102 protein-coding genes (1 of these 102 running past the window's edge) are annotated in these 113,324 nt (G+C 61.1%); 48 read left to right on the forward strand and 54 right to left on the reverse strand.

The genetic code is table 11. The annotated features are described in order from the left end of the window. The 10 genes in view from FSY59_RS24975 to FSY59_RS25020 are tightly spaced (at most 25 nt apart) and all read left to right on the forward strand, a layout consistent with a single transcriptional unit that may run on beyond the window. A protein-coding gene (locus FSY59_RS24975) for a phage tail tape measure protein (RefSeq protein WP_148729867.1) crosses the window boundary here: on the forward strand, window positions 1–1,516 show its 3' portion. The gene continues 1,328 nt to the left of window position 1, outside the view; 1,516 of the gene's 2,844 nt are visible here — the last part of the coding sequence; the start codon falls outside the window, past its left edge; it ends in the stop codon at window positions 1,514–1,516. After that, window positions 1,516–1,899, forward strand: a complete 384-nt coding sequence (locus tag FSY59_RS24980; RefSeq protein WP_255439747.1) for a hypothetical protein — start codon at window positions 1,516–1,518, stop codon at window positions 1,897–1,899. The genes FSY59_RS24975 and FSY59_RS24980 overlap by 1 nt, the downstream gene beginning before the upstream one ends. Before the next feature lie 12 nt (window positions 1,900–1,911). Further along, window positions 1,912–5,505, forward strand: coding sequence for a hypothetical protein (locus tag FSY59_RS24985; RefSeq protein WP_148729868.1), 3,594 nt, complete (start codon window positions 1,912–1,914; stop codon window positions 5,503–5,505). Window positions 5,506–5,521: 16 nt separating this feature from the next. Continuing rightward, window positions 5,522–6,706, forward strand: coding sequence for a hypothetical protein (locus FSY59_RS24990; RefSeq protein WP_148729869.1), 1,185 nt, complete (start codon window positions 5,522–5,524; stop codon window positions 6,704–6,706). After that, window positions 6,703–8,388, forward strand: coding sequence for a sialidase family protein (locus FSY59_RS24995; protein ID WP_148729870.1), 1,686 nt, complete (start codon window positions 6,703–6,705; stop codon window positions 8,386–8,388). The genes FSY59_RS24990 and FSY59_RS24995 overlap by 4 nt, the downstream gene beginning before the upstream one ends. Next, window positions 8,385–8,780, forward strand: a complete 396-nt coding sequence (locus tag FSY59_RS25000; protein WP_148729871.1) for a hypothetical protein — start codon at window positions 8,385–8,387, stop codon at window positions 8,778–8,780. The genes FSY59_RS24995 and FSY59_RS25000 overlap by 4 nt, the downstream gene beginning before the upstream one ends. Beyond that, window positions 8,780–10,672 carry a hypothetical protein gene (locus FSY59_RS25005; RefSeq protein ID WP_148729872.1) on the forward strand — a complete coding sequence of 631 codons (1,893 nt, stop codon included), beginning with the start codon at window positions 8,780–8,782 and terminating at the stop codon, window positions 10,670–10,672. The genes FSY59_RS25000 and FSY59_RS25005 overlap by 1 nt, the downstream gene beginning before the upstream one ends. Then, window positions 10,669–10,905, forward strand: coding sequence for a hypothetical protein (locus FSY59_RS25010; protein ID WP_148729873.1), 237 nt, complete (start codon window positions 10,669–10,671; stop codon window positions 10,903–10,905). Before FSY59_RS25005 ends, FSY59_RS25010 begins: the two co-directional genes overlap by 4 nt. Before the next feature lie 25 nt (window positions 10,906–10,930). Further along, on the forward strand, window positions 10,931–11,251 hold the full coding sequence (locus FSY59_RS25015) for a hypothetical protein (RefSeq protein WP_255439748.1): 321 nt from the start codon (window positions 10,931–10,933) through the stop codon (window positions 11,249–11,251). Beyond that, complete coding sequence (locus tag FSY59_RS25020; RefSeq protein ID WP_148729874.1) at window positions 11,248–11,718, forward strand: lysozyme; 471 nt, start codon at window positions 11,248–11,250, stop codon at window positions 11,716–11,718. Before FSY59_RS25015 ends, FSY59_RS25020 begins: the two co-directional genes overlap by 4 nt. A gap of 95 nt (window positions 11,719–11,813) precedes the next feature. Here the strand turns inward: FSY59_RS25020 and FSY59_RS27470 are convergent, their stop codons facing one another. After that, complete coding sequence (locus tag FSY59_RS27470) at window positions 11,814–12,260, reverse strand: hypothetical protein (protein WP_187427986.1); 447 nt, start codon at window positions 12,258–12,260, stop codon at window positions 11,814–11,816. Between the two features lie 280 nt (window positions 12,261–12,540). Here FSY59_RS27470 and FSY59_RS25030 point away from each other — a divergent pair, with 280 nt between their 5' ends. The 3 genes from FSY59_RS25030 to FSY59_RS25040 are packed head-to-tail and all read left to right on the forward strand — an operon-like array spanning window position 12,541 to window position 17,037. Continuing rightward, on the forward strand, window positions 12,541–15,399 hold the full coding sequence (locus tag FSY59_RS25030; protein ID WP_148729876.1) for a hypothetical protein: 2,859 nt from the start codon (window positions 12,541–12,543) through the stop codon (window positions 15,397–15,399). Between the two features lie 40 nt (window positions 15,400–15,439). Next, window positions 15,440–15,853, forward strand: a complete 414-nt coding sequence (locus FSY59_RS25035) for a hypothetical protein (RefSeq protein WP_222864306.1) — start codon at window positions 15,440–15,442, stop codon at window positions 15,851–15,853. Beyond that, entirely contained in the window at window positions 15,850–17,037 is a 1,188-nt protein-coding gene (locus FSY59_RS25040; protein WP_148729878.1) for a 5'-methylthioadenosine/S-adenosylhomocysteine nucleosidase, read from the forward strand. The genes FSY59_RS25035 and FSY59_RS25040 overlap by 4 nt, the downstream gene beginning before the upstream one ends. A gap of 141 nt (window positions 17,038–17,178) precedes the next feature. On the opposite strand, the gene FSY59_RS25045 is transcribed toward FSY59_RS25040, so the two are convergent. The 8 genes from FSY59_RS25045 to guaB form a co-directional block, all read right to left on the reverse strand. Further along, complete coding sequence (locus FSY59_RS25045; protein WP_148729879.1) at window positions 17,179–18,477, reverse strand: Y-family DNA polymerase; 1,299 nt, start codon at window positions 18,475–18,477, stop codon at window positions 17,179–17,181. A 9-nt stretch (window positions 18,478–18,486) separates the two neighbouring features. Beyond that, complete coding sequence (gene cho, locus FSY59_RS25050) at window positions 18,487–19,344, reverse strand: excinuclease Cho (RefSeq protein ID WP_148729880.1); 858 nt, start codon at window positions 19,342–19,344, stop codon at window positions 18,487–18,489. 4 nt (window positions 19,345–19,348) lie between these two features. Beyond that, complete coding sequence (locus tag FSY59_RS25055; protein ID WP_187427988.1) at window positions 19,349–19,765, reverse strand: LexA family transcriptional regulator; 417 nt, start codon at window positions 19,763–19,765, stop codon at window positions 19,349–19,351. 160 nt (window positions 19,766–19,925) lie between these two features. After that, window positions 19,926–21,119: a site-specific integrase gene (locus FSY59_RS25060; RefSeq protein WP_148729881.1), complete on the reverse strand. Its 1,194-nt coding sequence runs from the start codon at window positions 21,117–21,119 to the stop codon at window positions 19,926–19,928. A gap of 309 nt (window positions 21,120–21,428) precedes the next feature. Beyond that, a complete protein-coding gene (gene guaA, locus FSY59_RS25065) occupies window positions 21,429–23,045 on the reverse strand; it encodes a glutamine-hydrolyzing GMP synthase (protein WP_003054707.1) in 1,617 nt (538 codons plus the stop codon). 33 nt (window positions 23,046–23,078) lie between these two features. Further along, window positions 23,079–23,519 carry a type II toxin-antitoxin system VapC family toxin gene (locus FSY59_RS25070; protein WP_003054709.1) on the reverse strand — a complete coding sequence of 147 codons (441 nt, stop codon included), beginning with the start codon at window positions 23,517–23,519 and terminating at the stop codon, window positions 23,079–23,081. After that, the gene (locus tag FSY59_RS25075; RefSeq protein WP_003054710.1) at window positions 23,516–23,788 is read right to left on the reverse strand and encodes a type II toxin-antitoxin system Phd/YefM family antitoxin; all 273 of its coding nucleotides are present in this window, start codon (window positions 23,786–23,788) and stop codon (window positions 23,516–23,518) included. The genes FSY59_RS25070 and FSY59_RS25075 overlap by 4 nt, the downstream gene beginning before the upstream one ends. Window positions 23,789–23,885: 97 nt before the next feature. Further along, window positions 23,886–25,361: an IMP dehydrogenase gene (gene guaB, locus FSY59_RS25080; RefSeq protein WP_043373176.1), complete on the reverse strand. Its 1,476-nt coding sequence runs from the start codon at window positions 25,359–25,361 to the stop codon at window positions 23,886–23,888. Window positions 25,362–25,458: 97 nt separating this feature from the next. On the opposite strand from guaB, the gene FSY59_RS25085 reads away from it, so the two are divergent. After that, window positions 25,459–25,968, forward strand: a complete 510-nt coding sequence (locus FSY59_RS25085; RefSeq protein ID WP_043373173.1) for a DUF4124 domain-containing protein — start codon at window positions 25,459–25,461, stop codon at window positions 25,966–25,968. A 76-nt stretch (window positions 25,969–26,044) separates the two neighbouring features. Here the strand turns inward: FSY59_RS25085 and FSY59_RS25090 are convergent, their stop codons facing one another. Further along, window positions 26,045–26,410, reverse strand: coding sequence for an RnfH family protein (locus FSY59_RS25090; protein ID WP_050874369.1), 366 nt, complete (start codon window positions 26,408–26,410; stop codon window positions 26,045–26,047). Beyond that, window positions 26,403–26,855: a type II toxin-antitoxin system RatA family toxin gene (locus FSY59_RS25095; RefSeq protein ID WP_003054722.1), complete on the reverse strand. Its 453-nt coding sequence runs from the start codon at window positions 26,853–26,855 to the stop codon at window positions 26,403–26,405. Before FSY59_RS25095 ends, FSY59_RS25090 begins: the two co-directional genes overlap by 8 nt. A gap of 159 nt (window positions 26,856–27,014) precedes the next feature. On the opposite strand from FSY59_RS25095, the gene smpB reads away from it, so the two are divergent. Continuing rightward, window positions 27,015–27,488, forward strand: a complete 474-nt coding sequence (gene smpB / locus FSY59_RS25100; RefSeq protein WP_003054725.1) for an SsrA-binding protein SmpB — start codon at window positions 27,015–27,017, stop codon at window positions 27,486–27,488. A 103-nt stretch (window positions 27,489–27,591) separates the two neighbouring features. Beyond that, the gene (locus tag FSY59_RS25105) at window positions 27,592–27,990 is read left to right on the forward strand and encodes a DUF4259 domain-containing protein (RefSeq protein WP_003054727.1); all 399 of its coding nucleotides are present in this window, start codon (window positions 27,592–27,594) and stop codon (window positions 27,988–27,990) included. A 58-nt stretch (window positions 27,991–28,048) separates the two neighbouring features. Here the strand turns inward: FSY59_RS25105 and FSY59_RS25110 are convergent, their stop codons facing one another. Further along, the gene (locus tag FSY59_RS25110; RefSeq protein ID WP_019042556.1) at window positions 28,049–28,342 is read right to left on the reverse strand and encodes a hypothetical protein; all 294 of its coding nucleotides are present in this window, start codon (window positions 28,340–28,342) and stop codon (window positions 28,049–28,051) included. A gap of 210 nt (window positions 28,343–28,552) precedes the next feature. On the opposite strand from FSY59_RS25110, the gene alaS reads away from it, so the two are divergent. Continuing rightward, a complete protein-coding gene (gene alaS / locus FSY59_RS25115) occupies window positions 28,553–31,177 on the forward strand; it encodes an alanine--tRNA ligase (RefSeq protein WP_148729882.1) in 2,625 nt (874 codons plus the stop codon). A 230-nt stretch (window positions 31,178–31,407) separates the two neighbouring features. Here alaS and trmB read toward each other — a convergent pair whose 3' ends face one another. The 4 genes from trmB to FSY59_RS25135 form a co-directional block, all read right to left on the reverse strand. Then, window positions 31,408–32,142 carry a tRNA (guanosine(46)-N7)-methyltransferase TrmB gene (trmB, locus tag FSY59_RS25120; protein ID WP_003054735.1) on the reverse strand — a complete coding sequence of 245 codons (735 nt, stop codon included), beginning with the start codon at window positions 32,140–32,142 and terminating at the stop codon, window positions 31,408–31,410. Between the two features lie 29 nt (window positions 32,143–32,171). Further along, window positions 32,172–33,230, reverse strand: coding sequence for a tRNA glutamyl-Q(34) synthetase GluQRS (gene gluQRS, locus FSY59_RS25125; protein WP_148729883.1), 1,059 nt, complete (start codon window positions 33,228–33,230; stop codon window positions 32,172–32,174). Between the two features lie 42 nt (window positions 33,231–33,272). Next, a complete protein-coding gene (locus FSY59_RS25130; protein WP_003054741.1) occupies window positions 33,273–34,388 on the reverse strand; it encodes an NAD(P)/FAD-dependent oxidoreductase in 1,116 nt (371 codons plus the stop codon). A 134-nt stretch (window positions 34,389–34,522) separates the two neighbouring features. Continuing rightward, window positions 34,523–35,461: a LysR family transcriptional regulator gene (locus FSY59_RS25135; protein WP_003054742.1), complete on the reverse strand. Its 939-nt coding sequence runs from the start codon at window positions 35,459–35,461 to the stop codon at window positions 34,523–34,525. 121 nt (window positions 35,462–35,582) lie between these two features. Here FSY59_RS25135 and FSY59_RS25140 point away from each other — a divergent pair, with 121 nt between their 5' ends. From FSY59_RS25140 to FSY59_RS25150, 3 genes are all read left to right on the forward strand, one after another. Then, a complete protein-coding gene (locus FSY59_RS25140; protein ID WP_148729884.1) occupies window positions 35,583–36,290 on the forward strand; it encodes a pirin family protein in 708 nt (235 codons plus the stop codon). 68 nt (window positions 36,291–36,358) lie between these two features. Beyond that, window positions 36,359–36,766 carry a DoxX family protein gene (locus tag FSY59_RS25145; RefSeq protein ID WP_019042561.1) on the forward strand — a complete coding sequence of 136 codons (408 nt, stop codon included), beginning with the start codon at window positions 36,359–36,361 and terminating at the stop codon, window positions 36,764–36,766. Window positions 36,767–36,936: 170 nt separating this feature from the next. Then, on the forward strand, window positions 36,937–37,491 hold the full coding sequence (locus FSY59_RS25150; RefSeq protein ID WP_003054748.1) for a flavodoxin family protein: 555 nt from the start codon (window positions 36,937–36,939) through the stop codon (window positions 37,489–37,491). A gap of 134 nt (window positions 37,492–37,625) precedes the next feature. Here FSY59_RS25150 and FSY59_RS25155 read toward each other — a convergent pair whose 3' ends face one another. The 6 genes from FSY59_RS25155 to FSY59_RS25180 form a co-directional block, all read right to left on the reverse strand. Continuing rightward, window positions 37,626–38,399 (reverse strand): sulfurtransferase, encoded by a 774-nt coding sequence (locus FSY59_RS25155; RefSeq protein ID WP_029158405.1) that lies wholly within the window; start codon window positions 38,397–38,399, stop codon window positions 37,626–37,628. A 52-nt stretch (window positions 38,400–38,451) separates the two neighbouring features. After that, the gene (locus FSY59_RS25160) at window positions 38,452–39,303 is read right to left on the reverse strand and encodes a MinD/ParA family protein (RefSeq protein ID WP_003054751.1); all 852 of its coding nucleotides are present in this window, start codon (window positions 39,301–39,303) and stop codon (window positions 38,452–38,454) included. A 4-nt stretch (window positions 39,304–39,307) separates the two neighbouring features. After that, the gene (locus tag FSY59_RS25165; RefSeq protein WP_003054753.1) at window positions 39,308–40,102 is read right to left on the reverse strand and encodes a GGDEF domain-containing protein; all 795 of its coding nucleotides are present in this window, start codon (window positions 40,100–40,102) and stop codon (window positions 39,308–39,310) included. Between the two features lie 43 nt (window positions 40,103–40,145). Continuing rightward, window positions 40,146–41,858 carry a SulP family inorganic anion transporter gene (locus FSY59_RS25170; RefSeq protein WP_148729912.1) on the reverse strand — a complete coding sequence of 571 codons (1,713 nt, stop codon included), beginning with the start codon at window positions 41,856–41,858 and terminating at the stop codon, window positions 40,146–40,148. Window positions 41,859–42,299: 441 nt separating this feature from the next. After that, complete coding sequence (locus tag FSY59_RS25175; RefSeq protein ID WP_003054757.1) at window positions 42,300–43,676, reverse strand: DUF1329 domain-containing protein; 1,377 nt, start codon at window positions 43,674–43,676, stop codon at window positions 42,300–42,302. A gap of 182 nt (window positions 43,677–43,858) precedes the next feature. Next, complete coding sequence (locus FSY59_RS25180; protein WP_148729885.1) at window positions 43,859–45,334, reverse strand: amino acid permease; 1,476 nt, start codon at window positions 45,332–45,334, stop codon at window positions 43,859–43,861. Window positions 45,335–46,059: 725 nt separating this feature from the next. On the opposite strand from FSY59_RS25180, the gene FSY59_RS25185 reads away from it, so the two are divergent. After that, complete coding sequence (locus FSY59_RS25185; protein ID WP_148729886.1) at window positions 46,060–47,247, forward strand: MFS transporter; 1,188 nt, start codon at window positions 46,060–46,062, stop codon at window positions 47,245–47,247. A 35-nt stretch (window positions 47,248–47,282) separates the two neighbouring features. On the opposite strand, the gene FSY59_RS25190 is transcribed toward FSY59_RS25185, so the two are convergent. Next, window positions 47,283–48,173, reverse strand: a complete 891-nt coding sequence (locus tag FSY59_RS25190) for a LysR family transcriptional regulator (RefSeq protein ID WP_148729887.1) — start codon at window positions 48,171–48,173, stop codon at window positions 47,283–47,285. Between the two features lie 197 nt (window positions 48,174–48,370). Between FSY59_RS25190 and FSY59_RS25195 the strand changes: the two genes are divergently transcribed. After that, a complete protein-coding gene (locus tag FSY59_RS25195) occupies window positions 48,371–49,837 on the forward strand; it encodes an MFS transporter (protein WP_148729888.1) in 1,467 nt (488 codons plus the stop codon). 75 nt (window positions 49,838–49,912) lie between these two features. Here FSY59_RS25195 and FSY59_RS25200 read toward each other — a convergent pair whose 3' ends face one another. The 4 genes from FSY59_RS25200 to FSY59_RS25215 all read right to left on the reverse strand — a co-directional run bounded on the left by FSY59_RS25200 (window position 49,913) and on the right by FSY59_RS25215 (window position 54,939). After that, complete coding sequence (locus tag FSY59_RS25200) at window positions 49,913–50,707, reverse strand: ABC transporter ATP-binding protein (RefSeq protein WP_003054766.1); 795 nt, start codon at window positions 50,705–50,707, stop codon at window positions 49,913–49,915. Window positions 50,708–50,730: 23 nt separating this feature from the next. Beyond that, window positions 50,731–51,615: an ABC transporter permease gene (locus FSY59_RS25205; RefSeq protein ID WP_003054767.1), complete on the reverse strand. Its 885-nt coding sequence runs from the start codon at window positions 51,613–51,615 to the stop codon at window positions 50,731–50,733. A 114-nt stretch (window positions 51,616–51,729) separates the two neighbouring features. Further along, window positions 51,730–52,698, reverse strand: a complete 969-nt coding sequence (locus tag FSY59_RS25210) for an ABC transporter substrate-binding protein (protein WP_050874385.1) — start codon at window positions 52,696–52,698, stop codon at window positions 51,730–51,732. 537 nt (window positions 52,699–53,235) lie between these two features. After that, a complete protein-coding gene (locus tag FSY59_RS25215; protein ID WP_148729889.1) occupies window positions 53,236–54,939 on the reverse strand; it encodes an electron transfer flavoprotein-ubiquinone oxidoreductase in 1,704 nt (567 codons plus the stop codon). A gap of 260 nt (window positions 54,940–55,199) precedes the next feature. On the opposite strand from FSY59_RS25215, the gene FSY59_RS25220 reads away from it, so the two are divergent. The 8 genes from FSY59_RS25220 (at window position 55,200) to FSY59_RS25255 (ending at window position 64,189) form a co-directional block, all read left to right on the forward strand. Next, on the forward strand, window positions 55,200–55,622 hold the full coding sequence (locus tag FSY59_RS25220; RefSeq protein WP_003054770.1) for a thioesterase family protein: 423 nt from the start codon (window positions 55,200–55,202) through the stop codon (window positions 55,620–55,622). Between the two features lie 309 nt (window positions 55,623–55,931). Then, window positions 55,932–57,221 carry a dicarboxylate/amino acid:cation symporter gene (locus FSY59_RS25225; RefSeq protein WP_003054771.1) on the forward strand — a complete coding sequence of 430 codons (1,290 nt, stop codon included), beginning with the start codon at window positions 55,932–55,934 and terminating at the stop codon, window positions 57,219–57,221. Between the two features lie 56 nt (window positions 57,222–57,277). Then, entirely contained in the window at window positions 57,278–59,152 is a 1,875-nt protein-coding gene (locus tag FSY59_RS25230; RefSeq protein WP_148729890.1) for an ATP-binding protein, read from the forward strand. A gap of 13 nt (window positions 59,153–59,165) precedes the next feature. Next, complete coding sequence (locus FSY59_RS25235) at window positions 59,166–60,488, forward strand: sigma-54 dependent transcriptional regulator (RefSeq protein WP_003054775.1); 1,323 nt, start codon at window positions 59,166–59,168, stop codon at window positions 60,486–60,488. Between the two features lie 67 nt (window positions 60,489–60,555). Beyond that, complete coding sequence (locus FSY59_RS25240) at window positions 60,556–61,668, forward strand: saccharopine dehydrogenase family protein (RefSeq protein WP_148729913.1); 1,113 nt, start codon at window positions 60,556–60,558, stop codon at window positions 61,666–61,668. Further along, window positions 61,665–62,210, forward strand: a complete 546-nt coding sequence (locus FSY59_RS25245) for a DUF4166 domain-containing protein (RefSeq protein ID WP_148729891.1) — start codon at window positions 61,665–61,667, stop codon at window positions 62,208–62,210. The genes FSY59_RS25240 and FSY59_RS25245 overlap by 4 nt, the downstream gene beginning before the upstream one ends. Further along, the gene (locus tag FSY59_RS25250; RefSeq protein WP_148729892.1) at window positions 62,207–62,596 is read left to right on the forward strand and encodes a thiol-disulfide oxidoreductase DCC family protein; all 390 of its coding nucleotides are present in this window, start codon (window positions 62,207–62,209) and stop codon (window positions 62,594–62,596) included. The genes FSY59_RS25245 and FSY59_RS25250 overlap by 4 nt, the downstream gene beginning before the upstream one ends. A gap of 114 nt (window positions 62,597–62,710) precedes the next feature. Then, complete coding sequence (locus FSY59_RS25255; RefSeq protein WP_043373138.1) at window positions 62,711–64,189, forward strand: RtcB family protein; 1,479 nt, start codon at window positions 62,711–62,713, stop codon at window positions 64,187–64,189. A gap of 161 nt (window positions 64,190–64,350) precedes the next feature. Here the strand turns inward: FSY59_RS25255 and FSY59_RS27820 are convergent, their stop codons facing one another. From FSY59_RS27820 to FSY59_RS25280, 6 genes are all read right to left on the reverse strand, one after another. Further along, window positions 64,351–64,689, reverse strand: a complete 339-nt coding sequence (locus tag FSY59_RS27820; protein ID WP_255439754.1) for a hypothetical protein — start codon at window positions 64,687–64,689, stop codon at window positions 64,351–64,353. Between the two features lie 18 nt (window positions 64,690–64,707). Beyond that, the gene (locus FSY59_RS27825; protein WP_255439755.1) at window positions 64,708–64,938 is read right to left on the reverse strand and encodes an SRPBCC family protein; all 231 of its coding nucleotides are present in this window, start codon (window positions 64,936–64,938) and stop codon (window positions 64,708–64,710) included. Beyond that, the gene (locus tag FSY59_RS25265; protein WP_255439756.1) at window positions 64,935–65,621 is read right to left on the reverse strand and encodes a YceI family protein; all 687 of its coding nucleotides are present in this window, start codon (window positions 65,619–65,621) and stop codon (window positions 64,935–64,937) included. The genes FSY59_RS27825 and FSY59_RS25265 overlap by 4 nt, the downstream gene beginning before the upstream one ends. A gap of 47 nt (window positions 65,622–65,668) precedes the next feature. Next, window positions 65,669–66,229 carry a YceI family protein gene (locus FSY59_RS25270; RefSeq protein WP_148729894.1) on the reverse strand — a complete coding sequence of 187 codons (561 nt, stop codon included), beginning with the start codon at window positions 66,227–66,229 and terminating at the stop codon, window positions 65,669–65,671. 124 nt (window positions 66,230–66,353) lie between these two features. After that, on the reverse strand, window positions 66,354–66,935 hold the full coding sequence (locus FSY59_RS25275; RefSeq protein ID WP_050874430.1) for a peroxidase-related enzyme: 582 nt from the start codon (window positions 66,933–66,935) through the stop codon (window positions 66,354–66,356). A gap of 143 nt (window positions 66,936–67,078) precedes the next feature. After that, window positions 67,079–67,726: a LysE family translocator gene (locus tag FSY59_RS25280; protein ID WP_148729895.1), complete on the reverse strand. Its 648-nt coding sequence runs from the start codon at window positions 67,724–67,726 to the stop codon at window positions 67,079–67,081. Window positions 67,727–67,842: 116 nt separating this feature from the next. Here FSY59_RS25280 and FSY59_RS25285 point away from each other — a divergent pair, with 116 nt between their 5' ends. The 3 genes from FSY59_RS25285 to FSY59_RS27475 all read left to right on the forward strand — a co-directional run bounded on the left by FSY59_RS25285 (window position 67,843) and on the right by FSY59_RS27475 (window position 69,615). After that, window positions 67,843–68,802: a LysR substrate-binding domain-containing protein gene (locus FSY59_RS25285; protein ID WP_370458248.1), complete on the forward strand. Its 960-nt coding sequence runs from the start codon at window positions 67,843–67,845 to the stop codon at window positions 68,800–68,802. A gap of 90 nt (window positions 68,803–68,892) precedes the next feature. After that, window positions 68,893–69,381 carry a DUF6882 domain-containing protein gene (locus tag FSY59_RS25290; protein ID WP_003054795.1) on the forward strand — a complete coding sequence of 163 codons (489 nt, stop codon included), beginning with the start codon at window positions 68,893–68,895 and terminating at the stop codon, window positions 69,379–69,381. 84 nt (window positions 69,382–69,465) lie between these two features. Continuing rightward, window positions 69,466–69,615 carry a hypothetical protein gene (locus FSY59_RS27475; protein ID WP_003054796.1) on the forward strand — a complete coding sequence of 50 codons (150 nt, stop codon included), beginning with the start codon at window positions 69,466–69,468 and terminating at the stop codon, window positions 69,613–69,615. 42 nt (window positions 69,616–69,657) lie between these two features. Here the strand turns inward: FSY59_RS27475 and FSY59_RS25295 are convergent, their stop codons facing one another. Further along, complete coding sequence (locus FSY59_RS25295; protein WP_003054797.1) at window positions 69,658–70,254, reverse strand: YigZ family protein; 597 nt, start codon at window positions 70,252–70,254, stop codon at window positions 69,658–69,660. 176 nt (window positions 70,255–70,430) lie between these two features. On the opposite strand from FSY59_RS25295, the gene FSY59_RS27480 reads away from it, so the two are divergent. The 6 genes from FSY59_RS27480 (at window position 70,431) to FSY59_RS25320 (ending at window position 77,159) form a co-directional block, all read left to right on the forward strand. Next, window positions 70,431–70,598: a hypothetical protein gene (locus FSY59_RS27480; protein ID WP_187427989.1), complete on the forward strand. Its 168-nt coding sequence runs from the start codon at window positions 70,431–70,433 to the stop codon at window positions 70,596–70,598. Between the two features lie 123 nt (window positions 70,599–70,721). Continuing rightward, window positions 70,722–71,606, forward strand: coding sequence for a helix-turn-helix transcriptional regulator (locus tag FSY59_RS25300; protein ID WP_148729896.1), 885 nt, complete (start codon window positions 70,722–70,724; stop codon window positions 71,604–71,606). 189 nt (window positions 71,607–71,795) lie between these two features. Further along, window positions 71,796–73,493 (forward strand): FAD-dependent monooxygenase, encoded by a 1,698-nt coding sequence (locus FSY59_RS25305; RefSeq protein ID WP_148729897.1) that lies wholly within the window; start codon window positions 71,796–71,798, stop codon window positions 73,491–73,493. A gap of 12 nt (window positions 73,494–73,505) precedes the next feature. Beyond that, complete coding sequence (locus FSY59_RS25310) at window positions 73,506–73,694, forward strand: hypothetical protein (protein ID WP_003054801.1); 189 nt, start codon at window positions 73,506–73,508, stop codon at window positions 73,692–73,694. A 213-nt stretch (window positions 73,695–73,907) separates the two neighbouring features. Further along, window positions 73,908–74,447: a PepSY domain-containing protein gene (locus FSY59_RS25315; protein ID WP_003054803.1), complete on the forward strand. Its 540-nt coding sequence runs from the start codon at window positions 73,908–73,910 to the stop codon at window positions 74,445–74,447. A gap of 237 nt (window positions 74,448–74,684) precedes the next feature. Continuing rightward, complete coding sequence (locus FSY59_RS25320) at window positions 74,685–77,159, forward strand: YgiQ family radical SAM protein (protein ID WP_003054805.1); 2,475 nt, start codon at window positions 74,685–74,687, stop codon at window positions 77,157–77,159. 77 nt (window positions 77,160–77,236) lie between these two features. Here the strand turns inward: FSY59_RS25320 and FSY59_RS25325 are convergent, their stop codons facing one another. From FSY59_RS25325 to FSY59_RS25335, 3 genes are all read right to left on the reverse strand, one after another. Then, window positions 77,237–79,711 carry a bifunctional diguanylate cyclase/phosphodiesterase gene (locus tag FSY59_RS25325; RefSeq protein WP_029158420.1) on the reverse strand — a complete coding sequence of 825 codons (2,475 nt, stop codon included), beginning with the start codon at window positions 79,709–79,711 and terminating at the stop codon, window positions 77,237–77,239. Window positions 79,712–80,008: 297 nt separating this feature from the next. Beyond that, window positions 80,009–80,569 carry an NUDIX hydrolase gene (locus FSY59_RS25330; protein ID WP_003054809.1) on the reverse strand — a complete coding sequence of 187 codons (561 nt, stop codon included), beginning with the start codon at window positions 80,567–80,569 and terminating at the stop codon, window positions 80,009–80,011. A 138-nt stretch (window positions 80,570–80,707) separates the two neighbouring features. Continuing rightward, window positions 80,708–81,403, reverse strand: a complete 696-nt coding sequence (locus tag FSY59_RS25335; RefSeq protein WP_003054810.1) for a fumarylacetoacetate hydrolase family protein — start codon at window positions 81,401–81,403, stop codon at window positions 80,708–80,710. A 162-nt stretch (window positions 81,404–81,565) separates the two neighbouring features. Between FSY59_RS25335 and maiA the strand changes: the two genes are divergently transcribed. Next, complete coding sequence (maiA, locus tag FSY59_RS25340; RefSeq protein WP_029158515.1) at window positions 81,566–82,231, forward strand: maleylacetoacetate isomerase; 666 nt, start codon at window positions 81,566–81,568, stop codon at window positions 82,229–82,231. Window positions 82,232–82,241: 10 nt separating this feature from the next. Further along, entirely contained in the window at window positions 82,242–83,159 is a 918-nt protein-coding gene (locus tag FSY59_RS25345) for a polyphenol oxidase family protein (protein ID WP_043376502.1), read from the forward strand. On the opposite strand, the gene FSY59_RS25350 is transcribed toward FSY59_RS25345, so the two are convergent. Next, the gene (locus FSY59_RS25350; RefSeq protein WP_080990302.1) at window positions 83,076–83,390 is read right to left on the reverse strand and encodes a hypothetical protein; all 315 of its coding nucleotides are present in this window, start codon (window positions 83,388–83,390) and stop codon (window positions 83,076–83,078) included. The genes FSY59_RS25345 and FSY59_RS25350 overlap by 84 nt on opposite strands. Before the next feature lie 204 nt (window positions 83,391–83,594). Here FSY59_RS25350 and FSY59_RS25355 point away from each other — a divergent pair, with 204 nt between their 5' ends. The 3 genes from FSY59_RS25355 to phbB all read left to right on the forward strand — a co-directional run bounded on the left by FSY59_RS25355 (window position 83,595) and on the right by phbB (window position 87,817). Next, the gene (locus FSY59_RS25355; protein WP_148729898.1) at window positions 83,595–85,493 is read left to right on the forward strand and encodes an alpha/beta hydrolase; all 1,899 of its coding nucleotides are present in this window, start codon (window positions 83,595–83,597) and stop codon (window positions 85,491–85,493) included. A gap of 145 nt (window positions 85,494–85,638) precedes the next feature. Beyond that, a complete protein-coding gene (locus FSY59_RS25360) occupies window positions 85,639–86,820 on the forward strand; it encodes an acetyl-CoA C-acetyltransferase (RefSeq protein WP_003054815.1) in 1,182 nt (393 codons plus the stop codon). Window positions 86,821–87,079: 259 nt separating this feature from the next. Then, entirely contained in the window at window positions 87,080–87,817 is a 738-nt protein-coding gene (gene phbB, locus FSY59_RS25365; RefSeq protein ID WP_003054817.1) for an acetoacetyl-CoA reductase, read from the forward strand. A 736-nt stretch (window positions 87,818–88,553) separates the two neighbouring features. Here phbB and FSY59_RS25370 read toward each other — a convergent pair. From FSY59_RS25370 to FSY59_RS25385, 4 genes are all read right to left on the reverse strand, one after another. Continuing rightward, entirely contained in the window at window positions 88,554–90,599 is a 2,046-nt protein-coding gene (locus tag FSY59_RS25370; protein ID WP_003054821.1) for an ABC-F family ATP-binding cassette domain-containing protein, read from the reverse strand. 99 nt (window positions 90,600–90,698) lie between these two features. Further along, window positions 90,699–91,712 carry a tripartite tricarboxylate transporter substrate binding protein gene (locus FSY59_RS25375; protein ID WP_148729899.1) on the reverse strand — a complete coding sequence of 338 codons (1,014 nt, stop codon included), beginning with the start codon at window positions 91,710–91,712 and terminating at the stop codon, window positions 90,699–90,701. 38 nt (window positions 91,713–91,750) lie between these two features. Next, window positions 91,751–92,971: an acyl-CoA dehydrogenase family protein gene (locus FSY59_RS25380; RefSeq protein ID WP_148729900.1), complete on the reverse strand. Its 1,221-nt coding sequence runs from the start codon at window positions 92,969–92,971 to the stop codon at window positions 91,751–91,753. A 1-nt stretch (window position 92,972) separates the two neighbouring features. Then, window positions 92,973–94,583 carry a class I adenylate-forming enzyme family protein gene (locus tag FSY59_RS25385; protein ID WP_148729915.1) on the reverse strand — a complete coding sequence of 537 codons (1,611 nt, stop codon included), beginning with the start codon at window positions 94,581–94,583 and terminating at the stop codon, window positions 92,973–92,975. Between the two features lie 25 nt (window positions 94,584–94,608). On the opposite strand from FSY59_RS25385, the gene FSY59_RS27485 reads away from it, so the two are divergent. Next, a complete protein-coding gene (locus FSY59_RS27485; RefSeq protein ID WP_155496387.1) occupies window positions 94,609–94,746 on the forward strand; it encodes a hypothetical protein in 138 nt (45 codons plus the stop codon). A 114-nt stretch (window positions 94,747–94,860) separates the two neighbouring features. Here the strand turns inward: FSY59_RS27485 and FSY59_RS25390 are convergent, their stop codons facing one another. Continuing rightward, window positions 94,861–95,841 carry a LysR family transcriptional regulator gene (locus tag FSY59_RS25390; protein ID WP_148729901.1) on the reverse strand — a complete coding sequence of 327 codons (981 nt, stop codon included), beginning with the start codon at window positions 95,839–95,841 and terminating at the stop codon, window positions 94,861–94,863. Window positions 95,842–96,022: 181 nt separating this feature from the next. Here FSY59_RS25390 and FSY59_RS25395 point away from each other — a divergent pair, with 181 nt between their 5' ends. Next, entirely contained in the window at window positions 96,023–96,883 is an 861-nt protein-coding gene (locus FSY59_RS25395; RefSeq protein WP_019043980.1) for a ferritin-like domain-containing protein, read from the forward strand. Between the two features lie 75 nt (window positions 96,884–96,958). Here the strand turns inward: FSY59_RS25395 and prmB are convergent, their stop codons facing one another. From prmB to dapC, 5 genes are all read right to left on the reverse strand, one after another. Beyond that, window positions 96,959–97,897 (reverse strand): 50S ribosomal protein L3 N(5)-glutamine methyltransferase, encoded by a 939-nt coding sequence (prmB, locus tag FSY59_RS25400; RefSeq protein ID WP_043373100.1) that lies wholly within the window; start codon window positions 97,895–97,897, stop codon window positions 96,959–96,961. After that, window positions 97,894–99,093 (reverse strand): succinyl-diaminopimelate desuccinylase, encoded by a 1,200-nt coding sequence (gene dapE, locus FSY59_RS25405; RefSeq protein WP_043373097.1) that lies wholly within the window; start codon window positions 99,091–99,093, stop codon window positions 97,894–97,896. Before dapE ends, prmB begins: the two co-directional genes overlap by 4 nt. Window positions 99,094–99,147: 54 nt before the next feature. After that, window positions 99,148–100,317, reverse strand: a complete 1,170-nt coding sequence (locus tag FSY59_RS25410; RefSeq protein ID WP_003054845.1) for a PilT/PilU family type 4a pilus ATPase — start codon at window positions 100,315–100,317, stop codon at window positions 99,148–99,150. A 197-nt stretch (window positions 100,318–100,514) separates the two neighbouring features. Further along, window positions 100,515–101,348 (reverse strand): 2,3,4,5-tetrahydropyridine-2,6-dicarboxylate N-succinyltransferase, encoded by an 834-nt coding sequence (gene dapD / locus FSY59_RS25415; protein WP_003054847.1) that lies wholly within the window; start codon window positions 101,346–101,348, stop codon window positions 100,515–100,517. 79 nt (window positions 101,349–101,427) lie between these two features. Then, window positions 101,428–102,633, reverse strand: coding sequence for a succinyldiaminopimelate transaminase (dapC, locus tag FSY59_RS25420; RefSeq protein ID WP_003054850.1), 1,206 nt, complete (start codon window positions 102,631–102,633; stop codon window positions 101,428–101,430). Window positions 102,634–102,822: 189 nt separating this feature from the next. Between dapC and FSY59_RS25425 the strand changes: the two genes are divergently transcribed. Continuing rightward, complete coding sequence (locus FSY59_RS25425) at window positions 102,823–104,316, forward strand: methyl-accepting chemotaxis protein (RefSeq protein ID WP_148729902.1); 1,494 nt, start codon at window positions 102,823–102,825, stop codon at window positions 104,314–104,316. A gap of 93 nt (window positions 104,317–104,409) precedes the next feature. Here FSY59_RS25425 and rsxB read toward each other — a convergent pair whose 3' ends face one another. The 4 genes from rsxB to FSY59_RS25445 all read right to left on the reverse strand — a co-directional run bounded on the left by rsxB (window position 104,410) and on the right by FSY59_RS25445 (window position 109,464). Next, a complete protein-coding gene (rsxB, locus tag FSY59_RS25430) occupies window positions 104,410–105,084 on the reverse strand; it encodes an electron transport complex subunit RsxB (protein ID WP_148729903.1) in 675 nt (224 codons plus the stop codon). Between the two features lie 17 nt (window positions 105,085–105,101). Next, the gene (locus FSY59_RS25435; RefSeq protein ID WP_003054857.1) at window positions 105,102–106,535 is read right to left on the reverse strand and encodes a polyhydroxyalkanoate depolymerase; all 1,434 of its coding nucleotides are present in this window, start codon (window positions 106,533–106,535) and stop codon (window positions 105,102–105,104) included. A gap of 169 nt (window positions 106,536–106,704) precedes the next feature. Next, complete coding sequence (gene dusA, locus FSY59_RS25440; RefSeq protein ID WP_148729904.1) at window positions 106,705–107,739, reverse strand: tRNA dihydrouridine(20/20a) synthase DusA; 1,035 nt, start codon at window positions 107,737–107,739, stop codon at window positions 106,705–106,707. 333 nt (window positions 107,740–108,072) lie between these two features. After that, complete coding sequence (locus tag FSY59_RS25445) at window positions 108,073–109,464, reverse strand: PLP-dependent aminotransferase family protein (RefSeq protein WP_172671712.1); 1,392 nt, start codon at window positions 109,462–109,464, stop codon at window positions 108,073–108,075. A 167-nt stretch (window positions 109,465–109,631) separates the two neighbouring features. Here FSY59_RS25445 and FSY59_RS25450 point away from each other — a divergent pair, with 167 nt between their 5' ends. Further along, window positions 109,632–109,865 (forward strand): hypothetical protein, encoded by a 234-nt coding sequence (locus tag FSY59_RS25450; protein WP_043373087.1) that lies wholly within the window; start codon window positions 109,632–109,634, stop codon window positions 109,863–109,865. Window positions 109,866–110,255: 390 nt separating this feature from the next. Here FSY59_RS25450 and FSY59_RS25455 read toward each other — a convergent pair whose 3' ends face one another. Together FSY59_RS25455 and FSY59_RS25460 are read right to left on the reverse strand one after the other, a co-directional pair. Beyond that, window positions 110,256–111,044 carry an aspartate/glutamate racemase family protein gene (locus tag FSY59_RS25455; RefSeq protein ID WP_043373084.1) on the reverse strand — a complete coding sequence of 263 codons (789 nt, stop codon included), beginning with the start codon at window positions 111,042–111,044 and terminating at the stop codon, window positions 110,256–110,258. A gap of 18 nt (window positions 111,045–111,062) precedes the next feature. Next, window positions 111,063–112,820, reverse strand: coding sequence for an NCS1 family nucleobase:cation symporter-1 (locus FSY59_RS25460; RefSeq protein ID WP_255439763.1), 1,758 nt, complete (start codon window positions 112,818–112,820; stop codon window positions 111,063–111,065). Window positions 112,821–113,324 lie beyond the last annotated feature (504 nt).

Below are 113,324 nucleotides of genomic sequence, written 5' to 3' on the forward strand. Positions count from 1 at the left end.
GGGCGTGGCGGCGCTGCGCAGCGGCCTGGCATCGGTCACCTTTGGGGGCCTGAGCGAGAGCTTCCGCCTGGCTGCGGCTGATGCCCAGGAGATGGCCGGCGCCTTCGCAGCGTCTGCCGATGCCCTTAAGGCCAAGGCCGAAGAGTCCCTGCAGGGCATGGCTGATGGCGCACAGATGGCGCGAGATGTCTGGGGTGGCTTGACGGGGGAAGTGGCAGCGGTCGGCAATGCTGCTGCAGAGGCTGCTCCCTCTATCGAAGCAGTGGCTGCCGGCATCGAGGCCACGGGCAAGGCCGCCGCTAAAGCAGCCAAGGAGGCTGCCGCCAAGGCCGAGGCCGACCGCATTGCGGCCGAGAACCTCAAGCAGCTCAGGGTCGAATATCAGCAACTGATTGCCAGTGGCAATCTGGATGCCGCTGGGCGCAAGCTGCAGGAAATTGCCAAGGCACAACGTGCTGCTGCAGGTACGGCAGAGGATGCGGCTAAGTCCACCGCATTGCTGGAGCAGGCCTACAAAGACCTGGGCATGACCACGAACGAGGATCTGCAGCGCATGGCTATGCAGGCGCGTGCAGCGTTTGATCAATTGGAGAAAGATGGTCAGCAACCGCCCATGCGTATTGCGGAGGCCTGGAAGGCTATGGCAGACAAGGTCATAGCGGCCAATGGCGGCATTGCACCTGAATGGCTCAAGACTCAAGCTGCGGTCAAAGGCTATGTTGTGGAGCTGGATGAGGCAGGCAAAGCCATTGTCAACACCGACCGTGCCACACGTAGAGCTACAGCGTCGATGTCGACAGGGTTCAATGACCTTAGCAAGTCAGTGCGTGGCGCAGGCAAAGAGCTGGATAGATTCAACGACCGCCATGGTGATGATCGGCCTGGAGGCTATGGCACGGGTGGGGGCGGTGGGTCAATCAGAAACAAGTCTTTCGAGGAGGTTCTGGGGCGGCCCCCGACAGCCGATGAACGGCAGGCATTGGGCAATGGTCTTTCACCAATGGATGTGTTGGCCGGTGGCTCGCTGGCTGTGCGCAATGCCAATATCAAGGGTTCGCCAAGCATCATGCAGCAGAACTCTGGGCCGCTGAGCCTGGTGCCACAGTTCCAAACCCGGCAAGAGCTCGATGCCTGGTGGAAGCAATGGCAGGCCCAGTATGCGCAGGACAACCCTTTCTCGGTCAAGAGCAGCGGCGCGCTGGGCAACTATCAATATGACCTGACCCAGTTTGCCGTCACGCAGGCGGGCAGGGCCATCGATCTGCAGCAGGCCGCCGCCAATGCCCGTCCCAAGCAGGAGGCTGAGCGCAAGGTGAGCGTCCCCGGCTCAGTGCCTCGGGCGCCTGCCCCTGTTGCGGCCCCTGCCGCTCCCCAATCCGTCATCACCCACAGGCACGAGGTCGTGATTGGCGGTCGTCAATACAACGTGGGTACGGACGCAGCAGGCAGCTCAGAGATGCAGCAGTTGATGACGGCGCTGGAGCGTGATGCCAATTTGTCTGGGGGTGTGCACTGATGGCTGGTCATTTTCTTGCGGGCATCGAGCTGCCGCGCGGCATGTTGTGGGTGGATGAATTCAATTGGTCGGCTGTGCAGAAAACGGTCGAACGCGGCATTACCGGTGCCCAGATCATCGATGCCGCTGCCCGTATCGAGGGCCGCCCCATCACCCTGCAGGCCGTGGAAGACCAGGGCTGGATTCGTCGCGCAACGCTGCTGACCGTGCAGGGCCTGGCCAATGTGCCCGACGCGCAGTACTCGCTGAAGCTGGCTGATGGCCGTGAGTTCACCGTGCAGTTTGCGGCAGACGACCCGATTGCCGCCACGCCCATCTCCCGGCCTGAGCTGCCTGCCGCAACCCATCCCTATGTCGCCACGCTGCGGCTGATCACTGTTTAAGCGAGAAGAACAATGCCCATTTTGCAAGGCGACATCCAGCTGCGAGCTAGCCGCGTCATGGACGATGTACCCGAGGGCGGCGGCGGGCCGTCCAACGTCGTGATCGAGTCCGGACAAGAGAACGCCATCATGCCCGACGTCTCCGAGATGGATCGTGCCCTGGGCCGCGCCAATATGCGTCAGCTGAGTGTGGTTGTGGACACCGAAGACCGCGACACCTACCAGGGCAGCAACGTCATCGTGGCAAAGCCTCCTGAAGATCCCAATATCTCCATCACCCTGTTTGCGACGGGCGGGGTCTATGACACCCGTGCCCAGGCGCAGGCCAGGCTGGAGGCCTACCTCAACAAGGGGCCGGAGTGGGCGGGCTATCTCTATGAGGATCACATCCAGGGCCAGCGCGTCATTCAGATCTTCCAGCGCCCCGGTACCGATCTGCCTGCCGTGGGCAAGACCTTGGTGCTGGTAGGCAATGAGGGGCTGGTGAACGAGCAAATGCAGTATGTCCGCGCCATTCGCGTGACCAGCAAAGAACTGACTTTTACCTACGACACCGACAAAGACTACAAGGCGTTGATTGTCTCTGTCGAGATCTCGGATGCGCTGCGTTACGGATTCACTGGCTCGCCGGCAAGCCGTCAGTTCACGCGCCTGGCCAATAGCGCCCGCTTGCGCGATACGGTGGTGGCTGATGCGGGCAGCTATGTGGGCGTGACGCCTTTGCAGAAGGCTGCGGCTCTGGGCGACTTCACCATCATCGCCAAGACGATCATGACCCAGATCGTGCCCTCGGCCCAGAGCGAGACGCCCATCCTGGCCACCATTCCCTATGCGGCGGCAGGCTTCCCGGTCTCTGCCGCTGAGGCCGTGACCTTCAGCACCACACAGACCTGGAACACCACCACCAGCCTGGCCCTGCCAGGTGGGTGCCTGCCTGGTTCGCTCTCCATCGTGGTGGGCGGCGTCACCTTCACCGACAAGGGCGGCATTCTGATGTCGGGCACCCAGCAGATCGGGCTGGTGGACTATGCGAACGGCATCGTTACGTCCAGCTCGGGAAGCTATGACGGCACCAAGACCATCAGTTACCGGCCTGCCGCCTATATGCAGCGCGTGCCGCAGTCCAGCGAGATCCGCATCACGGCGGAAAACCGCAGCCAGAGCTATACCGGCTTCATCACGCCGCTGCCCGCGCGCGGCACGCTGAGCTTCAGCTACCGGGCACAGGGGCGCTGGTATGTGCTCTCGGACTCGGGCGACGGCACGCTGCGCGGTACCGACTCCAGCTATGGCGCAGGCACCTATAGCGCCGAGACCGGCAGCTTTGTCGTCACGCTAGGGGCCTTGCCCGATGTGGGCAGCTCCATCGTCCAGCATTGGGGCGTGCCGACGCAGGAAACCGTGCAGCCTGCCGTTGACTTGCTGATCAGCCAGACCATCGCCCTGTCTCTGCCTGCGGGCCAGGCGCTCTATCCCGGCGCTTTCTCCATGACCTGGATGGATGGAACGAACCAGCGAACGGCCACCGCGACAAGCGCCTGGCAGCTCCAGGGCGATGCCACGGGCGAAGTGCGGGTAGGTCGCTCCGAGGTGCTGTTTGCACCCAGGCTGCTGCCCGCCGTGGGCACGGTGCTCGATGTCACGGTCGACACGGCCCCGGCGGTCGAGGTCAATCTGCAGCACCCCTCGCGCAACGGCCAGGGCCGCCTGGCGGTCTCGGCAGGACAGGGGGCGCTGGTGCCCTATACGGTCGAAGTCGAGTGGAACACGCTGACCGACCAGAGCGTGCTCGGCCTCTACACCCGCGACCAGCTCAAGGAAATGGGCGTGACGCTGGTCGACCCGACCCAGATCGCCCGCGATGACGGCGCTGGCAAGTTGATGCTCAACGGTGCGCAGGTCGGCACTGTGACCTATGCGACCGGCGCAATCGACTTCATGCCAGACGTCACGATCAAGATCCCCAAGCCGGTCTATTCATCCAGCCAGGTCAGCGGCGGCGGCTTCAATGGCGAGGCGGCGCAGTACCGCCTCAACTATGAGGGCATCGAGTACTTGAGCGCGCCCTCGATCTACCCCAATGACGAAAGCGGCTACGTCAAGATCCGGTTTCGCACCACGGGCAGCGCCACACGCCGCACGCTGCAGGTCACGTTTGCGCCCGAGTTTGACCTGGTCACAGGCGTGCAGGCCCCAGTGGTTCCTGGCTCGGTCGTGCTCATGCCCTCCAGCGGTCAGCCCTGGAGCGATGACGGCAGGGGTGTGCTGCGAGTGCTGACCTCGGGCGGCTTTGTGACGCGCGGCAGCATCAACTACGCCACGGGCCGTGTGGGCCTGACCTCGTGGACGCCTGGCAATGCCAACACACTGCGCCGTGCAGGCTGCGTCACCACCTTGGGCGATGCCATCAGCAGCGCCTATGTGTTTCGCACGGCGGCTGCTCCCCTGCGCCCCGGCTCCCTCACGGTGCAGGTGCCCAGAGCTTCGGGAGGCTCACAGAACGTTAGTGCAGGCATTGACGGCACCATCACGGCCCCCGGCGTGGTCGGCACGGTGGACTATGAAACTGGCCTGGTGCGCCTGGGCTTCGGTGCCCTGGTCGTGGCCGCAGGCAATGAGGCCGAGCCCTGGTATGACGCGGCCAATGTGCAGCCGGACGGCAAGATCTTCAAGCCCCAGCCCGTGGTTGCCAGCGCCTTGCGCTACACGGCGGTGGCCTATGCCTATCTGCCCATGAATGCCGACATCATCGGCATCGACCCGGTGCGCCTGCCCAGTGACGGCAAGGTGCCTATCTTCCGGCCTGGCACGCTGTGCGTGGTGGGGCACACCAAGACCAGCGCCCAGCTCAACGTCGGCAACAACATGACCGTCAATCTGGCCCGCGTGCGTCTGTCGCGGGTGGTGGTGCGCGATGCGAATGGCAAGACCCTGAATACCGGCTATTCCGTGGATCTGGAGGCCGGCCTGGTCACCTTTACCGATGTGTCCGCAATGACCATGCCGGTGACGATCGAGGACCGGATCGAGGACATGGCTGTTGCCACGGATGTTCAGATCTCGGGAGAGATCACCTTTAACCGGGCGTTGACCCATGACTATCCCAAAGACGGCACCTATGTCTCCAGCGCCTTGCAGGCAAGTGACCGTTTCGCGCGGGTGAGCCTGGTGTTTGAGCAGCAGACCTGGATCGATAACGCCTGGGCCGATGCCCCCAGTGGGCCGGGGATTGCAGCCAAGTACGACCAGAGCGTTTCTCCGATAGAGATCACCAACGCCGGTGGCAGCACCGAGCGCTGGGTGCTGCAGTTCACCAGCACCACGCAGTTTCGGGTGATTGGCGAGCATGTAGGCGTGATTGCCACGGGCGACATCAATGCGGTCTGCTCTCCGGTCAACCCGGCCACGGGCAAACCGTATTTCACGATCGATCCGCTGGGCTGGGGTTCCGGCTGGGCCGTGGGAAACATCCTGCGCATGAACACGGTGGGGGCCATTTACCCGTTCTGGGTCGTGCGCACCATCCAGCCCGGCCCAGAGACCGGCATCGAGCACAGCTTTTCCATCCTGGCGCGCGGTGATGTGAACCGTCCGCAATCCAACTGAATCCCTGGAGAGAGATATGACATCCCCTGTAGATACCAGCGTCAAGCACGCATACAGCTCCATGACCGGAGCACCGGCCATTGGCGGCACGGTCGGCTCGCTCATTGGCGCACTCGATGCGTTCCTGGTCAATGGCTGGGGTGCAAAGGCCGTGGATTCGGCAGTCATCAGCAACGGCATCTGCCGCCTGAGCTTTGCCAGCGGCAAGAGTGCGGCTGAGGCCCAAGCCGTCATCACGGTGACCGGCGCAACGCCCTCGGCCTTGAATGGCGAGCAGAAGGTAACGGCTGTGGCTAGTGGCTGGGTGGAGTTCAAGACCGACCTGGCAGACGGTGCTGTCACCGGCTCCATCAGCTTCAAGATGGCCCCGCTGGGTTGGGAAAAAGTCTTTGCCGGAACGAACAAAGCCGTCTACAGGCAAACCGACCCGGCGTCGACCCGTACCTATTACCGCGTGGACGACACCAATGTGCGGTACGCCCGAGTGCAGATGTATGAGTCGATGACGGATGTGGACAACGGCGTCGGCGCTGCTCCGTTGACGGTGTCAGGAGGCTACTACTGGCACAGGCGGGACAGCGGTACCGCGAGTTCCTACTGGGTGCTTGCAGGCGATTCCCGCGCCTTTTACTTTCTGATCGGTGCCAGTAGCGCTTCGTCGCCTTCCAGCAGCGGCAACACGGCGTTGGTGTCCCAGTTCATGGGTGATCTCAACAGCTTTCGAAGCGGAGATGCCTGGAGCGCAGCCCTTACAGGCATTATCGACACCGCCTATAGCAACACGATTGGGTGTGTTTTCTGCACAGGTTCTGTGGCTGGCTTGACGCTCAAGCGCATGGCTCACGGTATTGGTAGTGCTGTGCAGGCGCTTCGCCGGGTTTTTGGAGGAGCGTCCAGCACCTCCGGCAATGACGGCACGCTGGGAGCGTTTCCTTCATCTGTTGACAACGGGCTGCACCTCTCGGCCATCTTGCTAAACGACGGCCCAACAGCATCCTCAGGGCCTCGCGGCAGCATGCCTGGTGCTTACCACTGCCCTCAGTCAGGAGTGTTGGCCGGCTTTGGCTCGGATGTGTCGATCACGCGAGGGCAGGGCATGTTTTCCGGAAAGCAACTGCTCTCGGTTCAAATCGGCCTCCCGAGTAGCGGCAGCCAGGGCATGGCCTTTCTGGACGTGACAGGCCCCTGGAGGCAGCCATGAAAAGCCTGGTCTGGCGTCTGTGCGGTCTTGACACGCTGGGGGCGGATCTGGCCCTGCAGCAAATCGTCGGCTGGGCGTCGGTGGGCGATGTCCTGCCCACGTCGATCCAGGCCAGCGTGGCCCCGGTCTCGGGCTCGCTCAATGAGCTGATCTCGGGGGCGACCACCGAAGTCGTGTTTTCTGGCGCGGCGGTGCGTCAGCCCGGTTTCTATATTGAGCTGGGCTTTGCAAGCCCCGTGGAGCTGTTTGATTTTCGGTTCCGAGGGCCGGATGCGACCCGCTGGCCGTGCGCCTATATGGTGGCGGCTGCAGGGGCGGACTCGATTTACCGGGGCGGCCCGATTTGGGTGGCCGGCGTGCTGAGCGCAGGAGAAAGCACGCCCCCCGATGTGGAAAAAATCAGCGGCGACCTGACCAGCCTCACTGCGGGGCCGTCAGGCGGCATCTATGGCGCAGGTGTCTCGGCCTATGGCGGGGTCGTGGCATGCGCCCCGCATGCCCAGTCGCCGTATCTGTCCAAGGATTTCGGCGTTACATGGTCGCGGCCTTCGGGCGCGCCTGGCTTGCAGTACTCGCGCGCGGCGGTCTCTGATGACGGCGGCGTCATCCTGTTCTCGAACTATGGCGGGCCGCTCTACCTGAGCACCAATGCCGGGGCGTCCTTTGCTGCTGTGGATGGTGCGGGCTCGCGCGGCTGGGAATCCTGCGCTGTGTCTGGGGACGGCAGCACGCTGCTGGCAGCAGACGGCACCGCTGGCGGGGGCCTGTGGCGCTCGACGGACGCAGGTGCGACCTGGGCCATATGCGCCGCAGCCGGTGCAAAGGCCTGGCTGGGGGTCAGCGTTTCGGCCTTGGGCGATATCGTGTTGGCGACCGCTGCAAACAGCTCGCCATCGATCAGCTTTGATGGGGGCGCAACCTGGTCTGATGTCTCAGGAGTTCCGTCTGCACCTCTGAGCCGCTGCGCTGTCTCCAGAAACGGCTCTGCATTGGCGGTCTGTGCGCGTGCCGGATGGATCTATGTCAGCTGGGACGGTGGCCTCTCTTGGAGCCGCGACACGCAGGCAGCAGCGTCGGAGTGGCGCAATATTGCCCTGTCGGGTGATGGGCAGTTTTACATCGCAGGCACCGGCAACAGTGCGCGGGTGCTCTATGCCAGGAACAAAAATGGCTCCGTCAAGAGCTTTACCTTTGTGGCCCTGGCCATGGAGGCTGCGGCCGTGGATGCCTATGGGGTTGCCTGGACGGCCTCGGCAGAATCCGGGTTTCTGGCGCGGGCACGTATCTGGGCACCTGCCTCCACGCATGCGCCATTCGTTCCCGGGTTTAGGTCTCACAGGCTCTCTACGTCGCCCAGCGAAGCAGTGCCGCTGCAGCAGGGCATGCAGAGCATGGTTCGCTATCGTCCGTCCAAGCTGATCGATGTGGAGTGCGGCGGCCAGGGCCGCATTTACGGGACGGTCTGGCGTAAAGAGATCCCTGCCAATGTGCCGCTGCGCCGGCGCGTGCGCCTGCATCGCAGCGTCGACGGCTACCTGGCCCGTGAGACCTGGAGCAAGGCAGACGGCTCCTATGAGTTCCGCGAGATCTCTACGCGCTATGAGTGGGATGTGATTGCCTGGGACCACGAGCTGCAGGAGTACTCGACCGTTGCCAATAACCAGCTCGCGGAGGTTGCATGAGTGATCTGCCAGCCTTCGAGATCTCTGCGGCCCATGCGCTGGCCCGCCTACAGGCTACGGCCAACTTTGCGGACTCCGGGCCTGCCGCGTCGACTATCGCCCTCTATGACGCCGCCGAGCAACTGCTGGTGACACTGACGCTGACCAAACCCTGCGGCCAGATCACCGAGGCGGGCTATCTGGTGCTGACCCAGGCCAGCGGCAGCGGTGACATGATCTTGACCAGTGGGCAGGCCGCTATCGGCGTCTGGAGCTCCAGCGACGGCAAGCTGGTCGGGCGTGGCCTGGTCACGGATGAGGCAGGCCTGGGTCACTTCAAGCTGCTCGGCAGCACCGGCACCCAGCTCTATGCGGGTGGCAAGGCCGTCCTGGGCGAGACAAGGATCGACTGATGGCCGCTGTCGACCTGATCTTTAACCGCACCCTCAAGACCGGCAACCCGGTCGAGCTGGTGTTCGGCGACGATGGCGGCGGCGGGCAGGTGCCCGATGCAACGCTGGCCGTGGCCGCGCGCATGCCGGGTCTGCGGGTCAGATCCCTGGTGCATGTGCGCAAGGATTTGGTCGCAGCGGGCCGCATGCCGGGCCTGCGCTGCAGTGCGCTCGTGCGCTACAACACCGACACGCCCCGGCCCGTGGTCGCTGAGGTCGTGGCCGATGCCCAGCAGGCGCAGCCTGTAGAACAGGGCTGGGTAACTGGATGGCAAGACACGGATGCACTGCCTGCGGGCTGGGTGTCGACCGCGCAAGACGCCATGCCCATGCAAGAGCAGTTTGGTATCGCTTGGCAGGACGGCCAGCGGCAAGGGGTGGCTACGCTGGGGTGGTTTCAGCAGGCGCGGGCGCTGCCTTGCGCATCAACCCAGGCCCGCTGGCAAGAGGCCCAGGGCGTGCGCGTGAGCCTGCAGGCCACGGCCCAGGATGCCGTGCCCGTGCGGGCCGGTTGGGCCGTGCGGTTTCAGGAAAGCCTGCGCGACCGTCGCCGCATGCTGGAGGCGATGGCACAGGATGCGATGGGCCTGCAATACCTATTCACTACGGGCGCAGGCCCATCGGTGCCGCTGTACCGGGGCTTTGATGCCCGCTACCAGCAGGCCATGAGACCGCCTGCAGGCAAGTCTCAAACCAAACCGCCTGAGCCAGAGAAGCCTGTCTGCTATGAGCAGCTGGTGGGCGGCCCCATCGGTTTGCTGTTCTGCAGATCCTGGGCCACTTCCGCAGACCTTGTTTTTTACTGCTGCCAGTCCACGCCAGAGCCGCAACCTCAGTTCGTCATTCCACTGCTGCCCGTCTATATGCAAGTTCACCACCTTACGGCGCATCTGTTGCCGAGCCTTGAGCCCGTAGTGCTCACTGACGTTTCCATTGCTGCCGACGACGACAGCTACTGCTGGAGCCTGTCGGCCAACGGCCCCGAGCATCTGCTCGACCAACTCGCGCCCGTGGGCGGGCTGCCGCAGCGGCTGCAGGTCGGCATTGACGGCATGCGGTTTGTATTTGCCGTGACCAGCACCGCGCGCAGCCGCTCGTTTGACCGCCGCCGCGTGGCGGTGCAGGGCATCAGCGTCACGGCCATGCTGGGCAACCCCTATATGCCGAAGCAGGCCTGGTTGTCTTCTTCGGTGGCAACGGCGCAGCAGCTGGCTGTGAGCGCGCTGGAGTTCAGTGGTGTTGATCTGGACTGGCAGATCCCCGATTGGCAGGTGCCCGCCGGGGCCTGGAGCTTTCAGGGCACGCCGCTGCAGGCCGTGCTGCGCATGGCCGATTCGGTCAATGCCGTGGTGCGCAGCCACCGCACGGCAGAGCAGCTCATCGTCGCGCCGCGTTACCCCGTGCTGCCGTGGGAGTGGGGCACGGCCGTGCCCGATGTGCAAATGCCTGCGGCCGTCATCGTCACTGATGAGCTGCGCCCCGATCCGCGTGCTGAATACAACGCCATCTATGTCGCCGGCGGCAGCGTCGGCGGCGTGCTGGGCCATGTGGTGCGCAGCCTCAGTGCACGCGACAAGCTGGCACCGCAGATTCAAGACGACCTCATCACCCACGCCGACGCCGCCCGCATGCGCGGCAGCTGGGCGCTTGCGGCCAGCGGCAACAAGCTGCAGCACAGCATCAGCATGCCCGTGCTCACGGGCGGCACCAACCCCGGCATCTTGAACCCCGGCCAGCTGCTGGAGGTGGCCGACACCGACGGCACCTGGCGCGGCTTGGTGCGCGGCGTCAGCGTCAGCGCATCCATGCCCCGCGTGCGTCAGCAGGTCACCGTTGAAAGGGTTGCCGCATGACGACCAACCTCTACAAGCGCCTCAAGGCTCTGCTCCCCGACGACCCTGTCATGACCGGGCAGGTCAGCGCCGTGTTTGCCGATGGCACGGCGCTGGTCGCGCTCGAAGGCGCCGCAGGCCTGCTGCGCGTGCGCAACCCGTTGGGGAAGTCAAACGGCTCTCGTGTGTATGTGAAAGGGGGAGAAGTTGCGGGCTCTGCACCCGAGATGACTTATGTGCTGATCGAGGTTTGACAAGCGAAATCTGAAAGGAGAGGGAATGGTGGATGACTACGGCGACGAGCTGCCTGCGACGACGCGACAGCAACTCAATGAACGATTGGACAAGGGGAGTGAACGCATGGCCGCCATTGAGCGAGATCTGAAGACGGTAGCCCAGGGGCTACAGGAGGAACGCCAGGAGCTGCAGGAGCTCAAGCAGCAACTGGCCGAAATGCTGGAGTTCTTCACTGCCATGAAAGGTGCATTCAAGGTGCTGAACTGGGTGGGCAAGGTGGCAAAACCGCTTGCCGCAATTGTCATGTTTGGTGGTGCTTGTGTTGGCTTTTGGACGGCTGTCAAAGCGGGAGTGAATCGATGAACTGGAAAGCAAAACTCATTGCAACCATCGGCGGCGCTGCCGCCGTCCTGGCCGTGCCCTTGGTGCAAAAGTACGAGGGCACTGTGCTGCGCAGCTACCGCGACCCGGTGGGCATCGTCACAGCCTGCACGGGCCACACTGGCCCAGAGCTCAAGATGGGCCAGACCTACACCCGCCAGCAGTGTGAGGAAATGCTCTACAAGGACTTGGCCAAGCATGCCGACGCCTTGAGCTGCATCACCGCGCCGCTGACGGACGGCCAGCGGGCGGCATTCCTGAGCTTTGCCTTCAATGTGGGGGATGACGCCTTCTGCCGCAGCACGCTGGTGCGCAAGGCCAATGCTGGCGACATTGACGGGGCCTGTGCCGAGCTGAGCCGCTGGACTTATGCCAGCGGCAAGGAACTGCCCGGCCTGGTCAAGCGCCGCGCGGCAGAGCGCCAACTATGCGAGGCGGGCCTGGGATGACCGGCGCATCCCGCATCTGGCCCTGGCTGGCCTTGGCCCTTGCCCTGCTGCTGGCGGCTCAGACCCAGCGGCTGGCTAAGGTTGAGGCCGCTCAGTCAAAGCAGGCTGCTGAATTTTCCCAGCAAGCGCAAGCAGCCTTCGAGAAGAAAGCAGAGGCCGTAGTTGAGCACAGCACTGCCCAACAGGAAAACACCCATGACTACACGCAAGAAATGGCCCGCCTGGAGGCTGGCCGCACTGCTGATGCTGCCCGTATTGCAGGCCTGCAGCACGACATCCGCGGCGCGGCTACCCGCAACGCCCAGCTTGCCGGTGACGCCGCTGCCTGCCGAGATCTCGCAGATCAGCACCAGCGACTCGCTGCCCTTGCTGCAGGAGGCGCGGGCGTGGTTGGCCAACTTGTCGGAATGGTCGAGCGCCGAGACGCACAAGTCAACGCCCTGAATGTGCAATTGCTCGTGGACAGGGTGTTGATAGAGCGTTTGCAATAGCCGGTCGGCTAGCTTTTCGAATTGGCGTCTTGTCGCGACGTAATTGGTCATGATGGAATCTACTTTCAAGGCCCCGGTCATTTTTGCGATTTGGATCCTTGACGCATCACTCTTTCCGAATTTATTTCGAGAAATGCTAGAGATATCCCATTTGTGAAAATCAATGAAGGTTGAGTGGTAGCAAATGCTTACTTCATATGGATTCGAACTTGGACTTATATCAAAATCTGGACAAGTTGTGATATTTCTTGTAAATTTATAATAGGTGGATTGTTATCTGCTTATTTTTTTCTTCAAACTTGATGTAGTTTAATAAATCTGAAGAGGCTTTATGCGTAGATTTGAGGATCTTAAGCGGTTAAATAAAAAAGCAAGAAATAAGCTTCGATCCATTCTTGGAAATGGGAGTTCGAATGCTATAGGCAGTTTGGCACAACTCCGAGGGAAACTAGGAAAAGACCAATCTGAAGCGATGGAGAGAGTTCTCAGAAGTCCCGCGCCTGTGAAGGCGGTAAGATTCTCAAATCCATTTCCTCCAAATCCACCTTTTGCCGATAATTTTCGGGTTTTTAGGGAGCTAGATTTAGAGCAACTACTTGATAACATTGAATCGCTAGCGCTTAATAATAAAAATAGGCTTCTACGGCTTGCCAACTCTATGCACGCGATAGATACTTTATATGCTGAAAAAAAAATAGGCGAGTGCATCGATGAAATTGATAGAACGATAGAGGAAGATGGCTGGAGTCACGCTCTCTTGCGGCGGATAATTCTGATTCGGGAGAATCTTCCTGATGATTCTGTTAATGATAGGATCGAAGAATTAGTACAGCAAGCTGGTATTAAAGGAGTGGTTGTTTCTTCGTTAATTCACGCTTATTCGGTTGATCAAAATATACTTACAATAAAGCGTTCAATTCAGAATATCCCTGATCGTGGTGCTATAAATAGATACTCGCGCACTCTTTCAAGAATAGCTGTTCAGCCATTTTCAACATCGAAACAAGATTTCGTCAGATTTCTTTCTGAAGTTGAACGCTGTTCTTTAATTGATGCTGTTATTTTGTTGAAGTTCAACGCGCATTTGTTTGATATTGGTTTTTATCCATCGTTGAATGAAATTTCCCAGAAAATAGGTTGTAATGCTTTATTTGAATCTTTGGTTTCGACTTATGATGCTGAAGATGAAGAGAGCGAGTATGCGTTCTTTAAACAATCAAGTGCATGGCTGGAGTACGAAGCTGTTTGCAAGTATCGACTGCTGGTCGATACATATCAAGACGCATCTCGTGAAGAAGCAGAGGTTTTGCCGCCTAAGTTAAAAGAGATGCTCGAAAGCTGGGTTGGCGGAATAAAATTGCATGACTTAATTGGTCAAGAAGCATTTACAAATCACAATTTTCAGTCGCTTTCGAGATTGGAGCTGTCTGGCTATACGACAAGATCTGCTTTATTTAACTATTGGCTTACGGAGTCCGATGGCCAAATTGGTTTTGAGAAAGAGGATCTGCTTATTCTTATGGGGCGCACACGCGATTTAGCACGTACTGTTCCCACTAAAGCAGTGCGAACTGCTGCAAAATTAGCTAAGGATGGATTGGTAAAGTTAATATTATTGTTGTTGCTTGCTAAACGCAGTAAGAACGAGCATGATCATTTCTTTCTAAGAAAGATCCTAGAAGAGTTTGCGTTTAAGTATCATAATAACTCTCTCGTGAAGCTTGTTGAATCGTATGAACGTGATTATCCTTATGTTGCTGAGTATATTTACGATATTGCTACAGAGGATTTTTTGGCAAAATTAAACAAGGTTGCACCCCATCGTGCAGATATTCCTGAGATTCGCGCATCACTCCATGAGTGGATGGCGGATTTTAAAAAAGATGATCATTATCTTCAGCGGGCTCGTACTGTAAGAATAGATCATCAAATAAATCGAGTACGTAATGAGATTGATGATCATAGAATTTACGTTGATCCATCTCGTTTCACTTCATGGATAGAAGATGAAATGATGCTTGAGTTGAATAACGCGCTCACCTCAACTGGGTCTGGAAAAAAAGGTGTGGCCGTTAATTGCGATGAAACAGTTCTTTCATTAGTAATGACGCAGTGTTATAGCGCATTCTGTTCTAATGCTGTATTTGGAATTGCGTCATACATTGGCCGTAGAATTCGGCATGGAACATTCCATGGTCATTTGTACTCCAATGTTGTTAATCAAATAGAACAACAAGAAAAGTATAAGATTCTTTTTAAAAACCAGCAGTTTGCAGAGAAGTGGAGTATTTGGAAAGATAAATATAATAAAACTGTTGAAGCTATTATTGTTGATCGTCTGCATGTTCATTCTAAGTCAAAGCCATTGGGGGTATTAACGCCCGAAATGTATGGTCCAAACAAACATGAAGTTTTGGCTGCCGCTGTAAAGAATATCAGTAATAATTATGAAGAAACAACCTCGGTTGCAGGTCTCGATAAAGTGATTATCGATTACTGTTGGCGCCTTGCAGAGATTGATTTAGTTGCAGTGACACGCTATCTAAGGTCTCAGCAGCAACCCTTGAAGAATGAGGTTTTTTTGAATGAAGAGCTTGTGCCAGCCGCGGCTGGGGTAGATGCGAGGCTGGCTGACGCATTCCGGCGGGAATTAGAGCTTTCCATTGATCGTAAGCTGGCGGCTATGTTTGATTGGTTTAAGCGTCCGTCTATCGTAGCTCCCAAAGCCTCGGTCTCATTGCTTTTTGCTGCAACTGTTGCTGAAGTCAAAGACATGATTCCTGATTTCGATCCTCAAGTGGCCGATGATAGCAAAGAAGAAATCGAACTTGTGGGGGATTTTTATCATCTTCTGTATGACTCTTTCGCTATTGTCGTTGGTAATGCTGCAAAGCATGCTGATAGATCTTGTCCGTTACGAAGAAAATTTGAGATAGTTACTGGAAAGAATAAGCAGTTGCATGTCGAGATTTCCTCATCAATAAAGCCATCTGATGATCCGTTGCGCGTCTCTGCGGAGATAGAAAGACGAAAAGCTGCAGATTTTCAAGATGCCAATTTATATGATAAGAGAAGTGGGATTTCCAAGTTGCGCCTTCTGGCAAGTAATAGGGCTGATTTTGAAATGAATCAGTATGAAGTCGTCGGTCGTGAAGTGAAAGTTAGGCTGACTTATGCTCTCGTGCACTAATGGATTTAAATGTCTAATCGTTGAAGATGACTCGTTCAAGATGGAGGGTGTAAGAGCGCATCTAATAGAGATGTACGGCGGAAGTATCGAAATTCATTGCTGCCAATCGCTGGCTTCTGCAACTGCGTTACTTGAAAAAGAGAGGTTCGACTTAGCGATCATCGATATGTCAATCCATAGTCATGACCCAGAAGCAGGCGCAGGATCTCCATTTCCACTTTCATCAGGTGGGCTGGATGTTCTTTTTGAAATTAACTATTCGGAGAGTCAGGCCCATTGCATCATTTTGACGCAATATCCAGATATTGAAATTGAAAGTCTTCCTATTCCGATCGAGTTGGCTAAGGAAGAAATATTAGAGAAGTTCGATATTGAAGTGGCTGGCTGTGTTCGGTATCTCGAGAACGACAGCAGTTGGAAAGTTGAAATTAACAGAATATTGTCTGGCTTATGAAAATACTAGTTTTGGAAGATGATGACCGAAAATTTGAAGAGGTCTCAAATTTTATAAATATTGAGATAGCTAGTGCTGATATTCAACGTAAGAAAAATTGGCTAGATTATTCTCGTGCTGTCGCCATAGAGAAATTTGATCTTATTATTTTGGATCTTTTGGTTCCCAGATCTGCAAAAGATGCGATGGTGGAGAATCACTATTTGACATTGGTGGAGACAACACGTGATTATCATAGTAAATCATTTAAAACTCCTGCAATTGTTCTGACTCGTCATAGTTTGGATGAGGGTGACTTTGTTCATGATCTGAATTTGGTCGATATTACCGTAATTGCATTTAATGATCACGGAGATTGGAAGGATGCCCTTAAGCGGAAAATATTGACTGCGCAGCCACAGAAAAAGTTTGACATCGCCATAATTTGTGCGCTTGATAAGGAGGCCGCTGCCTTTGAGGGGTTAACTGATACATGGGGTCCAGTGGTTACTATTTCTGGATTGAGCTGTCGAGAGGTGAGAATCGGGGAATATAAAGTAGTCATAGTTCGTCCGCAGCGTATGGGATTGGTTGCTTCGGCTCTTTCGGCATCCTTTACTCTTGAGCGTTTTGAGCCGCGCTTGTTGTGTATGAGCGGAATATGTGGTGGAGTGGCTGGTGAAGCAGAAATTTATGATTTGTTAGTGACTCAAATATGTCATCAACATGATGCGGGTAAATGGAGTGCTTCAGGTTTTAAATCTGAACATTACGATGTTCAAATTGAAGTGGATGTCCAGAATAAACTGCATGAAATCGCATCCAGTCAGGGGATGGTTGCTGAGCTCTTGATGGGGGTAAATGCCGGAGTATCAGAAGTTCCAAAAGGAAAGGAATATGTTGGTTTTAAAATACATTCCTCAGCACCAACTAGCAGCGGAAGTGCAGTTATTGCTGAAGATGGCAAAACATCCTCATTGAATGTCGGTCAGCGCAAGCTAGCTGGGTTTGATATGGAAATTTATTCCGTTTATGAAGCAGCAAGGCATGCAAAGAATAGAACTGCTTTTTTTGCGGCTAAGTCTGTTGTAGATGATGGTGGTGCTAATAAGGGCGATGCATTTCATAGAATAGCTTGTCTTCTTTCTGCGAAATTTGTTGTGAAAGCGATTCGTGCCGGTATAGCCGATGTTTGGAAAACGTGAGATTTCTATGATAGAAAACAGCCGAAGATTAGTGCTGAGATGGGCACTTACAGTGACATGTATCGGATTTAATCACGAATATGAGAATCCTTAGCCTTGTGTTTAGTTTCTCATAATCGCTGATTATGAGTGAAAGCTGTGTTATGCCCTAGCGGTGGGTATTTCTTCAATTTTGGTGGTGTAGCGTGGTGTGCGGCGTTCTTGCCGCATGCGCCAGCCGCTCTCGTCGTGCTCGGGCACTCCAGTGCTGGCGACATGCACTGTCCCCTTTCCGAAGCGCTTGTTGACCTTGTCCATGGCTTCCATCAGCTTGCTTTGATCGCGGCTAGGCTCCTCGAAAAGCAGATTGCCTTGGTAAACGGTTGATGGGCACAGATCCTGCAACATCACGCCGGCCTTCGAGAGCTGGTAGCCAGGCTCATAAATCATGCGCAAGCCGCGTACTGCTGCGTTCACGAGGGCTTTGGTGTCGGATGAGGGAGGTTGCAGTTGAATCAAGGCCGTTTTGTAGAACCTGGGGCCGGGCCTGAATGGCGACGTGTGCGCGAAAACATGCAGGGCACCTGCGCGCAGGCCTCCAGTGCGCAGTTTTTCTGCAGACCTGGTTGCAAATTCGCTCACGGCTTCAATCAATGGGGGCAGGGTGGTGATGGGACTGCCAAAGCTGCGGGTGCATGCAATCTGTTTTTTGGCGGCCGGAGCTGTCTCCAAGCTCATGCAACTCACGCCCTGCAGCTCGCGAACTGTGCGCTCCAGCACCACGCTCCAGCCATCGCGCGCAGCATATGCCGGCAACCTGGCCAGGTCCAACGCGGTCAATATTCCTTGCTCGGCCAGTTGGGCTGAGATGCGCCGGCCCACGCCCCAGATCTCACCAGTAGGCGTGCGGCCGAGAATGTCGGTGCGCTGCTGGTCTGACAGCTCGGCCCAGTTGCAGACCCGCTGCAGCTCGGCAGGGTAGCTGCCCGGCTTGCGCTCTGAATCTTTGGCGACATGGTTGCAGAGCTTGGCCAAGGTCTTGGTGGGGGCCAGGCCCACGCATGTGGGGATGCCTGTCCATTTCAGGATGCGTGCGCGAATGGCGAAGGCGCGCCGGGTCAGATCTCGCACCCCGTCCAGATCCCCGATGAATGACTCATCGATGCTGTAGATCTCCTGGGTGGGGCCCAGGCCGGCAGCCAGCGACATCATGCGATCGCTCATGTCGCCGTAAAGCTCAAAATTCGGAGACAGGCAGACGAGGCCTTTGTGCTCGACCAGATCGCGCAATTGAAAAAACGGCTGCCCCATCTTCACGCCCAGGGCCTTGGCCTCGTCGGAGCGCGAGATGGCGCAACCGTCGTTATTGCTCAGGACGCAAACAGGAATGCCTTGCAATGCGGGCCTGAAGGCACGCTCGCAGCTGACATAAAAGTTGTTGCCGTCGATGAGCGCAAACATGGGCTCCCCCTACAAAGGGATGATCCTGGCGCTGCCGCCGAGGATGGGGCGGCACAAGATCTTGTAGCCATCCGCGTCGAAGCCTGCGGCCACGCTGTTGAGCTTGCGCGCGGCTTGCACGGTCGGGGCGCTGCCCAGGTAGCACCAGTTGTGGATGACATGGATTTGCCGCATGTCCTCGCACTTTTCCTCGATGCCGACGGTGCCTGCATAGGGCCAGGTCACCACGCGCAGGCCTTCCAGGGCTTCGATGAGCCGGGCCCGGTGCTGCTCGGCGGTTTCTGCGCCATGGCAGACACCGGCACATTGGCGCACCATGCTGCGAAAGCAGGCGCGGCCCTTGGCCAGCTTTTCCTGGCCCAGCGCGCCGTAGCAAAGCTTGTGCTGGTCGGCTAGATCACGCAACGCCTCAAGGGCGGAATGACGGCTTGCATACAGACCAAAAATGTCGGGTGTGCTGGCAAAGTCGATGTCTCGCGAGTAGATGACTTCCGGCTGATCGCTGGCCAGCCGCAGCGCGCACAGTTGCCGGTTGCGGCGCAGCTTTTGATTGAACAAGGGTTGCTGCTGCTTGATGAGCTGGGCTTCCAGCAACAGGGCACCGATTTCGCCGGCAGTGCGTATGAAGCTGATGCGCGCTGCCTGGCGCAGCATTCGAGCCTCATCTTCAGTGCGAAAGTGCGAGAGGAGCCTGGCGCGCAGGTTGATGCTTTTGCCGATGTACAGCGGCAACTCGCCTTCGGCGGCATGAAAAATATAGACGCCCGGTGCAGCTGGCACGCCCTCTAGCGAGGCGAGCAGGTGCTCGGGGTACTCGTATACGCGGGCAGCTTCAAACTCTGGCCGTCGTTTGGCGGGAATGTGCATGTGTTCACCTGGCAAAGCGCTTTATGCAACTGGTGACGACGCCCCAGATTTCCAGAGTCTGACCCTCTTTGGGCACGATGTCGGGATAGGTGGGGTTGCCGGCCCTGAGTTTGCAGGAGCCGCTGGCGGTGTGCAGCACTTTGACAGTGAAGTCACTATCAATGACGGCCACGACGATGCTCCCATGGCGGGGGTGTAGCGCACGATCGACCACGATCATGTCGCCGTCATCGATGCCGTATTCGCGCATGGATGGCCCGGCCACGCGCAGCAGAAATGTGGCCTGGGGGTGCTCAACCAGCAATTCAGCTATGTCCAGCCGCTTGCCAGAGAAGTCCTCGGCTGGTGAAGGGAAGCCCGCGCGCACGCTGCAATCTGCCAGAGGCAAAGCAACTGGGCTGGCAATGAGTTGGACGGGCATGCCGCTCAATAGTCGATGACTGTACATGCATACAGTATATAGATTGATCAAAGTCAGGTGTCAGGAATCCACTTTGGTGCCATGTATTGGAATGATTCCTCGCCTCACACACCCAGGGTGTCACCGTTTGCGAGCTCTGGACCGGGCAGAGCAGGGTGCTCTAGTGGGTCTTTGTCCAGGAGTCGATCATGTTGGCCCAGTCTTGGAGCATCTCTTTGCGCTGCTCCCGGTACTCCGCCTTGTTGTAGACGGCGCGCACGCCTTTTTGCTCGTGAGCCAGGACCTTCTCAATCCAGTCCGAGTTGTAGCCCGCCTCATGCAGGATCGTGGAACCTGTGCGGCGCATATCGTGTGGGCCAAACTTTCCCAGCGGCTGATGGTCCTTCTGAGCATATTCCCAGCTGGAGGTCATGACTCGGTTCAGAGTAGCAGCGCTCATCGGGCGGTGGGATTCGTAGCGGCTCGGAAAGACATATTCAGAACTGCCAGCGAACATTTTCAAGGCGTGCAGCAGGTCGACAGCCTGTTGAGAGAGAAACACCACATGAGGGCGACGAGCCTTCATTCTGGCCGCCGGGATGGTGAGGGTGCCTTCGGTGAAGCTCACATCCGTCCACATGGCGTTGGTCAACTCGCCCTTGCGAAGGAGAGTGAGAAGCAGCAGCTTGCATGCCGCACGAATGCTGGGTGTTGTGCCCACTTTTTCGAGGTACTTGTAGAAGAGTCCGATTTCGTCTTTGGAAAGGGCGCGATCTTTGGGCTCAAAGGTTGCGATGGTGCTTGGTGCCACTTCTTCAGCGGGGTTGAGCACCTTTTGTCCGCGCTCGATGGCATAGCGAAACACCAGGAGAGTGATCTCTCGGGCGTGCACAGCAGTTGCTGGGGCGCCGCGGGCGACGATGGCATCAGCCATGGCGCGCACATCCTCCCCGGTGATCTCCTGCAGTTGCAGCTTTCCGAACCGGCCCTGGACATCGCGCTCATAGACGGATCGGCGCATATCTCGGGTACTGTCGGCCATCTTGTGGCCCTTCATCCATTTGTCGGCCCATTCGCCAAACGTCCCGCCCGCTTCATCACGTGACTTGGTGCGGATTTTCTCGCGAGCAGGGCTGATGCCTTCTTGAACCAGCTTCTTTGCTGCCAGCTGTTTTTCACGCGCTTCAGCAAGCGTGATTCCGCCGATACCATACGCGCCGATCGTGAGCGTCTCCTGGCGCCCATTGATCCTATAGTTATAGCGAAAACTTATTGCTCCACTAGCGGTTACAGCCACATATAGTCCATCTCGATCTGTGACTTTGTACAGCTTGCCAGTGGGCTTGAGAGAGCGAATCTTGGTATCGGTGAGCATGGTTTGGCCTCGTTTTCACTGCTTCGATACCATCAGCAAACAAGTGCGTTTTTGTGCATGGTATCGTCTTTAAAATCAAAGACTTAGGTGATTTTGATACCATCAACTGCAGAAAGCAGGGTTGATGGTATCGACGAGGCGGATGGTATGGGCGACGCTCGGTACCATGCAAAGTGCCATCGAAACCCGCCGACTTCGTAAGACCGGCTAGTTCCAGATAGAGCTAGATAGAAATGAAAAAAGCCCGTGAAAACACGGGCTTACATGAGAAAAAAGTCTAAAGGTTGCGTGTCAGTTCACGACAGCCCTTTATTCCCACTCGATGGTCGCTGGCGGCTTGGTGCTCACGTCGTAGGTGACACGGTTGATGCCACGCACTTCGTTGATGATGCGGCCGGACACCTTCTTGAGCAGGCCGTAGGGCAGCTCGGCCCAGTCGGCGGTCATGAAGTCGCTGGTGACCACGGCGCGCAGGGCCACGACATAGTCATAGGTGCGGCCGTCGCCCATCACACCCACGCTCTTGACGGGCAGGAACACGGTGAAGGCCTGGCTGGTCAGGTCGTACCAGCTCTTGCCGGAGGCCTCGTCGATCCAGTTGTTCAGTTCTTCGATGAAGATGGCATCGGCGCGGCGCAGCAGGTCGGCATATTCCTTCTTCACTTCACCCAGAATGCGGACACCCAGGCCTGGTCCGGGGAAGGGGTGACGGTAGACCATGCCGCGGGGCAGGCCCAGGGCCACGCCCAGCTCGCGCACTTCGTCCTTGAACAGGTCGCGCAGGGGCTCCAGCAGCTTCAGGCCCAGTTGCTCGGGCAGGCCGCCGACGTTGTGGTGGCTCTTGATGGTGACAGCCTTCTTGCTCTTGGCGCCGCCCGACTCGATCACGTCGGGGTAGATGGTGCCCTGGGCCAGGAAGGTGGCTCCCTTGGAGCCGGCGTTGGCAGCCTTGAGCTTCTCGGCTTCGGCCTTGAATACATCCACGAACAGACGGCCGATGATCTTGCGCTTTTGCTCGGGCTCGGACACGCCGGCCAGCTCGCCCAGGAACAAGTCGGAAGCATCGACGCGCACCACCTTGGCGTGCAGCTTGCCTTCGAACATGTCCATGACCATATCGCCTTCGTTCAGGCGCAGCAGGCCGTGATCGACGAACACGCAGGTCAGCTGGTCGCCGATGGCGCGGTGGATCAGGGCGGCAGCCACGGACGAATCCACGCCGCCGGACAGGCCCAGGATCACTTCTTCGTCGCCTACCTGCTCGCGGATCTTGGCCACGGCTTCTTCGATGTAGTCGCCCATGATCCAGTCGGCTTGCGTGCCGCAGATGTCGAGCACAAAGCGGTTGAGCAGCGCCTGACCCTGCACGGTATGCGTGACTTCGGGGTGGAACTGCACGGCGTAGTAGCGACGCGCTTCATCGGCCATGCCGGCGATGGGGCAGGAGGGCGTGGAGGCCATGACCTTGAAGCCGGGAGGCAGTTCGGTGACCTTGTCGCCGTGGCTCATCCAGACCTTGAGCATGCCGTGGCCTTCGGCCGTAGCGAAGTCTTCGATGCCTTCCAGCAGCTTGGTGTGGCCATGGGCGCGCACTTCGGCGTAACCGAATTCACGGGTGTTGGAGCCTTCGACCTTGCCGCCGAGCTGGGTGGCCATGGTCTGCATGCCGTAGCAAATGCCCAGCACGGGCAGGTTCAACTCGAACACGGCGTCGGGAGCACGATCATCCACTTCGTAGACGGAGGCATGGCTGCCCGACAGGATGATGCCCTTGAGCTTGCCGTCAGCGGCAAATTCGCGTACCCAGTCGCTGCTCACATCGCAGGGGTGGACTTCGCAGTAGACATTGGCTTCGCGCACGCGGCGGGCAATCAGCTGCGTGACCTGGGAGCCGAAGTCCAGAATAAGAATCTTGTCGTGTTGCATGGTGGTCAAGGGCAAGAGGGTGGCAAAAAGGGATTAGAAATCTTCGGGAACCCAGACGGTGACGCCGCTTTTGCGGGCGGCTGCCATCTGGGCAGCGTCGAATGTGGCCAGCGGCAGGCGCAGCGATTGCGCCAGCCACAGGTAGGCGGCATCGTAAGTGGGCAAGCCCGTGTCCAGCGCCACATCCAGCACGGCCTTGTGTTGTGCAGGCGCCAGATCGTGCAGCTCCACGCGATGACGTATGGCTTCCAGCACGCCCCACAAGCCTTCGACCGAAGTCTGTGGAATACGGCCATTATTCACGCCCGACGCAATCAGGTTGCCGCATTCCCACTGCCAGAGGTTGGGGGCTTGGGGATCCACCTCATCGCGGCGGATGCGGGTGTACAGGCGCCGGGTGTGTTCGCTGGCGCTGTCGGGCAGCAGCCAGGCGGCGGTGACGGAGGCATCGAGCACAAAAGCGGTGGCGCTCATGCCTGACTCCGTCCGGTGTGGCGCAGGCCGGTGATGCTGTCAGAGGCGGTCGTTGCGGCTGCTGGCGCTTTCACCGTCTGCTGCAGAGCCGAGATCTGCTCCAGCTCGCGCGCAATCTGCTCATCGGTGATCACGGGCTTGCGGCGCATGGGCAACATGCGCACAACCTCTTTGCCGTGGCGCGTGATGCGCACTTCCTCGCCTTGCTCGACCATTTCGACCAGGGCGGAAAAGCGGCTTTTGGCTTCGTAGATACCGATAGATTGCATGGCGGAAAACAAAAAATCTGGCTAGAACCAGTAGTTCAGGCCAGATTTTAGCATTCTGACCAGATTTTTCAATCTGGTCAGAATTCAAGGGGCTTGCTTAGTCAGCGCGGTAGTTGGGCGCTTCCTTGGTGATCTGCACGTCGTGCACATGAGATTCGCGGATGCCGGCTGCGGTGATTTCCACAAACTCGGCCTTCTCGTTCATCTCGGAGATCGTTGCGCAACCACAGTAGCCCATGGAGGCGCGCACGCCGCCGGCCATCTGATAGACGATGGAGACCATGGAGCCCTTGTAGGGCACGCGGCCTTCAATGCCTTCGGGAACCAGCTTGTCCGCATTGGGGTTGCCGGTGGACGATTCCTGGAAGTAGCGGTCGGCCGAGCCTTGCTGCATGGCACCGATGGAGCCCATGCCGCGATAGCTCTTGTACGAGCGGCCCTGGTACAGAATCACCTCGCCGGGAGCTTCTTCGGTGCCGGCAAACATGCCGCCCATCATGATGGTGGAGGCACCTGCGGCCAGGGCCTTGGAGATGTCGCCGGAGAAGCGGATGCCGCCGTCGCCGATCAAGGGCACGCCAGTGCCCTTCAGGGCGTCGGCCACATTGGAGATGGCCATGATCTGGGGCACGCCCACACCTGCCACGATACGGGTGGTGCAGATGGAGCCGGGGCCGATACCGACCTTGACCGCGTCAGCGCCGGCTTCCACCAGTGCCAGAGCGGCAGCACCGGTGGCGATATTGCCGCCGATCACGTCCACCTGGGGGTAGTTCTGCTTGACCCAGCGCACGCGGTCGATCACGCCCTTGGAGTGACCGTGGGCCGTGTCCACCACGATGGCGTCCACGCCGGCCTTGACCAGCAGTTCCACACGCTCTTCGGTGCCTGCGCCCACGCCGACGGCGGCAGCCACGCGCAGGCGGCCGGATGCGTCACGCGCTGCATTGGGGAAGGTGGTTTGCTTGGTGATGTCCTTGACGGTGATCAGACCCTTGAGTTCGAAGGCGTCGTTCACCACCAGAATACGTTCGAGCTTGTGCTTGTTCAGCAAGGCCTTGGCTTCGGCGGGGCTGGTGCCGTCTTTTTCATTGACGGTAATCAGCTTCTCGCGGGGCGTCATGATCTGGCTGACCTTGACGTCGTAGCGGGTCTCGAAGCGCAGATCGCGGCTGGTCACGATGCCGATGACCTTGCCGCCGTCGCACACGGGGAAGCCCGAAATGCCGCGCTCTTCCGACAGCTGCAGCACTTGCAGCACGGTGTGCTCGGGGGTGATGACCACAGGGTCGTGGACCACACCGGATTCGTGGCGCTTGACCTTGGACACTTCAGCGGCTTGCTGCTCGGCTGTCATGTTCTTGTGGATCACGCCGATACCGCCTTCTTGCGCAATGGCGATGGCCAGACGCGCTTCGGTCACCGTGTCCATGGCGGCAGACACCAGGGGCAGGTTCAAGCGGATATTGCGAGTGAATTGGGTGGCGAGAGAAACGTCCTTGGGCAGGACTTCGGAGTAGGCGGGAACGAGCAGGACGTCGTCAAAGGTCAGTGCTTTTCCGAGAAGGCGCATGTGATGGCTCCAAAAGAAAGATTGTACCTGTGACTTGCCGCACAATGTGGGCTCGTGACCCAGAATCCCCAACGCCTGTCCAAGACTTATTGACTCCATGCACGCCATCAAGTTCGCATTGTTCGCAGCCATAGCCTGTTGCACGGTACCCGCAATTGCCCAGTGGCAATGGATAGATGGTCAGGGGCGCAAGGTGTTCAGCGACCGGGCGCCGCCTGCGGATATCCCTGCTAAGAATATCTTGCGCAGCCCCGGTGGCGCAAAGCCTGCGGCGCTTGTGGCCGTGCCTGAAGCCGGTGCAGCTGCTGCCAAGCCTTCAGCAGACAAGGGCGTAGACAAGGGGCTGGAAGAGCAGAAGCGCAAGCAGCAGGAGCAGGATGCAGCCAAGGTCCAGGCCGACAAGCTGCAAAAGGAAAAGCAGCGCCAGGACAACTGCAACCGCGCCAAGCAGGCCAGGGCAACCCTGGCCTCGGGCCGCATGCTCTCGCATGTGAATGCCAACGGCGAGCGCGGCTTCATGGACGAGGCTACGCGCGATGCCGAGATCAAGCGAGCCGATGCCGTGATCGCTTCCGATTGCGGACCCATGGCAGAGCCGGCGCAATAGTCGCCGGGGTCTTCGCCGGAATCTCGATAAAAAAGCGCCGTCAGAAGGCGCTTTTTTGAGTCCTGCTGGCTGCTCGCTAGTAGCCCGCCTTGGCTCCGTCTCTCTGGCGTTTGAAAAGTCCGGCGCTGCGAGCGCCCTGGCGGGCAAAGCGTTCGCGTCGGGCAACCTTGGGGTCTACGGTCAGCGGTCGATAGATCTCGAGACGATCGCCATGCTTGAGAACCTGGCCCGGATTCGCGACCTTGCCCCAGATACCGACCATGCCGGCCGAGGCTTCGGGCACTTGCACATCCGGCAATGCTGCTGTGGAAGCGGTCACTGCGTCCAGCGCTTGCTGGACGGTGCTGCCTGCGGGAAGCTGCCACAAGGTTTCCTGCACGGTACCGGAGCAGGGCGACATGCAGACCGTGATGTCGATCAGCGTGGGGGGCGCGTCAGCCATAGATCTGCTCGGCGCGTTTGATGAAGGCATCCACCATGGAGCCTGCGATGCGGTCAAATACCGGGCCGATGATGGCGGCTACGGCACCGTTTTCGAAGCCGTAGTCGAGCTGCAGCTCGACCTTGCAGGCGCGCTGCGTGCCGTCGCCTACAGGATGAAAGCGCCAGTGGCCTTCAAGACGCGAGAAAGGTCCCTTGACCAGGCGCATGCTGACCTGCTTGCCGCCGTTGTCCATGGTACTGTTCGTGTTGCGCGTCACGAAAGACTTGCGCAGTCCGCTGAACGCAATTCCCACCTCGGCAGTCATGCCGGTGGCGTCCTGCTCCAGAATCTTGGCATGATCGCACCAGGGCAGAAAGTCGGCATAGTGGGCCACATCCGTCACGAGGGCAAACATTTCTTCGGGGCTGTACCAGATCAGGACGGACTTGTTGACGTTTTTCATGAACAAAGAGCAATCAGCACGGCGCAAGAGCAGGGAATTGGCCAGGGCCAATCAACCCAGGGGCGCGATGCGAAACTAAAATCATCGCTCAGAGGCGAGACGGCAATCCGGTATTGTAGGGAGAGCTTTCATCTCCGGTCCGCCTGCAACTAATATTCCATGGCCAAGAAACCAGAAACATCGTCGCGCATTGCCGACAATAAAAAAGCAGCTTTCAACTATTTCTTCGAGGAGCGCCACGAGGCCGGCATGGTGCTGCACGGCTGGGAGGTCAAGGCCTTGCGCAGCGGCAAGGTGCAACTCACCGATGGCTATGTGCTGATCAAGGACGGCGAGCTGTTCCTGCTGGGCTGCCAGATCAACCCGCTAAAGACCGCTTCCACCCACGTCAATCCCGACTCGGCGCGGATCAAGAAGCTGCTCTTGAAAAAGGACGAGATCAAGCGCCTTGTCGGCAAGGTCGAGCAAAAGGGCTACACCCTGGTGCCCATCAATCTGCACTGGAAAAACGGTTACGTGAAATGCGAGATTGCCCTGGCCAAGGGCAAGGCCGAGCATGACAAACGCGACGTGATCAAGGACCGCGAAGGCAAGCGCGAGGTGGAGCGTGCGATGAAAAACCGCAACCGTTGACCTGCCGCGCCTGGATCGACTGCCCGGATTGACACAGTTCTGACATCAAGGCCTGCTATGTTGGGCCTTGCTTTACTGACATATCGCAGCAAGGAGTTTGGTCATGGGCACTTGGTCGCACGGCAATTTCGATAACGACACCGCCTTGGACTGGCTGGCCGATATCACGGGCCAGCTCATCGATGAAATTGCCGAGGCCCTGGACTCGCCCGAGGCCTTGCAGGCGGGCGAGTCCGAGTCCGATCTGGTTCCCTGCCGGATCGAGCTGCTGTGCGCCATGGCCGAGGGCGGCATGCATCCGCTGTGGCCGGATCTGCAGACGCTGGAGCAATGGAAAGCCACTTATCTGCAGGCCTGGGATCAGAGCATCGACGAACTGGAGCCGGAAGAGGGCTACAAGCAGGACCGTCGCGTTGCAATCATCGAGACCTTCGATCGCATGATCGCTCTGGCCGCTGCAGAAGAGGAAGAGGGCGCGGGCGAAGACTGGGGCGAAGAGTAAGTCTCTCGGCGACGCAGGACGCATGCTCGGGGCCCGGGCTTGCCCCGTCGCAACTGCTTCAGGGGTTTTCGCCGTAGCGGGTTTTGAAGTCGAACTCCAGGCGTTCGCAGTCCTGAGGGGTTTTGAACTCCTGGGTCTTGCGTTCGGCCTCGGGCTTGGCTGTCTGCTTCCAGCAGATCTTGATGGTTTCGGCTTCCGTCCAGCGCTGCTTGCTTAGCGGATCGTCCATGAACTGGCCGATGAGCATGAGCGCGCCAAAGATGATCACGGGCAGGGCGATGAGCCAGACCACCAGGCGGTTTTTGGCAGGGGCATCGGGTTTGGAAGTCTCGGTTCTGGGTGTGTCGCTCATAGTGGTTGCCGATTATCCGCAAGCCGATGAGGAAGACATTAATGCAACGCATGAAAATTCATGATCGCTGTTATCGGCACAAGGCCGCGCGGGTATGTAGCCGCAAACCTATAATGTTCGGCTGATTTGCCTGTCTGCGCAGCTCCTGAAAAAGCAGCGCCGGGCCGTACTGATCGCAGGCGTCATGCAGGCGTCTTCATACCAAACACCATGAGTACACCCACTTTTTCCGTTGCGGACATCCGCAAGACGTTCCTGGATTTCTACGCTTCCAAGGGCCACACGGTTGTCGCGTCCAGCTCGCTGGTTCCCGGCAACGATCCGACGCTGATGTTCACCAACTCCGGCATGGTGCAGTTCAAGGATGTGTTCCTGGGCACGGACAAGCGTCCCTATAACCGTGCAACATCGGTGCAGGCCTGCCTGCGCGCCGGCGGCAAGCACAACGACCTGGAAAACGTGGGTTACACCGCGCGCCACCACACGTTCTTCGAAATGCTGGGCAACTGGTCCTTCGGCGACTACTTCAAGAAGGAGTCCATCGAGTGGGGCTGGGAGCTGCTGACCAAGGTCTTCGGCCTGCCCGCCGAGAAGCTGCTGGCCACGGTCTATCACGAAGACGACGAAGCCTATGACATCTGGAAGAACGTCATCGGCCTGCCTGCCGAGCGCATCATCCGCATCGGCGACAACAAGGGCGGCAAGTACAAGAGCGACAACTTCTGGATGATGGCCGACACCGGCCCCTGCGGCCCCTGCTCGGAAATCTTCTACGACCACGGCGAGCACATTGCCGGCGGCCCTCCCGGCTCGCCTGAAGAAGACGGCGATCGCTTCATCGAGATCTGGAACCACGTGTTCATGCAGTTCGACATGAAGGAAGACGGCTCCGTGGTCAAGCTGCCTGCACCCTGCGTGGACACCGGCATGGGCCTGGAGCGCCTGGCTGCCATCCTGCAGCATGTGCACAGCAACTACGAGATCGACCTGTTCCAGGCATTGATCAAGGCTGCCGGCCGCGAAACCCACATCGAAGATCTGAGCACTCCTTCGCTGAAGGTGATTGCCGACCATATCCGCGCGACCTCCTTCCTGGTGTCCGACGGCGTTATTCCTTCCAACGAAGGTCGTGGCTATGTGCAGCGCCGCATCATCCGCCGCGCCATCCGTCACGGCTACAAGCTGGGCCAGAAGACTCCCTTCTTCCACAAGCTGGTGGCCGACCTGGTGGTGCAGATGGGCGATGCCTATCCCAAGCTCAAGGAGCAGCAAGCGCATATCACCAGCGTGCTCAAGGCCGAGGAAGAGCGTTTCTTCGAGACCCTGGCCAACGGCATGGAAATCCTGGACAGCGCGCTGGCCGGCGACGTCAAGGTGCTGCCCGGCGATGTGGCCTTCAAGCTGCATGACACCTACGGCTTCCCGCTGGACCTGTCCAACGACGTGGCGCGCGAGCGTGGCGTGACGGTGGACGAGGCGGGTTTCAACGCCGCCATGCAGCACCAGAAGGAAACTGCCCGCGCAGCCGGCAAGTTCAAGATGGACCGCGCGCTGGAGTACACCGGACAGGGCAACACCTTCGTGGGTTACGACAAGCTGGCGGAATCTGCAAAAATCGTAGCGCTTTACGCTGACGGTGTATCTGTTTCCGAGCTGAAGGCTGGTCAAAACGGCGTGGTTGTTCTGGACACCACTCCTTTTTATGCAGAATCCGGCGGCCAGGTCGGCGACCAGGGCGTGATTGCCGCGGGCGGCAACCGCTTTGCCGTGGAAGACACGCTCAAGATCAAGGCCGATGTATTCGGCCACCACGGCGTGCTGGAAGCCGGCAGCCTGAAGGTGGGCGATGCCGTTGAAGCACAGGTAGATACCGCCGTGCGCGCTGCGACCATGCGCAACCACTCGGTCACACACATCATGCACAAGGCCTTGCGCGAAGTGCTGGGCGGCCATGTGCAGCAAAAGGGCTCGCTGGTCAATGCCGAGCGTACCCGCTTCGACTTTGCACACAACGCCCCGGTGACGGCCGAGCAGATCCGCGAGATCGAAGCCCGCGTCAATGCCGAGGTGCTGGCCAACACCCCCACCGATGCGCGCGTGATGGATATCGAATCGGCTCAGAAGACCGGCGCGATGATGCTGTTCGGCGAGAAGTACGGCGAAACCGTGCGCGTGCTGGACATCGGCTCCAGCCGCGAGCTGTGCGGCGGCACTCACGTCAGCCGTACCGGCGACATCGGCCTGTTCAAGGTGGTGGGCGAATCCGGCGTGGCCGCTGGCGTGCGCCGTATCGAAGGCATTACCGGCGAGAACGCGCTGGCCTATCTGCAGTCGCTGGAGTCCACCGTGGACCAGGCTGCGGCCGCTTTCAAGGCCCCTGCAGCCGAGCTGACCAACCGCATCGGCGGTGCGCTGGATCAGATCAAGGCACTGGAAAAGGAAATCGCTGCGCTCAAGGGCAAGCTGGCATCCAGCCAGGGCGACGAGCTGGCCACGCAGGCCGCAGACGTCAATGGCGTCAAGGTGCTGGCAGCCAAGCTCGAAGGAGCGGACGCCAAGACCTTGCGTGACACCATGGACAAGCTCAAGGACAAGCTGGGCGCGGCCGTGATCGTGCTGGCTGCCGTGGATGGCGACAAGGTGCAACTGGCCGCAGGCGTGACCAAGGCCGAGACTGCCAAGGTCAAGGCCGGCGAGCTGGTGAACTTTGTGGCCCAGCAAGTGGGCGGCAAGGGCGGTGGCAAGGCCGATATGGCCATGGCCGGCGGCACCGACGCCGCAGCCGTGCCCGCAGCGCTGGCCAGCGTGCAGGCCTGGGTGGCCGAGCGCCTCTGAGCTGAGCGCCTGTAAGGCGAGCACCAAAAGGCAGTCCAGGCTGCCTTGCCCCAAAACAAAACGCTCCTCGATGAGGAGCGTTTTTTATTGTTGGAGCGAACCCTTGGAAACTGGCATAACCCAAGTCGGAGACACCGAGGAAGGGCCGCCCCGCACCGAGGGTGTCGTCCCCCTTTCCTTAGCGCGAAGCGCGTAGAGAAAAGGGGGAAGGCGCAAAGCGCCTCAGGGGGTTACTTCTTCCTGAACACCAGGTCCCAGACGCCATGACCGAGGCGGAGGCCGCGGTTTTCGAATTTGGTCAGTGGGCGGTAGTCGGGCTTTTCGGCGTAGTTCTCAGCCGTGTTCTGCAGCATGGGTTCTGCGTTCAGCACTTCCAGAATCTGCACCGCATAGGGCTCCCAGTCGGTAGCGCAGTGGATATAGCCACCGGGCTTGATGCGAGCGGCCAGCTTGGCGATCAGGGGGCTCTGGATCAGTCGGCGCTTGTTGTGCTTTTTCTTGTGCCAGGGATCGGGGAAGAAGATGTGCACGCCGTCGATCGAGGCTTCGGGCAGCATGTTGTCGATGACTTCCACGGCATCGTGCTGCAGGATGCGGATGTTCTCGATCTCCTGCTCGCCAATGCGCTTGAGCAGCGCGCCCACGCCGGGCTCGTGCACTTCGCAGCACAGGAAATTGTCGTCGGGGCGCACACGGGCGATATGGGCCGTGGCTTCACCCATGCCGAAGCCGATCTCCAGAATCAGCTTGCCGTCGCGACCGTAGGCGGCTGCGGCGTCCAGCGGGGCCTTCTGGTATTGCAGCAGAAAGCGCGGACCCAGCTCCTCGAAAGCCTTGGCCTGGCCCGTGGTGGTGCGGCCGGCGCGGCGCACATAGCTTTTGATGGTCTTGGGATAGGCCACGCCTTCGGGCGCCTGGCCTTGGGATGCTGCGGATGCGTCAGCGGCTGGCACGTTTTCGGCCATATCGGTAGTAGGTGTTGGAATAGAAGAAGTCACGGGGCGATATTGTAGGTTTGGCGCCAGCATTGAAGCCAGAAGTCCAGCGCCAAAGGCAAGGCGCTTGCGGGGCTTTCGTTGCTGCCAGTAGTGGCCGCAGGCGCTTGTGGCAGGCCCAGCTGCTGCGCTGCAGCAGACAGCACGCTCAGTGGCTGGCTGACATCCACGGCGGGTGCGCCATGCTGTTTGGAGAGCTTTTCTCCGCTTTCCATGCAAACCAGCGGCGTGTGCAGATAGCGCGGCCGAGGCAGGCCCAGGGCGCGTTGCAGCACGAGCTGGCGCGGAGTGTTGTCTGCCAGGTCTTCGCCGCGCACCACGTCGGTGATGCCTTGCTCGGCGTCGTCAACGACCACGGCCAGCTGGTAGGCCCAGAGCCCGTCCGCCCGGCGCAGCACAAAGTCGCCCACACTGGTGATCAGGTTTTGCTGCTGCGGGCCCAGACGCCGGTCCTGCCAGTGCAGCACAGGGCGCACGCTTTCCAGGTAAGCTTGCCTTATCGCTATGCTTTGCGTAGCTGCTTGCGCTTGTTGGGCAGGAGTGCTGGGTTGATTCTCTTGTAGTTCATGTACCTGCTGCTCCAGCGCAAAGCGCCAGGCCCTGGCGGGCTTGCCTTGCAGGCCATGGCGGCAGGTGCCGGGGTAGGGGCGCTCCACATGCCGCTCGTGAGTCAACCCCTTTGCCTGCCAGGCGGCTTCGATGTCCTTGCGCGTGCAGCCGCAGGCGTAGGCCATGTTTTGCGCCTGAAGCTGCCGCAGCGCTTTTTCATATAGAGCATGGCGCTGCGACTGCCATACCACGGGGAGATCGGAGTGCAGGCCACAGGCGGCCAGCTGGCGCAGGATTTCCTGGTCGGCGCCAGGCTGGCAGCGTGGCGGATCGATGTCTTCGATGCGAATCAGCCAGCGGCCTTGGTGAGCGCGTGCATCCAGCCAGCTGGCCAGTGCCGCGACCAGGGAGCCCGCATGCAGCGGTCCGGTGGGAGAGGGGGCAAAACGCCCGATGTATGGCCCCGCACTGGGGGCGCTGGTGAAGGGACGGGAGAGGGCCGCAGTCATGAGGGACGCCATCTTACGCCCCTTGCCCTGTGCGCAGCAGGCTCAGGCCAGAGCCAGGCCCATTTCGAGCCCCGAGACAAAAGCATCTTCCACGCGCAGACCTATGCACCAGTCGCCGCACAGGCCCAGACCTACCGAGGGATCGTGGCTGAAGGGCCTGCCCAGGGGCGCCAGAGTCTGGGCATGCTGCCAAAGGTAGACGCTGGCATGGCGCGGTGCGACGCGGATGCCCGTGATCTCGCCAAAGGCTTTTTGCAGCTTGGAGAGCACACGCGTGGCGTCGTCATGGCGGTGCTCGTTGGACCAGAGCGGGTTGGCATGAATCGTCCAGCGCTCGGTCTGGGCGCGGCCGGGCTTGGAAGACTCTCGGGCCACCCAGGCAACGCGCTCATGCGTGCTGCGCGCCGCATTCCACTGCGGGCCCAGCGTGGTCAGGCCGGCCTGAGCCGCCATGGGGTAGGACAGCGTCATGGCCCAGCAGGGGGCCATTTCCACGGGGGCCAGGGTCTTGGCCAGGGCCGCACCCTGCGGCGCGGTCTGCAGCAGTTGCGCTGCCACGGGCGCCGGCACCGCCAGCACCACAGCGTCGAAGTCGGCGGCAATCTGCGGGCCGTGGTCCTCGGTGTCCAGCATCAGCGACCATTGATGGCGGCTGTGGTGGCTGCCACTGGCAATGTGGTGGCTCATGGCGCGCAAGGACTGCCCCAGATGCAGGCGTCCGGCCTCCCACAGCGGAGCGGCCCAGGCCAGGGGCAGGGACTGCATGTCTGGCATGCCGACCCAGTGGGTCTCGCGCACCGGTGCGTGCTTGTCGACTCTGCGGCCCTGGGCATTGCGGGTCTGCACGCTGTTCAGACTCCAGGCACGCAGACTGCCGGGCGTGGTGTCAAGCGCCTGCTTGAAGCGTGGGTCGCGCACGGTGAAGAACTGGGCGCCGATGTCAAAACTGCCATAGGGGCCGCTGACCGAGCGCATGCGCCCGCCAGCCTGGGTCAGACGCTCATAGACATGAACGTCGTGTCCGGCCTGCATCAGCGTGCGGGCGCAGGCCAGGCCTGCAATACCTGCACCGATGACGGCAATGCGCTTGGCACCGGGATGCAGGGAGGGGGAAGAAGCAGAGGCAGTTGCGGACGCGCGAGTGCGGGAAGCATTCATGAAAAAGCCTTTTCGACACCGTTTGAGTTCTAGCGTAGCCAGCTATCCAAAAGATAGCAAGTGCTGCTTTTGCTGAATTGTTGCAGCGCAACTCACTCTACACCTCCCGGATGTCGGCTGTGAGCTGACGCAGCTTATTGGCGGTGATGGTTTTCCATGAGCGCCTTGCGCGTGGCAGGACTTTCGAGCTGCGTCAGCCACCATTGCAGCGCGCGCCCGGGCGTCCGGTGGGCCGGGCCGGGCCAGGCGTAGTGCAGACGCAGATTGCGGCTGGCGCGCCGTACCTGCCTTGTGACCAGCAGGCCGGCGTCCAGATAGGCCTGCACCATGCCGCGCGGCAGAAAGCCTGCGCCAATGCCACGTATCTGTGCTTCCAGCTTGGCCTGCATGCTGTCCACGGTGAGCACGTCCTGGCCGTTGACCAGGCCGAAGCTGGTGTTGCTGCGCACGCCAGAGTCGGCCACCGCCACCATGCGGTGCTGCAGCAGCAGCTCGTCGGACAGCGGCTCGTCGAGCCTGGCCAGCGGATGGTGCGGCGCGACGGCGAAGACGAAATCCATCTCCCCGATCTCGCGCGTCTGCAGCTCCGATACATTGCTGGTGTTGACCGCCACGCCAATGGCCAGATCGGCCTGACCGCTGGTCAGCACTTCCAGCGTCCCGTTGAGAATGCCGTCGCGCAGCTTGAGTGTGGTGGGCGGGGTCAGCGCATAAAAGGCTTCGACCAGCTCGAAGACGGGCGTACGGGCGACGGCGCCGTCGATGACGATGGTCAACTGCGGCTCCCAGCCCGTGGCCACGCGCTTGACGCGGTGCGCCACGGCGTCGATCTCCTGCAGCAGCCGGGCACCCTCGTGCAGCAAGGCCTGGCCGGCTTCCGTGGCCTGGGCGTGGCGCGAGCTGCGGTCAAACAGCAGTACGTCGAGCGCATCTTCTATCTGGCGTACGCGGTAGGTCAGCGCACTGGGCACCAGACCGAGGGAGCGTGCCGCAGCGGCAAAGCTGCCGGTTTCGGCTATGGCCTGCAGCATGGCCAGGCTGTCGGGGGTAAGCACATCGCGGGAGCTGGGCATGGTGGGATCGAGTATTCAAACAGTTTGAATGATGCCATCAACGCCGTTCAGCCACAGCCTTGCAGCCGACTTCTACAGTAGAGCCGATAGAGACAGTCACTTGAGCGAAAGGAAGCACACCATGATGACTCTGCGCAAATCCCAGGAACGCGGCTACGCCGACCACGGCTGGCTCAAGTCCTATCACAGCTTTTCGTTTGCCGATTACTACGACCCGCGCCACATGGGGTTTGGCAATCTGCGCGTGATCAACGAAGACCGCATCGCGCCGGGCACGGGCTTCGGCGCCCACGGCCACCGCGATATGGAAATCATCAGCTATGTGCTCGAAGGCGCGCTCTCGCACAAGGACAGCATGGGCAATGAAACCCCCATCCTGCCCGGCGAAGTGCAGCGTATGAGCGCCGGCTCGGGTGTGGTGCACAGCGAGCAGAACTATGCCCAGGACCAGACCACGCATTTTCTGCAGATCTGGCTGCTGCCGGCGCGCACCGGCATTGAGCCCGGCTATGCGCAAAAGACCTTCAGCGAGCCGCAAAAGCGCGGCCGCCTGTGCCTGGTGGCCTCGCCGGATGGAGCCGAGGGGTCGGTGAGCATGAATGCCGATGCGCGCTTGTTCGCCGGCCTGTTCGACGTCGGGGAGGCTGCGGATGTGCCCCTGCCAGCCGGTCGCAAGACCTATGTGCACCTGGTGCGCGGCGAGCTGGACGTGAATGGACAAAAGCTGACAAGCGGCGACGCTGCACTTATTGAAAATGAGGAGCGCCTGCGCCTTGCAAATGGGCGGGCTGCGGAAGTTCTGGTGTTTGATCTGGAGCCTTGGGTCTGACGATTTCAAGGGTTGTGATGATGGATATGAGCCAACGCGACCCTTGGTCGCCATGACGGGAGTTTTCAATGTTGAATCAATTCAGAAATCCTCTGGACCTGCTGGGGCGGGTGCTGATCGCCCTGCTGTTCCTGCCGGCGGGCCTCCAGAAAATCAGTGGCTTTGCCGGCACGGTGGGTTATGCCGCATCGGTGGGCATGCCCATGCCCCAGGTCGCCGTGGCGGTGGGCCTGGTGATCGAGATCCTCGGCGGTCTGGCCATCCTGCTGGGCTGGCATACGCGCTGGGCGGCCCTGATCCTGGGTTTTTTCACCCTCGTCGCCAGCTTTTTCTTCCATAACTTCTGGGGCGTGGCCGCCGAAGCCGCCATGATGCAGCAGCTGCTGTTCTGGAAGAACATCGCCGTGGTCGGTGGTCTGCTTGGCTACGCCGCCCATGGGGCAGGCGCCTGGAGCATGGACGGTCGCAAGAGCTGATTCAGGCCGCCGCTTCGCCCGAAGGCGTGCGGGCAGCCAAGGCTTTGATAAGCTAGCGTGCTCTCGCAAGACAAGGCCCGCCGGGTGTCAATCCGGCGGGCCTTTATTTGGCAAAGAAACAGGATGGCGGCGCGGATGGCCGCGCCGACACAAGCAAGAAAGAAGAAATCATGAGCACTATCGTTGTGGTCTACCACTCCGGCTACGGCCATACCCAGCGCATGGCGCAGTCGGTGGCGCAGGGCGCGGGCGCGCAGCTGCTGGCCATCGATGCCGACGGCAATCTGCCAGACGGCGGCTGGGAGCAGCTGGCCGCGGCCGATGCCATCGTCTTTGGCGCTCCCACCTATATGGCGGCACCGAGCTGGCAGTTCAAGAAGTTTGCCGACGCCTCGTCCAAGGCCTGGTTTGCCCAGGCCTGGAAGGACAAGCTGTTCGCCGGCTTCAGCAACAGCGCCAGTGTGCAGGGCGACAAGCAGGCAACGCTCGACTATTTCTACCACCTGGCCATGCAGCATGGCGGCGTCTGGGTGGGTCTGGGCCTGCTGCCTTCGAACACCAAGGCCGCGCAGCGCAATGATGTGAACTGGATGGGCAGCTTCAGCGGCGCCATGGCGCAGTCGCCCTCGGATGCATCGGCCGGCGAGATGGCCGCTGGCGATCTGGAGACCGCACGCCAGTTCGGCGAGCGCGTGGCCAGCGCTGCAGCACGCTGGGCAAGATAAGCAGCCTCGATCTGCTATTGAATAAGAAGCGGCTATCGCTTTTCTATCTTGGATTTCAGATTGATTTGTATCTGAAATCCTTTGATGGCAAGCGCTAGCCGCTCTTTTTTTGAGAGTCGCCCAGACAGGCCGGCTTATTCCATCAGATGCTTTTTGATGGGGCGGGGGTGAACCAGCTCGGTACGCGACAGATCGGTGCCCAGCGAGTCGCGGCCGTCAAAGACAAAGCAGCCGCCGTCGTAGAACTTGCCGTCGGTTTCCTCGAAGTACTTGAGGATGCCGCCTTCGAGCTGATAGACGTTCTCGATGCCTTCGTCCTGCATCAGGATGGCGGCCTTTTCACAGCGGATGCCGCCCGTGCAGTAGCTGACCACGGTCTTGCCGGCGAATTCATCCTTGTGCTGGCGCAGTGCCGGCGGGAATTCGGTGAACTTGCTCAGTCGCCAGTCGATCGTGCCTGCAAACGCGCCTTCGTCCACTTCGTAGTCGTTGCGCGTGTCCAGTGTCACCACCTCGCGGCCCTCGTCGTCATGGCCTTGCTCCAGCCAGCGGCGCAGCGTGACCGGGCTGACCGAAGGCGCCCGGCCATGGGCGGGGCGAATGGCGGGATGATCCATGCGGATGATCTCGCTCTTGACCTTGACCAGCATTTTGCGAAAAGGCACGGTCTCGGACCAGCTTTCCTTGGGAGTCAGGTCGGCAAAACGCGGGTCTTGCTTCAGCTGCTCGACAAAGCCGCGTACGGCATCGGCAGGGCCGGCCAGGAAAAAGTTGATGCCTTCCTCGGCCAGCAGCACCGTGCCCTTGAGGCTCAGGGCATGGGCGCGCTCCAGCAGCGTCTGGCGCAGCTGTTCGGCATCAGGCAGGGGCGTGAATTTGTAGCAGGAGATGTTGAGTATGTCGGCCACGTCGATATCCGGGGGGGCGGCCGCGCGGCTGCTGCATCGACGGTGATGCAGCTCAGACCGGGGCCGTCAGCTCTGCCTTGATTTTATTGGACAGCTGTGCCACTGCGAGGGATGCGGGTGCTCCGGGCATGGCCTGCAGCAGCAGCTGTCGGCGCATCACGGCTTCGCGCACGGCGGAGTCGACCGGAATATCGCCCCAGTGGGTCAGCTGCAGCGGCTGGCCGGAATCGGTGGTCACGAAGCGGTTGAGTACCTGCTGCAGCTGGCCCGTGATGGCGCGGCCATCGCCAGGGCGTTGCGCCTGGTTGATGACCAGACGGATCTGCTGGCGCTTTTGCTGCAGGGCCAGCACCTTGATGGCTGCATAGGCGTCGGTCAGCGAGGTGGGCTCGGGCGTGGCCACGACCAGCACCTCGGTGGCCAGAGAGACGGAGAACAGCACCACGTCGGAGATGCCGGCGCCGGTGTCGAGCAGGATGATGTCGTAGCGCGGGCGCAGCAACTCCACCGTGCGCATGAACTGGGAGCGAATCTCGGGCGTCAGGCGTGAATACTCGATCATGCCCGAGCCGGCCAGCAGCACGGAGTAGCCGCCCGGCGTGGTCAGAATCGCATCTTCCAGCGTGGAGCGGCCCGTGAACACATCGTGCAGCGTGACCTTGGGATAGAGGTTGAGCACCACGTCCAGATTGGCCAGGCCCAGATCGGCGTCCAGTACCAGCACGTTGAAGCCATGACGCGTCAGAGCCGCAGCCAGATTGGCAGAGACAAAAGTCTTGCCGACACCGCCTTTGCCGCTGGTGACGGCAATGATGTGGGCCTGCTTGGTGCGGCCAGGCGCCCGCAGGGCATCTTCCATGGATATATGAGCGGGCAAAGTAGGGTGAGGGGCCAAGGTGTCCATCGTCTCAAGGCGTTATGACCTGGCTTGCGGCGTCGGTGTTTACGTCTGGTGCTGTGTTGTCGGAAACATTTTCGTCTAAAGAGGCAGCATGCAAAGGGCTGAAAAGCAGGCTTTTTTCCTCGGCACTCACCGTACTGTCGGGCGGTTCCTCGACGCAGACGCAGTTGCGGCCTGCCGATTTGGCCAGATAGAGCTGGCGATCGGCACGCTCGGTCCACAGTTGCGCCGTGCTGCGAATCCATTGCTGGGCATAGACCCCGCCGATACTCACGGTGACCTTCAGCATCTGACCCGAGGACACCGCAATGGAGTTGTCTTCGATGGCCTGGCGCAGGCGCTCGGCGACCGCACGGCCCTGATGCGCGGGGCAGACCGGCAGCACTATGGCGAATTCCTCGCCACCGAAGCGCGCCAGCGTGTCCATGGGGCGAATGATTTCCGACAGCGTCTGTGCCACCGATTGCAGCACCATGTCGCCGGCGATATGCCCGTGCTCGTCGTTGATCTGCTTGAAGTGGTCGATGTCCAGCATCAGCAGCAGGGCGGTCTCGCCCGAGCGGGCCACGCGGTCGATTTCGCGCTCGATCACGGAGCGGAAATGGCGGCGGTTGGCCAGTCCCGTGAGAGGGTCGCGCAATGACAGAGCGCACAAGCCATCAATCAGGGCTTGCAGGTAATGGGTGGGAGTGTCGGTGGGCAGACGGATATCGCCACCGCCCGCGCGAGTCACCAGATTGTGTGCGGTGGCAAGGCGCAGATCGCGCAGGAACACGGATTGATGGGGGGCGGATGAGGTCACGACAAGCTATCAATGGTGGCCGTCAGTGTAGCAGCGACCCTTATCATTTTGTGGGTGTAGGCTTTTCGTCAGCGTTGACAGGGCGCGGTTCTGTGGGGAAATTGCCAAGCGTTCGCAGAAAGTCGGCATCCGTGCGGTAGAGCCTGATGGGGCTGCCGCTCTGGTGCAGCAGGCCGGCACGCTCCAGCCGTTGCTCGGCAGGCAATTTCAGCCCCACCACATGCAGCAGGCCACCGCGCAGGGCAACCATGCGCTCCAGGCGGGCAAAGGTCTCGACGCCGGTGATGTCGATGCTGTTGATGGACTGCATCAGTAACGCCAGGTCTTTGGCCTGAGGCGTCTGCTGCAGTGCGTCGGCCGCGTAGCGCTCAAGGGCCGTGGCCGTGGCGAAGTCCAGGTCTGCGTCCATGCGCAGGGCCACCACATTGGGCGCCAGGGCGGGCAACTGCCAGAGCTGGCGGCTGCGCAGGCTGCCGTCGGGATGCTCGCCGATCTCGATGATGCGCGGGTGCAGGTGGTGATAGAGGTAGTAAGCCTGGCTGAGCATGATGCCCGCAAACACCCCCCAGTACATGCGCGGGGCGGTGACGATGGTCAGCACCAGTGTGGCGACGCTGATGCTGGCTTCCACCTTGGAGACCCTGAACAGCTTGAGGATCGCGCTGGGCTTGACCAGGTTGAGCACGGCAGTGATCACGATGGCTGCCAGCGTGGCCTGAGGCACATGGTAGAGCCAGGGAATGAACCAGAGCACGACCACCACCACCAGCAAAATGGAAAAGACATTCGCATAGCCGGTCTTGGCACCGGCGAGCAGATTGACCGCCGAGCGTGAGAACGAGGCGCTGGTGGCAAAGCTGCCGAACAGGCCGGCGCTGATCTTGGACAGGCCCTGGGCAATCAGATCCTGGTTCTCGTTCCAGCGTGTGCCGGCCTGCTGATGCTCGACCTGGGCGCTGGAGGCCGTCTCCAGAAAGCTGACCAGGGAGATGACCAGCACCGGCATGACCAGGGCGCCGAACTGTTCCCAGTCCAGCATACCGGGCCATTGGAAGCTGGGCAGTCCCGCAGGCAGGTGGCCGATCACGGAGCCGCCCGCATCGGCAAAACCCGTGATCCAGCTGATGAAGCCGCTCAGGCCGATGATGAAAATGGCAGAGGGAAAGGCAGGACGCCATTTCTTGGCCAGCATCAGAAGAGCCATGCTGACCAGGCCGTAGGCGATGGACTGGATGCTGAACAGGTAGATGGACGGCGAGTGCCAGACGGTGGACCAGTCAGCACGCATGCCCAGCAGGGTGGGCAGCTGCGAGGCCAGGATCAGCAGGGCCGCTGCCTGGGTGAAACCTGCCAGTACGGGGGAGGTGACCAGGTTGAGCAGCCAGCCTGCGCGCACCACGCCCAGACTCCATTGCACCAGGCCGGAAAGAATCGCCATCCATGCCGCAAGCACCACCCATTGGGCCGAGCCCGGTTCGGCCATGCCGGTCAGGGAGGCGCCGATCAGCAAGGCGCTCAGCGCCGTCGGCCCCACGCCGAGCCGTGGCGAGGGGCTGAAGAGAATGGCCACCGCGGCCGGAATGATGGAGGCGTAGATGCCGGTGATCAGTGGCATGCCGGCCAGTGCCGCGTAAGCCACGCCCTGGGGCAGCAGCATCAGGCCCACGGTCAGGCCGGCCCAGAATTCGCCGCGCAGCAGGCCGAAAGTAGGTTTGGGCCAATCGAGAAAGGGCAGCCATCGGGCCAGGGATTGCATGGAAGTCATGATTGCGGCGAACTAAACCGTCTGCAAGCTTAGTCTGGCTTTGTTGTGCAGAGATTAAAACAGGGCGAGGCTGCGACCTGGGTCGAGGGGGGGACTCGGGACGTGTTGTCCGAACCGGGCCCGCATGGCATCGATGGCGGCAAGGGTGTCGGCGGATGGCCGATGAATCCGGACTTTGCCAGGTGACCGGGTGGGGCGCTGGCTGCTTGTGAATGATGCTCACGTTGAAATCGACTCGAAGACAGAAAAACGGCGTCAGCCGCCATGGTTTTCAATGCCGGCGCCGTGTTTCATCCTAGCACGCTGCCCGGGCCTATGCGGGGGGGCGTGTCAGTTTCGGGCGCTGGAGCAGCCATAAAAAAAGAGAGGCTCATGGCCTCTCCTTGCCCCCTTTGGTGCGGTGCGTGCGGTGGCTGAGCCACCTGTCGTCTATCAGTTGCCCAGATTGCGGATCGCTTCGGGGGTGTACTGGCTGGGCTTGAGGTTGTCCTTGCCCAGGATCGGCGCCTTGGGGCGCTCCTGGACCAGATTCATGCTCACATAGGAGCCGGCATTCAGGTCGTAGTAGAACGATGTGCCTGCATGCCATTTCCTGATGTCGTAGGCATAGTAGTAATTGATCTCGGCGTGCTGCCACAGCTGGCCGCGTGCATCGTAGAAGTCGCCCGAGACGGCGTGGCCGGTATCTTCGTCGATGAACATCACGCGCTTGGAGTACAGGTGGCGAAAGCCCGGCTTGAGCTTGCCCTCCAGCACCCAGACACGGCGCAGCTCATAGCGGGTGTAGGCCGGGTTGGGGTGGCCGGGCTTGAGCAGATCGGCGTACTTCAGCGGCTGGTTGATGCGAAAGGTATTGGCAGGAACGAACATTTCGCGCTTGCCGTGCATGGTCCACTCATAGCGCTCGGAGCCACCGTTGAACAGGCGCTCGGAGTCGATGGTCGCCTTGCCGCTGGTGCCCGGGGAGGGTTGGTCATAGCCGAACTCGGGCAGCTGGCGCACGCGGCGGGTGCCGGGGTCGTAGTTCCAGGCCAGGCGCTTGTCCGTGCCGAAGTTCATGGGCTCGATGGACAGGATCACGCCGCCTTTTTCGCGCTCGGGCAGGATGGAGAAGTTGGTCACATAGGCGTACTTGCCTTCGTTGGGCTTGCCCAGGTTTTCCTTGGAGTCATAGCGGCTGAGCTGGATGTAGCTGGTGCGGCCCCAGGCGATATCACCGCCTGCGCCCACCAGTGCCATGTCGCGTTCCACCTCTTCGGTGCTGGCGCGGCTGGGCATGAGGTTGTTCCAGAGCAGCTCCACGCCGCTCTTCGGAATGGGGAAGGGAAGGGCGCCCATATAGCCCTTGACGCCGTTGCCGTCGTTGGTGATTTCGGCTTCCTGAGCGTTGCGCTTGGCGACGGCGCAGATATCGTCGTCATAGCGGAAGTCGCGGTGGCCCGGATAGACGGGAATGCGCATGCTGGCAGGGAATTTGCCAAGCAGCGCCTTCTGGCCTTCACTGAGCTTGTCGCCGTACTGCGCCATATTGGCGGCCGTGATTTCGAACAGCGGCTTCTCGTGGGCATAGATATCGGGCTGGAACTGTCCCACGGACCTGGTGAACTTGACGCCGGGCGGCACACCCAGGATCTTGCCCGTGAAGGGCGGAATGCTGCCGTCGGCATTGCCGGCCCTGATGGCGCCCGTGCAGGTCAGCTCCTTGCCCAGCTTGTCGGCCTCGGCGGCGGGAACCTTGGCACAGGCTGCACCTGCGCTCAGCAAACCCATGCACAGCAGCAGCGCCATATTCATCGTCTTGTTTTTCATTGCTCTCCTCCCTGGTGAAAACCATGCAGGCTCTTGCCTGCGAGCATCGATTCTTCAGATATTTGTCATGACATGAATCGTCTGTTGAGACTAATCGGCAGCGTCCGGGGCCGGCCCATGATGCAAAAAGGGCAGCGCCGTTGCCGGTGCTGCCCTTAGGGGGGATCAAAAATGACTAGGTATTAACGAGAGCCGTTCAGATCCATTTCCGAGTATTTGACGATGCGCGTGCCCTTGACCCATTTGTAGCCAAACCAGATGGCCAGGAACAGAGGCAGGCCGATATAGGTGGCAATGGCGCCGACCCAGTCGATCTGGTCCTTGATCAGGTTCTCGTAGTTCTGGCCCAGGGTGATGATCAGGCACAGCACAAAGGCGAAGATGGGACCGAAGGGGAAGGCCGCTGCCTTGTAGGGCAGCTGGTTCATATCGTAGTTCTGCACCTCGCAGCCCTTGCGGAAACGATAGTGGCTGATGGCAATGCCCAGCCAGGCGACGAAGCCGCACATGCCGGACAGATTCAGCAGCCAGATGTAGACCACTTCGGGGCTGAAGATATTGGTCAGAAAGCACAGGGCGGCGATCACGGTGGTGGCGATCAAGGCCAGCACGGGCACGCCACGCGTGTTGACCTGGGCGAACACCTTGGGCGCCATGCCTTGCTTGGCCAGCGCATAGAGCATGCGGGTGGAGGCATACATGCCGGAGTTGCCGGCCGACAGCACCGAGGTCAGCACCACGGCATTCATCACGGCGGCGGCGCCCAGCAGGCCGGCACGCTCGAACACCAGCGTGAATGGGCTGACGGCGATATCGCCCAGGTCGTTGCGCAGCAGCTTGGGATCGGTGTAGGGAATCAGCAGGCCGATGATGAGGATGGCAAAGACGTAGAACAGCAAAATGCGCCAGAACACCTTGCGCACGGCCTTGGGTACATTCTTGGCGGGATCTTCGGACTCGCCGGCGGCGATACCGATCAGCTCCGTGCCCTGGAAGGAAAAGCCCACCACCATGGCCACGCCGATCAAGGCCGCAAAGCCGCCTGCAAACGGGGCGTCGCCCGTGCTCAGGTTGGCAATATTGCCCCAGATTCCGTCAGGTGCGCCGCCTTGCAGAATGCCGAAGATCATCAGCACGCCGATGGCAATGAAGACCAGCACCGTGGTCACCTTGATGGCGGCGAACCAGAATTCGGATTCGCCAAAGCCCTTGGCCGACAGTGCGTTGAGGCCGAACATCAGGGCCAGAAACAGCGCACTCCAGAGCACTCCGTTGGTGCCCGGGAACCAGTAGGCCATCACCAGCTGTGCGGCCACCAGATCCACTGCAATGGTCACGGCCCAGTTGTACCAGTAGTTCCAGCCCAGCGCGAAGCCGAAACCTTCATCCACGTACTTGGCGCCATAGGTGGCAAAAGAGCCGGAGACGGGCATGTGGGCGGCCATCTCGCCCAGACTGGTCATCAGGAAATAGACCATCAGGCCCACGATCATGTAGGCCAGCAAGGCGCCGCCTGGGCCTGCCTGGGAGATGGTTGCGCCAGAGGCGACAAAAAGGCCGGTACCGATGGAGCCGCCGATGGCGATCATCGACATATGACGGGCCTTGAGGGAACGGTGCAACTGGCCGGTTGCTGCAGTGGATTCGCTGTCGCTCATGAATACGAGATTTTCTGGCAGGACATGACAAGGGGAAACAGGCTGGCTAAGGCCGTTGTCATGGCTTGCATTATTGTGGTTCTGCACGGCCGGCCCTGGGATAACAACGCGGCGTGCGCGATCGGCGATGACACTCATTGCCGTTCAGTGGGTGCAGATTGTGAGGGATTTATGGGCGGTGCGTGCGCTTCGGGTTGTCATGAAGTGCAGCGAATTGGCTGGAATTCTTCCAAGTATCTGTTTTTTATGGGTTTACGGGCTCGGTCCGGTGGCTGCCTCTTGTGGGCGGCATTGGCTTTGCATGGAGCGGTGGCGCACAAATGGTGGCATGGACGCAACGGATCGAGGCAAAGCACGGACCGACAGCGGTCTTTCGGCCAGCCGGTAGAGGCTGCAGCGAGCCTGGAGCGTCGGTGATTTTTCCGCAGCCCGATTTGCCAGACCTCGGTTTTAACGGCGGCAGCAACACAGAGCCTGCAACTTGCAGGCTGCCACGACGCGGCTGCGCGGTCTGGCGCTGTTCTTCCGGCTGTGCCTGCATGCGGGCGGTGGAGTAGATCGGCAGTCCCCGGCAGTTGCAAGATGCCATCTGAGCATCCCGGCCGAAACAGGCTGCAGCTTGCCGGTGATGGTTTCGTGAGTATTTCTATTTTTGAATTCAATTCAAGAGAATTTATTGAATACAGGGCTTAATCGGCAAAGATGAAGCCGGCACACTGCGGGCTATGAAATCATCTGCCGCCTTATTTGCCCTTGCCGTTGGCGCTTTTGCCATTGGCACGACCGAGTTCACTCCCATGGGATTGCTGCCCGTGATTGCCGATGGGGTGCAGGTCAGCATTCCCACGGCGGGCATGCTGGTCTCGGCCTATGCCGTGGGTGTCATGCTGGGGGCTCCGGTCATGACGCTGCTTTTCAGCCGTTTTGGCAAACGGGCTGCGCTGATGGGCCTGATGGTGCTGTTCACCATGGGTAATCTACTGTCGGCCTTTGCCCCGGGCTATACCACGCTGCTGCTGTCGCGCCTGGTCACCAGTCTCAACCACGGCGCTTTCTTCGGCATCGGTGCCGTGGTGGCAGCGAGCGTGGTGCCCAGGGAAAAGCAGGCCAGCGCGATTGCCGCGATGTTCATGGGCCTGACGATTGCCAATATCGGTGGCGTGCCCGCCGCGACCTGGATCGGCCAGCAAGTGGGCTGGCGCCTGGCCTTTGGCGGCACGGCCGTGCTGGGCCTGATCACCATTGCTGCGTTGTGGCTGGCACTGCCCAAGGGCGAACCGGGCACACGCCCCGACGTGCGCCGCGAACTGAAGGTGCTGGCACGCCCCGAAGTGCTGCTGGCCATGGGCACCACGGTGCTGGGGGCCGGCGCCATGTTTGCGCTCTATACCTATGTGGCACCCGTGCTGGCCGAGATCACGCACGCCAGCCCCGGCTTTGTGGCCTTTGCCCTGGTGCTGATCGGCATCGGGTTCACGCTGGGCAATACGCTGGGCGGCAAGCTGGCCGACTGGTCGCTGGACGGTGCCACCAAGATCATTCTGGCGCTGCTCGCCATCATCATGGCCTTGCTGCCGCTGGTCATGACCACCCATCTGGGGGCGGCCATCGGTCTGGTGGTCTGGGGCGCTGCGGCCTTTGGCATCGTGCCGCCAGTGCAGATGCGGGTCATGCAGGCCGCAGCGCAGGCGCCGGGCCTGGCTTCATCGGTCAATGTGGGGGCATTCAATCTGGGCAATGCGGTGGGCGCTGCGTTGGGCGGCTTCGTCATCGGTCAGGGCCTGGGATATGCGGCCGTGCCGCTGGTGGGCGCTGCGCTGGCTGCAGGCGGTCTGGGCCTGGTCTGGCTGGGCAAGGCCGGCCGCAGTCCTGCGGCGCAAGCGGCTGGCGAGAGTGCCGTTCGCAAGGTTTGACGGTGCTGCCGTTCCGAGCGGCTGCGGCCTGTCGCTTACCAGCGCGCCTGCTCCAGCAGCAGCTGGGTCAGCGCCTTGACCTTGGGCGAGGCATGGCGGGTGCGCGGGTAGACCAGAGACAGCTCGCGGCTGCGGCCTTCGAGCTCGGTCAGCACGGGTATGAGCCGTGCACTGGCAATGTGCTCGCGCACGGCAAACTCCATGACCTGGGCCACGCCCAGACCGGCCAGTGAGCCCTCGACCAAAGGGTCGCCGCTGTCGAAGCTGATGGACTGCGGCGGCATCCAGTCCAGCGGCTCTTGCCCTTCGGCCTTGAACTGCCAGGGAACCTTGAATCCCAGGTAGTGGTTGTAGACCGACAGGCAGCGGTGCCGGGCCAGCTCTTGCAGCGTATGCGGTGCGCCATGGGCTTGCAGATAGCTGGGTGCGACCACGGTCACCCAGCGCAGCGGCGGCAGGCGGCGCGCAATCATGCGGCTGTCGGCAAGAGGGCCTATGCGCACGGCTGCGTCAAAGCCTTCGTCCACCATGTCCACCACCCTGTCGGTAAAGCTGGCGTCGATCTGCAGGCCCGGATAGCGATCCATCATGGGCCCCAGCAGCGGCGTGAGCACCACCCGCCCCAGCACCGAGGGTGCGGTCATGCGCAGCACGCCAGTGGGTTCGCAGCGCCGGTCCAGCAGGAGCTGGCGCGCTTCCTCAAGCCCGGCAATCAGCGCGGTGCTGTGGTCCACCAGAGTGAAGCCGTCGGGCGTGAGCGAGACATTGCGCGTATTGCGATGCAGCAGCCGAGTGCCCAGGTCGGCCTCCAGTTGAGCAATCGCCCGCGAGATGCGGGACTGCGTGGTCCCCAGAATATGTGCGGCCTGGGTAAAGCTTTTGCACTCGGCCACCTTGATGAGCATTTGTACGGCATTCAGATCCATGGTTCTTCTGCAGATTGATGCGTATATGCATAAATTAAACATGATTTTCATGTTTATCTACATCCTTGAATTAAATACGATGTCTGCCTGACCGGTCATTCACGCTGTACCTGCAATGCAGCACGCTTTGGAGCACTCACGCCCGCCGCAGCGATGAGGCGAGCAGCCGCTCCTTTTCGAGAATGAGGACCGATGTGATGGATCAAGAGAAAGACAAGTTGCCAGCCCTGCCCAGCCTGCGCTATCCGCGTGCAGCGCTGGTCCTGTTGTCGCTGGCGCAGTTGTTGATTGCGCTGGATGCGACGATTGTGTTTGTGGCGCTGGACTCCATGGGCCAGCACCTGCAACTGCCTGCCCACCATCTGCAGTGGGTGATCAGCGGCTATAGCGTGGCTTTTGGCGGTTGCCTGTTGCTGGGCGGGCGCTGCGCCGACTTGCTCGGCCAGCGCCGCATGTACATAGCAGCCATGGCCTTGTTCGGGCTGGCGTCACTGGCCGGTGGCTTTGCCACCGACGCCTGGCTGCTGATCGCGGCGCGTGCGGCCCAGGGCGTGGGGGCGGCGCTGCTGTTCCCGGCCACACTGGCCATGATCAACATCTTGTATCGCCCCGGTGCCGAGCGCAATCGGGCGCTGGCCGTGTGGAGCACGGCCAGCGCCGGGGGCCTGGCGGCTGGGGCCTTGCTGGGCGGCGTGCTGACCCAGTTGCTGGGCTGGAAGTGGGTGCTGTGGGTCTTGGTGCCGATTGCCTGGCCTTGTGCTGTAGCTGCGCTGCGCTACCTGCCTGCGATGCCCTGCGTGCCGCGTCATCAACGCCGCTTTGATGTGGCCGGTTGCATCAGCGTGACGCTGGGCAGCGGTCTGCTGGTCACGGCCCTGGTGCAAGGCCCGCAATGGGGCTGGCTGGACGGGCGTACGCTGGCGTTGATGCTGCTGGCTGCGTTGGCGCTGACGGCATTCTTTGTCATTGAAAAACAGGTGGGCGCGCCGCTGGTGCCGCTGGTCATGCTGAAGGTACGCAGCCTGCGGCATGCCATGCTGCTGACACTGCTGTTCATGAGCTGCTACGGCGTGCAGTACTACTTTCTGGGTTTGTACTTTCAGCAGGTGCTGGGCTGGAGCCCGCTGCAGGCCGGGCTGGCCTTTGTGCTGCCCACCATCGCCTGTGCCGTGGGTATTCGCTGCGCCGAGCACGGTCTGGCGCGCCACAGCGCCCGCTTTGTGCTGATGGGCGGCTGGGCTGCAGGACTGGCGGGCCTGGTCTGGACCGCCGCCGTGCTGCCGCTGGCCGGCAATTACTGGTGGCTGGTGCCGGGCTTCATCGTGATGAGCATAGGCCAGGGTGCCAGCTGGACCGGCATGTGGGTTTTGGTGGGCGAGGGCATTGCGCCGCAGCAGCAGGGGGTGGCTTCCGGTGTGGCCGCCACGGCCCAGCAGGTGGGGGCGGCACTGGGGCTGGCCGTGCTGGTGATGGTGGCAGCCGTGCCGGTGGCTCAGGTGCAGGCCACGGGTTCGGCAAGTGCCCAGGCGCTGCAGCAGGCCAATGCCCTGGGTCTGCAGAATGCGGAATGGGGCACCGCGCTGATTGCTCTGGTGGCCTTGCTGGTCTGTGCGCTCATGGGGCGCAGGCCGCTGGTTCAGGAGCTCAAGCCTCAGCTTGGCTGAGTTGAATTGATATGAAAATAGCTGCTAACGCTTATGGATAAAGCGTTAGCAGCTATTGCTTTGATGGTTTCTGGCTCAGCTCAGCAGCAATGCATCGTCGGCCAGCTTTTCGCCTCGCACCTTCTCGAACATGTGCAGCAGGTCGGGCACATCCATCCTGGATCGCTCTTCGCCGCTGACGTCCAGCACCACATTGCCCTGGTGCAGCATGACGGTACGCGTGCCCACATCCAGCGCCTGGCGCATGCTGTGCGTCACCATCATGGTGGTCAGATTGGCTTCCTGCACGATGCGCGCTGTCAGCTGCAGCACAAAGTCGGCGGTGCGTGGGTCCAGAGCGGCAGTGTGCTCGTCCAGCAGCAGAATGCGCGAAGGCTGCAGCGCCGCCATCAGCAGGCTCACGGCCTGACGCTGTCCGCCCGAGAGCAGGCCGATGCGGTCGGTCAGGCGGTTTTCCAGGCCCAGACCCAGCGTGGCCAGGCGCTCGCGATACAGATCGCGATTGCTGGCTTTTACGGCCTTGGACAAGCCGCGGAAGTTGCCGCGCTCGTGCGCCAGTGCCATGTTTTCTTCGATGGACAGGTCTTCACAGGTGCCGGCCATGGGGTCCTGGAACACCCGGGCCACCTGCTTGGAGCGGGACCATACCGGCATGCGCGTCATGTCGATGCCGGCAATTTCGATCTTGCCCTTGTCCACGCTCTGGTCGCCCGAGACGCAGTTCAGAAACGTGGACTTGCCTGCGCCGTTGGAGCCGATGACGGTCACAAACTGACCGTCGGGAATCGACAGCGACAGGCCGCGCAGCGCGCGGGTTTCGATCGGCGTGCCAGGGTTGAAGGTGAGTTCGAGGTTTTGTGCGTTCAGCATGGTGTTCTCCGCCGTCCTTCTTCTTACTTGCGCTTGCTCAGCTTTTTCTTGATTTGCGGAATCACCAGTGCAATGGTCACCAGCACTGCCGTCACCAGGTTCAGATCCTGCGCCTTCAGGCCGATGGCATCGATATTGAGGGCTGCCGCGATGAAGAAGCGGTAGACCACGGCGCCAAGTACCACGGCCAGCGTGGCCCAGATGATCTTGCGCGAAGGCAGTATGGTCTCGCCCACGATCACGGCCGCCAGACCGATGACGATGGTGCCGATGCCCATGGAGATGTCGGAGCCGCCCTGGGTCTGCACGAACAGTGCGCCTGCCAGGCCGACCAGGCCGTTGGAGATCGCCATGCCCAGCAAGATCATGGCGCCGGTGTTGACGCCCTGGGCGCGGGCCATGCGGGCGTTGGAGCCCGTGGAACGGATGGCCAGGCCGCGCTCGGTGGCAAAGAACCAGTCCAGAGCCAGCTTGGCCACGATGACGAAGCCGAGCATGATGAGCGGGCGCATCACATAGTCGTCAATGTTGGCCGGCTGCAGCATGGTGAACAGCGTGGGTTCGTTGATCAGCGGCACGTTGGGGCCGCCCATGATGCGCAGATTCACCGAGTACAGGCCGATCATCATCAGGATGGAGGCCAGCAGGTCCATGATCTTGAGCTTGACGTTGAGCCAGCCCGTGATGAAGCCGGCCACGGCTCCGGCAGCCGTGCCGGCCAGCGTGGCCAGCCAGGGGTTGGTGCCCGTGGAAATCAGGATGGCGCAGACCGCACCACCGAGGGGGAAGCTGCCGTCGACCGTCAGATCGGGAAAACGCAGCAAGCGAAAGGAGATGAAGACGCCCAGCGCCACCAGGCTGAAGATCAGGCCAATTTCAATGGCACCGAGGATGGAAAATAAAGACATAGAGAGAGCGACAGGCGCGGCAAACGTCTAAAAAAATCGGCAGGGCCATGTTGCCACGGCACCTGCCGCTGCGCTGGCACTGCCTGGTGGCAGTGCTGGCGACAGGGGAGTGGATTACTTGACCACGGTCGCAGCGGACTTGATCAGCGCGTCGGACAGCTTCACGCCTTGCTTTTCGGCAGCGCCGGGATTCACGAACAGTTCCATTTTGGTGGAGACTTCGGGCTTGATGTCGCCGGGCTTTTCGCCCTTGAGAATGCGCACCACCATGCGCCCGGTCTGTTCACCCAGGTCGCGGTAGTTGATGCCGTAGGCAGCCACGGCGCCGCGCTTGACGGAGTCGGTGTCAGAGGCCACCAGAGGAATCTTGGCGTCCTGGCCCACCTTGACCAGCGATTCGTAGGCCGACACCACGTTGTTGTCGGTGTTGGTGTAGATGACATCGACCTTGCCCACCAGCGAGCGTGCGGCGCTGGAGACGTCCACCGAGCGGGGCGCGGCAGCGGTCACCAGGGTCCAGCCCATCTTGGGCAGCAGGGCCTGCAACTCCTTGACGACCACGGCGGAGTTGGCTTCGCCGGGGTTGTAGACCATGCCGATGCGCTTGGCATTGGGCACGACCTGCTTGACCAGGTCCATCTGCTTGTCGAGTGCCAGCAGGTCGGACACGCCGGTCACGTTGTTCTTGGAAGGTTCCCAGCTGGGGACCAGCTTGGCGGCCACGGGGTCGGTCACGGCCGAGAACACCACGGGCACGGTCTTGGTCGACGCGATCACGGCCTGAGCGGAAGGCGTGGCGATGGCGACGATGGCGTCAGGCTTGTCACCCACGAACTTGCGGGCGATCTGGGCTGCTGTACCGGTATTGCCCTGTGCGCTCTGGTACTGCCACTTCAGGGCCTTGCCTTCTTCGTAGCCGGCAGCCTTCAGGGCGTCCTTGACGCCGTCACGCACCGCATCCAGGGCAGGGTGTTCAACAATGGCGGTCACGGCCACGGACTTGGTGTCGGCGGCATAGGCACCCGACATGGCGGAAATTGCCAGGGCCAGTGCGCCCATGCGGGCCAAGGACAGCTGCTTCATGTGTATCTCCAGCGTTTGTTGTGTGTTCCAGGTGAATTAAGACGGCAGTGCTCGATGCGCGTCGCCTCGCGGCAAAGTCTACTGCACCGATTTGGCTGTCTTCGCAATTGAGATAACCTTGTTTATCCCTATACGATGATCGCGAAAAAATGGCATGAAAGCTGCGCAAAGCGCTATTTGACTGGTGTTTGTGTGTGCGGATGCTATTCAATGGCGCGCAATATTGCGTTGAGTGGGGCAGGGTTTCTGCTTTTTACTGCATTTTTCCTGCGTTTGATTTGCCCAGGTCAAGGATATTGAGGCGATTGCCTGTTTTTTGGTCGCAGCGCTTTCCCGGCCGCAAGCCGATCTCCATTGGGAGATTCACGGCCCTTGCTGTGGCCTGAGAATTTTCAGGATGCTGCAAATTTGTGGGCATTTGACGGGCTGCGTTGCTAAAAACATTCAGCCCATGAAAAAAGCCTGCGCAGTCGGAACTGGCGCAGGCTTTTGGGGAGTGCATCCGGCAGCGGCTGCCGCCGAATGCCATCGCATGGCTTACATGCCCGAGTAGTTGGGGCCGCCTCCGCCTTCGGGTGTGACCCAGACGATGTTTTGCGTCGGATCCTTGATGTCGCAGGTCTTGCAGTGCACGCAGTTCTGCGCATTGATCTGCAGACGCTGCTTGCCGGCATCGGCCTCGTCCTCCACGAACTCATACACGCCTGCGGGGCAGTAGCGCTGCTCGGGGCCGGCGAACTTGGTCAGGTTCACAGCGACAGGAACGCTGGCGTCCTTGAGCGTCAGGTGGGCCGGCTGGTTCTCCGCATGATTGGTGCTGCTGATGAACACGCTGGAGAGGCGGTCGAAGGTCAGCTTGCCGTCGGGCTTGGGGTACTCGATGGGGGTGCACTCGTCGGCGGGCTTGAGATAGGCGTGGTCGGGCTTGTTGCGATGCAGCGTCCAGGGGATATTGCCGCGCAGCACGAACTGCTCCAGGCCGTTCATCACGGTGGCCGTGGTCAGACCCTTCTTGAACCAGGCCTTGAAGTTGCGCGCCTTCCACAGCTCTTCATAGAGCCAGCTGTTCTCGAACGCATAGGTATAGGCCGTCAGCTCGTCGCCCTGGCGACCGGCGACGATGGCGGCGTAGGCAGCTTCGGCGGCCAGCATGCCGGTCTTGATCGCGGCATGGCTGCCCTTGATGCGGCTGACATTGAGGAAGCCGGCTTCGCAGCCCACCAATGCTCCACCGGGAAAGACAAAGCGGGGCAGGCTGGAGATGCCGCCGGCCGTGATGGCGCGCGCACCGTAGCTGATGCGCTTGGCGGGCTTGATGCCCTTGGCTTCGTCGCCTTCCAGGTAGTAGCGGATATTGGGATGGGTCTTCCAGCGCTGCATCTCCTCGAACGGAGACAGATAGGGGTTGGAGTAGTCCAGACCGGTGATGAAGCCCAGCGTGACCAGATTGTCTTCCAGGTGATAGAGGAAGGCACCACCGTAGGTGTCGCTCTTCATGGGCCAGCCGGCAGTGTGCAGCACCATGCCGGGTTTGTGACGCTGGGGGTCGATCTCCCAGAGTTCCTTGATGCCCAGACCGTAAGTCTGCGGGTCGCGGTTGGCGTCCAGCGAATACTTGGCGATGACCTGCTTGCCCAGATTGCCGCGCGCACCTTCGGCAAAGATGGTGTACTTGCCGTGCAGCTCCATGCCCAGCTGGAAGTCGCCCGTGGGCTCGCCTTCCTTGCTGATGCCCATATTGCCGGTGGCCACGCCCTTGACGGAGCCGTCCTCGTTGTAGAGCACTTCGGCGGCCGTGAAGCCGGGGAAGATTTCCACGCCCAGGGCTTCGGCCTGTTCCGCCAGCCACTTGGTGACAAAGCCCAGGCGAACAATGTAGTTGCCTTCGTTATGAAAGCACTTGGGCAGCAGCCAGTTGGGCGTGCGCAGAGAGCTCTTCTCGCCGAGGAAGACCATGGCGTCTTCGGTCACCGGCTGGTTCAGGGGGGCCCCTTTTTCCTTCCAGTCGGGGATCAGTTCGGTCAGAGCGCGAGGATCCATGATGGCGCCCGAGAGAGTATGGGCTCCGGGCTCCGAGCCTTTTTCCAGCACGACCACGGAGACATCCTGACCTTTTTCGGCCGCCAGCTGCTTGAGGCGAATGGCAGTGGCCAGGCCGCCTGGGCCTCCACCGACCACGACCACGTCATATTCCATGGCCTCTCGCGGGCCGTACTGGGCCAGGATCTCTTCGTTTGTCATCGGGAAAGTCTCGCTTGATATTGGATTGGGAAAACTGGCGTGCGCGGCTTTGGCAGGTGCGTCTGCAAAAACCACGATGCGGGCGATTCTATGCTGACAGTCCGGCACGACCGTGCAGATTTGGCGACAGCGCATCAATCAGTGTTGCGGCAAAGTCCATAGGCTAGTGCTCCCCCCGGGGCACGCCATCCCTCAAAGAAACTAGAACAAGGGGATGATGAGGCAGTTGCAGACCTCGTTCAATCAGGAGACATAGCGGCATGAAAATCGAGTTGCCAGAGCACAAGAAACAGGTCTATGAAACGCGCTTTCCCGTGCGCTGGGGTGATATGGACGCCATGGGCCATGTCAACAATGCACAGTACTTCCGTTACCTGGAGACTGCCCGTATCGACTGGATGCGCGGCATGGGTCTGAATCCGGATCCCGCAGGGCAGGGGCCGGTCATCGTCAACGCCTTCTGCAATTTCTATCAGCAGCTGGCCTATCCCGACGAGGTGCTGCTCAAGATGTTTGTCAGCGATCCCGCGCGCACCACGTTCGAGACCTGGGCCACGATGGAGCGTGTGGCACAGCCGGGAGTCATTTGCGCCGCCGGCGGAGGCACGGTGATCTGGGTGGACTTTCCCAGGCAGAAAGCCGCTGCGCTGCCGGACTGGATACGTTCGGCAGTCACAGCCTGAGTCTTGTTCGGAATTCCGTACATCTGTCCGGGTGCTGTCCGGAAATCCGATTCTTGTTATGCAAAAAAGTATTTTGAATATAAGCAAATCAAAGACTTGGCTGTGATCTGTTGGCTGGCACGGTATGTGCTTAAAGGACGGCACGCCGCTTCGCTGCGGCTGACCAAGTGAGACTGGGGCTGGACCTGGCTGACGAAACCTCGGTTGCGTCGGCGGTCCGTCTCGGTTTGTTGTCGCTGTCAGAACCCGGTGCCTGCAAGGCCTGGATTCCGGCAGCGACTCAAACAACGCATACCAAGATTCCAAGAAATGAAATCCAATCGCCTGACCATCATGGTTCTGCTGGCCATGGTTCTGGGTGTGGTCGTGGGCTATCTCGTCCACGCCAACGCCGCGACACCGGAGACTGCCAAAGACATTGCCGGCTATTTCGGCATTCTCACCGACGTATTCCTGCGCATGATCAAGATGATCATCGCGCCCCTGGTGTTTGCCACGCTGGTGGCGGGCCTGGCCAATATGGGCGATGCCGGTTCCGTGGGCCGCGTGGGTGGTCGTGCGCTGGGCTGGTTTATCGCAGCTTCGTTCTGCTCGCTGTTTCTGGGTCTGGTGTTTGCCAATGTGCTGCAACCCGGCCACGGCCTGACCGTGGAGCTTCCCACGAATGCCGAGAGCCTGGGTCTGAAGACTGGTGCGCTGAACTTCAAGGATTTCATCACCCATGTCTTTCCCAAGAACATCTTCGAGGCCATGGCCACCAATGAGGTGTTGCAGATCCTCGTGTTCGCGCTGTTCTTCGGTATTGCCCTGGGCTATCTGAACCACCAGAAAAAGCACATGCTGGTCGATCTGATGGAAGAGACCTCGCATGTCATGCTGCGCGTGACCGAATATGTGATGCGCTTTGCGCCCGTGGGCGTGTTCGGCTCTGTCGCCGGCACCATTGCCACCCACGGACTAGGCATGCTGCTGGTGTTCGGCAAGTTCCTGCTGGGCTTTTATATTGCGCTGGCCGCGCTGTGGGTGCTGCTCATCGGTGCCGGCTATGTGGTGCTGGGCAAGGATGTCTTCCGTCTGCTGTCGCTGATTCGCGGCCCGGTGCTGGTGGGCTTTTTCACGGCCAGCAGCGAATCCACGCTGCCCAAGCTCATGGAGCAGCTGGAGAAATTCGGCATCAAGCCACGCATCACCGGTTTTGTGCTACCGCTGGGTTACTCGTTCAACCTCGACGGCTCCATGATCTACACCACCTTTCTGGCCATCTTCATCTCTCAGGCCTATGGCATCGAGATGTCGCTGACCGCACAGCTGACCATGCTGCTGGTGCTGATGATTTCCAGCAAGGGCATTGCCGGCGTGCCGCGCGCCTCGCTGGTGGTGGTGGCTGCCGTGCTGCCCATGTTCGGTTTGCCGGAAGCCGGTATCCTGCTGATTCTGGGCATCGACCACTTCCTGGACATGGGTCGCACCCTGACCAATGTGCTGGGCAACGCCATTGCCACTGCCGTGGTGGCCAAATGGGAGGGCGATGAAGCTCCGGAGTCTTCCACGGACTCGGCAGCCCAGCCCGTGATCATGGCCGAAGCCGCCCGCGCCTGAGCCTGACCCCCGCCTTGCCCGACTTACTGCCTGCCGCTGTGTCGGGCGCTGCTAACATGGCCCGCACCATGCTAGCTTTCCTGCCCCCGCACCTGCGCGCTGCTTTGCTGATCCTGCTCTGGCTGGCTGCAAGCAGCCTGGGCGGCTGGCTGGGCTATCAGGGCTTTGTCAAGATCGGTCTCGAGACGGTGGCGGCAGCCGGCAACAACCGCCTCGATCTCTATGCAGCCAGCCTTCGGCGCGAGATCGACAAATTTGCCTTTCTGCCCGATGTGGTGGCCCTGCAGCCCGAGATCCTGTCCCTGCTGAAATCGCCAGGCGACGAAACGCTGCAATCCCGTGCCAACCTTTATCTGGAAGAGCTGAGCCGCCGAGCGGGCACGCTCAGCGTCTACATGCTGGATCACCAGGGTCTTGTGCTGGCCGCCAGCAACTGGCGCCGCGCTGACAGCTTTGTGGGCGAGAGCCTCGGCTTCAGGCCCTATGTCCAGCAGGCGCTGCGGGAAGGGCGGGGGCGCTACTTCGGTGTCGGCACCACGCGTGGTGAGCCTGGCTATTACCTGACCACGACCCTGGGCCAGGGCGAGCTGCATGGCGTGGTGGTGGTCAAGGTCGGGCTGGCGCAGCTCGAGCAGTCCTGGGCCAGCGCAGAGTCGCCGGTAATGGTCAGCGATGAAAACACCGTGGTCATCCTCAGCAACATGCCTGCCTGGCGCTTTGCCACCTTGCAGCCGCTGAACGAAGCAAGACGCGCGGAGCTGGAAGCGTCGCAGAAATACAACCGTCTGAATCTGAGGTCGCTGAGCTGGGGTGGCGTGAGCGGTGCCACGGGTATCAGGCAGGTCAGCATTCCTGATCTCAAGGATGCCGCGGCAGGGCCGAGTGCGGGTCGCTTTCTGGCGCAGTCCACGCCGCTGGCCGGCACGCCCTGGCAGATCACCGTGCTGTCTCCCCTGAGTGTTGCATTGCAGCTGGCGGCGAGCCGTGCATGGGTGACCGGGGTGTTGATTGCATTGATGCTGTTGCTGGGGGCTTTGCTCTATCAGCGGCGCAGGCATGTGCGCGAGCAACTGGCGGCCCAGCAGGCTCTGAAGCAGACCAACGAGGTGCTGGAGCAGAAAGTGCAGCAGCGCACGGCCGATCTTCAGAACGCCAATCTGGCACTTCAGCAGGAGGTTGTGGAGCGCATGCATGCCGAGACCACACTGCGCGCTGCGCAGGATGAGCTGGTGCAGGCTGGCAAACTGGCCGTCATCGGCCAGCTCTCCACAGAAGTGGCCCATGAGCTGAATCAGCCCCTGGCGGCCTTGCGGGCGCTGGCCGGCAACAGCCAGCGTTTTCTGGAGCGCGGCCAGGGCGAGATGGTGCACAGCAATCTGCAGCGCATGGCCGAGCTGACGGAGCGCATGGGACGTATTACCGGACAGCTGCGCAACTTTGCGCGCAAGTCCGCGGGCCAGCCGGCACAGGTCGAACTGGCCAAGGTGGTCGATGGCGCTCTGACCCTGCTGGAGCCGCGCATTGCGCAAAGCGGCGTCATGATCGTGCGGCAGCCTTCGGATCTCGCGCTGAGTGCCTGGTGCGATGCCAATCGTGTGCAGCAGGTGCTGATCAATCTGCTGAGCAACGCGCTGGACGCCGTGCAGGGCGGCTGCACGCGGTGCGTGGAAATTGCCTGCAACCGGTCCGGTGCCTGGGCACAGATCACGGTGCGCGATCATGGCCCCGGACTCAGCGAGCAGGCTCAGGCGCGGCTGTTTGAGCCCTTTTTCACGACCAAGCCCGAGGGTTTGGGACTGGGTCTGGGCCTGCCGCTGTCGGCAGAAATTGCCCATGCAGCAGGTGGCGGCCTGAGCGGCGGCAACCATCCGGAAGGCGGGGCCATCTTCACGCTGCGCCTTCCCTTGGTGGATACTCGGCCGCTGTCCTGATTGCCTGCTGCCCATGAACCCATCCCTCCAAGTCCTGATCGTTGAAGACGATGCCGATGTCGCCATGGCCTGCGAGCAGACCATGCGCCTCGAGGGCCTGGACTGCGTCTGTGCGAGCAGTGCCGAGCAGGCGCTAAAGCGCCTGTCGCCGGATTTCGCCGGCGTGGTGGTCAGCGATATCCGTTTGCCCCAGATGAGCGGGCTGGGGCTGCTGGCCGCGATTCGCGCGCTGGACGCCGAGCTGCCCGTGATTCTCATCACCGGTCACGGCGATATCTCCATGGCCGTGCAGGCCATGAAGGATGGTGCGGCCGATTTTCTGGAAAAGCCATTTGCGCCTGAGCGCCTGGTGGAGACCGTGCACCGTGCGCTGGAGCGACGTCGTCTGGTGCTGGAGGTGCGCAGCCTGCGTCAGCAACTGCAGAGCCGGGATGTGCTGCAGCACCAGTTGCTGGGGCGGTCGCTGCCCATGCAGCAGCTGCGTAGTACCTTGCAGAGCCTTGCGGCCAGCGAGGCCGATGTGCTGATCTGGGGTGAAACCGGCACCGGCAAGGAAAGAGTCGCGCGCAGCCTGCACGAGTCCAGCCGGCGCAAAAGCGGCAATTTCGTCGCCATCAACTGCGGCGGTCTGCCGGAAACCCTGTTCGACAGCGAAATGTTCGGCAGCGAGGCCGGGGCCTTTACCGGCGCAGGCAAAAAGCGCATTGGCAAGATCGAGCATGCCAGCGGTGGCACGCTGTTTCTCGACGAGATCGAGAGCATGCCCCTGGCCATGCAGGCCAAGCTGCTGCGCGTGCTGCAGGAAAGAGTGCTGGAGCGTCTGGGATCGAACACGCTCATTCCCGTGGATTGCCGCGTGATTGCGGCAACCAAGGTCGATCTGCTGGAGCTCAGCCGCCAGGGCCTGTTTCGTTCCGATCTCTACTATCGTCTCAATGTGGCGACCGTGAACCTGCCCCCGCTGCGTGAGCGCCGCGAGGATGTTGCGCTGCTGTTCGAGCATTTCGCGCTGCAGGCCGCGGCCCGCCACCAGCGACCTGTGGCCGAACTGACGCCGCAGCGTCTTCAGACCTTGCTGGCCCACGACTGGCCCGGCAATGTGCGCGAGCTGCGCAACACGGCCGAGCGCATCACGCTGGGGCTGGATGCCGGCATATCCACGTCCGGCGCCACGCCCGGGACTGCTGCTTCGCTGGCGTCGACCATGGAGTCCATAGAGCGTTCCCTGATTTCCGAAGCCCTGCGCAACAACGAAGGCAATCTGACGCGCACGGCACAGGCGCTGCACACTCCCAAGACCACGCTGCACGACAAGATTCGCAAGCACGGGCTGTGAGCAGGCCATGAAGGCGTCTGCCGTGTCTGGGCTGCAGGGCGGAACTTGCGTCCAGCTACACTGGGGCATGCGTGAATTCAAGGTCATGGTCGTTGGTGCTTATGGCTTCTTCGGCAGTCGCCTGGTTGCCAGACTGGCCAGGCAAAGCGGTCTGCACATCGTGGTGGCAGGGCGCTCGGCTTCTGCGGCGCATGCGCTGCTTGAAGGTCTGGCCCGGGATGCCCGCACAAGCCTGAGCCATGCGGTGCTGGACGTGATGGCTCCGGGGCTGCAAGAACGGCTCAAGGCCCTGGCGGTGGATGCGCTCATTCACACCTCGGGCCCGTTTCAGGGGCAGGACTACCGCGTGGCCCTGGCCTGTGCCCAGGTCGGCGTGCACTATGTGGATCTGGCCGATGGGCGTGAGTTTGTCTGCGGCATAGACCAGCTCGAGCCGCAGGCCAAAGCTGCCGGCGTGCTGCTGCTCAGTGGTGCCAGCTCGGTGCCGGCGCTGTCCTCGGCGGTGGTGGATGCGCTGGCTAGGAGCATGGCTCGCGTCGACCATATCGACATCGGCATCAGCCCGGGCAATCGAACGGACAGAGGCCTGTCCACCGTCGCTGCCATCCTCAGCTATTGCGGCAAGCCACTGCCCGGTGCGGGCCAGCAGGCCGTGATCGGCTGGCTGCGCAGCTATGCACATGACTATCCGGCTCCCGTGGGGCGGCGGCTGCTGTCGGCCTGCGATGTGCCCGATCTTGCATTGCTGCCGCGTCGTTATCAGAACTGTTCTGTCAGATTTGGCGCGGGGCTTGAGTTGCCGCTTCTGCACCGAGGCATAAACGCCATGGCCTGTCTGGCGCACCAAGGGCTGGTGCGCGACTGGTCCATCCATGCGCGCAGACTCAAGCGCATGGCGGACTGGTTCAAGAAGCGGGGCAGTGATGCGGGTGCCATGCATGTCACCGTCAGCGGGCTGGATGCACAGGGGCAAGCCAGCCAGCGTAGCTGGGTGCTGACGGCGGGCTCCGGCGACGGGCCCTATGTTCCCACGCTGGCAGCCAGTGCACTGGTGCGCAAGCTGGCAGCAGGTGCTGCGCTGGCGCCTGGTGCCCGGCCCTGCATGGGGCTGCTGACGCTGCAGGACTTCATGGCCGAGGCTCGGGGGCTGGACATCCGGATGCAGGAGCTGGCCCCATGACGCAGAGCGCTTCCTTGTTTCAGCAGGCCATGGGTGAAGAGTTCGGCAGGCTCGATGCCGTGCTGCAGCGCTTTCACCGTCTGCAGGGCGAGCATGAGTTGGAGGGCAGGGTGCAGACCGGCGCGCCCCGGACGCTGCTGGCCAGGTTGCTGGGCCTGGCCCTGGGTACGCCGCGCACGGCCGTTGAGGGAGAGATTCATTTCGAGCTGCAGGCCAGTCCGGACGCCGAGACCTGGACTCGCATCTTCCCCGAGCAGGTCATGCGCTCCAGCATGCATTTGCACCAAGGCGGCCTGGTCGAGCGTCTCGGGCCAGCGCGGCTGTGCTTTGCCCTGCGGGCGGTGGATGGACGGCTGCACATGCGACTGCAGCGCCTGTATTTTCTGGGCATCCCTTGTCCGGGCTGGCTGGCGCCGCTCATCGTGGCCGAGGAAACCGGGGTCGGGCAGCGCTTGCAGTTTCATATCGAGGCGGCAGTCCCGCTGATTGGCGTAGTGGCCAGTTACCAAGGCCATCTGCGGCTGCCCGACGAGAAAAAATGATTGTGGTCTTCGATGCGCAATGCCTGCTGTGCAACGGCTGGGTGCAGTTTCTGCTCAAGCACGACAAGCATGGCATTTTTCAGTTCGCCGCCATCCAGGGAGAGGCAGGCGGCAAGCTGCTGGCCGATGCGGGCCTGCGCCTGGAAGGTCTGCAAACCCTGCTGCTGGTCGACGGCAAGTGTTCTTGGCAGCACACCGATGCCATCCTGCGCGTGCTGCACGCGCTGGGCTGGCCCTGGCGCCTGACAGCGCTGCTTCGGCTGATACCCGCTGCATTGCGCGATGCGCTCTATCGCCTGATTGCCAGAAACCGCTACCGCTGGTTTGGCAAAAGCGAGCAATGCCTGATGCCGGACCCGGCCGTGGCAGCGCGCTTTCTTGATTGAAGTCCTGATGAAAAGTGCCTTGGCCCATCAAGTGCACTGCAGCCTGCCGGCAACACCGATGCTTGGCGGCCGGGCCGCTAATCATTAGAATCTGCGGCTTACCCATCCTTCCTGATGCTGCTGCTCGAAGGTGCGTTGCATCTCCCAGATTCGGAGATGCGCTGTTGCGTACCTGTTTTTCTCAGCATCATGCCCCATCTTTCCGGGAAGCTTTCCCGACTGCAAAAAGCTCTGTCACGTCAGGGCATCCAGGTCTCGTATCGGGACCACATCTATCAAATCCATAACGAGCAGGCGGCCGCCACTGTGTTGCTGCCTGACAGTCTGCCGCTGGAGCACAAGGCCGTCAGCCAGTTGCTGGAGTTTGCCTCGGTCGCCGACCCGCAGGGCCATGGCGCAGTCTGCAAAGCCTGTGCCACGCCGGACTTTCACCCCGGCAGCATTGCGCCAGTGGGGGCCGTGGTGGCGACATCGCCGGATTTCGTGATTCCTGCTGCCATCGGCACGGATATCAACTGCGGCATACGCCTGCTGAGCACGGGCCTGACCCAGGCGCAGGCCGAGCTGCACAGAACCACCATCGTCCAGCGTCTGACCCGGGTCATCTTGCAGAACGGGCGCGATGTACCCGTGCGCAGCGCAGGCTTCAAGGCATTGTTCGACGAGGGCCCGGATGCCTTTATTGAACACTTGCCTGATGCTGGCCTGTGGCAGGGCGTGAATCGCGATCGCCTGCAGGCCGAGCTGGCCGGCTGCGTGGGACTGCAAGGCTTTGCGGGCCGCAGTCGTTACGCGCCCGAAGCCCTGCTGCAGGCGCGTGAGCTGTTGCGCCCGCCGTCTGCCGCCGACCTGGGCAGCGGCAATCATTTTCTGGAGTTCTGCGTGGTCGATGAGATTTTCGATCGCCACGCCGCTTATGCGGCAGGGCTCAAGAAGGGTGATGTCACGGTGATGATCCATACCGGCTCGCGCGATGTCGGCTTTTATGTCGGCCGCCGCTGGATGGATCTGGCCAGGCAGCAATGGCCGCAAGGCATCAAGCACCCGCGGCACGGCCTGTATGGTCTGAGCGGTGCGCTGGCCCAGGATTACCTGCAGGCCATGGGCGTGGCCGCGCGCTATGCATGGTTCAACCGCATGGCGCTGGCCGAGCTGGTGCGCAAAGAACTGGAGGACATTGCCGCGCCCGATGCATCGCGCCTGATTGTGGATGTGCCGCACAACGTGGTGATGACCGAAGGCGAGTTCAATGTGCACCGCAAGGGCTCGACCCCGGCGCACGACGGCCAGTGGGCGCTGATTCCGGGCTCCATGGGCGACTACTCCTTCCTTGTCAAGGGCCTGGGCCATGAAGACTGGCTGCAATCGTGCAGCCACGGCGCAGGTCGGCAGGTGCGCAGACAGGACACACGCCGCATGAAGCAGCCGCTGATCGAGTCCATGTGGCAGTGCATCACGCTGCGCGAGGAGCGCTTGATCGAGGAGGCTCCAAGTGCCTACAAACCCGTGGGACCGGTGCTGCAGGCGCAGGAGGAGGCGGGGCTGATCCGGGCGAGCCTGAAATTGAAGCCTTGGCTGACTTTCAAGGCCTGAAAACGCCATGGCTGTCGGCGCTTGATGAACGAATGCCGGCAGTCATGGCTTCCCGGCGGCCAGGCAAATCGCTCTCTGTGCAGGCTTGGATACGCCCTGGACTGCTTTGGCGGATCGTCACGGAAAATGCGGTAGTACTCCTCGCAATGAGAGGCTTTGCGCTAATTTTTTGATGGCAGGCTGTCGCTTCCGAGGCTCAATGCCTCGCGATGCAGGATTTCATCCACCAGTGCCTTGAACTGGCGCGTCAGCAACTGGCGCACCACCGCTTTTCCGAGCAGCGGGGGGATGGTGAACGCAGGAACCAGGCGGGCGCTATAGCTCAGGCGTACATGGCCGTCCGCCAGGGTTTCCAGGGTATAGCTGCCGTCCATCTGCTTGAGATTGCCGCCTACCGCATGGGCGATGATGCGCTGATGCGGCCATTCGTTCACGGCCAGCCTGATTTCGATGGCCTGGCGAAAGAACAGGAATCCCAGACTGCCTTTCTGCTCCACCACCACCTGGTTGCCGTTGCGTTACAGCACGCGAGAGCTTTGCATTCCAGGCACGAATTCGGCCAGATGCTCGTAGTCGGAAATCACGCTCCAGGCAGTGGCCGGCCTGACCTGCATGATGGCCGAGGCTTTTACCAGCACGGCTTCATCCTGCTCGGCGGTCTCGATCTGCAGCTGCTGTGCCGACACCAGCGGGCCGCAGCAGATCAGCAGCAGCGCTGCGCTCGGGGCACGCCAGCTCCCTGGTCTCATGATCCGGACTCCCGCTTCATTGGGTCGGCGCGCACGTCGAAGCTCAGATCGAGCCGGTCCCGGACCTGGATGGCGCCGCCCAGGATGGAAAAAGGCGTGATGCCGAAGTCTGACTGATCGATGCTCAACGCTCCGCTGATACGGATAGCGCCTTGCTCCTTCACGATCCGGGCCGGAACGCTCAGGCCGCGCGTGACTCCGTGGACGGTGAGCTCCACGACCAGCACGACCTCGCCGTGCGCATCCGGGGTGGTGCGCACCTGGACGCGTGCAAACGGATGGAGCTGGGTCTGCAGCACCTTGCTCAGCATATTGGTGCGGGTCCCCTCGATATCGGCGGCGCTGGGCCGGGTGTCCAGGCCCGCCCCGGCACGCAGAGCGGGTTCGTCGACCAAGAGACTGTCCAGCGGCACGTACAGGTCGGCCCGGCCCAGCCGGGGCGCCACATAGCCTTGCAGCTGTCGGCTGGCAACCACATGATCGTGCCCCAGGCTGGCCAGGGCGCCAGCGCGACGCACGGTGATGGAGACCAGCGAACCCGAGGAGGCCACCTTCAGTACCTCCTGACCGCTGGCTGCGGCCTGTTCGTAGAAGGCTGCAGGAAAGTCGGCAGGCCTTGCCAGCGGGCTGGCGGGCGGCACGGCTTCCAGCCCCGGTTGAGAACATCCCGCAATCAGGGTCATAAGGGCTATCAGTGCCATCAGGACCGCAATCAGCGGTCTGAGGGCCTTCATGGCAGCTCGCGCAGCCGGGCGCGAAATTTCACTTTCACCTCGTCGCCCACGGCATCGCTGCCTTGCCACTGTCCCGTGCCTATGCCGAAGAGGGTGCGACGGGTAAGGAATTGCCCTTCGAGCAGGCGCTCCTCGGGCTTCCAGCTGAACGGCAGCGCAAGCGGCTGCCGAACGCCTTTCAGAAGCAGCGTGCCGCGTGCCAGATGACGGTCAGTGCCCGCAGTGCCGAGGATTTCGCGGGTCTCAAAGACTGCCTCGGGGTAGCGGGCAAAGTCAAACCAGTCCTTGCCGGCAATGGCCTGGTTGATGTCCTTGCTGCTCATGTCAGCGCTGCTGACACGAATGCGGACGTTCAGGTGACTGTCGGCAGCTTGCTGCGGGTCGAAATCAAAGCGAATGCTGAAGTCTTTGAATACCCCCGTCACTGGCGTCTTCTCGAAGGTGGCAGTGAACTCCAGCCGGTTGTCAGGCCCAGGATCGAGTTGCCAGGTGGCAGCATGAGCCGCTATGGCGCAGAGCGCCGCGAGCACGGCGAGGCAGCAAACGGTTTTTCGCATCTCGATAGGCCTCCGGCAGGCAGCGCTTTGCCGGGTCGGCCGCTGCTCTGCAAGGGATGATGCGCCATTCCTGCGGGTGTCGCACCGGTTGCAGCCAACGAGTTACCGCCTGTTGCCGGTGGCGTCAGGCCTTTTTCTCGCGCGGCACGCGACCCATGAGGTAGAACTCCGGATTGGGCAGCATGCCCGCAAAACTGGCCATGCGGTTGGACAGGCCGAAGAAGGCGGTGATGGCCGCGATGTCCCAGATATCCTCGTCGTCAAAGCCGTGGGGATAGAGCGCTTCGTGGTCGGCATCGTCGATGTCCTGGCTGTGCAGGCAGACCTTCATGGCAAAGTCCAGCATCGCCCGTTCTCGCGGACTGATATCGGCCTTGCGGTAGTTGACGGCTATCTGATCGGCAATCAGCGGCTTTTTCTCGTGAATGCGCAAGATGGCGCCGTGGGCCACCACGCAGAACAGACACTGGTTGGCGGCACTGGTGGCCGTGACGATCATCTCGCGCTCGCCCTTGCTCAGGCTGCCTTCCTCCTTGAGCATCAGCGCATCGTGGTAGGCAAAGAAGGCCCGCCACTCGGCCGGCCGGCGCGCAAAGGCCAGAAACACATTGGGGATGAAGCCGGTTTTTTCCTGCACTTCGGCAATGCGCTGCCTGATGTCTTCCGGCAGGGTGTTCAGATCGGGAAAGGGGTAGCGATTCTTCATGGTGCTGGTCTCCTCTGGCTTTTTCACTGATGCCGACCAAGCATGGCATGGGTGAGCGCTCCAAAGCTGTCGTTTACGTTGCAGATACTGCTATCGAACACCTTGTTGGTCTGAGACCATTTCATATCAAGTGCAAGTAGCTATCAAAATTGAATTTGCCGTGTGGTGCTGGCACCGATCAGCAACCCACCCAGGCCCACGAGCACGATGCCCAGACTGCGGTCCACCCAGGGGCGCACAGCCTGCATCCTGCGTTGCAGCACCGGGGTCGAGAAGAAACAGGCGACCAGCGCAAACCACAGCACATGGGTCAGCGCGATGAAGAGTCCGTAGGCCAGCTGGCTGGTCATGGGTACGGCAGGGCCTACGACCTGCATGAACAGACTGATGATGAAGAGAGCGGTCTTGGGGTTGAGCACGTTGGTCAGAAAACCCAGGGCAAAAAGCGAGAGGCCGGCAGCATGCCCGGTTGCAGCGCCGCAGGCAGGCTTTGACGAACCTTCGCTGGCACGGCTGGCGCCGCGCCATAGAGAAATTCCGAGCCAGACCAGATAGGCTGCACCCGCATATCTGAGCAGGTCGAACAGCCAGGGAAGGCGCTGCAGGACCAGGCCCAGTCCCAGCAGGGTATAGGCGACATGGATCAGCACACCGCTGCCAATGCCCAGCGCTACCCACAGACCTGCACGGCGCGATTCCATCAGGCTGGTGCGGGTGACCAGGGCGAAGTCGGCGCCGGGGCTGATGACGGCAAGAGAGGTGACAAGAATCACGGTAGGCCAGGCGTTCATGTTATGCGTTTGATTGAGTTTAAATTGCTGTTTGTTCGATGGCTTCACTGCAGGAGAATGGCAGATAGCGCTCTATGGGCCTGAACTCTAGGGCGGTCATAGCTTTTTGAATAACGATGATTTCTCAAGAAAATAGTGAATGCAGCTCACAGATAGCCATGGTCAGTCCACAGCGCATGCCGTCGCTGGTGGCCTTGCGCTGCTTTGAGGCCGCAGCGCGGCTGGAGAGTTTCAGCCGCGCTGCCGATGAGCTACATCTGACCCATGGCGCCATCAGCCGTGCGGTGCGCGCGGTGGAGCAGGAGCTAGGAGCGCCGCTCTTCGAGCGCCGCAATCGCCGTGTGTTTCTCAATGCCGCAGGCCGCTTGTTGTTCGATGGCGTCCATGCCGGGCTGGCGCAGATGGCGCGCGCGGCAGAAGCGGTGCGCCGGCAGGTGGCCGACAGGCCTTTGCTGCTGTCCTGCGAGCCCACGCTGCTCATGCGCTGGCTGATTCCGCGCTGGGGCGACTTTCAGGCTCGCTACCCTCAGTACACCGTGCATCTGGTCGCAGGCGGCGGCACCGTCGAATGGGGGCGCGGCATCGATCTGGCCATACGCCGCAACGACTTCGACTGGGGGCGCAACGTCCATGTACAGCCCTTGTGCGCAGAGCGCATGGGGCCGGTCTGCCAGCCGGACCGGCTGGAGCAGTTCTTTGCCTCGAAGGCGGATGGCAGCCTGGAGTTGCGGGGCGGCGCGGCGCTGCTGCACAGCAGGACGCGCCCCGGGGCCTGGGCGGATTGGTGGCAATCTGCGTCCCTTCAGCGCCCGATGCAGGTGGGGCAAGCGCAAACAGCCGGCGCTCTGGTGCTTGAGCATTTCTACTTGAGCCTGCAGGCCGCCGCAGCGGGTCTGGGCGTGGCCATCGGCCCGCAGTTGCTGGTGCAGGACGATATCGCCGCCGGGAGGCTGGTGGCGCCGCTGGGCTTTGTGCCGGACGGCTCGCAATACTGTCTTCTGGCCCCGCAAGTCTGGGTTGCCGGTTCGTTGCAGCAGCTTCTGGCCGACTGGATAGCGCAGCAGATGAAGTACTGAACGCAGGCCTGCGGGGGCATAGGGTTCCAGGCCCTGGCATGCCCGCTTCTTGCCTGACAATGCGCTCTGTTGAAAAGCAATGGATACGCGATGAGCAACGACGCACAAACCACCGACTGGGCCGCCTGGAGCCGTGAGGCCGTTGAAATGATGCAGGCCCGCAATGCCGAATGGCCCCGGCAGTTCGGCCTGGAGGGCAGCCCCAGGTACCGCTGGGATCTCGAACGTGCGCTGCTGGCACTGGAAGCTCCGCTGCATGAGGTGGTTGCCACGGTCTGCCTGGTGGGCACCAGCAGCGAGCAGGACGGCAGCTTTGTCTGGAGCTGGGCCAACGAAGCCATTCCCAGACAGCACGGCGAAGCGCTGGAGGTGGTGCATGAATTCGGTCGCCAGAACCAGCTGGCACTGCTGACCACGGCCAGGATTCCCGGCGCCCGTCCCGAGGCCATGGAGTGCCTGTGCATTGCCGCCCGCCTGCAGCGCGCCGTGGGCACCTTCATCGACCAGCAGGGCGATGTGACCCTGTATTTCACCTTGCTGCACCTGCAGGTGGCGGCCGAGCAGCAGCCTGCCAATTGAGAGCTGCAGAAAAGATTGTTGACAGAAGGCGAGCGGGACCGCCTGTAGACTGGCGCTCCGAAAAATCAGAAAAAGGCCCAACCCATGAAAACCATGCTTGCGCTGGCTGCGACCCTGTGGGTGCTCAGCGGCTGCGCGGTCTATGACGGCCGCGGCGGGTATTACGGCGATGGCTACAAAAAGCCCCATCCCCATGGCTGCCCTCCGGGCCAGGCCAAAAAAGGCAATTGCTGATAAGGCTGCTGAAAAAAACCGCTCAGGCGGGTTTTTTGCGTCCTATAGCTCGTCGGGCTTGAGCCATCCAATGCGGCCCTGGCCGCTTTCATTGAGGGTGCTGACAAACTGGGCGGCATCGGCCTCGGGCATCTGCAGCGTGAAGCGCACCAGAGAGCCGTGATCGACCTCCAGCAACTCCGCGCCTGCCGTGTCGGCCATGCGCCGCACCAGACCTTCCAGCGGATAGGGGACCGTGCACCGCAAGGTCTGCATGCGTTGGATGGCGACTTTTTCGGCCTGCAGCAAGGCCTGTGCCACGGCATCGGTATAAGCGCGCACCAGTCCGCCGGCGCCGAGCTTGACGCCGCCAAAATAGCGCACCACGGTGGCCAGCACGCCTTCCAGGTCCTGATGGCGCAGCACATCCAGCATGGGGCGGCCTGCCGTGCCGCTGGGCTCGCCGTCATCCACGGCGGCCGATTGACCGCCTGCCAGCAGGGCCCAGCAGACATGGGCCGCGCCCGGATGCTCGCGCCAGAGTGCATCCACCACGGCCTGTGCGCTGGCCCGGTCCGTCATCGGCTGCACGCAGCCGATGAAGCGGCTTTTCTTGATGATGAGTTCGCTGGAGACGGGAGCACGAAGGGTCTGAGGCATAGCGGCGGCAGCATAACCGCAAAGTCGAGGCCGAGCAGCGTGACCCGATGATGGCAGTTGTGACGTATCCATGACACGACGACGCGGCCTGTGGGGATTGCTCGACAGTGTCCTTAAGCCAATTCCTACAGGAGCGGCCTGCTTCGAGCCTTAAGCTTCGAGCAAAGGAGGCCATCATGAACCATCCGCATCCAGAGTCCCTGAGCGAACATACTTTTGGCCGCGAACACTTCTCGCCGCCTCCGCTGGCCCAGGAACTGGCAGAGCCTCAGGCCCCGCAGGCTGCGGCTGCCGAAGACGAATGGGAGTTGCTGCAGCGCATACGCAATGTGGGCGAGTGGTAGGGCGCCAGAGCCCGACCGTATTTTCTGCCTCAATTTCCGCCACAAGCCAGACCGGCAGCTCCTGAAAGGGAGAGCCGGTTTTTCCTGTCCGCAGCCGCGCTGCAGCGGCGAGAATCGCGGTCTATGAATGCCCGCTGCGCGCCGTTTCCCGATTCCTCGCACTGGATGCTGCTGCCGGCTGCCGCGCAGGCAGCGCAGTTGCCCGTGGCTCTGGCCGATGTGACGGCCATGATGGAAAGAGTGGGGCGCAACAGCAGCGATGCCGTGGCCGGGCAGATCCTGCAACTGCTGGGGCGCCATGTGCCGCTGGCGCAGTGCACGATCTTCTCCTTCCAGGGCATGGCCAGGCCGCGCGTGGTGGGCATGGGCGACAGGGCGCGCACGGGGGCACTGCCCATGATTTCCCAGGATTACAGCGAACGCTTCTATCCGCTCGACGGTTCGCAGCGCGTGATGCAGGCCGAGCTGGCACGCCTTGCCAGGGACCCGCATGCCAAGCCGCGCGTCTGGCTGCATCGCCAGGGCCCGCGCGATGTGCAGCATCCCGAATACCGTCATGTCTGCTATGAGCTGCCGCGCATCGCCGAGCGGCTGTCGCTGCTGATGCTGCAGGAAAACGCGCGCTGGCTCTCCGTGAACCTGTACCGCGGCGAGGAGCATGGCAGCTTCGACGCCTCAGCCATTGCCCGGATCGAGGTTTTCGCGCCCCTGGTCATGCAGGCCATGCGTCTGCACTACGCAGGGCAGACGCTGCAGGACGATCTGGTCGGGCTGGTGCTGGCGCGACTGGCAAGGCGCTTCGAGCAACTGACGCCGCGCGACCTCGATGTGGTGCGGGCGCTGGCCCAGGGCCTGGATGCCGATGCGCTGGCGCAGCGTCTGGGCATTACCGTCAGCAGCGCGCGCACCTATGTCAAGCGCGTCTGCGCCAAGCTGGGCGTGCAGGGGCAGCGCGAGCTGTTTGCGCTGCTGATGGAGCCTGCTGAAGCTGTCGATGGTCAACTTTGATAGCTTCCATCGATTGATGGGGAGGGGATAGAGGCTGATTTCATTGAAATTTGACTTGGGATAGATGCTGTCTCCATCTGGTGACATCGGCGGTGGGCTGGTTTTCTACACTGCATTGCAAGCCAGACCGCAAAGGGGATGAAAGCGCACCGGTTTGTCCACGAAAGCGCCCCCCCAGGAGACAAGAACATGCATCAGCCATTTGCCGAGCCACGCCGCTCCATCTACTACCAGTACCAGGTGCACCAGCCCTGGCTTGCCTCCCGACATCCGGGCGGGCAAAACCACCCCATCGTCATCGTCGGCACCGGCCCCGTGGGCCTGACCACGGCGCTGGAGATTGCCCGCCACGGCCAGCGCTGCGTGGTGCTGGAGTCCGAGTTGCAGGTGTCCGAAGGCAGCCGTGCCATCGTGTTCACGCGCCGCTCCATGGAAATCCTGCAACAGGTGGGCGTGGCCCAGCGTGTGACGGAGACCGGACTGCCCTGGTGCTACGGCAACAGCATCTACCGCGGCCAGCGCGTGTTTCGCATGGAGAACGCGCGTGCCGACGACGACCGCTTCTTTCCCATGATCAATCTGCAGCAGCAGTACCTTGAGGAATACCTGGTCGATGCAGCACAGGCCAACCCGCTGATCGAGCTGCGCTGGGGCAATCGCGTGAGCAAGGTCGAGCAAAAGGGCGAGCAGGCCTGGGTGGAAGTGGACACCCCTGAAGGCAGCTACGGGCTGCGGGCCGACTGGCTGGTGGCCTGCGACGGCGCGCGCTCCGGGATTCGCACGGCCATGAGTCTGCTGATGGAAGGTGCCTCCTACGAGGGCCGCTTCGTGATCGCCGACATTCGTATCGACCTGCCCCTGCCTACCGAGCGCCTCGCATTCTTCGATCCCTCATGGAACCCGGGCAACACCATCCTCATGCACCGCGAGCCGCATGGCATCTGGCGTGTGGACTACCAGCTGCCTGCTGGCGAAGATCCCGAGGATGCGCTCAGGCCCGAGTCGCTGAAGGCGCGCATCGATGCGCAGCTGGAGATGATCGGCTTTGGCGGCACGCCCTGGGAGATGGACTGGAGCTCCGTCTACTCGGCCCGCGCGCTGACCCTCCCCGACTATGTGCATGGCCGCGTGATCTTTGCGGGCGACGCCGCCCATATGCTGCCCATCTTCGGCGTGCGCGGCGCCAACACCGGTTTTCAGGATGCCCAGGGCCTGGGCTGGCGTCTGGCACTCGTCGCCAAGGGGGCGGCCAGCGCCGCGCTGCTGCAAAGCTATAGTAGCGAGCGCGTGGGTGCGGCCCGCGAGATTGTGGAGGAGGCTGGCAAGAGCACGCGTTTCATGGCGCCGCCGAGCCGTGGCTTCAGGCTGCTGCGTGACGCCGTGCTGTCCCTGTCGCTGAGCCAGCCCTTTGTCGGCCCGCTCTACCACTGGCGCACCTCGCGCCCGCATGAGTACGGCGGCTCGCCGCTCAACAGCATGGGCGACGACAATCTGCTGTTCAAGGCCGGCCCCGCCCACGGCGCGCCGCCTCTGAACGTACGCTTTGCGCCGGACAGCTATCTGCTCGACCATCTGGGTGGCGGCTTCGATCTGCTGTATTTCACGAACGGCAAGGCGATACCTGCCGAACTGCAAGCGGTCGTGGCCGGGATCAGGGCTCGCGGCATCGGCGTGCGCCTGATTGCCGTCAGCAGCCAGGTCGCCAGCGCGATACAGGGTGCCGATCTGGTGCTCGACGACAGCGAAGGCCGTTGCCGCGCCCGCTATGGCGTGATGGCCGATGGCGCTGCCTATCTGCTGCGTCCCGATCAACATGTCTGTGCGCGCTGGATGGCGCTGGACGTCAATCGCCTGCAAGCGGCATTCAAGGCGGCCCTGCCCGCCTGAGGAGAGATGCAAATGAAACCCACCACCCTTGATATCGCCGGTCTGGAGACCGTGTACGACCAGCTGGCTGTCGCCATCGATGCCGTGGGCGCGGACAAGTCCGAGCTGCTGCTGGTCAAGCTGGCGCTGCTGGCCGCCAATCGGCTGGGTGATGCCGGTCAGTTCGGCGAGTTGATTGCCGCAGCCCAGCGCGATCTGTAAGCCAGCGGCCTGTTTCCGATCCGATTGCAGCCCGCCAAGGCCCGGCCCTGGCGGGCTGTTTGCACGGGACTCTTGAATGTCATAGCGAGAACGCTTTGTCTGGCAAAGGCTTTGCATGGATTTTCTCAAAGTCGATACGGCTTGATATCTGACAAGCCCGAGCTCCGGAATCGGGGCAGACTGCAAGGGTCGCCACTGCCGGAGGATGGGTTCATGAGATTGCGTTCCAGCACCTTGCTGCTAGCTGCCACCCTGAGTCTGTCCGGATGGAGCGCGGCTCCGGCCCTGGCCAGATCGGCTGCCGAATGGCTGGCCCTGACCGGTGCCGTCCAGATCGGCCTGACCCAGGCCGTCGAGAAAGCCCAGGCCGTCGTTTCCGGAAACGCGATAGACGCCGAGCTGGAAGAGGGCAAGAAAGGCGCCGCTCCTTATTACGCGGTCACCCTGGTGTCGCCGGCGAACGAGGAAATCAGGCTGCGTGTGAATGCCAGCACCGGCGATGCCGCCGTGGAGAAGAACAAGGGACGGGCCGAGGCCAAGCATGTCAAGCGTCTGGCCGATACCCGGATCACGCTGGCGCAGGCGGTCGATGCCGCCGTTGCCTCCTTGCCGGGCAAGCCGCTGGAGGCCCAGCTGGATTCGGACTGGGGCAGGACTAGCTACAAGGTCAAGTTGCTGCGGGCCGACCAGACGGTCATGAAGCTGCGGCTGGACCCGGTCACCGGTGCCGTGACGGGCCAGGAAAAGGATTGAGGCAGCGTGGCGGCGGTATTTTGATGCTATTAATAAGTGAGTATCTGGCGCTTGTCAATCAAAGGTTTAAGATGTTTTAAGCATTGAATTTCAATGGTCACAAGCGCTGGCTGCTATGAAGTTCAGAGTTTCAGCCCTTTTTTCGCAAGACCTTGCTCGTGCAAGGCCGAGGGCGGAAAAGTAAACTGACGGGTTCTTTCTCCGCATAGGCCATGAGGCCATATAAAGCCCATCCACATGAACGCCCCGGTTGATGTTTCCTTTTTCCATCGCGATGCCAAGCCGCTGACCAGCTACAAGCCGTACTGGGCCAAGCGCTTCGGCCCGGCGCCGTTCCTGCCCATGAGTCGCGCGGAGATGGATCAGCTCGGCTGGGACAGCTGCGACATCATTCTGGTCACGGGCGATGCCTATGTGGATCACCCGAGCTTCGGCATGGCCGTCATCGGTCGCGTGCTGGAGGCGCAAGGCTTTCGCGTGGGCATCATCGCCCAGCCCGACTGGACCAGCGCCGAGGCCTTCAAGGCCCTGGGCAAGCCCAATCTGTTCTGGGGCGTGACGGCCGGCAACATGGACTCGATGATCAACCGTTACACGGCTGATCGCAAGATTCGCAGCGACGATGCCTACACCCCCGGCGATGTGGCCGGCAAGCGCCCCGATCGGGCGGCCATCGTTTACAGCCAGCGCTGCCGCGAAGCCTACAAGGATGTGCCCATCGTGCTGGGCGGCATCGAGGGTTCGCTGCGTCGCATTGCCCACTACGACTACTGGAGCGACAAGGTGCGTCGCTCCATCGTGGTGGACAGCAAATGCGACATCCTGCTCTACGGCAATGCCGAACGTGCCCTGGTCGAAGTGGCGCACCGCATCGCGGCGCGCGAGCCGGTGGAGCAGATCACCGATGTGCGCGGTACTTCGTTCTTTCGCCGTGCTTCGGAGGAAGGCTGGTTCGAAGTCGACTCCACTACGGTGGACGAGCCCGGCGAAGTCGAGCCCCATATCAACCCCTATATGACGACCAGCGAGCAGGCCGAGGCCCAGGGCCAGAGCTGCTCCAAGGAAGATGCCGCGAAATCTGAAGCGGACGGCCCCAATGACGGCGCATCGGTAGCCAAGGTCCAGCCCATCCAGTTCGTGCCCAATCTTTCGCTGCGCAGCAAGTCCAAGCTGCCCCCGCGCGAGCGCACTGTGCTGCGTCTGCCCAGCTACGAAGAGGTCAAGAGCGATCCGGTTCTGTACGCCCACGCCAATCGCGTTCTGCATCTGGAGACCAACCCCGGCAATGCCCGTGCGCTGGTCCAGGCCCATGGCGAGGGAGCCACGGCGCGCGATGTGTGGATGAACCCGCCGCCCATTCCTCTGACCACGGCCGAGATGGACTGGGTTTTCGGTCTTCCCTATGCCCGCAGCCCGCATCCTGTCTATGCCGACGAAAGCGGCAGCCACGAGGGCGCAACCAAGATTCCGGCCTGGGAGATGATTCGCACTTCGGTGAACATCATGCGCGGCTGCTTCGGTGGCTGCACCTTCTGCTCCATCACCGAGCACGAGGGCCGCATCATCCAGAGCCGCTCGGAAGATTCCATCATCCAGGAGCTCGAGGAGATCCGCGACAAGGTCAAGGGCTTTACCGGCACCATCTCCGACCTGGGCGGGCCCACGGCCAATATGTATCGCCTGGGCTGCAAGAGTCCGCAGATCGAGGCCGCCTGCCGCAAGCCCAGCTGCGTCTTCCCCGGCATTTGCCAGAACCTGCATACCGACCACGGGCCGCTGATCAAGATCTACCGCCGCGCGCGCAAGCTGCCCGGCATCAAGAAGATCCTGATCGGCTCGGGTCTGCGCTACGACCTGGCCGTGAAGTCGCCCGAGTACGTCAAGGAACTGGTCCAGCACCATGTGGGCGGCTATCTGAAGATCGCCCCCGAGCACACCGAGCAAGGCCCGCTGACCAAGATGATGAAGCCGGGCATCGGCAGCTATGACAAGTTCAAGCAGCTGTTCGAGAAGTTCAGCGAAGAGGCCGGCAAGAAGCAGTTCCTGATTCCCTATTTCATCGCCGCCCACCCGGGCACCAGCGATGAAGACATGATGAATCTGGCCATCTGGCTCAAGAAGAACGGCTTCCGCGCCGACCAGGTGCAGACCTTCTATCCCAGCCCCATGGCCACGGCTACGGCCATGTACCACAGCGGCCGCAATACGCTGACCAAGGTGCGCCGGCAGATGCGCGACGAGGACGAGGAGCGCGTGGACATCGTGCGCGGTGAAAAGCGCCGCCGTCTGCACAAGGCTTTTCTGCGCTATCACGACCCCAACAACTGGCCGCTGCTGCGCGAGGCGCTCAAGACCATGGGTCGTGCTGATTTGATCGGCAACGGCAAGCAGCATCTGATTCCGACCTTCCAGCCTCTGGTCGACGGCAGCTATCAGAGTGCTCGCAAGAAGAACAGCACCTCGTCCAAGAGCGGTGGCGGCATCGGCTACACCACCAACAAGGATGGCAAGGCCGTGGCCGTGCGTCGTCGCCAGGATGATGCAGGCCTTGAGCCCAAGGGGGATGTGCGCTTTCGCAGCAGCCAGCCCCAACCCGGCAAGATGCTGACCCAGCACACAGGCCTGCCTCCGCGTGCCGGTGTGACGGGCAAGGCCCGGCCTGGAGCCAGGCCGGCGAAGTCTGCGGGTCAGGCTTCGCGCAAGCCTCGCTGATGGCAGCAGCCTGAGTGCCGCCTAAAAAGGAAAACGACGCCTCAGGCGTCGTTTTTTATTGCTGGCGTGCGCTGCTTTCAGCTCATGGCCAGTGCCCCGCACCACTGGGGCAGCTGGTTTTCCTGCGTGGGAGCAAAGTATTCGCTGGTCATGGGCTTGGGGCGGGCGATGGCGTAGCCCTGGACATAGTCCACGCCCATGCTCATGAGTTCCTCGGCGATTTCGCGGCTTTCGACGAACTCGGCAACCGTTTTTTTGCCCAGGGTCTGGCCGATGCGATTGATCATCTCCACCATGGCGTGATCGCCCTTGTCCTTGAGCATGTCGCGCACAAAGCCGCCATCGATCTTGAGGTAGTCGACGGGCAGCTGCTTCAGATAGGTCAGCGACGACATGCCGACACCGAAATCATCGAGGGCAAAGCGGCAGCCCAGGGCGCGCAGCGCCTGAATCAGCCGCGTGGCATTGCTGAGGTTGCCGATGGCGCTGGTTTCGGTGATTTCAAAGCACAGCTTCTGCGCTGCAATTGCGTGCAGCTGCAGCTGCTCCTTCACGAACTCCAGCAGGCCGTCGTCGTCCAGGCTGGGGCCGGAGAGATTGATGGCGCAGGTTTCCACCAGCTTGGCATGTCCTGGCTGCTGGGCCAGCGTCTGCAGAGTCTTGGAGATCACCCAGCGATCTAGCGAGGGCATCAGTCCGTAGCGCTCCGCGGCGGGGATGAAATGGCCGGGCGCCAGTATCTGTCCGTTTTCGTCGCGCAGGCGCAGCAGGACCTCGAAGTGCATGCCGCCATGCTTGCCGCTCTTGCTGTGCTGCAGCGGTGCAATGCTCTGGGCATACAGGCAAAAGCGCTCTTCGTCCAAGGCGGTGCGAATGCGCGTAGCCCATTCCATCTCGCTGACATAGCGGCTGTAGATTCCATCCTCGGCCTTGTAGAAAAAGACCTTGTTGCGCCCACGCTCCTTGGCCTGGTAGCAGGCCATATCGACCATGCGCAGCAGGTCGGAGGCATTCACCGCATCGCCCGGAACATGCACGGCACCGATGGAAAAGCCGGTGCGCAATATCTTCTCTCCCCATGTGGTTTGCAATTGCTGGGCTGCCAGGCGCAGCTTCTCGGCAATGCTTGCCACATTGGAGGGGGGGCAGTTTTCCAGCAGCACGGCAAACTCATCGCCGCCCATGCGTGCCAGGCAATCGGTTTCGCGCAGATTGGCCTGCAGCATGCGCGAGACTTCGCACAGCACCTCGTCGCCGGCGGCATGGCCGCTGGTTTCGTTGATGAGCTTGAACTGGTCAAGGTCGATGTAGAGCAGGGCATAGGGCTTGACCTGATGCAGGCCCTGGGTCAGCATTTTTTGCAGGCGTCGCTCGAATTCGCCGCGGTTTTCCAGCCCAGTCAGCGTGTCGTGGCGCGCGTTCCAGGAGATCTGATCCATGTATTGCTGCTCGCGCGATACATCGCGCAGCACGAAGACGGCGCCCGATGTCTGCCCCTCGCGCTGCATGGCGGAGCCCAGCACCTTGACCGGCACGATGCTGTGGTCGGTGCGGCGCACCCAGTGCGTTTGCTCGTCACGCACGACGGTGCTTTCCTTGGTTTCGCTGACCAGCTGGGCGAGCAGGCCTTCGCTGGTGATGGAGGCGTCCATGGTGTAGAACTGCAGCACCTGCTTGATGGGCTTGTCCAGATAGTTTTGCTTTTGCAGACCCAACAAGCCGATGGCGGCCGGGTTGACGTAGTTGATCAGGCCCTTGGCATTGGTTGTGATGACCGCATCGCTGAGCGCTGCGAGTGTGGTTTCCGCGCGCTCTTTCTCGCTGTTCAGGCCTTCCTGAACCTGCTCTCGCAGCAGGATCAGCCGCCAGGTGTTCCAGACCCACAGGCTCACCAGTCCGATAGCCAGGGCACCGTTGAGCGCGAGCAGCAGCCAGACGATGTTGCGCGAGCTTTGGCCCAGAGAGTCGCTGAAGGCTCGGGTCAGGGCCGTCACGCCCTGGTTGATCAGGTCGATCTCGCGCTTCCAGGTGGCAATGTTTTCGCGGCTGATATTGCCCACTTCGTAGCCGCGCCGGATTTCCTGGGCCAGGGTGTCCAGCTGATTCAGATATTCGTCGCCCAGCTTCCAGTAGGCCACGGGCTCCTGCACCCAGCTGAAGTAGCGGAACGTGCGCAGCAGCCAGATCAGGGAGCTGACGTCATCGGGGTGGTTCTGGCCTTGTTCTATGCCTTTGCGCGCCAGGTCCAGGCGCAGTGGCTTGTCGTAGAGGGCGATGCGTGCCTCGGCATCCCCGCGGGGCACCTGCAGGGCCCGCTGGTAGTGGGCGAAGTCCACCGGGTTGCCTTCGTCGGCATAGCGGGACAGCGAGTAGATCGCATCCTTCTGGGCCTTGGACCAGAGGCTTTCTCCGTTGACGAAGGCGCGCACGGCCGAGAGCAGGTACAGGCTGCAGCTGGCACTGAGCAGCAGAATCAGTGCCAGGAGCGCAAAAGCCCAGACACGCTGCAGCAATTGTTGAGACTTCAGTGCGGGGCTCAAAGATGCCTTCATGACGCCTCATCCAGTAAATAGACTGTAGAAGCATGGGCTCAGGCATCCACAAGGCGCACGGGGGTACGAAACAGCCAGCAGGCGCCATGCCCGTTGGCGATCAGAACTCCGTCGCGATGCCCGCTCTCATGCTCGACCTTTCACAGCATTGCGTAGGAGATATGTCAGGTCACACGCAATTTGTATTCATTGGTAATTTTTGGCCTGCAGACGTGAGCGTGGCGTCAGACAACTTCCTCTGTCCCTCGACGACAGAGCGGTGATTTCTGCGAGAAAGTGGGTAGCCAGTCTGGCAGCTCAGATCAGGTCTATGCAGTGCACCTGCGGCTGCTCCAGCACGCCGGCCCTGCGGTCGGCAAAGAAGCGCTCCAGAGTGAGCTTGACGGTGCGAAACGCGATTTCTTCCCAGGGGATGTCGGCCTCGGCAAACAGCTGGGCCTCCATGGTCTCGGGGCCGGGGTAGAGCTGGGTGCTCCTGAGGCGGGCCAGATAGAAGAGGTGGACCTGTCCCACCTGGGGCACGTTGATGAGGCTGAACAGCCTGCCCAGTTCGATGTCGGCTCCGGCTTCCTCGTCGGTTTCGCGCTGGGCTCCGCGGCTGGTGGTCTCGGCCAGTTCCATGAAGCCCGCGGGCAGCGTCCACTTGCCGCGGCGCGGTTCGATATTGCGCTTGCACAGCAGCACGCGCCCGTCGTCCGTCACGGGCAGGGTGCCGACCACATTGAGCGGGTTTTCATAGTGGATGGTGTGGCAGGCCGGGCAAACGGCACGTTCGCGTGTGTCCCCATCGTCAGGAACGCGGTAGGTGACTGCGGTGCCGCATTCGCGGCAGAACTTGATGGGGCTGCGAAAAATCATTCCGCAACTATAAGCAAATCAGGCCGCAGGCGCAGGCCCGACATGTGCAAATAGCTATGAAAAAGGGAGTCACACCCTGATGCCAGTGTGACTCCCCTGGAGCTTGGTTGGCGCTAAATGCTTGTGCGCCAACGGTTTTCAGGCAATCTGGATCCTGATGGCCTCAAGTCCGGTGATGGCGCCTTCCAGCACATCGCCCTTGACCACGGCGGCCACGCCTTCGGGAGTGCCGGTCATGATCAGGTCGCCGGGCTGCAGCTCCCAGGCGCTGGACAGATGTTCGATGGTCTCGGCGATGTTCCAGATCAGCTTGTGGATGTGGCTGCGCTGGCGATAGTCGCCATTGACCTGCAGCGAAATCTCGGCGTTGGCGATGTCGCCCGCCTGATCGGCTGGCGTGATGGGACCGATGGGAGCCGATTGCTCGAAAGCCTTGCCGATGCACCAGGGGCGGCCCTGCTTTTTCATCTCGTTTTGCAGATCGCGGCGCGTCATGTCCAGACCCACGGCATAGCCGTAGATGTACTGCAGTGCATCGGCGGCCTTGATGTTCTTGCCGGCCTTGCCGATGGCGACGACCAGCTCGATCTCGTGATGCAGGTTCTGGGTCAGCGTGGGATAGGCCACCTGGCCGGTGCTGCCGGCTTCCAGCGCCACGGTCGCGTCCGCAGGCTTCATGAAGAAGAACGGTGGCTCGCGGCCTGTGAAGCCCATTTCCTTGGCGTGATCCTCATAGTTGCGGCCCACGCAGTAGATGCGGTGAATGGGAAAGCGCTCGCCACGGCCCACAACAGGCAGGCAGGCAACAGCAGGGGGGGTGAACACGTAACTCATGAGGTCCTCGGCAGGAACAGGCGCTGAAATCAGCAATGGTTGATGTGGCAAGCAGTGTGCCATGGTGCGGGCGCGCCGGCGGCGCGGCGTTCGTCGGCTTTTACGTATTCCGGACCTAGGGAAAATGCCAGTCTGCGCGGCTCGCGCTATGCTGGCGACATCATGAAGCTGCATACCTATTTCCGCTCCTCCGCCTCTTACCGTGTGCGCATTGCGCTGCAACTCAAGGGCCTGCCCTATGACTCCGTACCCGTACATCTGGTGCGCGGCGAGCAAAAGGCTGCGGCCTATGCCTCCCATGTGGGCGATGCCCTGGTGCCCACACTGGTGACGGATGAAGGGCTCTGGCTCACGCAGTCCATGGCCATCATCGAATATCTCGATGAGACCCATGCTCAAACACCATTGCTGCCCGCAGACGCGCTGGGCCGTGCCCATGTGCGGGCATTGGCGCAGATGGTGGCCTGTGAAATCCATCCGCTCAACAATCTGCGCGTGCTCAAGTATCTGGTGCATCAAATGGGGGTCGGCGACGAAGCCAAGAATGGCTGGTATGCGCACTGGGTACGCTCCGGCCTCGAAGCCTTCGAGCGTCAGCTGGCGCTGCTGGATGCCGAACGCAAGGCCGCGGGGCTGGTGCCCTCGACTTTTTGCTGGGGTGACACGCCCACGCTGGCTGAATGCTGCCTGGTGCCGCAGATCTACAACGCCCAGCGCTTCAATGTGAATCTTGATGCGTTGCCGCGCCTGATGGGCGTGGTCGAGCGCTGCAACGCCTTGCCGGCTTTCAAGCAGGCCCATCCTTCGGCCTGTCCGGATGCGGAGTGAAGAGGGCGCCATGAGCGAGAACTACAGGCCGGACCTGTCGAACTCCTGGCCCGACTCCTGGCTGGTTCCTGAATGGCCTGCCTTGCCCGGCGTGCATGCGCTTTGTACCTCGCGCGAGGGCGGCGTCAGTCAGGCCCCCTGGGGGAGCTTGAATCTGGGCGAGCATGTGGGCGATGACCCCGCTCATGTGCGCCGCAACCGTGAACTGTTCAATGCGGCGCTGCAGGCCCGCACGCCTGGTGCCTGTACGGCGTTCTTGCAGCAGGTGCATGGTGTGGGCGTGCTGACGCTGGATGCAGGCAATGTGGCCGAATCCAACGGTGCGGCCTTTGATGCCTGTGTGAGCGACGAGGCAGGCGTGGTCTGCACCATCATGGTGGCGGACTGCCTGCCCGTGTTGCTGGCCCATGATTCGGGGTTGGTCGTGGGGGCGGCCCATGCGGGCTGGCGCGGTCTGGCCGGCATGCCGCCCGGCAGAAAGCCGTCTGACGGGCCCTTGCCCGGCGGTGTGCTGGAGACACTTTTCGAAGCTTTCTGTCGCAAGGTGCAGATGCAGCCATCGCTCTCAGGGGCTGAAACAGAGCGCTCCCGGATTGCTGCGCACAGCCAGGTCTGGCTGGGCCCATGCATAGGCCCCGATTCCTTCGAGGTGGGGGCCGAGGTGCGCGATATCTTTATGGCCCATGACCCTGGTGCTGCGCAGCATTTTGTGCCGGTAGCGGGCAGCAGGGGCAAATATCTGGCCGATCTGGCGCAACTGGCGCGTCAGAGGCTTGCTGCTTTGGGCATTGCTGCAATCTTCGGCAACGATGGCAGCCAGCCCTGGTGCACGGTCAGCAATGCATCACGTTTCTTCTCGCACCGACGCGATGCCGTCCGTCTGGGCAGCAGCGGTCGGTTGGCTGCCAGCATCTGGCGCGACGCCTGAATCGGGGCTAGGCGGCACGTGTCCTGCAGCTAGTGCTTCCTGCTCCTGGCGGGCTTTGAGGCGGCGCTTTCTGGCCGGCGTGCCCAGTATGTAGAGCAGGATGGAAAGCGGCAGCAGACCATAGAGCACAAAGGTGAAAAATGCACCCAGCAGGGTGCCGCCGGGGCTGGCTGCCTCGGCGATCGTCATCATCACGACAACGTACATCCAGGCGATGGCTATGAGGTACATGGTGTCTATCTTAAGAGTCGCCAGGCATGTCGGCAGCACTGTGTTTTGTGTCAAAACAGCTTCATAACGGCGAAATGACGCAGCTTCTTGTCGGAACCGAGTGGCACATAGGTGACAATGCCGCCGTGTGAGCCGTATTGCAGATTCCGCAAGCGTCCCCAGACCCTGAGATCGCCGGTCGCTTGCCTTGACTAGGATGTAAGCATGAATTTTGACCCGAGCTGGGGCCAGGCTGGCCAATCCGTTCAACAATTCTGGCAGGAGCATTGGAGCAAAAGTCTACAGACGCTCCAGCAAATGCAGGCCGGTGCCCCCATGGGCCTCAGCGCCATGCCGGGTCTGGGCGCTGCACCCAACCCCTGGGCCTCCATCACGGAGGCCATGCAGTCGGCCATGCCCCAGGTGGCGGCCGGCTCGGCTCAGACGGTTCAGTTCGATACCCCCAAACTGCAGGGGTTGCAGCAGGAGTATCTCCAGTCCGTGCAGTCGCTTGCGGATGCCAATCAGGTTCAGGCCCTGCTGGCCAAGGACAAGCGCTTCGCCAAGCCCGAATGGAGCGCCAATCCTGTTGCGGCGATGGCCGCAGCCAACTATCTGCTCGGCAGCCGCATGCTGACCGGCATGGCCGAGGCAGTGCAGGGTGACGAGAAAACGCGCAACCGCGTGCGCTTCGCGGTCGAGCAGTGGGTGGCGGCCATGGCGCCCAGCAATTTTCTGGCGCTGAATGCCGATGCGCTCAACAAGGTCGTGGAAACCAAGGGCGAGAGCCTGGCCCAGGGCATTGCCAACCTGCTGGCCGACATGCGTCAAGGTCATGTCTCCATGACCGACGAAAGCCTGTTCACCGTGGGACAGAACGTGGCGACCACCGAAGGCGCGGTGGTTTTCGAGAACGAGCTGTTCCAGCTCATCGAATACAAGCCGCTGACGGCCAAGGTCTTCGAGAAGCCTTTTCTGATGGTGCCGCCCTGCATCAACAAGTTCTACATCCTGGATCTGCAGCCGGACAACTCGGTCATTCGCTATGCCGTCAGCCAGGGCCATCGCACCTTTGTGGTCAGTTGGCGAAATCCCGACGAAAGCCTGGGCCACAAGACCTGGGACGACTACATCGAAGATGGCGTGCTCAAGGCCGTGAGCACGGTGCAGGACATCTGCGAGGCGCCGCAAATCAATGTGCTGGGCTTTTGCGTGGGCGGCACCATGGTCTCCACGGCCATGGCGGTGCTGGCCGCACGCCACGCCCGCGAGCATGGAGAGCTACCAGCCGCCAGGCCTGCGCGCAGCCGCGCTGCTGCAGCAAAGACCGGCAGCAGGACGGCTGCTGCGGTCAAGACGCAGGCCCATCCATTCCCCGTGGCCAGCATGACGCTGCTGACCACGCTGATCGACTTTCGCGACACCGGCATTCTGGATATCTTCATCGATGAAAACATGGTGCGTCTGCGCGAGATGCAGATGGGCAAGGGCGGGCTGATGAAGGGTCAGGACATGGCGTCCACTTTCAGCTTTCTGCGGCCGAACGATCTGGTCTGGAACTATGTGGTGGGCAACTACCTCAAGGGCGAAACGCCGCCGCCCTTCGATCTGCTTTACTGGAACAGTGACTCGACCAATCTGCCCGGCCCGTTCTACGCCTGGTATCTGCGCAATCTCTACCTCGAAAACAATCTGATCAAGCCTGGCGTGCTGACCGTGTGCGGCGAGAAGATCGATATGGGTCAGCTCAAGATGCCGGTCTATATCTACGGCTCGCGCGAGGACCATATCGTCCCTGTCGGCGCGGCCTACGCCTCCTCCCAGGTGCTGGGCGGTGAGCTGCGTTTCGTGATGGGGGCCTCCGGCCATATCGCCGGCGTCATCAATCCTCCGGCCAAGAACAAGCGCAGCCACTGGCTGCGTGAGGATGGCGAGTTTCCAGAGTCGTTCAGCGACTGGCTGGCCGATGCCACGGAGTATCCGGGAAGCTGGTGGACCGACTGGAGCGCCTGGTTGGGCAGCCATGCGGGCAAGCAGCTGGCGGCTCCCAGGAACTATGGCCGTGCGCGCGCCTATGCAGCCATCGAAGAGGCACCGGGTCGCTACGTTCTGTCAAAAGCCTGAGAGAGGCATGAGGCACAATCAGTTCCATATTGCGGTGCAGCAAACAAGGCTTGCACCGTGATAGGAAGCGTCGGGTGGCACGATGAACAGAATGCGACCCGCACGCATGCATCACTTGTAAGAAACCTAGAAAGGTTCGTCAGCAATGGAAGACATCGTTATCGTTTCCGCCGTGCGTACGGCGGTCGGCAAGTTCGGCGGCTCTCTGGCCAAGATTCCTGCAACCCAGCTGGGTGCGACCGTGATTTCCGAGGCTCTGGCCCGTGCCAAGGTGGGCAAGGACCAGGTCGGTGAAGTCATCATGGGTCAGGTGCTGACGGCAGCGACCGGACAGAACCCTGCACGTCAGGCCATGATGGCGGCCGGCATTGCCAAGGAGACTCCTGCGCTGACGATCAATGCCGTCTGCGGCTCCGGCCTGAAGGCCGTGATGCTGGCGGCTCAGGCCGTGGCAACCGGAGACAGCGAAATCGTGGTTGCCGGCGGTCAGGAAAACATGAGCCTGTCCCCCCATGCCGTACCCAATTCGCGCGACGGCCAGCGCATGGGCGATTGGAAGATGGTGGACACCATGATCGTGGATGGTCTGTGGGATGCCTACAACCAGTACCACATGGGCATCACTGCCGAGAACGTGGCCAAGGAAAAAAGCGTCAGCCGGGCACAGCAGGATGCGCTGGCGCTGGCCAGCCAGCAAAAGGCTGCGGCTGCGCAGGATGCGGGCAAGTTCAAGGACGAAATCGTTCCTGTGAACATTCCCCAGCGCAAGGGAGACCCCATCGTCTTCGACAGCGACGAATACATCAACCGCAAGACCAATGCCGATGTGCTCGCCACCCTCAAGCCCGCTTTCGACAAGGCGGGTTCGGTGACCGCCGGCAATGCCTCGGGTCTGAACGACGGCGCCGCAGCCGTGGTGGTGATGACGGCGGCCAAGGCCAAGGCTCTGGGCCTCAAGCCTCTGGCCAAGATCGTGTCTTATGCCACCAGCGGCCTGGCCCCAGAGGTCATGGGCCTGGGCCCTGTCTATGCCACGCGCAAGGCACTGGATCGCGCCGGCTGGAAGGCTGCCGATGTGGACCTGTTCGAGCTCAACGAAGCCTTTGCCGCACAGGCCTGCGCGGTGAACCAGGATCTGGGCATTGACACCGCCAAGGTCAACGTCAACGGCGGTGCCATCGCCATCGGTCACCCCATTGGTGCATCGGGCTGCCGCATTCTGGTGACGCTGCTGCATGAAATGCAGCGCAGCGGTGCCAAGAAGGGCCTGGCCGGCCTGTGCATCGGCGGTGGCATGGGTGTTGCTATGGCTCTGGAAGCCTGCTGAGGCTTCAGGATTGCAGACTGCTGCGGTGCTCCTGAAGGCCGGGCAGTCTGAGCAGCCTGCTGAAGCCCGCCTCCCATCGACCCTAGGGAAGATCACGAGGTAAACCACGGCGAAAGCGGGTTCATTCGGACCTACTCGATTGCATACTGGCATGGCCAGCGTGCAGGGTGTGTGGCGTTCAAAACGATAAGCAATACCTAAGAGTGTTTATCGTTGATAGGGTGATCGTGAAATAACCATTGATTGACAGGAGAGATGAATGGGTCAGAAAGTAGCGTACGTCACGGGGGGCATGGGCGGTATCGGTACCGCAATCTGCCAGCGTTTGCATAAGGATGGCTTCAAGGTGATCGCGGGTTGCGGACCATCGCGCGACTACCGCAAGTGGCTGGACGAGCAGGCGCAATTGGGTTACACGTTTTATGCCTCGGTTGGCAATGTGGGGGATTGGGAATCCACCGTCGAAGCCTTCAACCAGACCAAGGCAGAGCACGGCAACATTGATGTGCTGGTGAACAACGCGGGTATCACTCGCGACCGAATGTTCGTCAAGATGACGCCGGATGACTGGAAGTCGGTCATCGAAACCAACCTCAACTCCATGTTCAACGTCACCAAGCAGGTGGTGGCAGACATGGTGGAAAAGGGCTGGGGCCGCATCATCAACATCAGCTCGGTCAACGGTGCCAAGGGCCAGGCCGGCCAGACCAACTACTCGGCCGCCAAGGCGGGCATGCATGGCTTCACCATGGCGCTGGCGCAAGAGATGGCCGCCAAGGGAGTGACCGTGAATACGGTCAGCCCGGGCTATATCGGCACCGATATGGTCAAGGCCATTCGTCCCGATGTACTCGAAAAGATCGTGGCGGGCGTGCCCGTCAAGCGTCTGGGCGAGCCTGCAGAGATTGCCTCCATCATCTCCTGGCTGGCTTCGGAAGAGGGTAGCTATTCCACCGGCGCTGACTTTGCGGTCAACGGCGGTCTGCACATGCATTAAGCCTGTTCAGGCATTCAGCAAAAAAGGAGCTCAGGCTCCTTTTTTTCATGCCTCTCGCTTTGCACTGCTCGCCTGCGGCCGGGAAATTCGGTTCAGCAAATGACAAAACCCGCAGAAATCATTCATGCGGGTTTTGAGGAAGGGGAGCCACTTCAGAGAGCGGCAGGTCAAGCGCGGGGCAGCAAGGCTTGTGGGTTCTTTGGCCTATCAGTGCCGACTGCCCGGGCACCTGGCTGCAACACACTGCGCTTTGGTCTGCACAGTGCTGCGCGGCGAGCGCTTAGCGCTTGCGATCGCGTTCGTCTTCGGGCCAGATGGACATGATGTTCGTGGTTTGCATGGGAATCTCTCCTGTATGTCTGTTTAACGTCTGACAGATTCAGCTCGTTGACAGCTTTTTGGAAATTTTTTGCCTGTTCTTTTATCCAGTGATCATCAGGCTGCGAATGCAGGGGCACGCTTGCGATCGCGCTCGTCCCAAGGCCAGGCCATCAGAGACATAGCTGCTGCTGCCTTTACAGGCTGGGCTTTGGCGGTGTCGGTAACAGTGGTGGTCATTGCAGTTCACTCCTTTGCGTGTTCAACGCCTGGCCTGAACTGCAGGTTGACAAGAAGCTGAATCAACCGCGCAAGAAAATGCAACTCACGTTTGCTGATGTTGTAAGCGGCTACTGAATCTATTCAAAATGAATAGCGCCCTGCCAATGCTGGGCAAGGGCAGGGCGGCTTTACGGTCTCAGCAGGTTTCGGTGGACAGGGCTTCGATCTGCTCCGAAAGCTCCAGCCAGCGCTCCTCCAATTGATCGATTTCGGCGTTGACGGCGCTCAGCTGCTTGCCGGCTTCAACGATATCGCCGCCCGACAGGCCAGGCGTGGCCAGCTTGGCTTCGAGAGTGCCGCGCTCTGCATTGAGCTTGGGCAGCGTCTTGTCGATCTGTTCCAGCTCTTTCTTGAAAGGCTTGGTCTTTTCGGCCAGTTGCTGGCGAGCTGCAGCAGCCAGGCGTCGGGCTTCCTTAGGGTCAGCTGCGTCAGTGATTGCTTCTGTTTTCGGAGCGTCTGGCACTTTTGTAGCGAGGGCTTCAGGCGTATTTGGTTTGAACTCTTCCGGAGCCTGCACCGCTGGCGTGCTTGCGGCCTGCTGTTCGGCATTGCGTGCTTCCTCACGCAGGCGCTTGGACTCTTCCAGAAGATAGCGCTGGTAGTCGTCCAGGTCGCCATCGAAGGGGCCGACAACGCCGCGGCCCACCATCCAGAAGTCTTCACATACGGCGCGCAGCAGGTGGCGGTCATGGGAGACCAGCATCACGGTGCCGTCGAAGTCGTTGAGCGCCATGGCCAGCGCTTCGCGGGTGGCCAGGTCCAGGTGGTTGGTAGGTTCGTCCAGCAGCAGCAGATTGGGGCGTTGCCAGACGATCATGGCCAGCACCAGCCGGGCTTTTTCGCCGCCGCTCATGCTGCCCACGGACTGTTTGACCATGTCGCCGCTGAAGTTGAAAGTGCCCAGCCAGTTGCGCAAGTCCTGTTCACGGCTGGCGGCAGGTGCGGCAGCGCCGAGTTCCCTGGCCAGGCGGATCATGTGCTCCAGCGGGTTCTCGCTGGGGCGCAGCACGTCCAGCTCCTGCTGGGCAAAGTAGCCGATATTGAGGCCTTTGCCTTCGGTGACGGTACCGGCCAGCGCCTTCATCTCGCGGGCGATGGTCTTGACCAGGGTCGATTTACCCTGGCCGTTGGCTCCCAGAATGCCGATGCGCTGGCCTGCCAGTACGGAGCGGTTGACGCCCCGCAAGATGGTGGTCTGCCTGCCGTCCTCGTCTTCATAGCCGAAGCTGGCGTCGGAAATCGCCAGCATCGGGTTGGGCAGGTTGGCAGGTTCCTTGAATTCGAAGGTGAACTCGGCTTCGGCCAGGACCGGCCCGATCTTTTCCATGCGCTCCAGCTGCTTGACCCGGCTTTGTGCCTGCTTGGCCTTGCTGGCCTTGGCCTTGAAGCGGTCAATGAACTTCTGCAGGTGAGCCATTTTTTCCTGCTGTTTGGCAAAGCTGGCCGCTTGCAGCTCCAGCTGCTGGGCGCGCAGCTCTTCAAAGCGCGAGTAGTTGCCGCCGTAGCGGTTGATCTGCCCGCCCTGAATCTGCAGTGTGACGTTGGTGATGGCGTCCAGGAATTCGCGGTCATGGCTGATGACGATCATCGTGCCGCTATAGCGCTTGAGCCAGGCCTCCAGCCAGACCAGGGCATCCAGATCCAAGTGGTTGGTGGGTTCATCCAGCAGCAGCAGATCGCTGGGAGCCATCAGTGCGCGGGCCAGCTGCAGACGCATGCGCCAGCCGCCCGAGAAGCTGTTGACGGGGTGATCCAGCTCGGAAACCTTGAAGCCCAGACCCAGAATCAGGGCTTGTGCGCGCGATTCTGCATCATGTGCACCGGCATCGGCCAGATCCACATAGGCCTGGGCGATCTCCATGCCATCGCCGCAAGCTTCGGCTGCAGCCAGCTGGGCGTTCAGCTCGGCCAGGCGCGTGTCGCCATCCAGTACGAACCGGGTGGCAGATTCGTCGGTTTCCGGCATGTGCTGGGCCACCTGTGCCATGCGCCACTGAGGAGGGATGAAAAAATCACCGCCGTCTTCGCTGATGCTGCCATTGAGCAGGGCAAACAGGCTGGACTTGCCGGCACCGTTGCGGCCGACAAGGCCGACGGACTCTCCCGGGTTGATGGTGGTGCTGACTTGGTCGAGCAGGACTTTGGTGCCGCGGCGCAGCGTGATGTTCTTGAGACTGATCATGACTGGAGCCGATTATCCGCGAATGCCCGCAGCCTCAGGAGCATGCGGGAATGAGCAGGCGGCAGCGGCGCCCCGGGTACGGCGGCTCAGTCGGAGTCGTCATACCGCTTGAAGGCCTATGCGCTTCATCATGGTTTCGGTGAATTTCAGCTCATGCTCGAACGCCTGGGTGTAGGCAGCGGAGTCCAGAATCTGCACCTTGCCGCCATCCATCTCAAGCAGCTGGCGCACCTTGGGCTGGCTCAGCACCGCATCCATGGCATTGCGCAGCCTGGTGGTGATGGCTTGCGGCGTGTCCCTGGGCACCGAAAGGCCGCCCCAGGAGCTCAGATGTACGTTCTTCACGCCGGTTTCCTCCAGCGTGGGGACCTGGGGCAGCTTGTCATTGCGTTGCTCGCCGGCGACTGCCAGCGGGATCAGCCTGCCCGCCTGCACATGGGGGTAGGCGACGGAAAAGATAGGTGCCGCAAACACCACCTGCTGGCCCAGCACTGCGTTGACCAGATCGGATGCCCCCTTGTAAGGCACATGCGTGGCCTTGATCTGCAGCGCCGAGAGCAGCAGCTCCACGCCCAGGTGCGACGGCGTGCCCACGCCGCCAGAGGCGTAGTCGATATCGCGGGATCTGCTGGCGGCGATCAGGTCGGCCAGGCTGCTCAGTCCGGAGCCAGGGTGGACCACGAGCAGAATGTCCGAGCGGGACATGCCCATCACATGCCGGAAATCCTTGAACACCTCAAAGCCCGGGTTTTTGTACATACGCATCGCGGCTGCCATGGGCGAGCCTGAATACAGCAGCGTGTAGCCGTCTGCGGCAGCGCGGGCGACCTGGCGCGCACCGATGTTGCCGCCTGCGCCGGGGCGGTTTTCGATCACCACAGGCTGGCCCAGCTGCTGACCCAGCGCCTCGGAGACGATGCGCGCGGCATTGTCCGGACCGGTACCTGCCATATAGGGAACCACCCATTTGATGGGGCGGCTGGGCCAGCTCTGGGCCTGGGCGGCCAGACCGACAGCACCCAGGCCTGCGGCGCCCAGATGGGCGCCAGCGATTCGCAGCCACTGGCGGCGCTCGCTGTTGCTGGCTGAGAGGTTCAAGGGTTGCGTGCTCATTTTGTCTCCTGTTTTTATCGCTAATTGGTTATGTCTCGTCAGGGCGTAAGCAGTTCCTTGGCGATGGTGTTGCGCTGGATTTCGCTGGTGCCGGTGAGCACACGGTACATGCGAAGCATGCGGAACAGAAATTCGACGCGACGGCCCTGGACAATGCCTTCACCGCCGTGGATCTGCACAGCACGATCGGCGATGGCAAAGGCTTTTTCCGAGCAAAACAGCTTGCTCATCGAGGCCTGGGCGCGTGCATCAATGCCTGCATCCAGCGCGCGGGCGGTCTGGATCATCAGCGCGCGGGCGGCTGTCCAGTCGGTGGCCATATCGGCAAGCATGTGCTGTATGGACTGGAACTGGGCAATGCTGCGGTCGAACTGCCGGCGGCTCAGCGCATAGTCGCGCGCATCGCGCAGCGCGCACTGCGCCAGACCCAGCATGGCGGGGCAGTGCAGCAGCCGGTTGACGGTAATGCGCCCCAGCGCAAGGCCCAGGCCGCGGCCTGGCTCGCCAATCAGCTGCGCCACGGGCACGCGCACGGCGTTCAGATGAATATCGCCGGTGTGCGACTGCCCGGCCATGGTCTTGTAGCCGCCGACCACTTCCACGCCGGGTGCGGCCAGGTCCACAAAGAAGGCGCTGATCTCCCGTTCGGCGCTGCCCTCGGGGGCGGTAGAGGCCATGAGCACGGCAAAGTCGGCAAACGGCGATCCCGAAATAAAGCGCTTGCGACCGGTCAGCACATAGTGCTCGCCTTCGCGCACGGCCCTGGTTTGCAGAGCGCCTGCATCGGATCCCGCCTGGGATTCTGTCAGCGCAAAGCAGATGGCTTTTTCGGCGCGCGCCACGGGTGCGATGAACAGCTCCATCTGAAAAGGCGTGGCCTTGCGCACCAGAGAGCCGATACGCGGCGGGCCGCTCAGCTCGCCCAGCACATGGGGGGCGAACGGTGAGCCACTGGCATAGATGGCTTCCTTGATCAGCACCTGGTCCAGCACCGAGAGCTCTTCGCCGCCCATGGCGCGGGGCAGTGTCATGCCGTAGAAGCCCAGCTCGCGCGAACGCTTCCAGACCTGTCGCAGCAACTCCTTGCTGGCGCTGTTGTCATGGCTGATACCGTGCTTTTGGGCCAGCTCTGCGAGCTCGCCATGCAGGAAATCCTGCAGGGCTGCAATCAGCTCGGCAGCGCGCGGCGAGCCCTCAAACGGCATGGCAAGCAAGGCAGAGCTCGGGGATACGGCTTGCATGGTGTCTTTGGCATTCATCTCAGTTCACCTTTCGGATGTGGTTGGCCCAGTAGGGCGCTTGCACGGTCTTGCGCATGACCTTGCCATTCGGGTTCTTGGGAAGCTGCTGCACAAACTCGATATGGCGCGGGCGCTTGAAGCCGCCCAGGCGATCGGCGCAGAAGCGGTCGATGGCCTCGTTGATGCCCGTGTCACCGGGTGTCTGCCCCTGCTTGAGCACGATGTGGGCAGCCACGGCTTCACCCCATTTGTCGTCGGGTATGGCAAACACGCAGGCGTCTTGCACCGCCGCATGTTCATGGAGCACGGCCTCCACTTCGGACGGATAGACATTGAAGCCGCCCGAAATCACCATGTCTTTCTTGCGGTCCACGATGTAGACAAAGCCATGTTCGTCCACACGTGCCAGGTCGCCGGTGTGATAGCGGCCGTGCTTGAGCACCTCGGCCGTCAGTTCGGGGGCACGCCAGTAGCCGGCAAACACGTCGGCCCCGCTGACCACGATCTCTCCCACCTCACCCTGGGGTAGCGGCCGGCCTTCGTCATCCACCACTTCCACGCAGGACTCGAGAAAAGGCCGCCCGCAGGAGGACAGCAGCTCGGGCCTGGCGGCGCGGGCATAAAGATGGTCTTGCACGGTAAGTGCGCAGACGCCCGAGGTGGTTTCTCCCGCACCGTAGCCCTGGCTGAGCACGGGCCCGAATACATCCATGGCCTGCAGAATGCGAGTCGGTGCCATGGGGGCGGCGCCGTAGCCCAGGCGCAGCAGATCGGGCAGGGGACGGTAGCGGCCTGCGGTCTCTGCCAGCAGCATATTGATCATGGTCGGCACCATGAATGTGTGGGTCACGCGCAGGCTGCGCATGTCCTGCAGAAAGCGCGCAGGCTCGAAGCTGCTGAAAAGGTGGATGGTGGCGCCTGTGCACAGGGCCGGCATCAGCTGCATGCCCGAGGCATGGGTGACAGGGCCTACCAGACCCAGGGTATGACCAGGCTGCATCCCTTCGCCGCGCATCAGGAACTTGCGCAGCTGGGCCAGGCGGTTGCCGAAGGTCTGCATGGCGGCCTTGAGCGTGCCCGAAGAGCCAGAGGTGTAGTGCAGCACGGCCACTTCGTGTTCATGCACGGACACCGATGAAAATTGGTCTGAGGCCTTTTCCAGCAAGCGCTCATAGCTATTATTTTCATTGTCATCCAACAGTATCAGCCGAACCTGCGGCTTGCGTAGCTGGGCGCGAAAGCTCTCGGCACGTTCCGCCGTGGTGACGATGAGGGCTGCATCGCTGTTGTCGGCTATCTCGATCACTTCACGGGGCGACAGGCGGGCGTTGAACGGTGCCTTGACCAGACCGGCCTTGTAGCAGGCCAGCTCGATTTCGACGATTTCGGTGCAGTTGGGCAGGTAGATGCCCACGCGGTCGCCACGCTGCAGACCCTGAGCCAGCAAGGCATTGGCCAGGCGGTTGCTGCGCTGCTCCAGCGCGGCATAGCTGAGGCTTTTGCTGGCGCTGGTCACCGCGAGGTGGTCGGCATACAGACGGCAGCAGCGCGCAACGAGTGCACCGACATTGGATATAGGAGCGCCCGGTGCAGGAGCGCCCGGCACAGGGGCGGTAGGGGCGCCGGGCATATGGGCCGCGGGCAAAGAAGTGGTCATGGGCAAGTCCTTGTTGAAGCAGCGTCGCACCGGTGTGCGGCATCTGCTCGGACTGTCCCAAAACGAAGGAGATCAAGGAAATACCGTTTGCTTATCCATCCTCATCAATATTTTTGATGGCTTGGAATATCAATGACTTGTGCCCCACGTGCCTGGTTGCAGGGTGCTGTGCTGCGGGTTTGTCCCGTGCCAGGAGCACAGCTGACAGTTGGCCGCTGCATTTGCCGTGTTCACCGTGCTTGGCTGCGCTTTATGCCTCAGCGTAGTCCCAGTGGGCTGGCCAGCGGCCCTCGCCGATCATGGCCTCGACCTGCCGCAGAACGGCGTCCTGAACCACCTGTACCGCAGCGTCGTGGGTGCGTCCGGGCTGGCGTGCCAGATAGTAGCGTCGTTGCAGGTCGGGGTTGCAGACTCTGGCCACGATCCAGGCGCTGCCGGCGTTCTGGGGAAGGGGGTTCTCTGCCACCGAGCAGGCGGGGCTGAAGGTAAAGCCCCCGCCGCATTGATAGAGCGATCGAATGACACGGGCAGAGTCATGCTCGTGCACGATGTTTAGACCGAGCTGCAGATCGCTGGCGGCTTGCTCCACCGTCTGGCGTATGGAAAAGCGCCGCGACTGCAACACCAGTGGCTGTGCCGCAGCATGGGCAAAGTCCAGGCAGGGAGTTTTTTCTGCGGTGCTGTGTCGATAGAGCAGGGGTGCGACCTTGCCCAGTGCGTCATGGCCGCAGAAATAGATGGGCTCGGTGGCCATGGGCTGCACCTGCAGGCCCTGCAGACTGGCTGTGTCCACCAGAACGCCCAGATCGGCACGACGCTCCAGCATGGCTTTTTGCACCATCAGGCTGGAGTCGTCGAGCACAAACACCCGTATTCGCGGGTGGCTCTGGCGAAGACCGGCAATCACCGGTCCCATGAGAAGTCCGGTCAGCAGGAACGGCATGGCAATGCTGACCGAGCCTTCCGGCCCCATGGGCAGGCGCTGCAGGCGTTCGCACATGGCGTCGGCATCGGAGAGCAGGCGGCGGGCATCCTCGTACAGCCGGCTGCCCGCTGGCGTGGCCGTGACTCCCGCGTGGGTCCGCTCCAGCAACTGGATGCCGAGCTCGGACTCCAGCTTCTTGATCTGCGCGGTCAGTGCCGGCTGGGCCACATAGAGGGAATGGGCAGCCCGCGAGATCGAGCCAGCCTCCAGCACGGTGATGAAATAGCGAAGCCCGCGAAGATCCATGGTTGCCACTTAAAAAATCAGCTTGAAGGCTGGTGTGAAAGCCTGTAGAAGGCTAATTGAAGAATTGTTAGCCTCCTGTAATGTCGGCGTAATCTGACATGGCGCAAGGGCCAAATGTCGACAAGATGGCATATCTCTAAGTCTGAAGTCCGACATATTCAGTATGTCGGTCCTACAACTGATGCAGCAAAACGTGTCCCTCTCTTCACCTTCAAACACTCCGAGCAGAAACGGCTCTGCCCACTGGCGCATTGAAGACATTGACTTCTCTGCCATCGATCGCCGCGCCATAGAGCACAACCAGGATCTTTTCTTTCTGCTGATGAGCGCCTCGTTCATCGAAACCGGCTCGGATACTTACGCGGCCAACCTCGCGGAGCATTACGCGGCCTGGCCCGAAATCGCGGTCTGGCTCAAGGATCAATGGGAGTTCGAGGAACTGCAACACGGGCGCGCGCTGCGGGCCTATGTGGAGACCGTATGGCCGGAGTTTCCCTGGCAGCAAGCCTACGACAGCTTTTTCGCTGAATATTCGCAGCTGTGCACCATGGAGGAGCTCTACCCCGACCCGCGGCTGGAGATGGTGGCGCGCTGCGTGGTGGAGACCGGCACCACGGCCTACTATCACACCTTGCGCGAGCTCAGCGACGAGCCGGTACTCAGCGAGTTGCTGGGCAATGTCCGCAATGACGAGGTCAACCACTTCAAGCACTTCCTCAAGTATTTCAAGGAGCTGCAGCAGCAGTCGCCCGTGGGCCGTGCGCGCATTGCCAAGGCCCTTTACGGCCGCCTCAAGGAGCTGCGCGAGAGCGATTCGGATATCGCGCTGCGCCATGTCTGGGCGCACAAGGGCCGCTATTTCGCCGATGGCAGCACGCGCTTCGAGGACATGGCCCAGCGCATCTACGAGCTGGTCAGCCGCCGTCTGCCTGCCGACCTGGCCGTGCGCATGTTGCTCAAACCCATGTTGTTGCCGACCAGGGTCGAGGGACTGATACGCACGCCGATCTCGAAGCTGGCCACACGCATCATGGCGTATTGACTTGGCATGCCTGGCGAGCGGCAAAAAGAAAAAGGCCCGGTTCGACCGGGCCTTTTTGGCTGACAGCTTCGGCCTTTATGAGGATAGCGCGTTGTCGGACCAGTGGCGCAGGGCCTCTTCGGTAATCAGCAGCACCTGCTCGTCACCCGAGCTGGTGTCGAGCCAGAACACGGGAAGATCAGGGAAGGCGGCCTCGAAGTACGGCTTTTCATTGCCGATTTCCAGCACCACCACGGCATCCTTGTTCAGGCGCGCAGGCAGATCCTCTAGCAGCTGGCGGATGAAGTCCATGCCGTCGGTGCCGCCGGCCAGGGCCAGCTCGGGTTCGGCCTGGTACTCGGCGGGCAGCTTGCCCATGCTGTCCGAATTCACATAGGGTGGGTTGCACAGCACCAGATCCCAGGGGCCGGGCACCTGGCTCATGCCATTGCTCTCCAGCAGTGTCACGCGATCCTGCAGCCCATGCTTGTCCACATTGATACGTGCGACGGCCAGGGCATCGGTAGAGATATCGGCTCCGGTCACCCGGACTTCGGGATAAGCCATGGCGGCCAGGCAGGCCAGGGAGCCGTTGCCGGTGCACAGATCCAGCACCTGAACGGTCTTGTCGGACAGCCAGCCGTCGATGCTGCCGTCGGCCAGCAGCTCGGCGATGAAGCTGCGCGGCACGATGGAGCGCTCGTCGATGTAGAAGGGCACCCCTACCAGCCAGGCTTCGTTCGTCAAATAGGCGGCGGGCTTGCGGCTGCGGATACGCTCATCAAAAAGCTTAGCTGTCTGCGCTTGTATATCAAGGGAAACAGGCTGATTTGCGACAGATTCCGGAGCGCCTGGAGTGAGCTCGCTGTCCAGGGGCAGGCCCAGCTTCCAGAGCACCAGCCAGGCCGCTTCGTCTTCGGCCGTGGCCGTACCATGACCAAAAGCCACGCCTGCAGCGGTGAGCGCCCGGGTGCCGCTGGCAATCAGTTCGGCAACGGTGTTGCCGGAGATCAGGGTTGTACTGGTAGTGCTCATGCGGTCTGGGTTGCGGTCTGCTGGCGCTGGAGTTGCTCCAGCGTCTTGCGGTAAATGTTCTTCAGCGGCTCGATATCGGCCACGGCAATGTGTTCGTCGATCTTGTGGATGCTGGCATTGGGCGGGCCCATCTCGATGACCTGGGGGCAGATCTGGGCGATGAAGCGACCATCGCTGGTGCCGCCGGTGGTGGACAGCTCGGTATCCAGTCCGGTTTCATCCTTGATGGCGGTCTGCACGGCCTGCACCAGCGTGCCCGGCGTGGTCAAAAAGGGCTGGCCGCCCACAGTCCAGATCAGCGAGTATTCGACCCCGTGACGGTCCAGGATTTCATGCACGCGCTTTTGCAGGGAGTCGGAACTGGACTCGGTGCAGAAACGGAAATTGAAGTCGATCACCACGTGGCCGGGAATGACGTTGCTGGCGCCCGTGCCGCCATGGATATTGCTGATCTGCCAGCTGGTGGGCGGGAAGAAGGCATTGCCCTGGTCCCAGACCGTGGCGGCGAGCTCGGCAAGTGCAGGCAGGGCCTCGTGAATGGGATTGCGTGCCAGCTGCGGATAGGCGATATGGCCTTGTACGCCGTTGACGGTGAGCTTGCCGCTCATGGTGCCGCGGCGGCCGTTCTTGATCATGTCGCCGGTCTGTTTGACCGAGGTGGGCTCGCCCACAATGCACCAGTCCAGGCGTTCGCCGCGTTGGCGTAGCTGCTCGACCACGACCTTGGTGCCGTCGACCGAGGGGCCTTCCTCGTCGCTGGTCAGCAGCAGCGCAATGTCAAAGGCGGGCTCGGGCGTGGCCTGCAGAAACTCTTCCAGCGCCACGACAAAGGCCGCGATGGAGGTCTTCATATCGCTGGCCCCACGGCCATAGAGCTTGCCGTCGCGGTGCATGGGCACAAAAGGCGGGCTGGTCCATTCCTTGAGCGGACCGGGTGGCACCACATCGGTATGGCCGGCAAAGACCAGCACAGATCTATCTGGATTGATAGCGCCTTGCGTAGACTGAGAAAGCGCTGGAGAGCGTTTTGCCCACAGATTCTGTACGCGGAAGTCGGCGGGGCCGCTATCCAGCCGCTCGCAGGCAAAGCCCATGGGCATCAGGGCAGCGGCGAGCAGCTCAAGGCAGCCAGCATCTTCGGGAGTGACGGAGGGCAGGCTGATGAGCTGCTCGGTCAGTTGCAGGGTCCGGGACATGTAGGGAGAAGGCTTGAAACTAAAACAATGCCAAAGCCGCCTTGGCGGACGGCTTCAGGCGGTTCTGACATCCAGGGTGATTTCCGTGAAGGACGGCATATCGTCGTCGCCGGGCAGGATCACATCGGTGATGGCCGGAGCTTTGACAGCAGTGGCCGCATGGCTGACGTCATTATCCATACGCCACATCAGATTCGTGGGCGAGTCGGCATAGGCCAGCGCTTCGTTGCGCTCAATTGTGCCACTGCGCACCAGCGCAGCCAGTGCTTCCTCAAAGGTCTGAGAGCCTTCGGCCATGGATTTTTCCATGGCCTCCTTGACGCCGCCGAAGTCGCCCTTGACGATCATGTCGCTGATGAGCTTGGTGTTGAGCATCACCTCCACGGCCGGCACGCGCGTGCCGTCGACGGTGCGGACCAGGCGTTGGGAGATCACTGCCTTGAGCGAGGCTGCCAGCTCGCCCAGCATGCTGGGCCGCACTTCCTCGGGGAAAAAGGACAGGATGCGGTTGAGCGTGTGATAGCTGTTGTTGGCGTGCAGGGTGGCCAGGCACAGGTGACCGGACTGGGCATAGGCCAGCGCGGCCGACATGGTTTCGCGGTCGCGGATTTCGCCGATCAAAATGACATCGGGGGCCTGCCGCAGCGCATTCTTGAGTGCGGTCGCCAGTGTGCTGGTATCGGTGCCGACCTCACGCTGGTTGACAATCGATTTCTTGTTGCGGAACTGGAATTCGATGGGGTCTTCCACCGTCAGGATATGGCCGGTGAGCTTTTCGTTGCGTTCTTCGATCATGGTCGCCAGCGTCGTGCTCTTGCCCGAGCCCGTTGCGCCCACCACCAGCACCAGGCCGCGTTTTTCCATGACCAGTTCGCTGACGATGGCAGGCAGATTCAGTTCATTGCGCGACGGAATCTGATACGAGATAAAGCGTACGACCACCGCATAGGAGCCACGCTGTCGCATGGCGCTGATACGAAAACGGCCGATGCCGCTCATGGGAATCGCCATGTTCAGCTCGCCAGTCTGCTTGAGCTCTTCGATGGCTTCGGGCTTGACGACTTCGGAAAGCAAGGCCAGGGGAGCTTCGACCGGCAGCTCCTGATTGTTGATGGGGATGCAGATGCCGTTGATCTTGATCAGCGCGGGTGCCCGGGCGGAGAGATACACGTCCGATGCCTTTTTCTCGGACATCAGACGCAGAATTTTTTCCATGGTGCTCATTTGCTCTTCATCCTCTTTTGCGCAGCCTCTCTGTCCGCGCATGTTAGCGCGTGTCCAATCGGTACAGATGGTGCATGACGCCCAAAGCCGACCTTCGGCATGAAAAAAGCCTGCGCGCTAATAAGCGGCAGGCTTTTGTGCAGGGCTTGCCGGTGCAGCTTCCGCACCAGGGCGGAGCGAGCATGGCCGGGCGCCTATCAGTCGCGCAGCAGGTCGTTGATGCTGGTCTTGGAGCGGGTCTGTGCATCCACACGCTTGACGATGATGGCGGCATACATGGAGTAGTCCTTGCCGTCCTTGGTCTGCTTTGGAATGTTGCCGCTGACCACCACCGAGCCGCTGGGCACGCGGCCGTAGGTGATTTCGCCGGTTTCGCGGTTGAACAGAGGGGTGGACTGGCCGATGTACACGCCCATGCCCAGAACGGAATTCTCTTCCACGATCACGCCTTCGACCACTTCGGAGCGGGCGCCGATGAAGCAGTTGTCTTCAATGATGGTGGGGTTCGCTTGCAGGGGCTCGAGCACGCCGCCCAGGCCCACGCCACCGGACAGGTGCACGTTCTTGCCCACTTGGGCGCAGGAGCCCACGGTGGCCCAGGTGTCGACCATGGTGCCTTCGTCCACATAGGCGCCGATGTTCACATAGGAAGGCATCAGGATGGCGCCCTTGGCGATGAAGGAGCCGCGACGGGCCACGGCAGGAGGCACCACGCGCACGCCGGTGGCGGCGATCTCGGCTTCGCTCATGCCTTCGAACTTGGTGGGCACCTTGTCGAAGAAGTTCAGGGCACCGCCGTTGATCAGCGCATTGTCCTTGAGACGGAAGGACAGCAGCACGGCCTTCTTGATCCACTGGTGCACCGTCCACTGGCCCACACCTTCGCGGGTGGCCACGCGCAGCTTGCCGTCGTTGAGTTCGGCAATCACGTGCTCCACGGCATCCACCACTTCCTTGGGGGCGGCGGAAGGCGAGATATTGGCACGGTTGTCCCAGGCGTTGTCGATGATGGATTGCAGTTGTTGCGTCATGATGTTTTCGGTCAAAGATCGAAAGTTGAGGTGAATCGTTGGGTCATGAGGCCTGCGCAAGGCAGACCTTGGGTGGAAATCAGCGTGTGCGGGACTCGATGAACTGGGCAATACGCTGAGCTGCTTCAAGGCATTCTGCCGTTTCGGCCACCAGAGCCATTCGGATGCGGTTGGCTCCGGGGTTGAATCCATGGGCCTCGCGTGCCAGATAGCTTCCCGGCAAAACCGTCACGCCTGTATGAATATACAGCTCTTTGGCGAATTGTGCATCATCCATGCCCAATTCCGGCGGAATGCCGGCCCAGAGGTAGAAGCTGGCATCGGGCAGCTTGACATCCATGACCTTGGACAGCACGGGCGTGACCTGGGCAAACTTCTCGCGGTACAGGCGGCGATTTTCCTGCACATGGGCTTCGTCGCCCCAGGCAGCGACCGATGCCGTCTGCACCACAGGGCTCATGGCACCGCCGTGATAGGTTCGGTAGAGCAGGAAGGACTTGAGCAGGGCCGCATCGCCCGCCACAAAGCCGCTACGCAATCCTGGCACATTGCTGCGCTTGGACAGGCTGGTGAACATCACCAGATTCTTGAAATCATGGCGTCCCAGCTTCTGAGCGGCTTCCAGACCGCCCAGCGGAGCTTCTTCCTGGAAGTAGATCTCGCTGTAGCACTCGTCGCTGGCAATCACAAAGCCGTGCTTGTCGGACAGCGCAAACAGCTTTTCCCATTCGCCCAGCGGCATCACGGCGCCGGTGGGATTGCCGGGCGAGCAGACAAAAATCATCTGCGTGTTCTGCCATACCTCCTCGGGCACGGCGTCCCAGTTCACGGCGAAGTTGCGCGCGGCATCGCTGGCGGCGTAATACGGGGTAGCCCCAGCCAGCAGCGTCGCACCTTCGTAGATTTGGTAGAAGGGGTTGGGGCAGATTACGCGCGCACCGGTCCGGGTGCTGTCCACCACCACTTGGGTGAAGGCAAACAGGGCTTCACGCGAGCCATTGACGGGCAGAACCTGGGTCGCGGCATCCAGTTCGATGCCATAGCGTCGGTTGGCCCATTGGGCGCAGGCCTGGCGCAAGGCCGGCAGACCGGCGGTGGCAGGGTAGACGGACAGACCCTGCAGTTCGCTGCTCAGTGCTTTTTCAATGAACGCTGGCGTGGCATGACGCGGCTCTCCAATACCCAGACTGATGGGGCGCAGGCCCTCAGGCGGTTGAGCAGAGGCAAACAGTTGGCGAAGACGTTCAAACGGATAAGGCTGTAAGCGCGAGAGCAGGGGATTCATAGTGACACATTATGGGCTGATGCCATTTTCGCATGAGAAAACAGTGCTCATGGTTTCGAATTTGCGGGTTTGCAGGCTCTGGAAATTGCAATTTGTTACGTAAGCTGGATGACAGAGCAAGTGGCTACCGTGAACAAGCTGCGAAGTCAGCAAACGAAGTCAACAACAAAAAACGAATGGAGACTGGCAATGCAAAAGCGCATCTTGCCCGACAAAAAAAACCGCGTACGAGTGAGGAATTCCGGATGGCTGTGGCTGGGGCTGCCATGGCTGCTCGCCGGGCCTGGTTTGCCCGTGCTGGGGCTCAGCGCAACTTTGCAGCTGGGCTGGTTGTCATTGTGGGCCCTGGGAGTGTTGCTGTGGCTAGGCGCTCTTCACAAACGCTGGCAGCAGCAGTGGCAGGACATGCAGCTGGCGCTGGAAAAGGTCGCCCAAGGAGACCTGAGCATGAGCGCTGGCGCTAAGCCAGGCCATGGACCGGCGGCATCAAGCCTCACCGGGTCCATGGTGCATGCGCTGTCGGCCATGGTGGCCGATGTCCGCAGCAACGCGGCCCTGGTGGCCCAGGCCGGGCAGAGTATGGTCAAGGACCATCAGGCCCTGTCCGAGCGTACCGAGACGCAGGCAAGCAATCTGGCGCAGACCGTGGTCAGTGTCGAGCAGCTCACGGCGGCGGTTCAGCACAATGCCGAGGTGAGCAAGGCGGCCCATGGCCGCGCCGACGGAGTGCGCTCGGCTGCCGACCAGGGGGCCCGAGCCATGCAGCATGCGGTGCAGTCGGTGGAACTGATCGAGCGCAATGCAGGGCGCATGCGGGAAATCATCGGGGTGATCGACGGTATTGCCTTTCAGACCAATATTCTCGCGCTCAACGCGGCGGTGGAAGCCGCCAGGGCCGGCGAGCAGGGGCGCGGTTTTGCCGTGGTGGCCAGTGAGGTGCGTACGCTGGCCCAGCGCAGCGCCGAGGCAGCCAAGGAGATTCGGCAACTGATAGGCGAAACCGTGCAGCAGGTCGGCCGGAGCACGCTGCTGCTGCGCGGCGCCGTCGAGGAAATCCAGGGTGTGACGCGGGCCGTCCACGACGTGGTGAGTCATATGGGGGAGCTCTCGGACTCGGCCAGCAGCCAGAGCACAGGGCTTCAGGAAATCAGCAATGCCGTGCACCAGATCGATGAAATCACCCAGCACAACGCCCAGATGGTGAGCCAGGCGTTGCAGCAGGCGCAGGAGTTGCAGCTGCGTGCCCAGCATCTGTCGGACGCAGTGTCGCGCTTCAGGTTGCAGCAGGGCACGGCCGAGGAGGCCGTGGCGCTGGTGAATGCGACCATGCGGCAAGCCAGAAGCTCCTCGAGTGTCGCCAGCCTGCTGCAGGTCGTCTCCGATCCTGCGCAGCCGTTTCACGACCGCGATATGTATGTGTTTGCCCTGTCCTCCGAAGGGGAGTACCGGGCCTTCGGCGGCAATCCGGCCAAAGTGGGTCTGCGTGTGCAGGACGTACCCGGTATCGACGGCGACCGCCTGATGGCCGATATCATGGCCCAGGCCGAACTTCGCCCGGGCTGGGTGGAATACGACTACATCAACCCCAGCAATCAGCAGGTGCAGACCAAGATGTCCTATGTCTGCAAGCACGCAGGCCTTTACTGGGGTTGTGGCGTCTACAAGAGCCTGGTCGGCGCCTAGTGAAACCCCGAGAGACCTTTGCAGTCCCAGAGGATACTATTGAATTAAGAGCATCTGGCGCTTTATATATAAGTGATAGAGGCTTATTTGGTATCAATTCTGGGCGCGCTGAGCCTTGGCCTTGGCGAGAATGGCGGCAATCGCCGCCTTTTTGTCCTGAGCTGGCGCTGCCGTCGTGACGGCTTGAGCGCCGGTTCCTGTTGCCGCGGGCTGCGCCGTGGTGCGCACCGGCGCGTTGGCCTTGCGGCCCGTGCGCTGCAGATGTGAGCCATAGCGGCTGCGGGCATGTTCCGCCTGCGCAGCGCTCCAGGCAGACCAGCCTGTGGTGTCAGCACTGGCATTGATCAGTTCTATGCAGTCGACCGGGCAGACGGGAATGCACAGTTCGCAGCCCGTGCAATGGTCGGCAATCACGGTATGCATGCGCTTGTTGGCACCCAGAATCGCATCGGTAGGGCAGGCCTTGATGCACAGCGTGCAGCCTATGCACCATGCTTCGTCGATCACTGCCAGGGCGCGGGGTGCCTCCAGGCCGTTCTCGGGATTGAGCGGCAACTCTGGCCTGCCGGTGATGGACGCCAGTCGGCGTACGCCCTCCTGGCCGCCGGGGGGGCATTGGTTGATGGCGGCTTCTCCACTTGCAATGGCGTGGGCATAGGACGCGCAGTCGGGATAACCGCAGCGCGTGCACTGTGTCTGGGGCAGGGCTGCATCAATGTTCGCAGCCAATGCTTGAAGCGAAGAGGCTGCGGACAGGGATGAGTTCATTCTGGTCTGGTGAGCCTTTACGCCCTGGCGCGGTGGGAGCCGCGTCCTTTCTGGGCAGGGGCACTATTTTCACCTGTTTTCGCAGTCTTGACAGGCTTGTCGGCATGGGCTTCATTGCTTTCCAGCTCGGGCCCATCATCGCTGACGCTGCTCAGATGACCAGCGGCGCTGGCGGCCGTGGCGCTGGCTGGCTGGTGGGACAGGATGAAGTCACGCACCTGAGGGTAGACGGTCTTGCGCCAGCGGCTGCCGCTGAAGATGCCGTAATGGCCCGCGCCTTGCACTTCGATATGCTGGCGTGCCTCGGCAGCGATGCCGGCACACAGATCATGGGCGGCACGGGTCTGGCCGGCACCCGAAATATCGTCCAGCTCGCCTTCAACCGTCAGCAAGGCCGTGTTCCTGATGTCCTGCGGGCGCACCAGCTCGGGCTTGCCTTGCTCGTTCCTGACTTCCCAGGTGCCCTTGACCAGCTTGTATTCCTGAAACACGGTGGCGATGGTTTCCAGGTAGTAGTCGGCGTCCATGTCCAGTACCGCGTTGTACTCGTCATAGAACTTGCGGTGATGCTCGGCGCTGGCCTCGTCGCCCTTGATCAGGTCTTTGAAATAGTCGTAGTGGCTGTTGGCGTGGCGGTCGGGATTCATGGCCACAAAGCCCGAGTACTGCAAAAAGCCCGGGTAGACACGGCGGCCGGCACCGGGGTAATTGTTCGGTACTTCGTAAATGACGTTGTTCTCGAACCATTCGTAGCTGCGGGTTTCGGCCAGATTGTTCACAGCCGTTGGCGAGCGGCGCGCGTCGATGGGCCCGCCCATCATGGTCATGGACAGCGGCGTGACTTCGCCACGGCTGGCCATCAGCGAAACCGCCGCCAGCACCGGCACCGTAGGCTGGCAGACGCTGACCACATGGCACTGACCATAACGCCCTTGCAGATAGCGAATGAACTCCTGCACATAGTTCACATAGTCGTCCAGGTGGAATTCGCCCTCGGACAGCGGCACGATGCGGGCGTTTTTCCAATCGGTGATATAGACCTTGTGGCCTCCCAGCATGCTTTGCACGGTGTCGCGCAGCAAGGTGGCGTAGTGGCCGGAGAGTGGGGCCACGATCAGCACCACAGGCTGGCTGAGCATGAGATCCAGCGTCTCAGGGTCGTCGGAGAAGCGCTTGAAACGGCGCAGTTCGCAAAACGGCTTGTCGATCTCCACACGTTCGCGGATGGTGACATCCACGCCGTTGACCTCGACGTTATGCAGATCGAACTCGGGCTTTTCGTAGTCCTTGCCCAGGCGATACATCAGGTTGAAGCCCGCAGCCATGCGCTGGGCCAAAGGCACCTGGCTGAAGACCGAACGAGGATTGTTGTAGAACTTGGACGCGGCCTGGGCAAAGTCTGCAAATGGCTCGACCATTGCGCGCTGCATTTCGTAGATCTGATAGAGCATCGGAGGCACTTTTGCGGGTTATGTTGCAGTGCAATATAACAGCAGAGTTTGACATGCGAAGTAGTGAATTCCCTTCAAGCTCCGGATCTGCGGGGATTGCGCAACGAAGGCCGAATTTCGCGGTGTCTGAAAGTAAAAAAGCTGACTGAAGTCAGCTTTTCATGCAGGCTCATAGCATCTGCTCTGCGGCTTCCTGCTGGATCTCGTTCGGCTTGGTGCGGGCCAGTTTCATCACCTCGTGCGGTGGCAGGGGCTTGAGGCGGTGGTCGCTCCAGACCTGACGCCAGCGGCGCGCACCGGCAAGACCGTTGCGCAGACCGAGCATATGCCGGGCAATCGAATACCAGTGCGTGCCATGCTCGCGTGCTTCGCGCTCCATATACAGCACCATTTGCTCCTCAATTCCCTCGCGCGTGCGTTCTCTGCTCTCATCCTGATAGTAGAGAGCATCCCAGGACGCCATCCACCAGGGATTGTGATAGGCCTCGCGACCCACCATGACTCCATCGACCTGCTGCAGTTGCTGCAGCACCACATCATCAGTCTTGATGCCGCCGTTGACGGCGATTGTCAGGCCCGGAAAGTCGCGCTTGAGCTGTGCCACGACCTCATAGCGCAGCGGCGGAATCTCACGGTTTTCCTTGGGGGAGAGGCCTTTGAGCCAGGCATTGCGAGCGTGAACCACAAACACATGGCAACCCGCGTCGGCAACGGTCCCGACGAAGTCGCGCACAAAATCATAGCTTTCGATTTTGTCGATGCCGATTCGGTGCTTGACGGTGACCGGCACGGACACCACATCTGCCATGGCCTTGACGCAATCGGCCACCAGTGCGGCCTCGTTCATCAGACAGGCGCCGAAAGCGCCGCGCTGCACGCGTTCGCTAGGGCAGCCGCAGTTGAGATTGATCTCGTCATAGCCCCACTGCACGCCCAGGCGCGCGCTGTGCGCCAGATCTGCCGGCTCCGAGCCTCCCAGCTGCAGCGCCACAGGATGTTCCTCGGCTTCGAAACGCAGATGGCGGGCCACATCGCCATGCACCAGAGCACCGGTGGTCACCATTTCGGTATAGAGCAGGGTGTGCTGGCTGAGCAGACGGTGGAAGTAGCGGCAATGCTTGTCCGTCCAGTCCATCATAGGGGCCACCGACATGCGCCACATGCTGTGACCTGGTTGATTCGTTTGGATATTTTCTTTGTTCATTGATGAAATCTGTGGGCTTGCAGCACCATACATCGCCCTGAAAAACACCCAGAAACCCCAATATTTTGTCCCTCAGTGCCTTCACTATGGGGACTATTTCAGCCAGGAAAGGGTAGATGACCCAAGCGTATATACGGCCCAGACTCGCCCAAAAGATAAGGGCAGTATTGTGCACACACAGGCGCAGACTTTCACGAGCAAGGCTTTGGCGAAGACATGGCTGTGGGAATCACGGAGCCAGAAGCGCGATGACTTTGGATATCCGCTCGCTGGAGGCTGCGGAATCGCCAGTAAGGACGCATGTCTGCGACGCGAAAAGCCGCTTGCTGGACGCTAGACCACGGCGGCAATCAACGAGTCGGGCTGTCGCGCCAGCAGATGAGATAGCCGGTGAAGACCGGCTTGCAAGCGTTCACGGTCCTTGATGCTGCCCAAAGAGATGCGAATGGCGTTTACGGAGCGGTTGCCAGTGGCGAATGCCTCCGCCGGCGTGACTGCTATGCCTTCGCTGCCAGCGGCATGTGCGAGCTGCGAGGAGCTCCAGTAGCTCGGCAATTCGAGCCATACATGCAGGCCATCTCCGACGCCGATGTAGCGTCCCGCCAGAATGTCTCTGGCCATCCAGTGGCGCAGGCGGGCCTCCTTGCGTACTCCTTCCATCAATTCAGCGGCTGAACCATCGAAGATCCACTGCGTGGCCAGTGCGGCCGTCAGAGGTGCGACCATCAGCGCAAATGATCTGAGCGTGGCGAGGAAGCGTTCGCGTTCGTGCATATCAGGAACGAGAACGAAGGCCACGCGCAAGCCCGGAGTCAGGCATTTCGACAGGGTCGAGATGTAGCACACCTGCTCTGGAGCGAAGAAGGCAATAGGCGGCGGCGGGGCATCGGCAAGCAGCCAGTAGGGGTCATCTTCGACGATGCGTACATTGCAGCGCTTCGCGATGCTGGCGAGTTCCCTTCGGCGGTGCTCAGGAATGGTGATGCTTGTCGGGTTCTGCAATGTCGGATTGAGATAGATCAGCCCAGGCTTGTGCTTGTGGCACGCCTGCTCAAGCGCTTCGGGCACCATGCCGTGCTGATCCGCATCCACTGCAACGATGCGTCGGTCGAACTGTGTCCCTGCGGTGCGCAGGCCCGGATAAGCCATCGGTTCCGCCAGGATCACATCGCCAGGCTTGGTCTGCGCAAGAATCAATGCAGCGATCGCCGCTTGTGCGCCTGGGCAGACAACAACCTGCTCTGGATCCCGCTGTCCAAGCATGGGCTCAAGCCATCGGGCTCCCGCCTTGCGGTCGGAGTCGCTCCCTCCGCCCAGGTGGTAAGTCATCAGCAGATTGGCATCTGCTCTCATCAGCACCTGGGACAGGCCTTGCTTCAACATATCTTCAAAGTCCACACCGTCGGGCGGCGGTGGGGTATTCATGCCCAGGTCGAGGACAGTGGTCAGTTCCACTTTCGGTGCTGCGACATAGGTGCCTCGGGCGCCGCGGCCTTCCAGCAAGTGGCGGCGTCTGGCTTCGTCATACGCGCGCGTGACCGTTGTCAGGTCGATGCCTAGTTGTGCTGCCAGTTGGCGCTGTGGAGGTAGACGGTCACCCGGACTCAAGGATCCGTCTGCCATGGCTGCCTGCAAGGCATCTGCAATCTGCAGAAAACGCGGCCCGCCATGCGCGGACAATCGCGGCAACCACGCGCGCAAACGGTCATCTTGTATGGCTTTCATATACATACATTCTGTCTCAATGTATGGAAATTGCTTTTAAGTAATATGCCTCGACACGGCAGCGAAATCACTCTTGTATGGCAATCGCTGACGTTTTTGCCTCTCATGCCTGGGAGGTGGTGTTCCCCACAACAGACAGTGTCAGTCATAGGCTGGAAATTCTCAAAATGATCGATTGGGTCCCTGTAGTCTTTGTAACGTTCAAGGTGCTCATCTTCGGCACATGCATGTTCTTCGCCATCAAGTGGCATTACGACCAAGGGAAGAAGGGCGTGGACAGGCGCGCGCTACTACGCACGAGTGCCAAGCTGGTTGCCATCTTCATGCTCGCACTGCTGGGTGTATTGCTCTTTACCTTTGGCCTCGCCAGGATGCTCGGTATGGACTTGAGTCTTCCTTGACTGGACGGACTGGGCAGCTAGAGCCGGTAATGCGATCAACCCTGCAACTGTCGGGCTAACCTTGAATGGTGACTTCATGGCAATGGCAATCTGCCTGGTGTCGCCGTGGCACACTGCCTTTGATTTCAGGCTTCGGGACATCTTTTGCCCGAGTACACGAGGCTGGCTCCGGGCTGATGACTGCGTGAAGCGGCCCTTTCAACGGCTTTGTGCAAGCTCCTGAGCTACCCCCCAAAAAAAGGGCGCTTCAATGAAGCGCTTTTTTGTATGCTGGTACGGCAAGGTCGGATCATGCCGAATGACCTGAGACATCGACCTTGCCATGGTCTTGTTTTCAGAGCCGTTTCGGCCCTTCACCCCGGAATTCTTCGAGGCGATGAAGACTGTTCATTAAGACGCTTGCTTGACTGGAGCAAGAGACTTGGAACCATTCGCAAAAATCCGGGCAGTAGGGGTGTGACCCGTGAAGGGGAAGCCCGTCACACGCTTGGTGCGGGGCGGGGCGTAGGTCCGCACCTTGGATGTGCTCAGGCCCAGACGCACGAGCGACTCAGCAATGGCCACGGCAGCAGCCACACCATCGACTACCGGCACACCGGTGAGTTCGCGGATCTTGGCATCCAGTTCGGCCATACCTCCACAGCCAAGGCAAATGACTTCCGCATGGTCTTCGCTGACGGCAAGGCCAGCCTGGCGAACAATCGCTTCGACCGCACGCTCGGGTTGGGTCTCCAGCTCCAGCACAGCCATGCCACTGGCGCGAACCGATGCGCAGCGGTCGTTCAGGCCTGCGAGCTTGAGTCGATCCTCGATCAATGGCACAGCGCGATCCAGCGTCGTGACCACAGAGTATTTGTGGCCCAGGAACATGGCAGCCGTGGCCGCAGCCTCGGTGATATCCACCACGGGAACATCCAGCAACTCCTGCAGGCCTTCGCGGCCATGCTCACCGTAGCCAGCTTGAATGACGGCGTCAAAGGATTGGCCATAGCTCATCACCGCATCCATAACTCCGACCGCGGCAAGATAGCTCTCGAAATTCCCCTCAACCGATTCGGCCCCAAAGCGCGGGGTCAGAGCGACTATCTCCGTGCCTGGCGCAGCCACTTTCTGAGCCTGCATGCCGATGGCATGGGTCATCGACTCGGTGGTATTCACGTTCACGATCAAAATGCGCATGATTTTTAACTTTCTTTCTCAGTGCTTGGCGGAGGCTACGGAAATGGCTTCGCCATCCTGGTCTTCGTAGGTGAGGCCTTTGGGTGCAACCATCCAATAGAACAGGGCGCCCAGTCCGGCTGCGATGAACCAGGAGAACTGGGACAGCGATTGCAACGTCGGCAGGAACGCAAATAGCAGCGAGATCAGGGACGAGGGAATCAGGGCCTGAATTGCCTTGGGATTGATGCCATTGCGGTAGTGATAAGGGCCTGCAGGGTCGTGTGTATAGAGCGCCGGCACATTCACACGCTGTTTGCGGATCAGCCAATAGTCGGCCATCACGATGCCGAACAGCGGACCCAGAAATGAACCTAGTCCGCCCAGGAAGTAGACGATGACCAGCGGAGAGTTGTAGAGGTTCCAGGGCAGGATCACGAAGCCGAGGACTGCGCTGACAAGAGCTGCCCGGCGAAAGTTCAGATGCCTGGGCATGAGGTTGGCCAGTGCCAGGGCAGGAGCCACGAAATTGGCCATCAGGTTCACGGCAACGGTCAAGATCAGCAGCGAAAGACTGGCCAGCATCAACAGCGGCTTATTGGGAATGTTCTGGACGATGTCGGTCGGGCTTTGAATCAGCGTGCCGTCGATGGCAAGCTGGCCGCCCGTCAGGATGACCACGATCAAGCCGAAGATCAGCATATTGATCGGAATGCCCCAGAAATTGCCTTTCACCACGGCGCTGCTTGAGGTGGCGGCGCGTGTGAAATCACAGAAGTTCAGCACGAAGGTCCCGTAGATCGCCACCCATAGCGAAGCAGCGCCCAGGATCTGCAGCCACATGGCTCCGCCGCTGCTTGCAAACGGGGCAGACCAATGTAAGGTCCATTTTGCGCTATGGAAGATCCATCCTGCCAGGGCAATGAAGGTCAGCAGAATCACCGGTCCCGCAAAGGCCTCGTACTTTCGTATGCTCTCCATGCCCCAGCAGGCAATGAGCACCTGCACAACCCACAGGATGGAAAAGCTGATCCAGCCCAGCAATGGCAGGCCCAGCACGACTTGCTCTTTCAGTGGCTGTAAGCCGGGAAACAGCGTGATCAGCATCACGTCGAGCACCATGGATGCCAGATAGGTTTGAATGCCAAACCACGCAATGGCGACTCCGCCGCGGATCAGTGCAGGAATCTGAGCGCCGCGTGTACCAAAGCTGATACGGCTCATCACCGGAAAAGGGATTCCTGTACGGGTCCCCATAAAGCCGGAGAGGGACAGTAGTACGAACAGAAATGCGGCCCCCAGCAGCAGTGCCATCAGGATCTGATGTCCACCGAGTCCAAGCGTGAAAAGACCGATGGCAAAGGCGTAGTTGCCAAGGCTGTGAACATCGTTGGCCCAGAGGGTGAACAGGCTGTAGCTGCCCCAGGTGCGTCCCTGTTTCGAGGTGGGAGCCAGATCATGGTTGTACAGCGCGGGAGAAACCCCGACCGGCAGGCCTTTATCGCGCTTATGGCTTGTGGTGTTGGCTCCCGAGGTCAATGACTCACCATGGGTGTCCAGTACTAGGTTGTTCATATGCCGCCTTCCATCAGGGTGCACCGTGGAGCCCCTTTGCCATGGCCTCATTTCGGCTGAGTAAGACCATGTTTGTCTACCGTTATTAACGGCTACAGACGATGCAAGCCTGCAGCCATGCGTTTGCTGCCGAAGCTCATGAAGCCAATCGAATTTGCCCCCATGAACACCTGTTTCAGCAAGTCTGTGCAGCGATGTGTTGAACACATCGCTGACATGCATTCAATGTATACAAGGCATGAATTCAAGACGCTAGTAAGAACCCTTGTTCTATCGGCAGTGAATCCAGGCTTGGCGCAATCCTTGGGGGTGATGAGAACTGGTCGCTATCAGGCCCAGCAAGCCCTGGCGGGCATTTCAGTCACAGGCAAAGACGGGAAGCTACACTTTGATCACGGCTGTTTTGCGCAGATCTCTATCTTTGAATCGTCGACGAGCACCGCCAGGCACTGCTGGGTGCTGTGATGTTGCTGTGCCATAGTAGAGAGCCTCGAGGCTGAGCAGCGCAGTCATTTCCCAGCGGCTGCAAAGCCCGCGTTCTGGCTGCTTGCACCGCACCACTATTGCTTGCCAAGGGGTAATTGGCGCTGATTTTTCTATGGCGGTGAGATTAGTTGAAATGAAGGGCAAGACTTTGGCCGCTGCACTCACCTGGCGTTGCAGCAACCGAGATAGCTGGGCAGCCCATTCGGCAGGGACTGCGGAGACGGGCACATCGTTGCGTTC

The sequence above is a fragment of the Comamonas sp. Z3 genome, assembly GCF_008121565.1.
GTDB classification, from domain to species: domain Bacteria; phylum Pseudomonadota; class Gammaproteobacteria; order Burkholderiales; family Burkholderiaceae_C; genus Comamonas; species Comamonas brasiliensis.

Bases quoted from the DNA above. Each gene is read 5' to 3' on its own strand.
- FSY59_RS24980 (WP_255439747.1), top strand. From the start codon at position 1,516: ATGGCTGGTCATTTTCTTGCGGGCATCGAGCTGCCGCGCGGCATGTTG.
- FSY59_RS24985 (WP_148729868.1), top strand. From the start codon at position 1,912: ATGCCCATTTTGCAAGGCGACATCCAGCTGCGAGCTAGCCGCGTCATG.
- FSY59_RS24990 (WP_148729869.1), top strand. From the start codon at position 5,522: ATGACATCCCCTGTAGATACCAGCGTCAAGCACGCATACAGCTCCATG.
- FSY59_RS24995 (WP_148729870.1), top strand. From the start codon at position 6,703: ATGAAAAGCCTGGTCTGGCGTCTGTGCGGTCTTGACACGCTGGGGGCG.
- FSY59_RS25000 (WP_148729871.1), top strand. From the start codon at position 8,385: ATGAGTGATCTGCCAGCCTTCGAGATCTCTGCGGCCCATGCGCTGGCC.
- FSY59_RS25005 (WP_148729872.1), top strand. From the start codon at position 8,780: ATGGCCGCTGTCGACCTGATCTTTAACCGCACCCTCAAGACCGGCAAC.
- FSY59_RS25010 (WP_148729873.1), top strand. From the start codon at position 10,669: ATGACGACCAACCTCTACAAGCGCCTCAAGGCTCTGCTCCCCGACGAC.
- FSY59_RS25015 (WP_255439748.1), top strand. From the start codon at position 10,931: ATGGTGGATGACTACGGCGACGAGCTGCCTGCGACGACGCGACAGCAA.
- FSY59_RS25020 (WP_148729874.1), top strand. From the start codon at position 11,248: ATGAACTGGAAAGCAAAACTCATTGCAACCATCGGCGGCGCTGCCGCC.
- FSY59_RS27470 (WP_187427986.1), bottom strand. From the start codon at position 12,260: ATGACCAATTACGTCGCGACAAGACGCCAATTCGAAAAGCTAGCCGAC.
- FSY59_RS25030 (WP_148729876.1), top strand. From the start codon at position 12,541: ATGCGTAGATTTGAGGATCTTAAGCGGTTAAATAAAAAAGCAAGAAAT.
- FSY59_RS25035 (WP_222864306.1), top strand. From the start codon at position 15,440: ATGGAGGGTGTAAGAGCGCATCTAATAGAGATGTACGGCGGAAGTATC.
- FSY59_RS25040 (WP_148729878.1), top strand. From the start codon at position 15,850: ATGAAAATACTAGTTTTGGAAGATGATGACCGAAAATTTGAAGAGGTC.
- FSY59_RS25045 (WP_148729879.1), bottom strand. From the start codon at position 18,477: ATGTTTGCGCTCATCGACGGCAACAACTTTTATGTCAGCTGCGAGCGT.
- cho (WP_148729880.1), bottom strand. From the start codon at position 19,344: ATGCACATTCCCGCCAAACGACGGCCAGAGTTTGAAGCTGCCCGCGTA.
- FSY59_RS25055 (WP_187427988.1), bottom strand. From the start codon at position 19,765: ATGCCCGTCCAACTCATTGCCAGCCCAGTTGCTTTGCCTCTGGCAGAT.
- FSY59_RS25060 (WP_148729881.1), bottom strand. From the start codon at position 21,119: ATGCTCACCGATACCAAGATTCGCTCTCTCAAGCCCACTGGCAAGCTG.
- guaA (WP_003054707.1), bottom strand. From the start codon at position 23,045: ATGCAACACGACAAGATTCTTATTCTGGACTTCGGCTCCCAGGTCACG.
- FSY59_RS25070 (WP_003054709.1), bottom strand. From the start codon at position 23,519: ATGAGCGCCACCGCTTTTGTGCTCGATGCCTCCGTCACCGCCGCCTGG.
- FSY59_RS25075 (WP_003054710.1), bottom strand. From the start codon at position 23,788: ATGCAATCTATCGGTATCTACGAAGCCAAAAGCCGCTTTTCCGCCCTG.
- guaB (WP_043373176.1), bottom strand. From the start codon at position 25,361: ATGCGCCTTCTCGGAAAAGCACTGACCTTTGACGACGTCCTGCTCGTT.
- FSY59_RS25085 (WP_043373173.1), top strand. From the start codon at position 25,459: ATGCACGCCATCAAGTTCGCATTGTTCGCAGCCATAGCCTGTTGCACG.
- FSY59_RS25090 (WP_050874369.1), bottom strand. From the start codon at position 26,410: ATGGCTGACGCGCCCCCCACGCTGATCGACATCACGGTCTGCATGTCG.
- FSY59_RS25095 (WP_003054722.1), bottom strand. From the start codon at position 26,855: ATGAAAAACGTCAACAAGTCCGTCCTGATCTGGTACAGCCCCGAAGAA.
- smpB (WP_003054725.1), top strand. From the start codon at position 27,015: ATGGCCAAGAAACCAGAAACATCGTCGCGCATTGCCGACAATAAAAAA.
- FSY59_RS25105 (WP_003054727.1), top strand. From the start codon at position 27,592: ATGGGCACTTGGTCGCACGGCAATTTCGATAACGACACCGCCTTGGAC.
- FSY59_RS25110 (WP_019042556.1), bottom strand. From the start codon at position 28,342: ATGAGCGACACACCCAGAACCGAGACTTCCAAACCCGATGCCCCTGCC.
- alaS (WP_148729882.1), top strand. From the start codon at position 28,553: ATGAGTACACCCACTTTTTCCGTTGCGGACATCCGCAAGACGTTCCTG.
- trmB (WP_003054735.1), bottom strand. From the start codon at position 32,142: ATGGCCGAAAACGTGCCAGCCGCTGACGCATCCGCAGCATCCCAAGGC.
- gluQRS (WP_148729883.1), bottom strand. From the start codon at position 33,230: ATGACTGCGGCCCTCTCCCGTCCCTTCACCAGCGCCCCCAGTGCGGGG.
- FSY59_RS25130 (WP_003054741.1), bottom strand. From the start codon at position 34,388: ATGAATGCTTCCCGCACTCGCGCGTCCGCAACTGCCTCTGCTTCTTCC.
- FSY59_RS25135 (WP_003054742.1), bottom strand. From the start codon at position 35,461: ATGCCCAGCTCCCGCGATGTGCTTACCCCCGACAGCCTGGCCATGCTG.
- FSY59_RS25140 (WP_148729884.1), top strand. From the start codon at position 35,583: ATGATGACTCTGCGCAAATCCCAGGAACGCGGCTACGCCGACCACGGC.
- FSY59_RS25145 (WP_019042561.1), top strand. From the start codon at position 36,359: ATGTTGAATCAATTCAGAAATCCTCTGGACCTGCTGGGGCGGGTGCTG.
- FSY59_RS25150 (WP_003054748.1), top strand. From the start codon at position 36,937: ATGAGCACTATCGTTGTGGTCTACCACTCCGGCTACGGCCATACCCAG.
- FSY59_RS25160 (WP_003054751.1), bottom strand. From the start codon at position 39,303: ATGGACACCTTGGCCCCTCACCCTACTTTGCCCGCTCATATATCCATG.
- FSY59_RS25170 (WP_148729912.1), bottom strand. From the start codon at position 41,858: ATGCAATCCCTGGCCCGATGGCTGCCCTTTCTCGATTGGCCCAAACCT.
- FSY59_RS25175 (WP_003054757.1), bottom strand. From the start codon at position 43,676: ATGAAAAACAAGACGATGAATATGGCGCTGCTGCTGTGCATGGGTTTG.
- FSY59_RS25180 (WP_148729885.1), bottom strand. From the start codon at position 45,334: ATGAGCGACAGCGAATCCACTGCAGCAACCGGCCAGTTGCACCGTTCC.
- FSY59_RS25185 (WP_148729886.1), top strand. From the start codon at position 46,060: ATGAAATCATCTGCCGCCTTATTTGCCCTTGCCGTTGGCGCTTTTGCC.
- FSY59_RS25190 (WP_148729887.1), bottom strand. From the start codon at position 48,173: ATGGATCTGAATGCCGTACAAATGCTCATCAAGGTGGCCGAGTGCAAA.
- FSY59_RS25195 (WP_148729888.1), top strand. From the start codon at position 48,371: ATGGATCAAGAGAAAGACAAGTTGCCAGCCCTGCCCAGCCTGCGCTAT.
- FSY59_RS25200 (WP_003054766.1), bottom strand. From the start codon at position 50,707: ATGCTGAACGCACAAAACCTCGAACTCACCTTCAACCCTGGCACGCCG.
- FSY59_RS25205 (WP_003054767.1), bottom strand. From the start codon at position 51,615: ATGTCTTTATTTTCCATCCTCGGTGCCATTGAAATTGGCCTGATCTTC.
- FSY59_RS25210 (WP_050874385.1), bottom strand. From the start codon at position 52,698: ATGAAGCAGCTGTCCTTGGCCCGCATGGGCGCACTGGCCCTGGCAATT.
- FSY59_RS25215 (WP_148729889.1), bottom strand. From the start codon at position 54,939: ATGACAAACGAAGAGATCCTGGCCCAGTACGGCCCGCGAGAGGCCATG.
- FSY59_RS25220 (WP_003054770.1), top strand. From the start codon at position 55,200: ATGAAAATCGAGTTGCCAGAGCACAAGAAACAGGTCTATGAAACGCGC.
- FSY59_RS25225 (WP_003054771.1), top strand. From the start codon at position 55,932: ATGAAATCCAATCGCCTGACCATCATGGTTCTGCTGGCCATGGTTCTG.
- FSY59_RS25230 (WP_148729890.1), top strand. From the start codon at position 57,278: ATGGCCCGCACCATGCTAGCTTTCCTGCCCCCGCACCTGCGCGCTGCT.
- FSY59_RS25235 (WP_003054775.1), top strand. From the start codon at position 59,166: ATGAACCCATCCCTCCAAGTCCTGATCGTTGAAGACGATGCCGATGTC.
- FSY59_RS25240 (WP_148729913.1), top strand. From the start codon at position 60,556: ATGCGTGAATTCAAGGTCATGGTCGTTGGTGCTTATGGCTTCTTCGGC.
- FSY59_RS25245 (WP_148729891.1), top strand. From the start codon at position 61,665: ATGACGCAGAGCGCTTCCTTGTTTCAGCAGGCCATGGGTGAAGAGTTC.
- FSY59_RS25250 (WP_148729892.1), top strand. From the start codon at position 62,207: ATGATTGTGGTCTTCGATGCGCAATGCCTGCTGTGCAACGGCTGGGTG.
- FSY59_RS25255 (WP_043373138.1), top strand. From the start codon at position 62,711: ATGCTGCTGCTCGAAGGTGCGTTGCATCTCCCAGATTCGGAGATGCGC.
- FSY59_RS27825 (WP_255439755.1), bottom strand. From the start codon at position 64,938: ATGAGACCAGGGAGCTGGCGTGCCCCGAGCGCAGCGCTGCTGCTGATC.
- FSY59_RS25265 (WP_255439756.1), bottom strand. From the start codon at position 65,621: ATGACCCTGATTGCGGGATGTTCTCAACCGGGGCTGGAAGCCGTGCCG.
- FSY59_RS25270 (WP_148729894.1), bottom strand. From the start codon at position 66,229: ATGCGAAAAACCGTTTGCTGCCTCGCCGTGCTCGCGGCGCTCTGCGCC.
- FSY59_RS25275 (WP_050874430.1), bottom strand. From the start codon at position 66,935: ATGAAGAATCGCTACCCCTTTCCCGATCTGAACACCCTGCCGGAAGAC.
- FSY59_RS25280 (WP_148729895.1), bottom strand. From the start codon at position 67,726: ATGAACGCCTGGCCTACCGTGATTCTTGTCACCTCTCTTGCCGTCATC.
- FSY59_RS25285 (WP_370458248.1), top strand. From the start codon at position 67,843: ATGATTTCTCAAGAAAATAGTGAATGCAGCTCACAGATAGCCATGGTC.
- FSY59_RS25290 (WP_003054795.1), top strand. From the start codon at position 68,893: ATGAGCAACGACGCACAAACCACCGACTGGGCCGCCTGGAGCCGTGAG.
- FSY59_RS27475 (WP_003054796.1), top strand. From the start codon at position 69,466: ATGAAAACCATGCTTGCGCTGGCTGCGACCCTGTGGGTGCTCAGCGGC.
- FSY59_RS25295 (WP_003054797.1), bottom strand. From the start codon at position 70,254: ATGCCTCAGACCCTTCGTGCTCCCGTCTCCAGCGAACTCATCATCAAG.
- FSY59_RS27480 (WP_187427989.1), top strand. From the start codon at position 70,431: ATGAACCATCCGCATCCAGAGTCCCTGAGCGAACATACTTTTGGCCGC.
- FSY59_RS25300 (WP_148729896.1), top strand. From the start codon at position 70,722: ATGAATGCCCGCTGCGCGCCGTTTCCCGATTCCTCGCACTGGATGCTG.
- FSY59_RS25305 (WP_148729897.1), top strand. From the start codon at position 71,796: ATGCATCAGCCATTTGCCGAGCCACGCCGCTCCATCTACTACCAGTAC.
- FSY59_RS25310 (WP_003054801.1), top strand. From the start codon at position 73,506: ATGAAACCCACCACCCTTGATATCGCCGGTCTGGAGACCGTGTACGAC.
- FSY59_RS25315 (WP_003054803.1), top strand. From the start codon at position 73,908: ATGAGATTGCGTTCCAGCACCTTGCTGCTAGCTGCCACCCTGAGTCTG.
- FSY59_RS25320 (WP_003054805.1), top strand. From the start codon at position 74,685: ATGAACGCCCCGGTTGATGTTTCCTTTTTCCATCGCGATGCCAAGCCG.
- FSY59_RS25325 (WP_029158420.1), bottom strand. From the start codon at position 79,711: ATGAAGGCATCTTTGAGCCCCGCACTGAAGTCTCAACAATTGCTGCAG.
- FSY59_RS25330 (WP_003054809.1), bottom strand. From the start codon at position 80,569: ATGATTTTTCGCAGCCCCATCAAGTTCTGCCGCGAATGCGGCACCGCA.
- FSY59_RS25335 (WP_003054810.1), bottom strand. From the start codon at position 81,403: ATGAGTTACGTGTTCACCCCCCCTGCTGTTGCCTGCCTGCCTGTTGTG.
- maiA (WP_029158515.1), top strand. From the start codon at position 81,566: ATGAAGCTGCATACCTATTTCCGCTCCTCCGCCTCTTACCGTGTGCGC.
- FSY59_RS25345 (WP_043376502.1), top strand. From the start codon at position 82,242: ATGAGCGAGAACTACAGGCCGGACCTGTCGAACTCCTGGCCCGACTCC.
- FSY59_RS25350 (WP_080990302.1), bottom strand. From the start codon at position 83,390: ATGTACCTCATAGCCATCGCCTGGATGTACGTTGTCGTGATGATGACG.
- FSY59_RS25355 (WP_148729898.1), top strand. From the start codon at position 83,595: ATGAATTTTGACCCGAGCTGGGGCCAGGCTGGCCAATCCGTTCAACAA.
- FSY59_RS25360 (WP_003054815.1), top strand. From the start codon at position 85,639: ATGGAAGACATCGTTATCGTTTCCGCCGTGCGTACGGCGGTCGGCAAG.
- phbB (WP_003054817.1), top strand. From the start codon at position 87,080: ATGGGTCAGAAAGTAGCGTACGTCACGGGGGGCATGGGCGGTATCGGT.
- FSY59_RS25370 (WP_003054821.1), bottom strand. From the start codon at position 90,599: ATGATCAGTCTCAAGAACATCACGCTGCGCCGCGGCACCAAAGTCCTG.
- FSY59_RS25375 (WP_148729899.1), bottom strand. From the start codon at position 91,712: ATGAGCACGCAACCCTTGAACCTCTCAGCCAGCAACAGCGAGCGCCGC.
- FSY59_RS25380 (WP_148729900.1), bottom strand. From the start codon at position 92,971: ATGAATGCCAAAGACACCATGCAAGCCGTATCCCCGAGCTCTGCCTTG.
- FSY59_RS25385 (WP_148729915.1), bottom strand. From the start codon at position 94,583: ATGCCCGGCGCCCCTACCGCCCCTGTGCCGGGCGCTCCTGCACCGGGC.
- FSY59_RS27485 (WP_155496387.1), top strand. From the start codon at position 94,609: ATGGGCAAGTCCTTGTTGAAGCAGCGTCGCACCGGTGTGCGGCATCTG.
- FSY59_RS25390 (WP_148729901.1), bottom strand. From the start codon at position 95,841: ATGGATCTTCGCGGGCTTCGCTATTTCATCACCGTGCTGGAGGCTGGC.
- FSY59_RS25395 (WP_019043980.1), top strand. From the start codon at position 96,023: ATGCAGCAAAACGTGTCCCTCTCTTCACCTTCAAACACTCCGAGCAGA.
- prmB (WP_043373100.1), bottom strand. From the start codon at position 97,897: ATGAGCACTACCAGTACAACCCTGATCTCCGGCAACACCGTTGCCGAA.
- dapE (WP_043373097.1), bottom strand. From the start codon at position 99,093: ATGTCCCGGACCCTGCAACTGACCGAGCAGCTCATCAGCCTGCCCTCC.
- FSY59_RS25410 (WP_003054845.1), bottom strand. From the start codon at position 100,317: ATGAGCACCATGGAAAAAATTCTGCGTCTGATGTCCGAGAAAAAGGCA.
- dapD (WP_003054847.1), bottom strand. From the start codon at position 101,348: ATGACGCAACAACTGCAATCCATCATCGACAACGCCTGGGACAACCGT.
- dapC (WP_003054850.1), bottom strand. From the start codon at position 102,633: ATGAATCCCCTGCTCTCGCGCTTACAGCCTTATCCGTTTGAACGTCTT.
- FSY59_RS25425 (WP_148729902.1), top strand. From the start codon at position 102,823: ATGCAAAAGCGCATCTTGCCCGACAAAAAAAACCGCGTACGAGTGAGG.
- rsxB (WP_148729903.1), bottom strand. From the start codon at position 105,084: ATGAACTCATCCCTGTCCGCAGCCTCTTCGCTTCAAGCATTGGCTGCG.
- FSY59_RS25435 (WP_003054857.1), bottom strand. From the start codon at position 106,535: ATGCTCTATCAGATCTACGAAATGCAGCGCGCAATGGTCGAGCCATTT.
- dusA (WP_148729904.1), bottom strand. From the start codon at position 107,739: ATGAACAAAGAAAATATCCAAACGAATCAACCAGGTCACAGCATGTGG.
- FSY59_RS25445 (WP_172671712.1), bottom strand. From the start codon at position 109,464: ATGAAAGCCATACAAGATGACCGTTTGCGCGCGTGGTTGCCGCGATTG.
- FSY59_RS25450 (WP_043373087.1), top strand. From the start codon at position 109,632: ATGATCGATTGGGTCCCTGTAGTCTTTGTAACGTTCAAGGTGCTCATC.
- FSY59_RS25455 (WP_043373084.1), bottom strand. From the start codon at position 111,044: ATGCGCATTTTGATCGTGAACGTGAATACCACCGAGTCGATGACCCAT.
- FSY59_RS25460 (WP_255439763.1), bottom strand. From the start codon at position 112,820: ATGCATGTCAGCGATGTGTTCAACACATCGCTGCACAGACTTGCTGAA.